Here is a 114,787-nt window from a genome sequence, read left to right as displayed (position 1 = left end):
TCGGCACCCAATAAGTCGTACGACCCTGTCGAGGTCGAGGCGTTGAAACCGGAACAGATCGAGCGCATGCGGGACGAGGCGCTCGCCGCCTTCGCCGCCGCGGACTCCCTCGACGCGCTCCACGAGGCCAAGGTCGCCCACACCGGCCCCGCCTCCCCGCTGGCCCTCGCCAACCGCGAGATCGGCGCCCTGCCCCCGCACGCCAAGGCGGACGCCGGCAAGCGCGTCGGCATGGCCCGCGGCGCGGTGAACAAGGCCCTGGCCGGCCGGCAGACCGAACTGGAGGCCGAGCGGGACGCCCGCGTGCTGGTCGAGGAGGCCGTCGACGTCACGCTGCCGTACGACCGCGTCCCGGCCGGTGCCCGGCATCCGCTGACCACGATGATGGAGCGCGTCGCCGACGTCTTCGTCTCCATGGGCTACGAGATCGCCGAGGGCCCCGAGGCCGAGGCCGAGTGGTTCAACTTCGACGCCCTCAACATCGCGCCGAACCACCCCGCCCGCACCATGCAGGACACCTTCTTCGTCGAGGGCGGCAAGGGCGAGGACAGCGGCGTCGTCCTGCGCACCCACACCTCGCCGGTGCAGGCCCGCAGCATGCTCGACCGCGAGCCCCCGGTCTACGTCGTCTGCCCCGGCCGCGTCTACCGCACCGACGAGCTGGACGCCACGCACACCCCGGTCTTCCACCAGATCGAGCTGCTCGCCATCGACGAGGGCCTCACCATGGCCGACCTCAAGGGCACCCTCGACCACATGGTCCAGTCGCTGTTCGGCCCGGAGATGAAGACCCGGCTGCGTCCGAACTACTTCCCCTTCACCGAGCCGAGCGCCGAGATGGACATGCTCTGCTACGTGTGCAAGGGCGCCTCCGTCGGCAACCCCGACCGGCCCTGCCGCACCTGCTCCTCCGAGGGCTGGATCGAACTCGGCGGCTGCGGCATGGTCAACCCCCGGGTGCTCACCGCCTGCGGCGTCGACCCGGAAAAGTACAGCGGCTTCGCCTTCGGGTTCGGCATCGAGCGGATGCTGATGTTCCGCCACAACGTCGAAGACATGCGAGACATGGTCGAGGGTGACGTCCGGTTCACCCGGCCGTTCGGGATGGAGATCTGATGCGGGTCCCGCTTTCCTGGCTGCGGGAGTACGTCGACCTGCCGGCCACCGAGACCGGCCGCGACGTGCAGGCCAGGCTCATTTCGGCCGGCCTCGAGGTCGAGACCGTCGAACAGCTCGGCGACGGCCTCAAAGGCCCCCTCGTCGTCGGACAGGTGCTGACCATCGAGGAGCTGGAGGGCTTCAAGAAGCCGATCCGCTTCTGCACGGTCGACGTCGGGCAGGCCAACGGCACCGGCGAGCCGCAGGAGATCGTCTGCGGTGCCCGCAACTTCGCCGTCGGCGACAAGGTCGTCGTGGTGCTGCCCGGCGCCGAGCTGCCCGGCGGCTTCGCGATCTCCGCGCGCAAGACCTACGGCAAGACCTCCCACGGCATGATCTGCTCCTCCGACGAGCTGGGCATGGGCGACGACGGCACGCACGGCATCATCGTGCTGCCGCCCGAGTACGAGGTCGGCACCGACGCCATCGAGCTGCTCCAGCTCGTCGACGAGGTCCTCGACATCGCCGTCACCCCCGACCGCGGCTACTGCCTGTCGATGCGCGGCGTCGCCCGCGAGACCGCCATCGCCTACGGCCTCCCGCTGCTCGACCCGGCGCTGCTCGACGTGCCCGCGCCGAACGCCTTCGGCCACCCGGTCAAGGTCGCCGACCCGTTCGGCTGCGACCGCTTCACCGCCCGCACGGTGACCGGACTCGACCCCGAGGCGCGCTCCCCGATCTGGCTCACCCGGCGGCTGCAGAAGGCGGGCATGCGCCCGATCTCCCTCGCCGTCGACATCACCAACTACGTGATGCTGGAGCTCGGCCAGCCGCTGCACGCCTACGACCGCTCCCGCGTCCAGGGCACCATCGGCGTGCGCCGGGCCGAGCAGGGCGAGCGGCTCACCACCCTCGACGGCGTCACCCGGAAGCTGTCCACCGACGACCTGGTCATCACCGACGACCGCGGTCCGATCGGCCTGGCCGGTGTCATGGGCGGCGCCAACAGCGAGATCGACGACACCGAGGGCACCACCACCGAGGTCGTCGTGGAGGCCGCGCACTTCGACGCCGTCTCCGTCGCGCGCACCGCGCGCCGGCACAAGCTGTCCTCCGAGGCCTCCCGCCGCTTCGAGCGCGGCGTCGACCCGGAGGCGGCCTCCGCCGCCGCCCAGCGCACCGTCGACCTGCTGGTGCTGCTCGCCGGCGGCACCGCCGAGGCCGGCGTCACCGAGATCATCGCGCCCTCCGCGCCGCACACGATCACCATCCCGGCCGACCACCCGGACAAGGTGGCGGGCGTGACGTACGGCCGCGAGACCGTCGTCCGCAGGCTGCAGCAGATCGGGTGTGACGTGTACGGGCAGGACGAACTGCTCGTCACCGTGCCGTCCTGGCGGCCCGACCTCACCGACCCCAACGATCTGGCGGAGGAGGTCATCCGCCTGGAGGGCTACGAGAACCTGCCCTCCACGCTGCCCCGGCCGCTGCCCGGCCACGGGCTGACCGAGCGGCAGCGGCTGCACCGACGGGTCGGCCGCGCGCTCGCCGGGGCCGGCTACGTCGAGGCGCTGAACTACCCGTTCCTCGGCCAGGCCGCCCTCGACCAGCTCGGCCTGGACGCCGACGACCCGCGCCGGACGCTGGTCACGCTGGTCAACCCGCTCTCCGACGAGGAGCCCGCGCTCCGTACGACGCTGCTGCCGGGCCTGCTCGGCGCGCTGCGCCGCAACGACGGGCGCGGCAGCCACGACCTCGCGCTGTTCGAGACCGGCCTGGTCTTCCGGCCCACCGGCGAGGAGCGGATCCCGGCCCGGCTGCCCGTCGACCGCCGGCCCTCCGAGGCCGACCTGGCCGCGCTCGACGCGGCACTGCCGCGCCAGCCGCGCCGGGCCGCGGTCGTCCTGGCGGGCGCCCGCGAGCAGGCCGGCTGGTGGGGCAAGGGACGCCCGTCCGACTGGGCCGACGCGCTCCAGGCGGCGCGGGTCGTGGCCGGGGAGTACGGCGTGGAGCTGACGGTCCGTGCCGAGCAGCACGCGCCCTGGCACCCCGGGCGGTGCGCGGGGCTCTACGCGGTGGTCGACGGCGCGGAGACGCTCGTCGGGCACGCCGGTGAGCTGCACCCGCGGGTCGTCAAGGCGATGCACCTGCCGGAGCGGACGTGCGCGGCGGAGGTCGAGCTCGACGTGCTGGAGCGGGCGGGGGAGGGCGTCCTCGGGGCGCCCCGCATCTCGACGTTCCCCGTCGCGACACAGGATGTCGCCCTCGTCGTCGACAAGGCGGTCCCCGCGGCCGACGTCGAGGCCGCGCTGCGCGAGGGTGCCGGTGAACTCCTCGAGTCCGTCCGGCTGTTCGACGTCTACGAGAACGCGGAGCAGCTGGGGGAGGGGCGCAAGTCGCTGGCGTACGCGTTGCGCTTCCGCGCGGGGGACCGGACGCTCACGGTCGACGAGGCGTCGGCGGCGCGCGACGCGGCGGTCGCCCTCGCGGGCGAGCGGACGGGCGCGGCACTGCGGGGCTGACGCCTCGCCCCCCTGAGGGGCGCGCAGGCCCCCGGCGTATCGGTGCGAACCGGTACGCCGGGGGCGGGCCGCCGTCTGGTGCGAGGGGGAGCCGGCGGCCCGGCCGCCTCTTGCGAGGCACCCCAGTCAACCGGCCCCCCACCCCCCGCGGCAGCGAACGCACGCCCCGGATGCGCGCACTCCGTTCACACCCCGTGTGAACCGGTCCGCACTACCCTGTGCGCACCGAGGGACCGGGGGCACCCATGCAGCCCAACACTCTGCTCGACGCGATCCTCGACGAGGCGGGCGTCTCGCACGCCGGCCTCGCCGCCCACGTCAACCAGGCCGGCCGCGCCCGCGGCCTGGCCCTGCGGTACGAACACACCGCCGTCGCCCGGTGGTTGAAGGGGCAGCGCCCGCGCGGCCAGGTCCCCGACCTGATCTGCGAGGTGCTCGCCGCCCGGCTGCACCGCCCGGTGACGCTGGACGACATCGGGCTCGGCCTCCCCGGCGGACCCGGCGACCAGGCCGCCCCGCACCCGGCCGGTCACTCCACCCTCTCCGGCTTCGTCGAGCGGGCCACCGCCCTGTGGCGCTCCGACGAGCAGCAGCGCCCGCACGTCCTGGGCGCCCCCGCCGTCACCGGCACGCCCGCCGTGATGCCGGTGTGGGAGTGGGAGAACCCGCCCGAGGACACCGACGTCTCGCGCGGCGGCCGGCACCACGTCAGCCTCGCCGACATCGAACTGCTGCGCACCGCCCGGGGCCACTACGAGCAGATGTACCGCAAGGCCGGCGGTGTCGCGACCCGCGCCCGCATCGTCGGCTTCCTCAACGCGGAGGCGGCCCCGTTGCTGCGCGGCGGCTACACCGACGCCACCGGGCGCCAACTGCACCGCGCCACCGGCGGGCTGGTGGCGATCGCCGGGATCTGCGCGTACGACTCCGACGCCCACGGGCTGGCCCAGCGCTACTTCCACCAGGCGCTGCGGCTGGCGAAGGCGAGCGGGGACCGGGGGCTGGGCGCGTACGTGATCGCGCTGCTCGTCAACCAGTCGCTGTTCCTGCGGGAGTACCGGCAGGCCGTCGCCTTCGCCGAGGCCGCGCTGCGCGCCGCGGGGAAGACGATCACCCCCGCGCTCGCCTCCGACCTGTACGCGATGCAGGCCAAGGCGTACGCGCACCTCGGCGACGGCAGCGGCGCGCTGTCCTGCATCCGGCGGGCCGAGGCGGCCGCCGAGCACATCCGGCGCGGCCGGGAACCGGACGAGACCGGGTACGTCCAGCCCGGTCTGGTCAACGTCCAGGTGGCGGAGGCGCTGCTGAGCCTCGGCGACCTCACGGCGGCCGGGCGGCACGCGGCCGCGGCGGTCGGCACCCCGGCGCACGACCGCGGCCGGGTGCACCGGCTGGCCATGCTGAGCCATATCGAGCTGCGCCGCGGCAACGCCGACAAGGCGGCCGCGACGGCCGTGGAGATGACGGAGGCCGCGCGCGGCATGGAGTCCCAGCGGCTGCGCGACCGGCTCCGCGCGGTCCGTGAGCATCTGGTCCGCAGCGGCTGCGCGGGCACGGCCGAGGCCGCCGCCCTCATCGACGGCGCCCTGCGCGTACCGCTGTAGTTCCACTGCGGCTGCGATATTGCCACCTACTCGAACGAAAGGTGGCAGAACCGTGCAGTGGACGAAAGAGAACGAACAAACTGTGTATGAAAACCGCTGGTTCCGCGTCAACCTGGCGGACGTCGTCCTCCCGGACGGCCGGCACCTGGACCACTTCCTCATCCGGCTGCGGCCCGTCGCCGTGGCCACGGTGGTCAACGAGGCGAACGAGGTGCTGCTGCTGTGGCGGCACCGTTTCATCACCGACAGCTGGGGGTGGGAGCTCGCGGCGGGGGTCGTCGAGGACGGCGAGGACATCGCCGCGGCCGCCGCCCGGGAACTGGAGGAGGAGACCGGCTGGCGGCCGGGACCGCTGCGGCACCTGATGAGCGTCGAGCCGTCCAACGGGCTCACCGACGCCCGCCACCACGTCTACTGGACGGACGAGGGCGCCTACACGGGCCATCCCGTGGACGACTTCGAGTCCGACCGCAGGGAGTGGGTGCCCCTCAAGCTCGTCCCCGACCTGGTCGCCCGCGGCGAGGTCCCGGCCGCCAACATGGCGGCCGCGTTACTGCTCCTGCATCACCTCCGGCTCGGTCAGGACACGCGGCCCTGAGGACATCGCCACCGGTCAGTGGCCCAGCGCCTGCCAGACCGCGACGACGAGCGCGCCCAGGGCGGTCAGGACGGCGAGCGAGGGCAGTGGCCAGCGCGCGTGTTCCAGCGCGGCGAGCCGCGTGCTCAGCTCGTCGACGTCCTTGGCGGTCTGCTCGGTCCGGTGCGTGAGCAGGGCCAGTCCGCCCTCGACGCGGGCGTGCGCCACGTCCAGCCGGCGGCGCAGCTCCGCCACGTCGGGATGGATGACCGGATGATCTGGGTCGGCGGTCACGGGTCCGCTCCTTTCCTGGTCGACCCGTTCGTTGCATGTGCATGAGGAGTGAACTCCTCCGTCCGACCGCTGAGGAGAGTGTGCGACTGGCATATGCGAACCCGCCCCGCACACACCGTGTGAACGCCACGGACCCGGCACTCTCCGGGGAGGAAGTGCCGGGTCCGTGGGAAGGGAGGTCAGGCGTACGTGTAGAACCCCGAGCCGGTCTTGCGGCCCAGGCGGCCCGCGTCGACCATGCGCTGGAGCAGCGGGGGAGCGGCGTACAGGGGCTCCTTGTACTCCTGGTACATGCTGTCGGCCACCGAGGCGACCGTGTCCAGGCCGATCAGGTCGGACAGTTTCAGCGGGCCCATCGGGTGGGCGCAGCCCATCTCCATGCCGTTGTCGATGTCCTCACGGCTGGCGATGCCCGACTCGAACATCCGGATCGCGGAGAGCAGATACGGGATCAGCAGCGCGTTCACCACGAAGCCGGAGCGGTCCTGGGCCCGGATCGCGTGCTTGCCGAGGACCTTCTCGGCGAAGAGCTGGGCGCGGCCGAGCGTGCCCTCGGAGGTGGTGAGCGCGGGGATCAGCTCGACGAGCTTCTGCACCGGGGCCGGGTTGAAGAAGTGGATGCCGATCACATGGTCGGGGCGCGAGGTGGCGACCGCCAGCTTCACCAGCGGGATCGAGGAGGTGTTGGAGGCGAGGATCGCGTCGGGGCGGGTCACCACCTGGTCGAGCACCTGGAAGATCTCCGTCTTCACCTGCTCGTTCTCGACGACCGCCTCGATCACCAGGTCGCGGTCGGCGAACTCGCCCAGATCGGTGGTGAAGCTCAGCCGCGCCTGCGTCGACTCCAGCTCCTCCGCACTGATCTTGCCGCGCTCGGCCGCCTTGGTCAGCGAGTTGTACAGCCGGGTTCGGCCGATCTCCAGGGCCTCGCCGGTGGTCTCGGCGACCCGCACCTCCAGGCCTGCCCGGGCGCACACCTCCGCGATACCGGCACCCATCTGGCCGCAGCCCACCACTCCGACGCGTTCGATGTCGGTCACATCGTCCCCTTTGTTCCTCTTCGTTGCGCTGCGGCCCGCGAGCCCCCGGTGCGGCGTCCGTGGTCCGTCGCCTGCTCCGATCGTGCACGTTACCCCGAAGTACTGATGATCGATCGCCCGGGTCGGGCATGCTGGTGCGCCGGGCGACCCGCGACCGGGCGGGTCCGCGGAGTGTGGAGTGTGCGATGGGACGGTTGTCACGGCGGGCGTTCGCCATGGCCGCGCTGACGTCACTGGTGGTCGCGGGCGACGCGGCGGCCATCGACCGGGCCGGCGACGGCCGGGGCAGGCGCGGCGGGACCAATCGGATGCGCGGCATGTGGCTCGCGACCGTTTCCAACCGCGACTACCCCACCCGGCCCGGACTGACCGCGGCCCAGCAGCGGGCCGAACTCCTGACGCACCTGGACATCGCCGCCGAGCGGAAACTGAACGCCGTCTTCTTCCAGATCCGCCCCACCGCCGACGCGCTGTGGCCCTCGCCGTACGAACCCTGGTCGGAGTATCTGACCGGCACGCAGGGCCAGGACCCCGGCTGGGACCCGCTGGGCACGGCCGTGCAGGAGGCCCACGCCCGCGGGCTCGAACTGCACGCCTGGTGCAACCCGTACCGCGTCGCCAACCACACCGACCCGAGCCGGCTGGTGGCGAGCCACCCCGCCCGCCGCCACCCCGACTGGGTCGTGCCCTACGGCGGCAAGCTCTACTACAACCCCGGGCTGCCCGAGGTCCGGGCCTTCGTCCAGGACGCCATGCTCGACGCGGTGCGCCGCTACCGGGTCGACGGCGTCCACTTCGACGACTACTTCTACCCGTACCCGGTGGCCGGCCAGACCTTCGACGACGACACGGCGTACGCGGCGCACGGCGACGGCTTCCCCGACCGGGCCGCCTGGCGCCGCGACAACATCGACAAGCTGATCCTCGAGACCGCCGCCCGCATCCGCAAGGTGCGGCCCGCCGCGCGCTTCGGCATCAGCCCCTTCGGCGTCTGGCGCAACGACGCCACGGATCCGCGCGGCTCGGCCACGCGGGCGGGTGTGCAGACGTACGACGACCTGTACGCGGACACGCGGAAATGGGTGCGCGAGGGGTGGATCGACTACCTCTGCCCGCAGGTCTACTGGAACATCGGCTTCCCGGCGGCCGACTACGCGGAACTGGTGCCGTGGTGGTCGGCGGTGGCCAAGGGCACGGGCGTGGAGCTGTACATCGGCGAGGCCCTGTACAAGGCGGGCGACCCCGCCCAGCCGGAGGCCTGGCAGGACCCGGCCGAACTCTCCCGCCACCTCACGTTCGCGGCGGAGTACCCCCAGGTGACGGGCCACGTGTTCTTCTCCGCCAAGGAGGTCGGCGCGGACCCGATCGGCGCGATGACGGAAGTGGTCGAGGACCACTACGACCGGGTGGCGCGCCCGGGGCGGCGCCCGGTGCACTGAGGGGGACCGGGCGCCGCCCCGGTGGCCCCCCTCGGTGCCCCGGGCTCAGGCGCCGGCGGGCACCTTGTCGAGGAAGCCGCGGACGTCGCGGATGCGGCCCCCGCCATCCAGGACCAGGACGTCGAAGCCGATCACCACCGGCTCGGCGCCCTCGGGCCCCAGCCCCCAGCGGAACCGCAGCTGGCCGTGGTGGGCGTCGGGCTCGCCGACGGACGTGAACACGAAGCCGGGGAACTGTCCGTGCACCCCGTCGATCAGGGCGGCGAGCCCGGCATGGCCGGTCACCTCGGCCAGCGGGTCGGTGTACGTCACGTCGGGTGCCCAGTGCCCGGCGAGGAGTTTCGCCCGCTGCTCGCCCTCGGCGTTCCAGGTGGCCAGGTACGCCTCGACGACGCTCTTGGTGTCCATGGTCAATCCTCCGGATCGGTCGGTGCGTTGACGTGACCAAGAGTGGAGGCGCGGCGTGCGTCCGACCATGACCTGTGAGGTCATGGCGGACACGCCCGGCCGCTCTAGGCTGCCGGTATGACCACGGCCACGGACACCCGCGAGGTCGGCCCGCTGCTGCGCAGTTGGCGGGAACGCCGCCGCTTCAGCCAGCAGGAGCTGTCGAACCGCTCCTCGGTCTCCACCCGGCACCTCAGCCGTGTGGAGACCGGTCGCGCGCATCCGACACCGGAGATGATCCTTCACCTCGCGGACCACCTCGACGTCCCGCTGCGCGAGCGGAACCGGCTCCTGCTGGCGGGCGGGTACGCGCCCCAGTACCGGGACCGCGGCCTGGACGACGCCTCGCTCGCCCCGGTCATGGAGGGGCTGCGGGGGCTGCTCGACGCGCATCTGCCCTACCCGGCGCTGCTGCTGGACGACTACTGGGACGTCGTCGACTCCAACGCCGGCGTCGACACGCTCCTCGCGGGCTGCGCACCGGAGCTGCTCGAACCCCCGGTCAACGTGGTCCGGCTGTGTCTGCACCCCGGCGGTCTGGCGCCGCGGATCGGCAACTTCGCCGAGTGGGCCTCGCACCTGTACCACCAGCTCGCCCACCGCGCCGAACGCACCCACGACCCGCGTCACCTCGCCCTCGCCGACGAGGCCGGGCACCACCTCGCCGGTACCCGCCGGACCGCTCCGCCCGGCAGCCCCGTCCTCACCCTGGAACTCACCACGGACGAGGGCGCACCCTCGCGTTTCTTCAGCACCTCGGCCCGGCTCACCACTCCCACCGACGCCGCCCTGGAGGGCCTGCACATGGAGACCTTCCTGCCGGCCGACGCGGCCACCCGACGGCGGTTCGGCTGACCGCCCCGCTCGCCGAGAGGGCGGGGACAGCGGCGCCGGGCGTACACCGGCGCGGCGGGGCAACCGAGGTCAGGCCCGTGCCCGTTGCGTGACCGCGATGCAGACCAGCACCGCCACCGCCGTCACCGGCGCGGCCCACGTCAGCCGCTCACCCAGCAGCACCGACCACACCAGCGTCAGCAACGGCTGCGCCAGCTGCAACTGACTCGCCCGGGGGATGCCGACCGCCGCCATCCCCCGGTACCAGACCACCAGCCCCAGGAACTGCGACCCCACCGCGACCCACAGCACCCCCGCCACCCCGTGCCGGTCCCACACCACCGGTTCGTACGCCAGCGCCACCCAGGCCCCCGGCAGGGACACCGGCAGACAGAGCACCAGCGCCCACCCGATCACCTGCCACCCCGGCATCTCCCGGGCCAGCCGGCCGCCCTCGGTGTACCCGGCCGCACACACCACCAGCGCCCCGAACAGATACGCGTCCGCCCCCGTCAGCGCGCCCCCGCTCTGCCCCACCGTGAACGCGATCACCGCAGCCGCCCCCGCGCACGCGGCGACCCAGAAGGACCGTGACGGCCGGGACCCCACCCGCAGCGCCGAGAACAGCGCGGTGGTCAGCGGCAGCAGCCCGACCACCACGGCCGCGTGCGCGGTCGTCGAGGTCCGCAGCGCCAACGTGGTGAGCAGCGGGAACCCGACGACGACCCCGCAGGCCACCACCGCGATCCCGCTCCAGTGCCGGCGCGGCGGCACCGGTACCCGCAGTGCCAGCAGGCATCCGCCCGCGAGCACCGCCGCCAGCACGCTGCGCACGGCCACGAGCGACCAGGGGCCGAACGACTCCAGCCCCCAGGCCGTGGCGGGAAACGTGAGGGAGAAGGCGACGACGCCGAGCCCGGCCTGGACGGCGCCCGTCCGGGAACCCCGGGGGCCCCGGGGACCGCTCCCGGAATTCGTCCCGGACCCGGCACCGGAACGCGGCCCCGCCCCAGCACCCGGCACCACCCCGGGACCCGGCCCCGCCTCATCAACCGCTATCGCACGACCTTGAATAGCGCTACTCTCGGCTCTCATGCACGAGCGTAACAGCGTCGCCAACCTGGCCGGAACCCTCCGCGCGGAGGTGAAGCGCTACTCCACAGGAGAGAAGCTGCCGTCCAGCAGGGCCCTCGTCGAGCGGTTCCGGGTCAGCCCGGTGACCGTCTCCCGCGCGCTGGCGCAGCTCGCCGCCGAGGGCCTGGTCGTCACCCGCCCCGGCTCCGGCGCGTTCCGCGCGGACCCCCGCACGGCGCCCGCCCCGTCCGGCGACACCGCCTGGCAGGAGGTCGCGCTCAGCGCCGATCCGGCCACCGAGCACGTGCCCCGCGGCGTCGACGCCTCCGGCGTGCTCGTCTCGCTCGCCGCCCCGCCCGCCGGGGTGATCGAGTTCAACGGCGGCTATCTGCACCCCTCGCTCCAGCCGGAGCGGGCGATGGGAGCCGCGCTCGCCCGGGCCGGCCGCCGCCCGGGCGCCTGGGGCCGGCCGCCCATGGAGGGGCTGCCGGAGCTGCGTGAATGGTTCGCGCGCGGCATCGGCGGCCCGGTCACCGCCGCCGACGTGCTGGTCACCGCCGGCGGCCAGTCCGCGCTCACCACCGCGCTGCGCGCGCTCGCCCCGCCCGGCGCCCCGGTCCTGGTGGAGTCGCCCACCTACCCAGGCATGCTGGCGATCGCCCGCGCCGCCGGGCTGCGCCCGGTCCCCGTGCCGGTCGACGCCGACGGCGTCAAGCCCGCCCTGCTCGCCGACGCCTTCCGGGCGAGCGGCGCCCGGGTCCTCGTCTGCCAGCCGCTGTTCCAGAACCCGACCGGCGCGGTACTGGCGCCGGAGCGCCGGGCCGAGGTGTTGCGGCTCGCGCGCGCCGCCGGGGCGTTCGTCGTCGAGGACGACTTCGTACGGCGGCTGGTGCACGAGGACGCGGGGCCGCTGCCGCCGCCGCTCGCCGCCGAGGACCCGGACGGCGTGGTGGTGCACGTCGGCTCGCTGACCAAGGTGACCTCGCCCAGCTTCCGGGTGAGCGCGCTGGCCGCCCGGGGTCCCGTCCTGGAGCGGCTGCGGGCCATCCACGTCGTCGAGACGTTCTTCGTGCCACGCCCGCTGCAGGAGGCCGCCCTCGAACTGGTCGGGGCGCCCGCCTGGCCGCGCCATCTGCGGGCGGTCTCCGCCGAGTTGCGCATCCGCCGGGAGGCGATGACCGCCGCGCTCCGCCGTGACCTGCCCGCACTCGCCCTGCCCCATGTGCCGTCCGGCGGCTACCACCTCTGGCTGCGGCTGCCCGACGGCGCCGACGAGTCCGCGCTGGTCGCCGCCGCCCTGCGCACCGGCGTCGCGCTCACCCCCGGCCGCCCCTACTTCAGCGCGGAACCCCCCGCCGCCCATCTGCGGCTCAGCTTCGCGGCGGTCGCGGGCACCGCCGAGATCACCGAGGGCGTACGGCGGCTGCGGGCGGCCTGTGCCGACGTCTTCACCGCCTCCCTTTTCGGGTGAGGAGGCGCATACCCTCGGTAACTGGCGCGTAACGGCCCTTGACCTGCGTACTTGCGCGGCCCACCATCACGGCATGCACGTTCGGGTCACGTTCGTCGCCGCCGCACGCAACGCCTCGCTGCTCGCCGAACGTTTCGAGGACGACCGACCGCTCGACCAGGCGGCCTGGGACCAAGTGCTGCACGTGGCCGGGCAGTTGCTCCCGCTCGCCGCCGCCGAACTGCGCTACTGCTCGCCGACCCCGCGCAGCCGTGCCACCGGCGACGCCCTGGGCTACGCCCCTCTGGTGCAACTCGCCCTGCGCGACTGCGACATGGGCCGCTGGCGCGGACTCACCCTCGGCGAGGCCATGGCCCGCGAGCCGCAGTCGGTGGACGCCTGGCTCGCCGACCCGCGCGCCGCCCCGCACGGCGGCGAGTCCCTGCTGTCGTTCATCTCCCGGGTCGGCGGCTGGCTGGACACCCGGCCCGCCGAGGAGGGCTGCCGCATCGTCGCCGTCGCCGAGCCCTCGGTCGTCCGCGCGGCCCTGGTCTACGCGCTGAAGGCGCCCCCGGCCACGTACTGGAACCTCGACGTCCATCCGCTGTCGACGACCACCCTGACCGGCCGCGCCGGCTACTGGAACCTCCGCTTCGACGGCGTCGCGACCCAGCCGCTCCGGGCCTGACCCCGGCCCGCCTCCGTCCTCGGCCCGCCCGCGCGTAGTCCCGGCCCGCCCGCGTGGGGGCCCGGCCGTCCGCCCTCAGCCCACCCGGGCGTAGTCGGTCGTCAGCACCAGGTCCTTCGCCGGGCCGCCCACCCGCCACACCGTCCGCCAGTGGTCCCGGTCCCGCACGGTGAACTCGCCCCGGTAGAAGTCGGCCGCGCAGGGGTGGTCGGCGACGTACCGCCCGGTGCTCAGGTCCAGGTCGTGAAAGGGGCGCCCGTCCGCGAACCGCACGTCCGCCGTGCCCGCCCCGCCGCTGCCCGGCAGGAACCGCAGCGTCCGCGTCGCCGGCCGGGCCACGCCCTGCCAGACGAACGTCCCGGCCTCCTCGTGCAGCAGCCCGCCGCCGTCGAGCGGCCCGAACCCCGTCGTCCCGGTGAACCGGCCCTCCTCGCCGCCGGACAGGTCCCGCGCCGACCGCTCGACCCGCCACTCCCCGGCCAGATACGCCAGTACGTCCGGCACCGGCCAGAACTCGCCCCTCACGTCACGCCCTCCGTCGCACCCCGGTCCGCCGCACGCCCCGTCGGCGTGCCCGCCCCCCATCCTGCCGCCCGCGGGACGGGACCGTGAATTAACCCCCGCTTCGCATACGCGTCGGCTTTTGTTTCCCCCTCGGCAAGAATTCCGTTGAAAAGAACTCCCCCGTACTTCTCCGCATTCCGAATCCCCGCGAATCCGTCGCGGAAATTCCACTGCCGAGTACAACCATGCGGAAAGTCTGCCCGTCTTAACGGGCGAATCAACAATGGGGAGTCTGTCGAGAATGAACGGGTCGATCCGGCCGAGTACCACGGCGGCGTGGGCGCGCGTCCCGCGCGACGGGCGGGCCGCCGCGCTGCTCGCCGCGGTGCTCACCACCACCGCGCTCTGCGGCGGCGACGTCCTGGCCCGCAGCTTCCCCTTCGGTTCCCGTACCCGTGACGTCAACGACCTGGGCAACCAGTACGTGCCCTTCCACGCGCACCTGTGGGACCTGCTGCACGGCCGTGCCGACGGCGGACTGCTCGTCAACTGGCAGTCCGGATACGGGTCCAGCTTCCTGCCCGACCTCGGCACCTACCTCAGCAGCCCGTTCGCCCCGCTGGTGGCGCTCTTCCCGCGCGACGAGATCGACCTCGCGGTGTACGTCCTCACCCTCCTGAAGGCCGCGTGCGCCGGCGCCGCCATGGCCTGGCTGCTGCCGCGCCTGCGCCCCGGCCCCTGGTGGGCCGCCGGGCTGCTCGGCGCCTCGTACGCCCTGTGCGGCTGGACCCTGTCCTACGCCTCGTACAACCCGATGTGGCTCGACGGCCTCCTCGCCCTGCCGCTGCTGTGCCTGGTGGGGGAGTGGGCGCGGGAGGGGCGGCACCGGGTGGCGGGCGTGCTGATCGTGGCGCTCGCCTGGACCGCCAACTTCTACACCGCCTACATGGCCACCCTCGGCGCCGGCCTCGTCCTCCTGCTGCGGCTCTGGCTCAGCGGACCGCCGCGCCGGCGCGCGTTCGCGGCGGCGGGCCGGGCCGCGCTCACCACCGCACTCGGGGCGGGCCTGGCCGCACCGCTGGTCGTGGTCGTCTACGCCGGCACGCGCCACGCCTACCCGGGCCGCGCCGGCACCTTCCACCCGGTGGACGGCACGGACCTGCTCGCCCGCCTGCTGCCGACCACGTACTCCTACTCCAGCCCGGGCGTCTACGTGGGCATCACGGCCCTCGTACTCGCCCTCGCCCTGCCCTTCCACCGGGCGGTACCGGTGCGCGAGCGCGCCGGATGGACGGTGCTGGTCGTCGCCGTCGCGCTGTCGATGCAGTGGACGCCGACGCATCTGGCCTGGCACGCCTTCACCACGCCCAACGGCAGTCCGTACCGGCAGGCGTTCGTGCTCTGCGCGCTGCTGGTGTGCGCCGCCTGGCACGCGCTCGCCTACGGGCCGCCCGGATGGCGCGCCCTGGGTGCGGGGAGCCTGCTGTTCGCCGTGCTCGCCGCCCTGGCGAGCCGCAGCGGCCTGGAGGACACCTCGTACGGCCCGCCGGTGCTGCTCCTCGCCGCTGCGGGCACCCTGGGCGGCCTCGCCCTGCTCACTTGGCACGCCGCCGGGGAGCGGGGCGCCGGAGCAACGCCCGGTACGGGCCGCCGCCGTACCGTCCTCGCCGGTCTCGCCGTGGTGCTGCTCACCGCCACACAGCTCGGCGAGGCCGGGGCGACCGACGCCGTGGCCACCCGGCTGCGCCTCAACCACATGGACGACTACGCGCCCTGGGGCACCCGCCAGGAAGAGCAGGCCCAGGCGGTCGACGGAGCCGACGGCTGGCCCCGCTACCGCACCGACCCCGGCCGGGAGCAGACCGTGGCCAACGACCCGCTGATGGTCGGCGGCCAGGGCGCGCAGTACTACAGCAGCCTCACCGCCGACGTGCTCAGCCGGACGCTCACCGCGCTCGGCGGCGGCTCCACCTCGCTCGGCCGCAGCCTGCAGAGCCTGGACAACCCGGTCACCGACGCCGTGTTCTCCGTCGGCGCCCGCGTGCACTCCCCGCCGGACCAGCACCAGCGCTGGAACCCGCGGGACGACAGCCCGGTGACCGTCTCCCGCAGCCAGGTGCCGCCCCTGGTCACCGTGCGGCCGGACAAGGGCTCCGCCGCCGGGTTCGGCACCTCGCCCTACCGCAACCAGGAACTGCTGCTCGGCAGCCGCGTCTACACCGTGCCCCGCGCCACCGTCCGCACCGACGCGGGCGGCCCGGCCGCCGTCACCGCGCGGTGCCGGGCGGGCGACGAGGCGTTCCTGTGGGCCCCGCGCTTCTCGGGCACCGCACGGCTCACGGGCACCCCTGCCGCCGCCGCCCGGTTCCGCTCCAACGCCGCCGGCAGCCGGCTCGCGGCCATGCAACCCCTCGGCACCGTCCCCGACTCCGGCCGGCTGCGCATCGCGCTGACCCCGAACCGGGCTGGCACCACCGTCCCTTCCGGCGCCGTCGGCTGCCTCGACACCGCCCGGCTGCGCGCCGCCGTCGACCGGCTCACGGAGACCGGCGCCACCGAGGTCAGCGTCTCCGGCGCCACCGTCCACGCCCGGCTCCCGGCCGGCAGCACGGGCACCGCCGTCCTCGCCGCACCCCGTATCGCCGGCTGGCGCTGCGCCGCCGGGGACGGCGCGGAACGGCCCGCCGCCACCTACCACGGGCTGATCGCCGTCCCCCTCGACGGCTCCGCCACCACGTTCACCTGCACCTTCCACCCGCCCGGCCTGCGGCTGGGCTCCGCGATCGGAGGTGTCGCGCTGCTCGTCACGGCGGCGCTCGCCGTCCTCGCCGCCGTCCGCCGCCGCCGGACCCCGGGGCCCTGGGCCCCGCCGACGGCCGCACCACCGCGCGAGCGCGTGACCCACGCTCGCTGACCGCGCCACGGGAGAACCCCACCATGCTCATCTCGATCGTCGCCCCCTGCCACAACGAGGAAGACGTCATCGAACGCTTCCACGAGGAAGTCGGCAAGGTCGTCGACGACCTGCTGCCGCTCGGCCACGACACCGAGTTCGTGTACGTCGACGACGGCAGCCGCGACCGCACCCTGACCTTGCTGCGCTCCCTCGCCGACCGCGATCCGCGGGTACGGTACGTCTCGTTGAGCCGTAACTTCGGCAAGGAGGCCGCCCTGCTCGCCGGACTGCGTCACGCCTCGGGGGACTGCGTCGTCGTCATGGACTCCGATCTGCAGCACCCGCCGCGGCTGATCCCCCGCCTGGTCGAACTGCACGCACAGGGCTACGACCAGGTGATGGCCCGCCGCGACCGCGGCGGCGACCGGTTCACCCGGACCCTCACCGCCCGCCTGTACTACCGGATCGTCAACCGGCTCGTCGACGTCGAACTCGTCGACGGCGTCGGCGACTTCCGGCTGCTGTCGAGGCGCGTGGTGGACGCCGTGCTGTCCATGAGCGAGTACAACCGCTTCTCCAAGGGCCTGTTCGCCTGGGTCGGCTTCCCCGGCACCACGCTCGCCTACGAGAACGAGGTGCGCACCCACGGCCGCAGCTCCTGGACGCTGAAGTCCCTGCTCAACTACGGCCTCGACGGGCTGCTGTCGTTCAACAACCGGCCCCTGCGCACCGCCCTCCACCTCGGCATGGGGCTGCTGCTGTGCGCCGCGCTCTACACCGCGTGGATCGTCGGCGCGGCACTCGTCAACGGGGTGCGCACCCCCGGCTACGTCACGACGATCACCGTGGTCACGGCGCTGGCCGGGGTACAGATGGTGATGCTGGGCGTGGTGGGGGAGTACACCGGCCGGATCTACTACGAGGTCAAGGGCCGCCCGCACTTCCTGGTGAAGGCGAGCAATGTGCGAGGTGCGGAGACCGGGCCGGGCACGGAGGCCGGGCAGCGCGCGGAGGGCGTGGCGCACCCGGGGAGCGAGACGGGGAGCGGCACGGAGACGGGTGCGAAGACCGAGGCGGGGACCGGCGCGAAGACCGAGGCGAGGACCGGTGCGGGAACCACACGGAAGCACCTCGTCCGCTGATGTCCACGACCGGCACGACCGAGACCGCCGCCGCGCCACCCGTCCGTCCGATGGCGCGGCAGATCCTCGTCTTCTCCCTCGTCGGCGTCGTGAACACCGGCACGTATTACGGTTCCTATCTGCTGCTGCTGCCCCGGCTTCCCTATCTCGCCGCCCATGTGCTGGGATCCCTGATCAGCATGACCGGTTCCTTTTTCCTCAATGCGTGGTTCACCTATCGGATCAAGCCGACCTGGCGCAAATTCCTGCTTTTCCCGCTGACCAACGCCACGAATTTCACCGTCACCACCGTGGGTCTCTACGTGATCGTCGACGTCCTGCATTCCGGCAGCCGCTTCGCCCCGCTCCTCGCCTCCGCCGCGGCGATTCCGGTCACCTTCGTGGTCTCCCGCATGATCATGCAGCCGAAGGGGGAGGGTCTGCCCGCACAGCGAGGGGCCTGAGCCCGTGATTGCATAACTCTGCATCGCTACGTATAGTCATGCCATCACGGATGGAGGGTTCATGGCTGTACGTGCGGCAGTGGCCGGAGCGAGTGGATACGCGGGCGGGGAAGTCCTGCGCCTGCTCCTCGCGCACCCCGAGGTCGAGATCGGCGCACTCACCGGGAACTCCAACGCGGGGACGCGCCTGGGCGCGCTCCAGCCCCACCTGCTCCCGCTCACCGACCGCGTGCTGGAGGAGACCACCCCCGAGGTCCTCGCCGGACACGACGTGGTCTTCCTCGCGCTGCCCCACGGGCAGTCCGCCGCCGTCGCCGAGCGGCTCGGCCCGGACGTCCTCGTCGTCGACATGGGCGCCGACTTCCGGCTGAAGGACCCGGCCGACTGGGAGCGCTTCTACGGCTCCCCGCATGCCGGCACCTGGCCCTACGGCCTCCCCGAACTGCCGGGCGGCCGCGCTGCGCTGGAGGGGTCCAAGCGCATCGCGGTGCCCGGTTGCTACCCCACGGCCGTCTCGCTCGCGCTCTTCCCGGCCTACGCCGCCGGGCTCGCCGAGCCCGAGGCCGTGGTCGTCGCCGCCTCCGGCAGCTCCGGCGCGGGCAAGGCGCCCAAGCCGCATCTGCTCGGCTCCGAGGTCATGGGCTCCATGTCCCCCTACGGCGTCGGCGGCGGCCACCGGCACACCCCCGAGATGATCCAGAACCTCGGCGCGGTGGCCGGCGAGCCCGTCACGGTCTCCTTCACGCCCACCCTCGCCCCGATGCCCCGCGGCATCCTCGCCACGTGCAGCGCGAAGGCCCGCGACGGCGTCACCGCCGAGTCCGTGCGCGCCGCGTACGAGAAGGCCTACGCCGACGAACCCTTCGTCCACCTGCTCCCCGAGGGACAGTGGCCCGCCACCGCCTCCGTGTACGGCTCCAACGCCGTCCAGGTGCAGGTCGCGTACGACCCCGCCGCGCACCGGGTCCTCGCGATCAGCGCCCTCGACAACCTGACCAAGGGCACCGCGGGCGGTGCCGTGCAGAGCATGAACATCGCCCTCGGGCTCGACGAGACGACAGGTCTCTCCACGATCGGAGTCGCACCGTGAGTGTCACTGCCGCGAAAGGTTTCACCGCCTCCGGCATCGCAGCGGGCATCAAGGAGAACGGCAACCCCGACCTGGCCCTCGTGGTCAACACCGGGCCCCGCCTCGCCGCCGCGGGCGTCTTCACCTCCAACCGGGTCAAGGCCGCGCCGGTGCTCTGGTCCGAGCAGGTCCTCAAGGGCGGTCAGGTCTCCGCCGTGGTCCTCAACTCCGGCGGCGCCAACGCCTGTACGGGCCCGAAGGGCTTCCAGGACACGCACGCCACCGCCGAGAAGGTGGCCGGCACCCTGGACCTGAACGCCGCCGAGGTCGCCGTCTGCTCCACCGGACTCATCGGCGTCCTGCTCCCCATGGACAAGCTGCTGCCGGGCGTCGAGAAGGCCGCCGCACAGCTGTCGGCGCACGGCGGCGAGAAGGCCGCCCTCGCCATCAAGACCACCGACACCGTCCACAAGACCTCCGTCGTCACCAGGGACGGCTGGAGCGTCGGCGGCATGGCCAAGGGCGCCGGCATGCTCGCCCCCGGCCTCGCCACCATGCTCGTCGTCCTCACCACCGACGCCGACCTCGACAGCGCCACCCTGGACCGCGCCCTGCGCGCGGCCACGAAGGTGACCTTCGACCGCGTCGACTCCGACGGCTGCATGTCCACCAACGACACGGTGCTGCTCCTCGCCTCCGGCGCCTCCGGCGTCGCCCCGGAGTACGCCGAGTTCGCCCAGGCGGTCCGTACCGTCTGCGACGACCTCGGACAGCAGCTCATCCGGGACGCCGAGGGCGCCAGCAAGGACATCAAGGTCGAGGTCGTCAACGCGGCCTCGGAGGACGACGCCGTCGAGGTCGGCCGCTCCATCGCCCGCAACAATCTCCTCAAGTGCGCGATCCACGGCGAGGACCCCAACTGGGGCCGCGTCCTCTCCGCCATCGGCACCACGAAGGCCGCCTTCGAGCCGGACGCGCTCAACGTCGCCATCAACGGCGTCTGGGTCTGCAAGAACGGCGGCGTCGGCGAGGACCGCGACAAGGTCGACATGCGCTACCGCGAGGTCCACATCGTGGCCGACCTCGCGGCCGGCGACGAGACCGCGACCATCTGGACCAACGACCTCACCGCCGACTACGTCCACGAGAACAGCGCGTACAGCTCATGAGCAACCAGACGCGGAAGCACACCGCGCTCCCCAAGGCCCGGATCCTCATCGAGGCGCTGCCCTGGCTCACCCGCCACCACGGCAAGACGGTCGTCATCAAGTTCGGCGGCAACGCCATGGTGGACGAGGACCTGAAGGCGGCCTTCGCCCAGGACGTCGTCTTCCTGCGGCACGCCGGGCTCAAGCCGGTCGTCGTGCACGGCGGCGGCCCGCAGATCAGCGCCGCCCTCGACCGGCACGGCATCGTCAGCGAGTTCAAGGCCGGGCTGCGCGTCACCACCGAGGACGCCATGGACGTCGTACGGATGGTGCTCGCCGGGCAGGTGCAGCGCGAACTGGTCGGGCTGCTCAACCGGCACGGCCCGCTCGCCGTCGGCCTCACCGGCGAGGACGCGCACACCCTCACCGCCACCAAGCACACCCCCGAGATCGACGGCGAGCCGGTCGACATCGGACGGGTCGGCGAGATCACCGAGATCGACACCGGCGCCATCGAGGCACTGCTCGCCGACGGCCGCATCCCGGTCGTCTCCTCGATCGCGCGCAGTCAGGACGACCACCATGTCTACAACGTCAATGCTGATACGGCGGCTGCGGCACTCGCTGCGGCGCTGGGCGCCGAGACCCTGATGGTCCTCACCGACGTCGAGGGCCTCTACGAGGACTGGCCGAACAGCGACGAGGTGATCAGCCGGCTCACCGCGAGCCAGCTGGAGAAACTGCTGCCGGAGCTCTCCTCGGGCATGGTGCCCAAGATGGAGGGCTGTCTGCACGCCGTACGGGGCGGCGTCACCACCGCCCGCGTCATCGACGGCCGGGTCCCGCACTCGATCCTGCTGGAGATCTTCACCGACGAGGGCATCGGCACGATGGTCGTGCCGGACGGACAGGGGGAGTCGTGAGCAACCGGGACACGGACAAGCAGGACACGGGCAACCAGCAGCTGACCGCCCGCTGGCAGGGCGCCCTGATGAACAACTACGGCACCCCCCGGCTGCCCCTGGTGCGCGGCGCGGGCGCCAGGCTGTGGGACGCCGACGGCACGGAGTACCTCGACTTCGTCGGCGGCATCGCGGTCAACGCCCTCGGCCACGCCCACCCGGCGATCGTCGAGGCCGTCAGCCGGCAGATCGCCTCCCTCGGCCACGTCTCCAACCTGTTCGTCGCCGAACCGCCGGTCGCGCTCGCCGAACGGCTGCTCCAGCGCTTCGGCCGGGACGGCAAGGTCTACTTCTGCAACTCCGGCGCCGAGGCCAACGAGGGCGCCTTCAAGATCGGCCGGCTGACCGGGCGGCCGCACATGGTCGCCACCGACGGCGGCTTCCACGGCCGCACCATGGGCGCCCTCGCGCTGACCGGCCAGCCCGGCAAGCGCGACCCGTTCCTGCCGCTGCCCGGCGAGGTCACCCACGTCCCCTACGGCGACGCGCAGGCACTGGCCGCCGCGGTGACCGAGGAGACCGCCCTCGTCGTCATCGAACCCATCCAGGGCGAGAACGGCGTCGTCGTCCCGCCCCCCGGCTATCTCAAGGCGGCCCGGGCGATCACCGCCGCCACCGGCTCGCTGCTGGTCCTGGACGAGGTGCAGACCGGCGTCGGCCGCACGGGCCACTGGTTCGAGTACCAGGCCCACGAGGGCGTCCTGCCCGACGTCGTCACCCTCGCCAAGGGGCTCGGCGGCGGACTGCCGCTCGGCGCCACCGTCGCCTTCGGCCGGGCCGCCGAACTGCTCCGGCCGGGCCACCACGGCTCCACCTTCGGCGGCAACCCGGTCGCCTGCGCCGCGGGGCTCGCCGTCCTCGACACGATCGCCGACGAGGGGCTGCTCGACAACGTCAAGCGGCAGAGCGAGAAGCTGCGCCAGGGCATCGAGGGGCTCGGCCACCCGTTGATCGACCATGTCCGGGGCGCCGGACTGCTGCTGGGTATCGTGCTCACCGAGCCGCTCGCCCAGAAGGCGCAGCAGGCGGCTCAGGACGCCGGCCTCCTGGTGAACGCGCCCGCCCCCGATGTCGTACGGCTGATGCCGCCGCTGAACCTCGGCGACGACGAGGTGGAGGCGTTCCTCCGGGCGCTCCCCGGCGTCCTGGCGCAGGCCCACGGGGACGGAGATCCGGAGTGAGACGACGATGAGTCAGCCGCAGCACCAGGACCGGGACCACGAGACGGACCAGGACCAGGCGGGCGGGCCCGCGGTGCCGCAGACGCGCACCGCGCGCCACCGCCGGATCGTGGACATCCTCAACCGGCAGCCGGTGCGGTCGCAGAGCCAGCTCGCCAAGCTGCTGGCCGACGACGGGCTGAGCGTCACCCAGGCGACGCTCTCCCGGGACCTCGACGAGCTCAACGCGGTGAAGATCCGCAACAACGACGGCGACCTCATCTACGCGGTGCCGAGCGAGGGCGGCTTCCGCACGCCGCGCGCTCCGCTGGGCGAGTCGGCGAAGGAGGAGCGGATGCGGCGGCTCTCCGCGGAGCTGCTGATCTCCGCGGAGGCGTCCGCGAACCTGGTGGTCCTGCGCACCCCGCCGGGCGCGGCCCAGTTCCTGGCCTCGGCGATCGACCAGGCGGAACTGCACGACATCCTGGGCACGATCGCGGGCGACGACACGCTGCTGCTCATCAGCAGGGATCCCTCCGGGGGCCAGAACCTGGCGGACCACTTGCTGCGATTGGCCCAGAACGGCCACTGAGCTTTCAAGGGGCGCGGGGAACTGCGCAATCTTTCAGGGGGGTCCGGGGGCGCAGCCCCCGGGGGACGGGATTGGGAAGGGGCGGCGGGGGCGAGAAAAGCCCGCGCGAACCCCCACCCGCCCCGTCCGGGAAGTCACCCCAGCCGAGAAGCCAACCCGCTCGTCGCCCGCACCTCGTTCCCCGCCGTGATCAGCAGCGCCTCCGCGTCCGGGAGGGACTCCAACCACACCAACGCCTCCCGCGACCCCATCGCGAACGCCGCCGTCGCCCACGCGTCCACCCACGTGAGCGCCGGCCCCACCACGGTGACCGCCACAAGGTCGGTCACCGCGGAACGCTTCGTCCGCGGATCCACGATGTGTGCCCCCCGCTCCGCCGTCCCCGACGTGGCGACCGCCAACCGCTCCACCCCCGCCGCCGACACCACCGCCGCGAGCCCACCCGGCCGCAACGGATCGGAGATCCCGACCCGCCAGGGCCGCTGCGGCCCGGGCACGCCGTACAACTGCACGTCGCCACCGCCGTTGACGCTGACCCCCGTCGCCCCGGCCGCCGCCAGCGCACGGGCGGCCCGCTCACAGGCCCAGCCCTTGACGATCCCGGTCGGGTCGAGCCGGCCCTCGTAGCGCACGCTGAACCAGCCCTCGCTGCGGCGCTCGGCCTCGGCACCCAGCGCCAGCACCTCGGCGACCTCCGGATCGCACTCCTCCACGGCCAGCTCCCCCCGGGCGAGCCGGGAGATCTGGCTGTGCTCGCGGTAGGTGCTGAAGACCTCGTCCACCCGGTGGAGTCCGGCGACCGCCTCGGTCAGCGCCCGCCGCACGGCGTCCGGATCACCACCGCGCACGTCGAAGGAGAAGACGGTCCCCATCACCTCCTCGGCGTGACGCACCACGGACGGCGCGTCCGCGGGCTCGCCCACCCGGTCGTCACTCACCCCGTCCTCGCCCACTCGTTCCTCGCCTACTCGTTCCTCGCCCACCCGGTCAGCCACCGGCCTTGTCGATCGCGGACTGGAGGGACTTCAGATAGCCGCCACTGGTGTACGTCGCCCCCGACACCGCGTCGATGTCGGCGCTCTGTGCGCTGACGGCCTCCTGGTTGAGCTTGGGCACCGCGTCGTTGGTGACCTCCGTGCTGTGGCCGCCGCTCGGCGCCCGCACCGCCTCCGCCTTGGTGATTTTCCCGTCGGCGAGGGTGAGACGCACCTGGACCGTGCCGTACTGGGTCTGGGCGGCGTCGCCCATGACCGTCGTCGCGCCCGCCTGCTTCCCGGTGCCGCCCTGCGGCGACTCCTGGGCCGCCGCCGTCCGCTGCGGCGCCGGGCCGTCGGCGACCGCGCCGGCCGGGCCGGACGACGGCTTCAGCGACAGCAGCAGCACGATCCCGGACACCGTGGCGGCCGAGGCCAGCACGATCCGGCGTATGGGGTGGCTCTTCTTCATCGCTACCGAACTCCCGTGCGTCCCGTCGCTACATCTCGAACGACTCGTGATGGATGCGGCGGGCGGGGACGCCTGCGCCGCGCAGTGCTTCGTAGACCTGCTGTGCGAAGCCGGGCGGCCCGCACATGAAGACGTCGTGCCGGTCGATGTCCGGCAGTTTGCGGCGCAGGGTGTCGGCGGAGATGTCCGGCCGCTCCCCCTCGGGGCTGTTGACCGCGTACATCAGCCGCGCCCCGCGCTCCCGGGCGATCTGCGCCAGCTCGTCCCACAGCGCCAGGTCCTGCGTGGTGTTGGCCCGGTACAGCAGCGTCAGATCACCGGCGGCGCCGGGCAGCGTCTCGAACAGCGCCCGCATCGGCGTGATGCCGACCCCGCCCGCCACCAGGAGCACCTTGCCCCGGCTGCGCCGCTGCGCGGTCATCGCCCCGTACGGGCCCTCGGCCCACACCCGGGTGCCGGGGCGCAGCCCGCGCAGCGCGGAGCTGTGGTCGCCGATGGCCTTGACGGTGATGCGCAGCATGTTCGGGCGGGGCGCCGCCGAGAGCGAGTACGGGTGCGAGCTGAACCGCATCCCCGGCGCCAGGAACCGCCAGCGGAAGAACTGCCCCGGCTCGGCGCCGATCCGGTGCAGCCGGCGCCCGGTGATCAGCACCGACACCACCCCGGGCGTCTCCTCGATCACCGCCTCGACCCGCATCCGGTGCCGCAGGTTCAGCCGCAGCGGGGTGAGGATGCGGTACCACACCACCAGCGCGGTCACCGAGCCGTACAGCGCGTACCAGAACGTCTTGGCGGTGGGCTGCACGACGAAGTCGTTGCCGGTGGAGAGCTGGTGCCAGAAGGTCAGGAACACCACCGCGTAGGTGAGCAGATGGACGTGGTACCAGAAGTCGTACGGGATGCGGCGGCGCACCGGTCCCATGGACAGCAGCGCGATCAGCACCAGCAGCCCGGTGCCGATCACCGCCTTGCCCAGGTCGGGCAGCTGTCCGACGGAGTCGACCGTCTGCTGGACGATGTCGCCGAACCCCTTCCCGGCCTGCAAGGCATACCCGTACATCGTCAGGACGACGTGGGCGACGACGAGGCTGATGGTGTAGCGGCCGCTCATCGCGTGCCAGCGGGCCACCCGGTCCGAGCCCACCCGGCGTTCCAGCGCGGGCACCCGGGCCATCTGGAGCACCACCAGGGCCATGAGGTAGCCGGCGAGCAGTCCGGTGATCCGGCCCGCGTTGAGGATCTTGGCGTTGGTGTCGGCCAGGGACGGCGTGTTCGTCCACCACAGCCACAGCACCGCGGCCGCGCCCGCCCAGACGGCGAGCAGCAGCGGGACGGCGGGGGAGCGGCGTGGGCGGATGCGGCGCATCGTCTGGCGCCGCGCGGCGCGGCCACCGGCGATCGTGGACACGGTCTCCTCCGTGGTCCTGCGTGGTCGGGCCCGGGGCCCGCTTGGCCTGGAGTACGGGCGGCACGTGCCGGGTGTTCAACGGTCGCGGGGGTTCACAGCCGGGCTTCCGCGCGGCGCGCCTCCGCGGTTCACAGCCCGGCGGCGTCCAGCGCGGATTGGAGGGACTGCTTGTAGCCCTCGCTGGTGTAGGTGGCGCCGGAGACCGTGTCGATGTCCGCGCTCTGCGCGGCCAGCGCCTCGGTGCGCAGTTGGGGCAGGGCGTAGGAGTTGATCTGCTGGTCGCGCGGGTTCTCGGTCGGGTACTCGACGGCGGCCACGTCGGTGACCCTGCCGCCGGAGACCGTGACCTTCACCTGGACGGGGCCCCAGCGCGTCTGCACCTCGCTGCCCGTGACGGCCCGGCGGCCGCTGCCGTTGCCGCTCGCCGAGGAGGCCGACGGGGCCGGCCGGGCCGATGAGGCCGATGAGGCCGACGGGGCGGGCGCGGTCGCGTCGGCCCCGCTCTGCGCCCCCTGCGGCTTCAGCGCGAGCAGCAGCACCATGCCGGAAACGGTGGCGGCGCTCGCCAGTACGATCCGGCGCAGCGGCCGGTCCTTCCTCAACGCGTGCACGTCGGCGTCCTCACAGTTCGAACGATTCGTGGTGGATACGGCGGTCCGGGACCCCGGCCGCCCGCAGTGACAGGTACAGGTCCTCGGCGAAACTCCGGGGGCCGCACAGGTACACGTCCCGCTCGGCCAGATCGGGCACCGCCCGGCGCAGCGACTCGGCGCCCAGGTCCGGCCGCTCGCCGCGCGGGCCGTTGAGCGCGTACAGCACCCGCGCCCCCGGCCCGCGCCATCGCGCGACGGTCTCCAGCTCGCCGCCGAGCGCCAGGTCCTCGGCGGTACGGGCCCGGTAGAGGAGGGTGACGTCGCCGGGCAGCGTCTCGAACAGCGCCCGCAGCGGGGTGATCCCGACGCCGCCCGCGAGCAGCAGCGTCCCGCGGCCCCCGCCGCGGTCGGCGGTCAGCGAGCCGTACGGGCCCTCGGCCCACACCCGGGTGCCGGGCCGCAGCAGCGCCACGGCCGCGCTGTGGCCGCCGAGCGCCTTGACCGTGACGCGCATCCGGTCCGGGCGCGGCGGCGCGGACAGGGAGTACGGCGAGGAGGTCCAGCGCAGCCCCGGGGCCAGGAACCGCCACCGGAAGAACTGCCCCGGGCGCGCCCCCAGCCGCTCCAGCCGCCGGCCCCGTACGACGACGGAGTACACGTCCGGCGCCTCCCGGTGCACGGACTCCACCCGCAGCCGGTGCCGCAGATTGAGCCGGACCGGCACCAGGACCCGGAACCACAGCACCAGCGCCGCCACGCCCAGATAGAGCGCGTACCAGGCGGTGCGCGCGGCGGCGTTCCCGACGAAGTCGGCGCCCAGGGCGAGCTGGTGCCAGAAGGTGAGGAAGACCGCCGCGTACGTCCCCAGGTGGACGTAGTACCAGAACTCGTGCGAGACCCTGCGGCGCACCGCACGCGCCGAGACGATCCCGACCGCGAGCAGGACGGCCGTGCCCAGGCTCGCCTTGATCATCTCCGGGTAGTCGAGGACGACCGAGAGTGCCTCGTCGACGAGTGAGGCGTGGAACTGCGCGGCGTACCCGGCGACGATCAGCACGAGGTGCGCGAGCAGCAGGCAGACCGTGTACCGGCCGGCCCGGGCGTGCCAGCGCGCCACCCGGTCCGAGCCGACGCGCTCCTCCAGGAGCGGGACGCGGGCCATCAGCCCGACCAGCACCGCGCAGGCGTACCCGCACAGCAGCCCGGCGATCCGCCCCGCCCCGGTCAGCCACCCGGCGGTGCCCGCCACCGCGCCGGTGCCGTACCACCACAGGGCGAGCACCGCGGCGGCCCCGGCCCACAGCAGGGCCAGGACGGCACCGGCGGGGGAGCGCCGGGGAGCGGCGGGCGGCCGGGCGGTGGCCGCCGGGGGCCCGTAGACCGTCGTCATGTGCGTGTCCTCTCCGTCGTCGGCCGGCGCCCAGCGTCACCCGGCAACCTCTGAGCGGGCTCTGAGCCGGGGCCCCGACGACGGCGGCCGAACCCCCGTCCTGCCTCGTGGGCGAGGGAGAACTCCGGCAGGCCGGGCGGGACGGAGTCGGCGCGTACTCAGAGGAAACTCAGAGGCCGCTCACGGGCGGCCCGCCCCGCGCAGGCCGCATCCTGGAGGGGAGATGAACACGCCCCGCTCCCGCGGCACCGGCCGCCCCGCGCTCGCCCGGCCCGACGGCACCCCGCTGAGGGTGCTCGTCGTCGACGACGACCCCGACCTCGCCGAGGTGCTCTCCGGCGCCCTGCGCTACGAGGGCTGGCAGGTGCGCTCCGCGGGCGACGGCGCCGGGGCGCTCGCCGCCGCCCGCGGGCTGCTGCCGGACGCCGTCGTCCTGGACGTGATGCTCCCCGACACCGACGGCTTCGCCGTGCTGCGTGCGCTGCGCACCGTGCGGCCGGACGTGTGCGTGCTCTTCCTGACCGCCCGGGACGCCGTCGAGGACCGCATCGCGGGGATCACGGCGGGCGGCGACGACTACGTGACGAAACCGTTCAGCCTGGAGGAGGTCGTCGCCCGGCTGCGCGGACTGCTGCGCCGCGCGGGCATGGCCCGCCAGGTCGCGGACGGCCCCCGGCTCACCGTCGGCGACCTGGTGATGGACGAGGAGGCCCGCGAGGTCACCCGGGCCGGGACGCTCGTCGAACTGTCGCCGACCGAGTTCGAACTGCTCCGCTTCCTGATGCGCAACCCGCGCCGGGTGCTCAGCAAGGCGCAGATCCTGGACCGCGTGTGGTCCTACGACTTCGGCGGCCAGGCGCACGTCGTCGAGCTGTACATCTCCTATCTGCGCAAGAAGGTCGACGCGGGCCGCGCCCCGATGATCCACACGGTGCGGGGCTCCGGCTACGTCCTCAAGCCGGCGACGGCGGGCCCCTGATGACGGGGTTCGGGCGGGTGCTGCCCCGGTTCCGCACCCTGCGGGCGCGACTGACCGCCGGCCTCGTCGTGCTGCTCGCCGTGAGCTGCGCGGCGGTCGGCGTGGCCGCGGTCGTCGAGCTGGACGGGTTCCTCACCGGGCGGCTGGACGAGCAGCTCCAGGAGGCGGGCGTACGGTTCCCGGCCAGCCTGGAGCACGGCGGGCCGTCGGTCGCGGACGACCACGACGGGGACGAGCACGGCGACACCCGCCGCCAGCCCGCCGGGACCTTCGGCGCCCGGCTGGTCGGCGCGGACGTCACCCAGGCCGCCGTCGTCCGCTCCGGCAGCGACCCCGGCGCCCGGTCCGTCGCGCTCACCGCCCATGACGAGCGCGCCCTGGCCACCGTGCCGGTCGACGGCCGGGGCCACACCGTCGAGCTGTCGGCGCTGGACGACTACCGGGTGACGGCGGCCGCGGGCAAGGACGGTGACGTGCTGGTCACCGGGCTGCCACTGGAGCCCGTCGAGGCCACCGTGCACCGGCTCGAACTGGTCGCCGGGCTCGTCTTCGGTGCCGCCCTCGCGCTGACCGGCGTGGCGGGCGCGCTGTGGGTGCGCTGGTCGCTGCGGCCGCTCGACCGGGTCGCCGCCACCGCCACCCGGGTCAGCGAACTCCCGCTGGCCGGCGGCGAGGTCGCGCTGCCGCCGCGCGTCCGCGGAACGGACACGCACAGCGAGGTGGGCCGGGTCGCCACCGCCTTCGACCGGATGCTGGGCCATGTCGAGGACGCGCTGACCAAGCGGCACGCGAGCGAGGAGCGGCTGCGCCGGTTCGCCGCCGACGCCAGCCACGAGCTGCGCACCCCGGTCGCCTCGGTGCGCGGCCACGCCGAGCTGGCGCTGCTGCACCCGGACCCGGTGCCGGAGAAGGTGACCCGGGCCCTGGAGCGGATCGCCGCCGAGTCGGCGCGGATGGGCGAGATGGTCGACGAGATGCTGCTGCTGGCCCGGCTGGACGCGGGCCGGGGCCTGGAGCGGACGGCGGTCGACCTGACCCGGCTCGTCCTGGACTCGGTCACCGACGCGCGGGCCGCGGGGCCCGGCCACCGCTGGACGATGGAACTGCCCGAGGAACCGGTGACGGTGACGGGCGACGGCCACCGGCTCCACCAGGTGCTGGCCAACCTGCTGGCCAACGCGCGGGTGCACACGCCGGCGGGCACGGAGGTCACGGTGTCGCTGGAGTCCGACGGGGCGACGGCCGTCCTCGCGGTCCACGACGACGGCCCGGGTGTGCCCGAGGACGTGGCGCCGGGCGTCTTCGAACGCTTCACCCGCGCGGAGCGCCGCCGTACGGACGCCGCGGGCGGCGGCGCGGGGCTGGGCCTCGCCATCGTGGCGGCGGTGGTGGAGGCGCACGGCGGTGGGGTGACGCTGGCGAGCCGCCCGGGGGCGACGACGTTCACGGTCCGGCTGCCGGTGTCCTGACGAAGGGGGTCAGTACCGGGTCACGGCCGTGCCCCCACCTGTCGTGCCGAGGGCGATGTGCGGTTCCCGCGCCGGGTCCGCCCACGCCAGCAGCCGCCGCATCGCCCCCTCGGGCACGGACACGCACCCGGCCGTCGCCCCGCGCCCGTTGACGTGCAGGAAGATCCCGGCCCCGCGCCCCCGCACCGGACGGTGGTAGTTGAAGCCCACGACCAGCGCGTACCGGTACTGCGGGTCGTACGCGGCCAGATGCTCGGCCGCACCGGCCCGGCAGTCGGCGGGGCGGGGCTCGGTCCACCGGTTGTAGGCCGCAGAGGCGGTGTCCTCGCACCACCAGGAGTCCCGGTGCACCCTGCGGTACGGCAGCGCGGTGGCGCGCGGCGCGGCCCGGATCCCGAAGGCGTACGGCAGGTCGTACAGCCCGGTCGGCGTGGTGCTCGTGCCCTGCCGGCGCGCGGTGCCCTCGACGAGGCCGCGCGCGCCGAAGCGGGCGGGGGCGGAGCCCGTCCGCGTCCAGCGGCCGTCGCGCCGGTCCCACCAGGTGAGCGTGCCGGTGGTGGCGCCGGCGGCCGGGGCCACCGCGGTGATCAGCTGGGTGCCGCCGCCGGTGTCCGCCATCCGGTCGGGCAGCGGCGCCCGCCGCGCCCCGGCGCCGGGCGCGGCACCGACAAGCAGCAGACAGGCGGAGACGGACAAGGCGGCGACGACACCGAGGCGCATGCCTTCAGACGCTACGGGGCGGCAGCGGCAACGGCAGCCCGGGTAGTCCGTCCAGGCTCGTCGCGATGTGCTCCTTCTTGGTGAAGTACGCGCTCAGCGAGGCGTCGTCCTCCCGGGCGAACCGCTTGCCGTGCAGCTCGCGGTCCTCCTCGTACGCCATGAACGGCACCGCGTAGCCGCAGGTGTCCCGGATCAGCTCGGCCGTCACCACGACGATCGCGCGCAGTCCGTGCGTGGCGGCGTCGATGTCCGGGAAGTGCGCGAGGAGTTCCTCGAAGCGCGGGTCGTCGCGGAAGACGGGCTCGCCGCGCCCGTGCACCCGCACGATGTTCGGCGGGCCGTCGAACGCGCACCACATCAGCGTGATGCGGCCGTTCTCCCGCAGATGGGCGATGGTCTCGGCGTTGCTGCCGGCGAAGTCGAGGTAGGCGACGGTGAGTTCGTCCAGCACGGCGAAGGAGCCCTTGAGGCCCTTGGGGGAGACGTTGACCGTGCCGTCGGCGGAAAGGGGAGCGGTCCCGGTGAAGAAGAGCGGCTGCGCCTCGATGAACGTGCGCAGCCTGCCGTCTATACGCGCGTGAGTCTTTCCCATGCGCTCGAGTATCGAGCGGCGGACCACCGTTGACCGGGGGATTTCGCCCCCTGAGACGCCCGGCGGACCCGGGCGCCCGACGCCGAGCCGTGGCCGCCCCGGCCGGCGCACGGGGCGGCCACGGTGCCTGCTCACTCGTCGAGCGCGCAGGCGGCCAGGGCGTCGAGTCCCTGGGGTTTGTCGGCGGTGCGGCCGATGGAGGTGGCGATGCGGTCGATGGTGGATTTCCGTTTGTCGGCGAGGGGTCCGAGGATGGCGTTCTGGACGAAGTCGGGTCCGCCCTGTCCGACGGTGTCGACGAGGCGTTTGTCGGCCTCTTGGAGTTGGGTGTCCAGGAGGGCGAGGTTGCGGTCGACCTCGTTCCGCGCGGAGGCGGGAACCGCGGGGAGCTGCGAGGCCACGTCCGGGCAGCTGATCGTGCCGACGGCGCCCGTGCCGTCGCCGGCTCCACCGCCGCCTGTCTCCCCGGACGCCGGGGCGCTCGCCGTCGCCGTGTCGCCCGGGGTCGCGGTCCCGTCGTCCGTGCCTCCGCCGCCCGCGTTCAGCGCGCAGGCGGCGAGCGCGTCGAGTCCCTGGGGTTTGTCGGCGGTGCGGCCGATGGAGGTGGCGATGCGGTCGATGGTGGATTTCCGTTTGTCGGCGAGGGGTCCGAGGATGGCGTTCTGGACGAAGTCGGGTCCGCCCTGTCCGACGGTGTCGACGAGGCGTTTGTCGGCCTCTTGGAGTTGGGTGTCCAGGAGGGCGAGGTTGCGGTCGACCTCGTTCCGCGCGGAGGCGGGAACCGCGGGGAGCTGCGAGGCCACGTCCGGGCAGCTGATCGTGCCCGGGGCCGCGAGCGTCCGGGCGTCCGTGCCGCTGCCGTGGGAGGTCTCCCCGGCAAGCGCGGAACCGGCGATCACCGCGCCCGACAGGACCACGGCGGCGGCGCCACCGATCAGTGCCACACGACGCCTGTTGTACTTCGGAAGTGCCCTGGACATGGGAGTGCCTCACTCGGGTCGGGGGTGCTTCGACTGTGCCGAACGCGGCGCCTGCGCTCGCGGAGAAGTACGGGAAAGCGGTTGCGGGCGTTCAAGGGTGGCTCGACGAAGACCGACACCCCCGGAGGGAGCGGGCAGATTGACTATTCATGCAAGGCGCTGCATACTCATGCACACGAATTGCGGCCCCGCCGCGGCAGGCGGCGTCCCGTCGACACCCCGAGGAGCACGCAAGTGAGCAGCAACAGCGGTGACGTCCGGCTCTGGGGCGGTCGTTTCGCCGACGGACCCGCCGAGGCCCTGGCCAGGCTGTCCGCGTCCGTCCACTTCGACTGGCGGCTCGCCCCTTACGACATCGCCGGCTCCCGCGCCCACGCACGCGTGCTGCACAAGGCGGGGCTGCTCACCGAGGACGAGCTGACCCGCATGATCGCCGGGCTCGACCGGCTGGAGGCGGACGTCGCCGACGGCTCCTTCACCGGCACGATCGCCGACGAGGACGTCCACACCGCACTGGAACGCGGCCTGCTGGAACGGCTCGGCCCCGACCTCGGCGGCAAGCTCCGCGCCGGCCGCTCCCGCAACGACCAGGTCGCCACCCTCTTCCGGATGTATCTGCGCGACCACGCCCGCACCGTCGGCGGACTCATCGCCGACCTCCAGGACGCGCTGGTCGGCCTCGCCGAGGCCCACCCGGGCGTGGCCATGCCCGGCCGCACCCATCTCCAGCACGCCCAGCCCGTGCTCTTCGCCCACCACGTCCTCGCCCACGTCCAGGCCCTCTCCCGGGACGCCGAACGGCTGCGCCAGTGGGACACGCGTACGGCGGTCTCGCCGTACGGCTCCGGCGCGCTCGCCGGTTCCTCCCTCGGCCTCGACCCCGAGGCGGTCGCCGCCGACCTCGGCTTCGAGCACGGCAGCGCCGCCAACTCCATCGACGGCACCGCCTCCCGGGACTTCGTCGCCGAGTTCGCGTTCATCACCGCGATGATCGGCGTCAACATCTCCCGGATCGCCGAGGAGATCATCCTCTGGAACACGAAGGAGTTCTCCTTCGTGACCCTCCACGACGCCTTCTCCACCGGCTCGTCGATCATGCCGCAGAAGAAGAACCCCGACATCGCCGAGCTGGCCCGCGGCAAGTCCGGCCGGCTCATCGGCAACCTCACCGGCCTGATGGCCACGCTCAAGGCCCTCCCGCTCGCGTACAACCGCGACCTCCAGGAGGACAAGGAGCCGGTCTTCGACTCCATCGACCAGCTGGAGATCCTGCTCCCCGCCTTCACCGGCATGATGGCCACGCTCACCGTGCACCGCGAGCGGCTGGAGGAGCTGGCCCCGGCCGGGTTCTCCCTCGCCACCGACATCGCCGAGTGGCTGGTCAGGCAGGGCGTGCCGTTCCGTGTCGCGCACGAGGTGGCCGGCGAGTGCGTGAAGGCCGCCGAGGCCGACGGCAAGGAGCTGGACGAGCTGACCGACGAGCAGTTCGCCAAGATCTCCGCCCACCTCACCCCCGAGGTCCGCTCGGTGCTCAACGTCCCCGGCGCCCTCGCCTCACGCAACGGACGCGGCGGCACCGCACCGGAGGCGGTCGCCGTCCAGCTCGCCGAGGTCAAGGAGAACCTGGCCGCGCAGCACGCCTGGGCGAACGCGGCGGGCCCGAAGAAGTAGCAGGTCGGCGAGGGAGGCCAGGGCCTCGCGGGTTACGTTGGTCGGCGACCGGACGGAGCCGACGAAACGGAACCCGCGATGCCCTTCTCCCGGCTGGCCGCAGCCACCACCCCCACCTGCCACCTGGGATTCGGCCTCGCCGCCGTCGGCCGCCCCGGCTACATCACCCTCGGCCGCGACCGCGACCTCCCGGCCGACCGCACCGTCGACGCCCTGCGCGCCCGCACCCACGAACTCCTCGACGCCGCCTACGCGCAGGGCGTGCGCTACCTCGACGCCGCCCGCTCCTACGGCCGCTCCGAGGAGTTCCTCGCCGACTGGCTGCGGGCCCGCCCGAACGTCACCGACGTCGTCATCGGCAGCAAGTGGGGCTACACCTACACCGCCGACTGGACCACCGACGCGGAGCGGCACGAGGTCAAGGACCACGGCACGGCCACCTACGAGCGACAGCGCGCCGAGACCGACGCCCTGCTCGGCGACCGGCTCGACCTCTACCAGATCCACTCCGTGACGCCGGACAGCCCCGCCCTCACCGACCGGGAACTGCACACCCGGCTCGCCGAGGCCGCCGCGCGCGGCGTCACGATCGGCTTCTCCACCAGCGGCCCCGCCCAGGCCGACGCGATCCGTGCCGCGCTCGCCGTGACGGTCGACGGGGCCCCGCTCTTCCGTACCGTCCAGTCGACGTACAACATCCTGGAGACCTCGGCCGGCCCGGCCCTCGCCGAGGCCCACGACGCCGGGCTGACGGTGATCGTCAAGGAGGGCATGGCCAACGGCCGCCTCGCGGACCCGAACGCCCCCGCCGCACTCCGGGCCGTCGCCGAGGAGACGGGCGCGGGCTGCGACGCCGTGGCCCTGGCGTACGCCCTGCGCCGCCCCTGGGCCGGCGTCGTCCTCTCCGGCGCCGCGACGGCCGACCAGCTCGCCTCCAACCTGCACGCGGCGGCCGTCGACCTCGACGACGACCAGCAGGCCCGCCTGGAAGCGCTGGCCGAGCCCGCGCGGACGTACTGGGCCCACCGAAGCCAGCTGCCCTGGCACTGAGCGCCCGGCATCGCGTGACCACCGCAAGAGGTGAGTCACACATGCCCTGCATGAGACAAAGGTGTCTCACCTGGGTTAGCGTTGTCTCATGGCTGTCGACCGTGATCAGGTCCTGCGCAGTGCCGCGGCCCTGCTGACCCGCAAATCCACCGCGACCATGGACGAGGTGGCGAAGGCGGCCGGGCTGAGCCGGGCCACGCTGCACCGGCACTTCGCCGGACGCGACGCCCTCGTCCGCGCCCTGGAATCCCTCGGCATCGCCGAGTGCGAGGCCGCCCTGGACGCCGCCCGTCCGGACGAGGGCCCGGCGGCCGACGCGGTGCGCCGGCTCGTCCGCGAGCTCCAGCCCTCCGCCGCGCTGCTCGCCTTCCTCTACACCGAGAACCAGCTGTTCGAGGGCGAGCGGCAGAACGAGGGCTGGGAACGGCTGGACGCCCGGCTCACCGCCCTGTTCCGCCGGGGGCAGGAACGCGGCGAGTTCCGTATCGACCTCACCCCGGCCTGGCTCACCGAAGCCCTCTACGGCCTGCTCGCCTCCGGCGCCTGGTCCGTGTCCGAGGGCCGCGTGGCCCGCAACGACTTCACCCACATGATCGCCGAGCTGCTGCTCGGCGGCGCGCTCCGGAAAGAGTGACCCATGACCCGCACCCTGCGGCCGACGCGCACGACCGAGGCGGTGAGCCGCCCCGGCCGCTGGCCCGCGCTGGCCGTCCTCGTGCTCGCCGTGCTGCTGGTGGCCATCGACGCGACCGTCCTCGGCCTCGCGACCCCCTACATCAGTGAGGACCTCGCCCCCTCCGGCACCCAGTTGCTCTGGATCGGCGACGTCTACTCCTTCGTCATCGCCGGACTGCTCGTCTCCATGGGCAGCCTCGGCGACCGCATCGGCCGCAAGCGGCTGCTGCTCGCGGGCGCCACGGCGTTCGGCGCGCTCTCGGTCCTGAACGCCTACGCGTTCACGCCCGAGCTGATGATCACCGCCCGGGCCCTGCTCGGCGCCGCCGGCGCCACCCTGATGCCCGCCACCCTCGCCCTGATCCGCAACCTCTTCCACGACCCGCGCGAACGCAGCCTCGCCGTCGGCATCTGGGGTGCCGCGGCCTCGGCCGGCGCGGCGATCGGCCCGGTCGTCGGCGGCCTGCTGCTGGAGCACTTCTGGTGGGGCTCGGTCTTCCTGATCAACCTCCCCGTGATGACCGTCCTGGTCCTCGTCGGCGCCAGGCTGCTGCCCGAGTCCCGCAACCCCGACCCCGGCCCCTGGGACCTCCGCAGCGTCGTCCTCTCCCTGGCCGGCATGGTCGGCGTCGTCTACGCCGTCAAGGAGGCCGCCGCGCACGGGTTCGCGTGGGCCACGCTCGCCGTGGGGCTGCTGGGCGCCGCCGCGCTGTACGGCTTCGTCCGCAGGCAGTTGACCCTGCCGGTCCCGCTGCTCGACATGCGGCTGTTCCGGAGCCGAGGGTTCAGCGGCGCGGTCCTGGCCGACCTGCTGACCGTCCTCGGCCTGTCCGGACTGGTGTTCTTCCTCTCCCAGTACCTGCAACTCGTCCAGGGCAGGCGGCCGTTCGAGGCGGGGCTGGCCGAACTGCCCGCGGCCGTCGGCGCGGTGGCGGCCGGTCTGGTCGCGGGTCACGCCGCCCGGCGCTTCTCGGTGCGTGCCGTCGTCTCCGGCGGACTCGCCGCCGTCGGTCTCGCGCTCGCCGCGCTGACCGTCCTCGACCGGGGCACCGGCTATCCGCTGCTCGGCACCGCCCTGCTGGTCGTCGGCGTCGGCGCCGGGCTCTCGTTCACCGTCACCGCCGACGTGATCCTCTCCAGCGTGCCCAAGGACCAGGCGGGCGCCGCCTCCGCCGTCTCCGAGACGGCGTACGAACTCGGCGCCGCCCTCGGCATCGCACTGCTCGGCACCGTCGTGACCGGCGTCTACCGCGGCTTCACCGGCCCGGCCGGCACCCCGGAGGCGGCCCACGAGTCCCTGGGCGGCGCGGTCGAGACCGCCGCCGGCCTCCCCGGCCCCTCGGCCGAGGCACTGCTCACCGCCGCCCGCGACGCCTTCGTCGACGGCCTGGCCCTGGCGTCGGGCGCCGGCGCGGCCGTCCTCCTGGCGACAGCCGCGGCCGCCTGGTTCCTGCTGCGCGACCAGCGACTGCCGGACGGGCCGGACCACTCGTAGCCGTACGGCGGCGGTCCCGGCCTTCCCGCACCCGGACGGCGGGCCGCTCGTCGAGCGGCCCGCCGTCCGGGACCGTGAGAACCGTGAGGCCCGAAGGCGTTACGCCGCCTTCGCCTTCGTCGCGTAGATGTCCACGTACTCCTGGCCGGACAGTTCCATCACCTCGGCCATCACGGAGTCGGTCACGGCGCGCAGCACATAGCGGTCGCGGTCCATGCCCTCGTAGCGGGAGAACTCCATCGGCTCGCCGAAGCGGACCGTGACCTTGCCCGGCTTGGGCAGGCCCGAGCCGCCCGGCTGGAGCTTGTCCGTGCCGATCATCGCGAACGGCACGACCGGCGCCCCGGTCATCAGGGTGAGCCGGGCGATGCCCGTACGCCCCCGGTACAGCCGCCCGTCGGGCGAGCGCGTGCCCTCCGGGTAGATGCCGAAGACGCGGCCCTCCTCCAGCACCCGGCGGCCGGTCATCAGCGCGGCCACGCCACCCCGGCCGCCGTCGCGGTCGACCGGGATCATGCCGACGCCGGTGAAGAACCAGGCCATCAGACGGCCCTTGAGGCTCTTGCCGGTGACGTACTCGTCCTTGCCGATGAAGAACACCTGCCGGTCGCAGACCAGCGGAAGGATCATCGAGTCGATGAAGGTGAGGTGGTTGCCGGCCAGGATGACCGGGCCGTCGGCCGGAATGCGCTCCGCGCCCTCCACCCGTAGGCGGAACATCAGACGCATGATCGGCCCGAGTACTGCCTTGATGAGCGCGAAGCGGGACAACGGGCCCTCCGGTGTCGGGGAAACGGCATGGGATCCAGTATGAAGTCTGTGCAGGTGAGGACGATACTCGCGAGTCACCGCCGCGCGCATCCCGGGTTCTCACCACGGATACACCCTATTGACGCACGTTCACCTGCGACAGCGCGTGATCGCGGCCCCGCGCCCCCGCCGTGCCGATGTGAGGTACGCCGCTCGACATGCGGCCCCACCCGCGTGTTCGGCTGTACGTCTCCCCACCGTCACCCGCCGCCACCTACGATCGTCCCGCTTTGGCAGGTGCAGGCCATCACAGCCAGAAGGAGTGCGCATGGAGTCTCGACAGGCGGGCCGGCCGGCGGATCCCCGGGAGCCGGGCGAGCGCGGCGGGCCGGACGGGCGGCAGCGGGAGACCGGGCGCCGGGCGCTCCTCGGCGCCGCGGTGCTCGGCGCGGGCGGCGCGGTCCTCGGACTCTCCGGCACGGCGCGCGCGGCGGAGGCCGAGCGGGCCACCGGGGGCAAGGGGTCCGCGCACGGCGGCGGCCTGAAGGGCCTGCCCGTGCCGACGATCATCGGGCACCGCGGGGCCAGCGGCTACCGGCCGGAGCACACCTTCGGCTCCTACGAACTGGCGCTCGACCTCGGCGCCGACATCGTCGAGGCCGGCGACCTCGTCCCCACCAAGGACGGCCACCTCGTCTGCCGGCACGAACCGGAGATCGGCGGCACCACCGATGTCGCCGACCACCCCGAGTTCGCCGGCCGCCGCACCACCAAGGTGCTGGACGGCGTCTCCACCACCGGCTGGTTCACCGAGGACTTCACCCTCGCCGAGCTGAAGACCCTGCGCGCGAGTGAGCGGATCCCCGCCAACCGCCCGCACAACACTCTCTACAACGGGCGCTTCGAGATCCCCACCTTCGAAGAGGTCCTGAAGTGGCAGGACGAGCAGACCCGCAAGCGCGGCAAGCAGGTCTGGATCTACCCCGAGATCAAGCACCCCACCTACTTCCGCAAGCTGGGCCTCGGCACCGAGGAGCGGCTCGCCCGGCTGCTGCGCCGGCACGGCAAGCACCGGCGGAACTCGCCCGTGCTCATCCAGTCCTTCGAGCCCACCAGCATCCAGCGGATGAACAAGCTCGTCGGCAACCCGCTCGCCGTACTGCTCTCCGGCGCCGGCTCCCGCCCCTGGGACTTCGTCGAGACCGGCGACCCGCGCACGACGGACGACCTCATCACCCCCAAGGGCCTCAAGGAGATCGCCGGCTACGCCCAGGGCATCGGCCCCACCCTCGACCTGATCATCCCCAAGGACTCCGCCGGCCGGCTCACCACCCCGACCACCCTCGTCGCCGACGCCCACCGGGCGGGTCTCGTCCTGCACCCGTACACCATGCGCAACGAGAATCCCTTCCTCCCCGCCGAGTTCCGCAAGGGCACCGACGCCGACGGCTACGGCGACGCCTTCGGCGCGTTCAAGGCGTACTTCGCCACCGGCATCGACGGCGTCTTCACCGACAACGCGGACACCGGCGTCCTGGCCCGCGAGGACTTCTGGAACGACTAGCAGCCGCAAGGGGAGGGGGAGCCTGACGGACTGTCACTCCCCGACCCCTCGATCGGGTGACGTACGGCCGCCCCGGCAACCGGCGCCGGGGCGGCCGCGTCACGCCGCACATGACCCACGACTTGCTGACCACCCTGCGCCCGCTGCTGGCCGCGGAGGCCTCGGCGGAGGGCCACGCCTCCGGCGCCGAACCGGGCGACCTGGAGCAGGCCGTCTGGCTGCGCCTCCTGGAACGGCTGGACGCGGACGCCCCGCCCGCCGACCCGCCCGACTGGCTGCGCCGGGCCGTCCGCTCCGAGGCCCGCCGCAGCCGCCGTACCGCCCGGCACGAGACGCCCTACGCATCCCACGGCGGCGACCCCGCCGACGACCGCCGGCCCGGCCCCGAGCAGCAGGCGCTCACCGCCGCCCGCCACCGCGCGCTCCATGCCGCCGTGCGCCGGCTGCCCGGCCGCTGCCCCGGACTGATGGCCGCGCTGCTGTCCCCGAGAGATCTGACCTACCGGGAGATCGCGGGGGAGTTGGGTATCTCACAGGGCAGCCTCGGACCGGAACGTTCCAGATGTCTGGCTTGTCTGCGTCGATTGCTGGCGGCGGAGGTTGCGGGCCGCGAACGGCGGGGATAGGAGTGGGGGACGACCGGTGATCAGGTGAGCGGGAGGCGTGCGCACATGGGCATGAGCGTGACCATCTCGGTGGCGACCGAGCAGGATGTCGAGCAGATCTTCAGACTGCAGTACCTCTGCTTCCAGAGCGAAGCCGCGCTGTACGGGAACTACCGCATCGACCCGCTGGTCCAGCCGCTGGACTCGGTGCGCGCGGAGGTCGCCGCCGACTGCGTCTTCGTGGCGCGCCTCGGCGACGAGGTCGTGGGCTCGGTGCACGGCACGGTGACCGAGGACGGCGCCGCCGCCATCGGCAAGCTGTGCGTCCACCCCCGCTTGCAGGGCCACGGCATCGGCGCCCGGCTGCTGCGCGCGGCCGAGGCCGCGCTGGTCGAGGAGCGCGGCGCCAAGCGGTTCCGGCTCAGCACGGGCCACCGCAGCGAGAACAACCTGCGGCTGTACCGCAAGGTGGGCTACGAGACGGTCGGCACCGCCGAGGGCCCCGACGGCGTCCGCATGATCGTCCTGGAGAAGCCGGCCCCGGAGACGTCGTACGCGGCGACGGCCTAGAGGAGCGGCAGCGCGGCCGGCGGTTACGCGGAAACGGGGCCGGCCGCGCTCCCCTTGCGCAGCCAGCGGATGGCGGACAGCGGGAGCAGCACCGGAATGAAGAGGTAGCCCATCCCGAAGTCCGACCACACCGTCGCGTCCGGGAACGCGGACGGCTCGACGAGCGTCCAGGTGCCCACCGTCAGCACGCCCACCAGCTCCGCCACGCAGCACGCCAGCGCGGCGCGGCGGGCGCCCTCCCCGCCGCGGACCAGCGAGTACGTGATGAAGCCGTACACCACGCCCGCGACCGCGGACAGCGAGTAGGCGAGCGGCGCGCGGTCGAAATCGGTGGAGATCTGCACCACCGAGCGCGACACCGCGCCGACGACCATCACGCCGTACAGCCACACCAGCAGCATGCCGGGCCCACTGATGAGCCGGCCACGCGCGGTGTCCTGCTCCTCCGTCGCCGCCATCTCAGCCTCCCCAGATGTCATAGAGCCGCACTTCGAGGACGGCGAGGACCACACCGCCGGCCGCGACGGTCACCGAACCCCAGCGGGTGCGTTCCGCCAGCGACATGAAGCCTGCCACGGGAACGCACGCGAGCGCGCCCAGCAGATAGGCGACGAAGATCGTGGTTCCCTGCTCGGGCTTCTCCCCCCGGGAGAGCTGCACGACCCCGACGACAAGCTGCACGAGCGCGAGCACGGAGACGACGGCCATGCCGATGAAGTGCCAGTCCTTCGTCGGCTGATCCCGCGAGGCGGACCACCCGCACCACCCACCGAGCAACAGCGCGGCAACCCCGGTCACCAACGTCAGGACATCAAGCATGCGGCGACTTTATTACGCCCCTGACGACCCCCCGTGCGCCGGGTTCGCCTGTCCTGCCCGCAGGGGCGCGGGGCTGTGTCTTCTGCGCGGCTCCGCCGCGGTGGGCGCGAGCAGCCGCGCCCCGAAAAAGACCCACCCCCACCGTGGCGTTGGCCACAGCAAACCCCCACCACCCCCCACCGTCCCTCACCCCCCCCACCACCCCCGTCCACGATCCGGACACCCGCGCCCACCCACACCCATACGTCTGCTTTACTTGCCCCATGAGCACCACGAGCGACCGCACCCCTGCGACCGAGGCGACGACCACGCCCGGTGCTCGTTGTATGTGCTGTTCCGGCCGCGCAGACCGAATGCGCGCCTTCTAGAGGGCCCCCGCACCACCCCCCCCGCTCGCGCCCCGAAGCGAGCCCGCCGGCACCCCCGGCAGCCCCCGTACGCCGTGCCCGGCGCCCCCGCACCCACGCGTGCACCACGCGCCGCACACGTGTGCACCCGCACACAAGCGTCACTCACCGCGTGCCCGGGCACACCCACGCCCCCGACAGCGACGGAAACCCACGTGATCACCACATCGGGCCTCACGAAGATCTACCACCCACACGGAACCCGGGTCGGCGGCCGAGCCGGCACCCAAGCCGCCCCCCACGGCATCGTCGCCCTCGACCACGTGGACCTCCACGTCCGCGAGGGCGAGGTCTACGGCGTCATCGGTCAGTCCGGCGCCGGCAAGTCCTCCCTCATCCGCTGCGTCAACCTGCTGGAGCGCCCCACCGCCGGCACGGTCACCGTCGACGGCAAGGACCTCACCGCACTCGCCGGCCGCGGCGCCCGCGCCGGCCGCGAACTGCGCCGCGCCCGCAGCCGCATCGGCATGGTCTTCCAGCACTTCAACCTGCTGTCCTCGCGCACCGTCCAGGCCAACGTCGAACTGCCCCTGGAGATCCTCGGCGTCTCGGGGAAGGAACGTTCCCGCAGGGCCCTGGAGCTGCTCGACCTCGTCGGCCTGACCGACAAGGCGAAGGCGTACCCCGCCCAGCTCTCCGGCGGCCAGAAGCAACGCGTCGGCATCGCCCGCGCCCTGGCCGGCGACCCCAAGGTGCTGCTCTCCGACGAGGCGACCAGCGCCCTGGACCCGGAGACCACCCGCTCCATCCTCCAGCTGCTGCGCGACCTCAACCAGCAGCTCGGCCTCACCGTCCTGCTCATCACGCACGAGATGGACGTCGTGAAGTCGATCTGCGACTCCGCCGCCCTCATGGAGAAGGGCCGGATCGTCGAGTCCGGCACGGTGAGCGAGCTGCTCGCCACCCCCGGCTCCCGGCTGGCCGAGGCGCTGTTCCCGGTCGGCGGCCGGGCCACCGGCGCGGACCGGACCGTCGTCGACGTCACCTTCCACGGCGACGCCGCCACCCAGCCCGTCATCTCGCAGCTCGCGCGCACCTACAACATCGACATATCGATCCTGGGCGCCGCGATGGACACCGTCGCCGGCCGCCAGGTCGGCCGGATGCGCATCGAACTGCCCGGCCGCTACGAGGACAACGTCGTCCCGGTCGGCTTCCTGCGCGAACAGGGCCTCGGCGTCGACGTCGTCGGCGTCACCGACCCCGCCCCCACGGCCGGCCGGACCACCCCGCTGGTGAAGGAAGGTGCCAAGTGACCTGGTCGGAGATGCGGCCGCTGCTGTCCCAGGCCTGTTGGGACACGCTCTACATGGTCGGCTGGTCCACGGTGATCGCGGTCGTCGTCGGACTGCCGCTCGGCGTGCTGCTGGTCCTCACCGACCGCGGCGGACTGCTGCGCAACGTCGTCGCCAACAAGGTCATCGGCCAGGTCGTGAACGTCGCCCGCTCGATGCCGTTCATCATCCTCATGGTCGCGCTGATGACCTTCACCCGCTGGGTCACCGGCACCACCATCGGCCGCGAGGCCGCGATCGTGCCGCTCGCCATCGGCGCCATCCCGTTCTACGCGCGCCTGGTGGAGATGTCGGTCCGCGAGGTGGACGGCGGACTCGTCGAGGCCGTGCAGTCGATGGGCGGCAGCACCTGGAAGACCGTCCGCAGCGTCCTCGTGCCCGAGGCGCTCCCGTCGCTCATCTCCGGCGCCACCACCACGATCATCGCCCTCATCGGCTACTCGGCGATGGCGGGCACGGTCGGCGCCGGCGGCCTCGGCGACATCGCCATCCGCTACGGCTACCAGCGCTTCGAGACCGGCATCATGTGGATCACCGTCGCCATCCTGGCCGTCGTGATCTCCGTGCTGCAGTTCGCCGGCGACTTCGCCGCGCGCTCACTGCACCGCCGGGGCGCCAGATCCGGACGGCTGCTCCTGTTCCGGCCGCTGGGCGGCCCCCGCCCGGTCCCGGCCACCGCGGACGCGGTCGACAAGGGCTGACACCGGCCCACCCACCCCACAGAACTCCCCGTCCACCCGACACGGGGACGCTTCACCATTGCCGCAAGGAAAGGCACTTTTCGTGCGTAACACCGCAAAGATCACCACCGCCGCGCTGGCCGTCACCGCCCTCACCCTCGGGCTCGGCGCCTGCGGCTCGGACTCCGACGACTCCGGCAAGGCCGACGCCGACGCCACCCTCACCGTCGCCGCGACCCCCACCCCGCAGGGCGAGATCCTCACCTACGTCAAGGACCACCTGGCGAAGAAGGCCGGCCTCAAGCTGGAGGTGAAGGAGTTCACCGACTACGTCACCCCGAACACGGCCGTCCAGCAGGGCGAGGTCGACGCCAACTACTTCCAGCACAAGCCGTACCTGGACGACTTCAACAAGAAGAACGGCACCGACATCGTCCCGGTCCCCGGCGGCACCGTGCACCTGGAGCCGCTCGGCGTCTACTCCAAGAGCCTCAAGAAGCTCGACGACCTGACGAAGGGCGCCACCGTCGCCCTGCCCAACGACACCACGAACGAGGCCCGCGCGCTCAAGCTGCTCGAGGCCAACGGCGTGCTGAAGCTGAAGTCGGGCGCGGGCTACGACGCCACCCCCAAGGACGTCACGTCCAACCCCAAGGGACTGAAGTTCAAGGAGCTGGAGGCCGCGCAGCTGCCGCGCTCCCTCGGTGACGTCGACGCCGCGGTGATCAACGGCAATTACGCCCTGGAGGCCGACCTCAGCCCGGCCGAGGACGCCCTCGCCGCCGAGTCCGCGAAGGGCAACCCGTACGCCAACTTCCTCGCCGTGAAGAAGGGCGACGAGGACGACCCGCGGGTGAAGAAGCTCGCCACGCTGCTCACCTCGCCCGAGGTGAAGAAGTACATCGAGGACAAGTACGACGGCGCCGTCGTCCCCGCCTTCTGATCCCCGCCGCCCGTTTCGCCGGCCGCCGCCACGCACGGGGTCCGCTCCCTCACCGCCCGGAGCGGACCCCGTGGTGCGGTGCGGTGGGTTCATGCTGCATGCTGGGCAGTTCAGCAGGTCGGATGACGGCTGATCAGGTTTGACGGTCCACAGGTTACGGAGTGGCGCATGACGAGCACCTTCCCCAACATCTCCATCAGCACGGAGCGGTTGGTCCTGCGGGCCCTCGACGAGGACGACGTCACCGCCCTGTCCGAGATGATGAACGACGAGCAGATCGCCGCCTGGACCGATGTGCCCCAGCCCTTCACCGAGGCGGGCGCCCGGACCTGGATCGACGAGTACGCGCCCGCCGAACGCGCCGCGGGCCGCGGCCTCGACCTGGCGGTCACCGAGTTCCTCACCCAGCGCCTGGTCGGCATCATCCAGCTCACCCGCACCAACTGGCATGTGCGGTCCACGGAGCTGTCGTACATCGTCGCCCCCTGGGCGCGCGGCGAGGGCTACGCCTCCGAGGCCGCGCTCGCCACCGCCCGCTGGCTCTTCCGCGAGCAGAAGTTCGAACGCATCGAACTGCGCACCGCCGCCGACAACACCGCCTCGCAGCAGGTCGCGCAGAAGATCGGCTGCATCAGCGAGGGCGTGCTGCGCAACGCCTGCATAGCCCACGCGCGTACGGAGGACGGCACCTGGACCGACGTGCGCACCGACTTCATCGTGTGGAGCCTGCTGCCGGAGGACCTGGAGGGCGGCGCCGGCCAACTCGCCGACAGCACCGGGTTCACCTCGTTCTCCGACTGGAACTGAGTCCCGCGGCGGCGGTGACACCCCCCGCCACGCCGGGCGAACGCCTCGCGCGCACACGGTAGTCTCACATGGTCCCGCGCGGCCCCGACGGCGTCCCGCCCGTGGGTCCGCCCCCCACCTGCGTAAACACCCTGGAGAATCACGACGATGGCCGACCGGGTCACGGTGATCGGCTGGGACGGCTCGCCGCTGACCGACGCGGCGCGCTCCGCCCTCGGCGCCGCCACGCTCGTCGCCGGTGCCGCCCACCACCTCGCGCTCCCCGAAGTGCCCGCCGCGGCCGAACGGATCCGCCTCGGCAGCATCGCGCTCGCCGCCCGGCGCATCGCGGGACACCGCGGTACCGCCGTCGTCCTCGCCGACGGCGACCCCGGCTTCTTCGGCGTCGTACGCACCCTGCGCGCCCCCGAGTTCGGCCTCGAGGTCGAGGTCGTCCCCGCCGTCTCCGCTGTGGCCGCCGCCTTCGCCCGCGCCGGGATGCCCTGGGACGACGCCCAGGTGGTCGTCGCCCACCGGCGCACCCTGCGCCGCGCGGTCAACGTGTGCCGCGCCCACACCAAGGTGGCGGTCCTCACCTCGCCCGGCGCCGGACCCGCCGAACTCGGCCTGCTCCTGGAGGGCGTGCACCGCACCTTCGTCATCTGCGAGGAACTGGGCACCACCCGCGAACAGGTCACCGTCGTCACCTCCGACAAGGCCGCCGACCACACCTGGCGCGACCCCAACGTCGTCATCGTCATCGGCGGGCCCGTCGCCGCCGCCGAGGACGGCGGCTGGCTGGCCGGCCGCGCCCCGGCCGCCGGACCGCGCGGCTGGACCCTGCCCGCGGAGGCCTACGAGGGCACCCTCGGCGAGGGCGAGACCGAACCGCTGCGCGCCGCCCAACTAGCCCGGCTCGGCCCCCGCGTGGGCGACCTCGTCTGGGACATCGGCTGCGGCAGCGGCGCCTTCGCCGTCGAGGCCGCCCGCTCCGGCGCCGCCGTCCTCGCCGTCGACGAGGACCCCGGCGCCTGCGCCCGCACCGAGGCCGCCGCCCGCCGCCTCGGCGTCCAGCCGCAGATCGTGCTCGGCACCGCCCCGCACGTCCTGGAGAACCTGCCCGAACCCGACGTCGTCCGGGTCGGCGGCGGAGGAGCGGCGGTCGTCTCGGCCGTCGCCGACCGCCGTCCGCAGCGCATCGTCACCCACGCCGCCACCCGGGACGCCGCCGAACTCATCGGCCGCGATCTCACCGAACACGGGTACGACGTGGAGTGCGCGCTGCTGCAGTCCGTCGAACTCGACACCCGGGCCTGGACGGAGAAGGAACGGAGCGTCGCCTTCCTCCTTTCCGGAGAGCTCGTCCGGCGCGAAAACACCCGCTGAGCGGCCACGGGAGCGCACGCGGAGGGTGCGACCGGTCGAACGCGCCCCGTGATCCGGTTGTCGTACCGGCGCGGTAGGCTGGCCGACCGTTGTACCGCATCCGGGTGATCAGGCCCTTCATCAGCCAATGTCCGGAAAGCACACCTCTTTTGAGGAGTGTGTGGTACGGCAGGACCGGAGGACGCGCAACGTGGCGCAGTCCACAGCGGACCCGCGCGGATCACGCTGTCGCAACGGCAGGACGACCGAGACAATGCCAGTGCATGGCTTTGTCGACTTGATGGCGAGTCGTTCGTGCCGCTGGGCGCGCACGCTCGTTCTTCACACGGGGCGGTCGGTGCGCCGTTCCGGGCCAGTGGGTTGAGGAGCACGAACCGATGGGCGAGGGGTACGCATGACCGACACCGGCCAGGTCCCGGGCGAGGGACTGCCGGAGAACGCAGGCATGGTGCAGCAGCCGGGCGTCACCGCGCCGGCCGCGTACACCTACCTCGAACCCTCCGACACCGCCGTTGAGGACGAGGACCAGCTGCTGATGCCCGGCCAGCAGGGCGCGTGGGGCAACGAGATGGCCCCGCCCGCCCCGGCCCCGGCCTACCACGAGCCGGGGGCGCACGAGGCGGGCGGCCGGGACAGCGGCGCCGTCGACCTGAGCGCCGTGCGTACGCCGTCGGCGCCCGCCGCGCACCCCGCGCCGGCCCGCCGCCCGCTGCACCTCGGCCCGCCGACCCCCGTCCCCTCCGCGAGCCCGGTCCGCTCGCTCGCCGACCGCGGCCCCGCCGACGCGCCCATGCGGCCCACGGGCCCGGCCACGATCGGCCCCGAGTACCTCGACACCACCCCGCAGCAGGAGGCCGCCCCGCAGGGCGCGGCCCCGTGGGGCGCCGCCCCACAGGCCGGCCCGGGCGCGGTGCCCGCGGAAGCGGCCGCGCCGCAGGACGCGGCGACCGGCCTCGGCACCGCGGTGGCGGAGCCGGAAGCGGCCGGGTACGCGGCCGTCCCGGAGAACCCGGAGGCGGAGGCCGGGTACGCGGTGAACGGCCAGTTCCCGCAGCCGGGCGTCGACGACGGCCTGCCGCAGGCGGCGGAGGCGGTGGCCGGGCAGCCCGTCGGTCAGCCGAGCGGAGAGCCGATCGGGCAGCCCGTCGGTCAGCCGGTCGGTCAGCCGGTCGGGGAGCCCGTCGGAGAGGCGCCCGAGGTTCCGGTCGGGGCGCCCGAGGGTGCGGCGGCCGTGCCGGGTGGTCCGGCCGAGGAGCCGCAGGGCCCTGTTGCCGTTCCCGCCCCCGAGACGCCGGAGCCCTCGGTTCCGGCCGCCGAGGTTCCGCTCGCCGAGGTTCCGGTCCAGGAGACCCCGGCGGTCCCGCAGGTCCCCCAGGTTCCCGACGCCGCCCCGCCGGTTCCCGGCGTTCCGACGGCGCAGGGGACGACGCCTCCGGACGGCACCGCGCTCCCGGTGGCCGACGGCGCCGTCCCGCCGCAGGGCGCGGACCCCGTCGTACCGGCCGAGCAGTACGAGGAGGCCGTCGCGGCGCCGGGTGCGCCCGAGGCCGCGCAGCCGGTGCCGGGTGCCGAGGCCGCCGAGCCGCCGGTCGCCGTCGCGTCCGTCGTACCGGACGGACACGGGGCCGACGCCGCTCCGGTGGCCCCGGAGCCGGTCTCGGACGTCGCCGGCCGGCCGCACGAGACGCAGCCGGGCATGCCCGCCGTCGCCGCGCCCGAGGTACCGCAGACCACCCTCGCTGTCCCCGCGCCGGTGGACCCGGCCGCGCGGTTCGCCGGGCCCGGCGACGTGGCCGGCACCCCCGAGGGCGCCGAAGCCGTGGACGAGCAGTCGGCCGAGGCGGTCGTGGAGGACGTGAGCCCGGCCGTCCCGGAGGCCGCCCCCTCCGAGGCCACGACGGCCGACGCCCCGCGGCCCGAGGCGGTGGACCCGGCCCCGGCGGCCGAGCCCGCCCCCGCCGGCGGCACGCCGGGCGCCGCCCCGGCGGAGCCGGCCGACGCCATGGGCGCGCCCGACCCGGCCGCGCAGGCCACCCCGCTCGCCGCCGTCGACCGGTCGGCGCCCGTCGCCCCCGTGGAGCCGCCCGCCGAGGCGGCCGTCCCGGACCCGGCGGCCCCCGTCGGCGTCCCCGGTGACGACCGGCCGCTCGCCCCGCACACCGACGAGGCGGCCGAGCCGCCGGCCCCGGCGGTCGGCCACGTCGGCGGTCAGCCGCTCGGCCAGTTCGTCCCGGCGGACGACCCCGCACCCGTCAGCCCGCACCTCGACCCGGTCCCCGCGCAGGAGTCCGCGGCTCCGGTCGCGGACACCACGCCCGAACCCCCGGCCACCGGCGCCGTACCCGTACCGCCCGGACCGGACGTCCCGCAGGCACCCGGCCCGGAAGCTCCGCGGGACCCCCAGGCGGCCGGCGCCCCGGCGGCGCCCGTCACCGTCCCGGCACCCCGCGAGGGCGACGCGGCCGACGCCCAGCAGCCCCCCGCGCACCCGGACGCCGTCGCCGCCCCGCACCCGCAGGACCCGCACGCCGCCCCCGCCGCGCAGGAGCAGCCCGTGTCGGAGCCGCCGCAGCCCGTCGGCCCCGCCGCCCCCGGCTACGACGAGGCCGAGCGCGAGGCCGTGCTGCGCGTGATGCGCGAGCGCCGCGACATCCGCAACGGCTTCCGCTCCGACCCCATCCCGCACGAGGTGCTGCTCCGCGTCCTGGAGGCGGCCCACACCGCCCCTTCCGTGGGCCACTCCCAGCCGTGGGACTTCGTCGTCATCCGCTCCGCCGACACCCGGCGCGCGATGCACGAACTGGCCGAGCGCCAGCGCGACGCCTACGCCAAGTCGCTGCCCAAGGGCCGGGCCAAGCAGTTCAAGGAACTGAAGATCGAGGCCATCCTCGACACCCCGGTCAACATCGTCGTCACCGCCGACCCCACGCGCGGCGGCCGGCACACCCTGGGCCGGCACACCCAGCCGCAGATGGCCCCGTACTCCTCCGCGCTCGCCGTCGAGAACCTCTGGCTCGCCGCCCGCGCCGAGGGGCTCGGCGTCGGCTGGGTCAGCTTCTTCGACGAGCGCGAGATGGTCCGCGCCCTCGGCCTGCCCGAGCATCTGGAGGTCGTGGCGTACCTGTGCGTCGGCTACGTCGACGAGTTCCCGCCCGAGCCCGAGCTGCTCCAGGCCGGCTGGTCCAAGCGCCGCCCGCTCTCCTGGGTGGTGCACGAGGAGACGTACGGCCGCCGCGCCCTGCCCGGCGAGGAGCCGCACGACCTGCTCGCCGAGACGATGGCCGGGATCCGCCCGCTGGACGCCAAGGCGCTCGGCGAGGCCTGGGAGCGGCAGAAGCGGATGACGAAGCCGTCGGGCGCGCTCGGCATGCTGGAGATCATCTCCGCGCAGCTCTCCGGGCTGTCCCGCAAGTGCCCGCCGCCGATCCCGGAGCCCGCCGCGGTGGCGATCTTCGCGGGCGACCACGGCGTGCACGCCCAGGGCGTCACCCACTGGCCGCAGGAGGTCACCGGCCAGATGGTGGCCAACTTCCTCGGCGGGGGAGCGGTCTGCAACGCCTTCGCCACGCAGGTCGGCGCCGAGGTCTGCGTGATCGACGTGGGCGTCGCCTCCGACCTCCCGGCCACCCCGGGGCTGCTGCCGCGCAAGGTGCGCCCCGGCACCGCCGACATGACGGCCGGTCCCGCGCTCACCCGCGAGGAGGTCAAGCAGGCCATCGAGATCGGCATCGAGACCGCCCGCGACCTGGTGGCGGCCGGCAACAAGGCGCTGCTCACCGGCGAGATGGGCATCGCCAACACCACGGCGTCGGCGGCCCTGATCTCCGTCTTCACCGGCGCGGACCCGGCCGAGGTCACCGGCCGGGGCACGGGCATCAACGACGAGATGCTGGCCCGCAAGACCGAGGTCGTACGGCGGGCCATCGAGCTGCACCAGCCGGACCCGGCCGACCCGATCGGCGTCCTCGCCGCGTTCGGCGGCCTGGAGCACGCGGCCATGGTCGGTCTGCTGCTCGGCGGCGCCTCGCTGCGGACGCCGGTGATCCTGGACGGCGTCAGCGCCGGTGCCGCCGCCCTGGTGGCCCGCGCGATCGCCCCCGAGGTCCTCGCCGCGTGCATCGCGGGCCACCGCAGCGCCGAGCCGGGCCACGTCGCCGCCCTCAACAAGCTGGGCCTGCGCCCGCTGGTCGACCTCGACCTCCGCCTCGGCGAAGGCACCGGCGCCCTCCTGGCCCTGCCGTTGGTCCAGAGCGCGGCCCGGGCGATGCACGAGGTCGCGACGTTCGACTCCGCGGGCGTGACGGAGAAGTAGCCACCGCAGCGCTCCCCGGACCGCCGCGGGAGACCCGGCCCGGTCCGGCCCGTGGGGCCCGGCCGGGTCGGCCCGGTCGGGCGGCTGAGGCGGGTCGGCCGGGGCGGCGAGACGTACCGCACTCCGACCCGGTCCACCCGCCCCGCCGCTCGCCGCATAAAATCGCACGTCAGCCCGCTTCGACGTCGCAGCGTGCGCCCGGCGCCCGTATGCGTGCGCCCGGCATTCCCCTCCCCGCCGTACGAGGAGCCGCACCGCCATGGCCGAACACCCCGCCTACCCCGTGGGCCTGCGTCTCGCCGGCCGCCGTGTCGTCGTCCTCGGCGGTGGCCAGGTCGCCCAGCGCCGCCTGCCCGCGCTGATCGCGGCCGGCGCCGACATTCACCTGATCTCGCCCTCCGCCACCCCCTCCGTCGAGGCGATGGCCGACACCGGCGAGATCACCTGGACCCGCCGCCCCTACGAGGACGGCGACCTCGCCGACGCCTGGTACGCGCTGATCGCCACCGGCGACCACGCGGCCAACACCGCCGCCTCCGCCGAGGCCGAACGCCACCGCGTGTGGTGCGTGCGCGCGGACGACGCCGACGCCGCCACCGCCTGGACCCCGGCCACCGGACACAGCGAGGGCGTCACCGTCGCCGTGCTCACCACCAGCGCCCGCGGCCGCGACCCCCGGCACACCGCCGCCGTCCGCGACGCGGTCGTCGAGGGGCTGCGCGACGGCACCCTCGTCGCCCCGCACCACCGCACCCGCACCCCCGGCGTCGCCCTGGTCGGCGGCGGGCCCGGCGACCCCGACCTGATCACCGTGCGCGGCCGCCGCCTGCTCGCCGAGGCCGACGTCGTCATCGCCGACCGCCTCGGCCCCCGCGACCTGCTCGCCGAACTCCCGCCGCACGTCGAGGTGATCGACGCGGCGAAGATCCCCTACGGCCGTTACATGGCCCAGGAGGCCATCAACAACGCGCTGATCGAGCACGCGAAGCAGGGCAAGTCGGTCGTCCGGCTCAAGGGCGGCGACCCCTACGTCTTCGGCCGGGGCATGGAGGAGGTGCGGGCGCTCGCCGAGGCGGGCATCGCCTGCACCGTCGTCCCCGGCATCTCCAGCTCCATCTCGGTGCCGGGCGCGGCCGGAGTCCCCGTCACCCACCGAGGCGTCGCCCACGAGTTCACCGTCGTCAGCGGCCATGTCGCCCCCGACGACGGCCGCTCCCTGGTCGACTGGCCGGCCCTCGCCCGGCTCACCGGCACGCTCGTCATTCTCATGGGCGTCGACAAGATCGGCCGCATCGCCGAGACCCTCGTCGCCCACGGCAAGGCCCCCGACACCCCGGTGGCCCTGATCCAGGAGGGCACGACGACCGCCCAGCGCCGGGTCGACGCCACGCTGGCCACCGTCGCCGAGACGGTACGGACCGAGGACGTCAAGCCGCCCGCGGTCATCGTGATCGGCCCCGTCGTGCACGTGGGCCCGGAGAGGGGCGAGTAGACCCGTGGCAGAGATCCTGAACGTCGAGGACCCCGACGACCCGCGCCTGCACGACTACACGGACCTGACCGACGTGGAACTGCGCCGCCGGCGCGAACCCGCCGAGGGCCTGTTCATCGCCGAGGGCGAGAAGGTCATCAGACGGGCCGGCGAGGCCGGTTACGCGATGCGGTCGATGCTGCTGTCCGCCAAGTGGGTCGAGCCGATGCGCGACGTCCTCGACACGCTCACCGTCCCGGTCTACGTGGTGAGCCCCGAGCTCGCCGAACGCGTCACCGGCTACCACGTGCACCGCGGCGCGCTCGCCTCCATGCGGCGCAAGCCCCTGCCCACCGCGGGCGAACTCCTGGGCACCGCACGCCGGGTCGCGGTGATGGAGGCGGTCAACGACCACACCAACATCGGCGCCATCTTCCGCTCGGCCGCCGCCCTCGGCATGGACGCCGTCCTGCTCTCCCCGGACTGCGCCGACCCGCTCTACCGCCGCAGCGTCAAGGTCTCCATGGGCGCCGTCTTCTCGGTGCCCTACGCCCGCCTCGACCAGTGGCCGGGCAGCCTGGCGGCGGTGCGCGAGGCCGGGTTCGACCTGCTCGCCCTCACCCCCGACGCCGCGGCCACGAGCCTCGACGAAGCCGCCCCGCACCGGCGGGAGCGGGTCGCACTGATGCTCGGCGCGGAGGGCGACGGACTGTCCCGGCGGGCACTGGCCGCCGCGGACGAACGGGTCCGCATCCCCATGTCCCACGGCGTCGACTCGCTCAACGTGGGCGCCGCCGCCGCGGTCGCCTTCTACGCGGTGACGGCGGGCCGCCCGCGGGACTGAGCCCGGCCGTCCACCGCACTCAGGCGGCCCGGCCCCCGGCCCCGTCGCCCTGCCCGGTCCCGGTGTCGTCCGACCGTTCGTACGAAGGGTGGTCCGACTGCTGGTGAGGTTGCGTCTGCCGTACGTCCGTCCGCCCCCGGTCGTCGTCGCGCAGACCGTTGGCCGGGCCCTGGCAGCCCTGCGCCGCGGCGATGCCGAGCGCGACGAGCAGCGTCACCACGACGAACACGAAGATCCGCTGACGCAGCAACCGGGGATTGGCGGGCCGCCGCCCGGTGCCGTTCGTACGCGGCGCGGGCCGACCGCCCTTGCGGGACGCGGGACGGCGGCCCGCGCCGGAACCGGAACCCGAACGGGTGCTGCCCCGCTGCGCGGGCGGCTGCTGCCGCGGACCGGAGCGGGAACCGCCGTTCGCCCGGGAACCACCGTTCGGCCGCGCGCCCCCGGCGGGCCGGGCGCCACCGCCCGGCCGTACGTCGCCGCCCGGCCGAGAACCGCCGGTGGGCCGCGGGTCACCGGCGGCCCGCGAGCCGCCGGACCGGGGCGGGGGAGTGGCGGGCGAGTCGTCCTGCGGGCGCCGCTGGGTGCGCTGCTCCGCGTACAGCTCCGCGAGCCGCCCCGAGGGACGGTCCGGCAGATCGGGGGAGCCGCGCTGGGCCGGCGGCCGGGCGTCCGTCAGACCCTGCGCCTCCCGGGCGGCGATCTCCTTCAGCCGCAGCGACAGTTGCAGCGTGCTCGGCCGCTCCTCCGGGTCCTTGGCGAGACAGGCCCGCACCAGCGGGGCCAGTGCGTCCGGCACCCCGCGCAAGTGCGCCTCCTCGTGCACCACGCGGTACAGCATCACCTCGGAACTGCCGTGCCCGAAGGGCGAGTCGCCGGTCGCCGCGTAGGCGAGCGTGGCACCGAGCGAGAACACGTCCGTGGCCGGCGTGACCGCGGCGCCGCGCACCTGCTCGGGCGCGAGGAAGCCGGGCGAGCCGACCGCCGTGCCGACGTGCGTGAGCGTCGAGGCACCCGTGGCCCACGCGATGCCGAAGTCGATGATCCGGGGGCCCTTGGGGGACAGCAGGATGTTCGAGGGCTTCAGATCGCGGTGGACGACCCCGGCCTCGTGCACCGCCACCAGCCCCTCGGACAGCGCGGCACCCACGGCGGCCACGTCGGCGGCCGGCAGCGCGCCCTCGTCGGCCACCTTGTCGTGCAGCGAGGGACCCGGCACGTACTGCGTGGCGAACCACGGCCGGTCCGCCTCCAGGTCCGCCGCCACCAGTCGTGCCGTACAGCCGCCCCGGATCCGCCGCGCCGCCGAGACCTCGCGCGCGAAGCGCGACCGGAACTCCTGGTCCTCCGCGAGGTCGGGCCGGATCACCTTCAGCGCGACCCGCTGGCCGCGCCGGTCGGAACCCAGGTAGACCACACCCATGCCGCCCGCGCCGAGCCGCCGGTGCAGCCTGAACGAGCCGACGACACGCGGGTCCTCACGCCTCAGGCGCATCATCGCCATGTCCATCCCCGCTGCCCGCTCCGTTTGACGAGCACAGCTTACGTATCGGGGGCCGGGTGCGCGCAGAGGCCGCGCCCTCTCGTTCCTGTCGATTGTCAGTACCGGGTACGACACTTGAAGGACGGTCAGCACGGACACGGACGGCGGGCCCGCGCACCGTTCATGATCCCAACGCCCGGCACGGAGCGGTCCCTTGAGCACGCGACGGACCCTCGCGCGAGCGGCCCGGACGGGGCCGTGGGGCACGGCCCGGACCGCGCGGAACGGCCTGCCGGGACACCACCGGAAGCGACCGCGGACGGACGGCGAGCCCCCACGCACCGCCCCGAAGTGAGGGATGTCACCCGTCGGCACCCCGGCGTCCCCCTCACGACGGACCGGACGACCACGGCACCGCCCCGAGCCGGACATATCGGACACCCCTTCCGGGAACACCCTGAGACCCGTACCCCCGTCTCCACCCAGGGGAGTACACCCCGGGGTGCCGCTCATCCTCCGGGAGGCCCGGCAATCGGTACGAGGGCATGACGTCCAGGACGCGCCGCCCGCCTAGATTTGTCGTCAAGCGGCGGGTGCAGCACTCGTCCCCCGAGGTCAGACACCCGCCGCTGCCAAACCCATTCGGTCAGGAGAGGGACCATGGCCCACACGGCACCGCGGACAGTGGTCCGCACGCGAGGACGCAAGGTGTACGGCACCACGTTCCGCACCGGCCGTACGGGCCGCCGCCACCCGCTGGTGGCGACGGCGATGGCCCTTCCCCTGGCGGTCCTGCTCCTGCTCGTCTTCGACGGCTGGGAGACAGTGGCCACACAAGCGTCGTCCGTGGGCGTGATGCTGGGGCGCTGAGCGGCGCCCCAGGCCCGGAAGAGCGGTCCGGGCGGGGACATCCGGCCAGAGAAACCCCGTGGGGACGGGGGTGCGGCGGACGGCAAAAAACGCCCGCGCAGCTGGGGAGCTGCGCGGGCGTTGTCTTTTCCCCCTGGCTGCGGGCAACCTCGCCGCCTTGACTGCGGGCAATCGTGCCGCACCTAGCTGCGGGCAATCGTGCCGCTAAGGGCGGCACGGGTGGGCGCAGCGGCACCCAAGGCTTCCGGGCGCCGCAGAAACCCCCGGCCCGGACAAATCCCGTACGCTCACCCCGCACCCGCACCCGCACCCGCCCCGCACCCCCGAGGCCCACATGACCGTCCTCCCCGCCCTCCTCACCGCCGCCCGCGCGGCAGCGCACCCGCGGCCGCGCGAGCCCGACGCCCCCTGCACCTGCACCCCCCACCCCCTCACCGACCGCCCCGACGCCACCGTCGTCCGCCACGCCGGCACCGTCGCCAAGGCCCACGCCCCCGGCACCGACCCCACCGCCCTCACCCTCCGCCTCGCCACCGCCACCGCCCTCCCCCGCGTCCTCCTCGCCCCCCTCCGCCCCGACCCCGTCACGCTCCACGACCGCCTCGTCACCTTCTGGCCCTACGGCACCCCCGTGGACCCCGAAACCCCCGACGACGCCCCCTGGGAAGCCGCCGCCACCCTCCTCGCCCACCTGCACAACAGCCCCGCCCCCACCTCGACCCCGCTGCCCCCCATGCGCGGCCCCGCCAAGGCCGCCCACGCCATGACCCGCCTGCGCGCCGCCGCCCCCCACCCGGCCCGCACCCCCGTGGAACGCGCCTGGTCCACCCTCCCGCCCTGGGCCCGCGCCGAGGCCCCCATGCCCCCGTCCACCACCGTCTGCCACGGCGACCTCCACCTCGGCCAACTCGTCCGCCACCCCGCGGAGACCGGAACCGGCGCCTGGCGTCTGATAGACGTCGACGACCTCGGCACCGGCGTCCCCGCCTGGGACCTCGCCCGCCCCGCCGCCTGGTACGCCTGCGGCCTGCTGCCCCCCGACGAGTGGACCCGGTTCCTCACCGCCTACCGACGGGCCGGCGGCCCCGCCGTTCCCGCCGAGGGCGACCCCTGGCCCGCCCTGGAGGTCGCCGCCCGCGCCCTGACCGTGCAGACCGCCGCGCTCACCGTCGTCAAGGCGCTCGCCGCGGACCGCCCCCTGGACGAGGTCGAACAGGCGGTCGTGGACGCCTGCGCCCGCATGGAACCGCAGGACGCGGCCGGATCCGTCCGATAGGGCCGGTACCGGCCGGTCCCCTCCCGGATCAAGGCACGTAGGCTGCAACCGTCGTCCGCCGGGCAGTGTCTCTACCTGGCGAAGCACCACCGACCGGCGAGGAGTTGAGCCGACCATGCAGTGTCCGAAGTGCCATGCGCCGATGCACACGTACAACCGCAACGGCATCCAGATCGAGCAGTGCAGCGGCTGCCGGGGGATCTTCCTGGACTATGGCGAGCTGGAGTCGCTGACGCGTCTGGAGTCCCAGTGGGCGCAGCCCGCCCCGCCGCCCCCGGCCGCGCCGCAGGCCTACCCCGCCGCCCCCGCCTGGGGCGCGCCGCACGGCGGCGGTCACTACGGCGGCCACCACCACCGTCACAAGAGCTTCGGCCACATGCTGTTCTCCAGCTGAGCGGGCACGACGAAGCCCCCGGTCGGGGACCGGGGGCTTCGGGCTGTGTGGACGATACTGGGATTGAACCAGTGACCTCTTCCGTGTCAGGGAAGCGCTCTCCCGCTGAGCTAATCGTCCTCGGGACCGTGACCGTACGGACTCCGCGAGCCGTGATCACAGATACTGCGTGCGCGATACTGGGATTGAACCAGTGACCTCTTCCGTGTCAGGGAAGCGCTCTCCCGCTGAGCTAATCGCGCGGGTACGGATCCGGCCGAAGGTGCCGGTGGATCCAGTGGACGATACTGGGATTGAACCAGTGACCTCTTCCGTGTCAGGGAAGCGCTCTCCCGCTGAGCTAATCGTCCTTGGAGGTGGAGACGGGATTTGAACCCGTGTAGACGGCTTTGCAGGCCGTTGCCTCGCCTCTCGGCCACTCCACCAGGAGCGGGCGACCCCGAAGGGCTACCCGCTTCCTTCGAGCGGACGACGAGGCTCGAACTCGCGACCTCAACCTTGGCAAGGTTGCGCTCTACCAACTGAGCTACGTCCGCCTGTCCTTCCGGCCCGCTCGCGCGGCCCGGCGACGTGTTGAACTCTAGCGGATTCCGGGGCCAGCACAAAAACGCGTTTGCGCAGCGTGCTGCCCCGCACCTGCTCAGGGGCACGGCGGGAGCACGCGCGGCGCGCCCGCCTAGACTCGCCACCGTGCTGGACCTGCCCCCTCTCGCCCGCTTCGGCGGCCTCCTCGCCACCGGGCTCCTCGACGTCACCGCCGATCCGGCCGCCCTCGACTCCGCCGGTTTCTGGGCCGTGTGCGCCGATTTCGAGGGCCGTACGGTCTGCGCCCGCTTCCGTGATGTACGGCCCGCTCCGGTGCCCGCCCCCGTGCCGGGCGCCTGGCGCGGCCCGGCCCCCGGTGCCTGGACGTCCTCCCTCGACCGTGCCGCGTACACCGCGGGCGTACGGCGGATCCGCGACCACATCGCGGCCGGCGAGGTCTACCAGGCCAACCTCTGCCGTGTGCTGTCCGCCCCGCTGGCGCCCGACGCCGACGTCGACGCGCTGACCGCCCTGCTGGCCGCCGGCAACCCCGCGCCGTACGCGGGAACGATGCGTCTGCCCGGGCACGGCGTGGAGATCGCCACCGCCTCACCCGAACTCTTCCTGCGCCGCACCGGGAACGTCGTCGAGTCCGGCCCCATCAAGGGCACCGGGCGCACCGAGGCCGACCTCCTCGACAAGGACCACGCCGAGAACGTGATGATCGTGGACCTCGTCCGCAACGATCTCGGACGCGTGTGTGTCCCCGGCAGTGTGACCGTCCCCGACCTGTGCGCCGTCGAGAAGCATCCGGGCCTGGTGCACCTGGTCTCCACGGTCCGCGGCGAACTGCGCGCGGGAACCGGCTGGCCCGGGCTGCTCGCCGCCGCGTTCCCGCCCGGCTCCGTCACCGGCGCCCCCAAGCCCAGCGCCCTGCGGATCATCGACGCGCTGGAGACCGCGCCCCGCGGCCCCTACTGCGGCGGCATCGGCTGGGTCGACGCCGACCGGGGGACCGGCGAACTGGCGGTCGGGATCCGCACCTTCTGGGCCGACCGCGCGGCCGGGGTCCTGCGCTTCGGCACCGGCGCCGGCATCACCTGGGGCTCGGACCCGGAGCGGGAGTGGCGCGAGACCGAACTCAAGGCGTCCCGGCTGCTGGCGATAGCGTCGGGCACGCACGACTACGACGGGTCGGGTACGGACGACGCGTCGCGCACGTACGACGACGAGCGTGGAGGAACCGCGTGAAGATCTGGCTGGACGGCGGGCTGCAGGACATCGACTCCGCCCGCGTCTCCGTCCTCGACCACGGACTGACCGTCGGCGACGGCATCTTCGAGACGGTGAAGGCGGAAGACGGCCGGCCGTTCGCCCTGACCCGGCACCTGGACCGGCTGACCCGCTCGGCCCGCGGGCTCGGCCTGCCGGACCCCGACCACGACGAGATCCGCCGTGCCTGCGCCGCCGTCCTGGAGGCCAACCCCATGCCGCTCGGCCGGCTGCGGCTCACCTACACCGGCGGCCACGGCCCGCTCGGTTCGGACCGCGGGAACCAGGGCACCACCCTGGTCGTCGCCCTGGGCGAGACCACCCGGCGGCCCGACTCCACCGCCGTGATCACCGTTCCCTGGACCCGCAACGAACGCGGCGCCCTGACCGGCCTGAAGACCACGTCGTACGCCGAGAACGTCGTCGCCCTGGCCCGCGCCCGCGAACACGGCGCCTCCGAGGCGCTGTTCGCCAACACGGTCGGACAGCTGTGCGAGGGCACCGGCTCCAACGTCTTCGTCGTCCTGGACGGCGAGATCCACACCCCGCCCGTCGCCTCCGGCTGCCTCGCGGGCATCACGCGCGCGCTGACCGTCGAGTGGACGGGCGCCAAGGAGACGGAGCTGCCGCTGGACGTGCTGGACCGGGCGGAGGAGGTCTTCCTCACCTCGACCCTGCGCGACGTCCAGGCCGTGCACCGGATCGACGACCGGGAACTGCCCGGCGCCCCGGGGCCGGTGACCACCAAGGCCATGCGCGTCTTCGCGGAGCGGGCGGCGGACGACCTCGATCCGTGAGCACCCGGCGGGATCGCCAAGCCCGGTAAACCGTGCTGACCCGGGGCCGGTGACCAGGTAGAAAAGGACCGATGACCACCACCCTGCGGCCGACCGAGCCGCTCCAGCAGTCCGCGGACGGCACCCGGCGGCGCCACTACCAGGTGTGCGTCAACAGCCGTCCGGCCGGCGAGATAACCCTGTCGACCGACCCGGTCTTCGGACCGGCCACCGGCGTCCTGGACGGACTGCGCATCGAGGAACCGGACCGGCGGCGCGGCCGCGCCACGGTGGCCGTGCTGGCCGCGGAGGAGGTCGCCCGCGGCTGGGGCTGCGAGCGGATCGAGGCGGACGTCCCCGGGGGCTCCGACGCCGGCCTGCGGCTGGCCGCCGTGCTCGGATACGTGCCGCGCAGCCGGATCATGGTCAAGCGGCTCGGCGACACCGCGCCCGCGCTGCCCGAGGGCAGCCGGGCCCGGACGATGACCGCCGAGGAGTTCGACGTCTGGCGGGGCCTCGCGGTCCAGCGGTACGTCGAGGCCTGCGCGGCCCGCGGCATGCCCGCGGCGCAGGCCAGGGAGCACGCGGAGCGCGACCAGGCGAAGCGACTGCCCCAGGGGCCCGCCACCCCGGGGGTGTCGCTGGCCGTCCTGGAGCACGAGGGAAGCACGGTCGGCACCCTGTGGCTGAGCCCCCGGGACGGGGCGGCGTACGTGTGGGACGTCGAGGTGGACGCCGCCCACCGGGGCCGGGGCCACGGCCGCTCCCTGATGCTGGCGGCGGAGGCGTACGCCCTCGCCTCCGGCAGCCCCGAGATAGGGCTGAACGTCTTCGCGGGCAACACCCCCGCCGAGCGCCTGTACGAATCGCTCGGCTACACGACGGTGACGCATCGGGTGCGGAAGGATCTGGTGCAGGGCCTGCTGTAGGGGCGACCGGCTTCGGCGGCGGGGCGGGCGGGCCCCCGGCTCCGCTCGGGCTCGGGTTGGGGGTTCGGCTCCGCTCGGGCTCGGGTCGGGGGTTCGGCTCCGCTCGGGCTCGGGTCGGGGGTTCGGCTCCGCTCGGGCTCGGGTCGGGGGTTCGGCTCCGCTCGGGCTCGGGTCGGGGGTTCGGCTCCGCTCGGGCTCGGGATGGGGGTTCGGCTCAAGCTCCGGCTTCGGCGAGCAGCCGGTCCGCGAGCTCCTCGATGCGGGCGAGCAGCCCCTCCTGGCTCTTGCCGCCGTCGAGGAGCTCGCCCCCGATGACGTACGTCGGCGTGCCGGTCACGCCGATCGCCTTGCCCTCTGCCTGGTCGGCGTCGACGATCAGGATGTGCCGGCCGTCGATCAGCGCGGTGTCGAACTCCTCGGCGTCCAGGCCCAGTTCCCGGGCCACCTCGACGAGGAGCGGCTCGCCGGCCCGCTCCAGCTCCGCCACCCGGGCGAGGACGGCCTCCACGTACGGCCAGCCCTTCCCCTGTGCCAGGGCCTCCTCGGCGGCCTGCGCGGCAGCGAAGGCGTGCTTGTGCTTCTCCAGCGGGAAGTGCCGCAGCCGCAGCTCCAGCCGCTCGCCGTAGCGGGCGCGCAGCGTGTGCAGGTCGTCGAGGGACCGACGGCAGTCCGGGCACTGGAGTTCGCACCAGACGTCCAGCACGACGGGCGCGGCCGGGGTGACCGGGGAGGCGGGGGAGGTGTCGCTCATGGTCACAGTCTCCCAGGGCCGGTGAGCCGGTCCAAACCGCTGGGTCTTCCACCGCCGGGTGGAGACCGGGCCGGTCGTGCGGTGCCCAGGGTGGAGAAGGGTGGAGTACCGACCCGGCCCGGGGGAGGAGCCGACCCCGAGACGACCCTGAGGTTGTCCCTGAGGTTCGGGCCTGACCGTGGCACTTCGGACCGGGAACGGTGCAGGATGGAAGGGACGAACCGACCGACTGCCCGCCCTGCCGAGCTCGCCTGGAGGACCGGATGCTTGCCGAGACCGTCTGTTCCGCCGCCTCCGCGGCCGGCCTGGGCATTGCCGCGGTCACCGCCTACCGCAAACGTTTCCTGGCCGCGTTCCGCATCGCCGCCTACTCACTGGTCCCGGTCGGGCTGGTGATGACCGGAGTGGTCGGCTGGCTGGCCGACACGGCCTTCAGTCCGACGGCCTGGGCCGGATTCGGTGTGCTCGGACTGGCCTGGGTGCTGTTCGCGACGACCAGAGCCGTGGAACGCCGCGGCGGCGGCACCCGCAAGGAACGCCGGGCGGCACGGGCCGCCGCGCGACGGGACGCGGTGGCGCCCGCGGCCTCGGAGCCCTCGCTCGGCCGTGGCTCCACCACGCCGGCCACCCGGCCGCAGTCCGCCCCGCCGCGCGCCGGCGGCTCGGGGGACGACTTCAGCGACATCGAGGCGATCCTCAAGAAGCACGGGATATGACCGCCCCCGGGGTGGGGGGCTGCTCCGTGTCGCCCCTTTCCGTGGCGACCTGCTGAAACGACACGGGGGATCATGGGGGATCACCGCTGGGCACCCAAGTGATCACGTTCGCTCCGCCGCGTAAGGATAATGGCGAACTCCCGGTCATTACGGGCGTGTTGATCGCGGAGGGGGGTGGTGCTGCGTCATCATCGCCGCGAGATGCTGGACCCACCCCAGAGCGACCCCGTCACTCCCCCCGAGGAGCGGCGAGGCTGTCTCTTCGCGCTCTCCCAGCCACCGCTGATGATCTTCCTTGCGGTGATCGGCTGTCTGCTGCTCATGGCATCACTGCACGACCTGCTGCTGCTCTGAGCCGTACGCGGAGCCCCAGGCGCCACCCGCCGAGGGCTCCGTCGCCCCAGCCGCCGGAACCGTCCCCCGGCCACCATCTTCCGGACGCCGGTCACCATCTTCCGGAAGCCGGAAGCCGGAAGCCGGAAGCCGGAAGCCGGAAGCCGGAAGCCGGAAGCCGGAAGCCGGAAGCCGGAAGCCGGAAGCCGGAAGCCGGAAGCCGGAAGCCGGCCCGTCCGCCCCGGACGTCAGCCGGCCGCCTCCTTGCGGCGGGCCCGGTAGGCCGCCACATGCAGGCGGTTGCCGCAGGTGCGGCTGTCGCAGTAGCGGCGCGAGCGGTTGCGGGACAGATCGACGAAGGCGCGCCGGCAGTCGGGGGCCTCGCAGCGGCGGAGCCGCTCCTGCTCCCCGGCGACCACGAAGAAGGCCAGCGCCATCCCGCAGTCGGCCGCCAGGTGGTCCGCGACGGACGCGCCGGGCGCGAAGTAGTGCACATGCCAGTCATGACCGTCGTGGTCGGTCAGCCGGGGCGTCGTCCCGGCGGCGGCGACCAGCTCGTTGATCAGCCCGGCGGCGGCGCGGGCGTCGGGCGCGGCGAAGATCTGCGCGAACCTGCCGCGGACCTTGCGCACGGCGGAGAGGTCGAACTCCGAGAGCGACTGGACGTCGCTCATCCGGTGGCGCCGTACGAACGCGTCGAGGGCGGCGAGATCCGCGAGCCCGTCCGCCGTGTCGTCGTCCTCCGGCGCGGTGTTCACCAGTTCCACCGCGGCATCGAGCGACCGCCGGGTGTCGTGGGTGATCAGCACGTCTGGCTCCCTGGCCCTGGGAGACGGGCGGGCGCCCGCCTTGGTGCTGGCCGAGCCTAGCGGCTCGAGACCCGGGCGGAACCGCGCCGTCGCGTCCGACGCCGGGCGCGGCCGGCCGCCGGCGCCCCCGGACGCGCCGGAGTCGTCACGCTCCGTACGCACGTCGGCGCCGCCACCGCCAGATGGACGGTGACGGCGCCGACGGGCCCGGACAGGGCTCGTCGAGGCCCGAGCCGTCTCCCCGAGTGGACGGCTTCGGGCGGATCCGTGGTGCTTCGGTCGTCTAGCTCTCCGCCAGGATGTGCGACAGCTCCTGATCGAGGTCGAAGTGCCGGTGCTCCGTGCCCGGGGGCACGGCGGCGTCCGTCCGCTTCAGGAAGGACTCCAGGGCCCGCGCCGGGGCCTCGAGCAGTGCCTCGCCCTCCGGGGAGCTCAGCGCGATGCAGACGACCCCCTGACCATGGCTGCGGGACGGCCAGACACGGACGTCGCCCGTGCCGGTCGGCCGGTGCAGGCCTTCGGCGAGGAGGTCGCGGGCGAACACCCACTCGACGGTCTCCTCGGCTCCGGTGTGGAAGGTGGCGTGCACGGCATAGGGATCGGCCGTGTCATACCGCAGTCCCGCGGGAACAGGCAGTGAGGACTCGCTCGACACAACGAGGCGCAGGTGCAGCTCGCAGCTGACCGTGGTGTTCATAAGCGCCAGGGCCTTTCGCTCAGTGTGCGCTCGGGGATTCGCACGTCGGCGAAATCGACATGCCACCTACGGTGCCGTTGTAAACCCCTCTGAGTGTTTTGCCTGCCTTTACGTAACTCTTCCGGCGGAGGGTGTCTTGAGGGGGTACGGCCATTCCGGTGACCGGATTCTCTCCGGTAAGGTTTGGCTGTATGAATACGGGGAGTGACGAGCGGGATCAGCCGGGCGGGAGCGTCGCGGCCACGGACGAAACGGACGACGGACGGGGCCTCGGCTCCCGGGCGCCGGAATTCATCAAACGGCGCCGTGTGCTGCACCTGAGCTGGCAGGTGGGCGTCTTCGTGGTGGGGCTGGCCGTCGTCGGCGCCGGCGTGGTGATGCTGCCGCTGCCCGGCCCCGGCTGGCTGGTGATCTTCGCGGGCATGGCGATCTGGGCGACCGAGTTCGTCTGGGCCCAGCTGGTGCTGCGCTGGACCAAGCGCAAGGTGACCGAGGCGACGCAGCGCGCCCTCGACCCGAGGGTACGCCGCCGCAACATCATCCTGACCTCGGTCGGCCTGGTGCTGATCGCGGCGTTCGTGGGCGTGTATGTGTGGAAGTTCGGCCTCGAGATGCCCTGGAACATCGACCAGTAGGGCCGCGGCCCGCGGGAGCCGGCGACGGGTCGGGGGCACCCCCTGACATGGGGTAATGTTCTCCGTGCGCCCGGGCGATTAGCTCAGCGGGAGAGCGCTTCGTTCACACCGAAGAGGTCACTGGTTCGAACCCAGTATCGCCCACCACACCGGCGGCCCCGGCACGGAAACCGTGCGGGGCCGCTTTCGTATGTCCTCGGCGGTCGGACTGCCTCTCCGTGCGGCTCCGCCTGGCGCGGGGCCCCGCGTCCGGGCCCGTCGCCACCCCGCTCTCACCAATTTCTGCGCGAGTCATTGACGCGCTCACGGCCCCTCCGTACCTTGTGCCAGCAAGCGCTTACTTGAAACGATTCATGCCATGCAGGAACGTCGCGGGAGGCCTCGGCATGCACGAAATCGGCAGGGTGGAACGGCGTACGGTGCTGAAGGCCGCCGGGGCCTCGGCCGCCGCGCTGGGCCTGGGCGCACTGGCCGGCTGTGGCGGCAACAGCGGTTCCGGGGACGGGACCGTGACGATCCGTTACTCGTGGTGGGGTGCCGAGGAGCGCGCCAAGAAGATCAACCGGACCGTCGCGCTCTTCGAGAAGAAGTATCCGAAGATCAAGGTCAAGACGGACTTCCAGGACTATGAGGCATTCTGGGAGAAGTTCCAGACACAGGCGTCCGGCGGAAATCCGCCGGACGTTTTCCAAAACGCCGTCACATTTCTTCGGAAGTACGACAAGCGGAGCGTTCTGCTCGACCTCAAGTCCCAGGTGGACGCGGGCAATCTGAGCCTGGACAACTTCCGTGAGGGCGTCGTCCAGGTCGGCCAGGTGGACGGAAAGCAACTGGCCGTTCCCGTCGGCTCCAACACCATGGCGCTGGTCGTCGACAAGAAACTGTTCCGGAAGGCGGGCGTCGAACCGGAGACCGGCTGGACCTGGGACGCGTACTTCAAGGCGTTGAAGACGGTGCACGACAGGACGGGCGTCGCCGGGGACACCGGCTACTTCACCGTCATGTACCTCTACGACCTCTGTCTCCGGCAGAACGGCAGGGCGTTCTTCACCAAGGACGGACTCGGCTTCGACAAGGCCGACCTGACGGAGTGGTGGCAGGACGGCTACAGCCGGGTCAAGGCCGGCATCGTCACCGACCCGAAGGTCGTCGCCCAGGACAAGCCCCAGTCCTCCCTGTCCGCAGGCCACGCGGCCTCCGAGTTCACCTGGGACAACTTCACCGTCCGCTACACCGCCGAGGGCGACAGCGAGTACGGACTGGCACCGCTGCCCACCACCGACGGCAAGCACACCGGCCAGTACCTGGCCTCCCTGATGCTGAGCGCCTCCGCGCGCACCCAGCACCCCAAGGAGGTCGCCCAATTCATCGACTTCATGGTCCACGACCCTGAGGTCGGCAAGATCATGGGCTACGACCGGGGCATCCTCGCCGGCACCGAGCAGTACGGGGCGTACAAGCCGGCGGACGCGATCAACAAGGAGATCGCGCAGTACGAGGAGGACACGGCCAAGGCCGGCGTCCTCGGCACGATCACCCCGCACCCCTCGGGCGCGGACACCGTCGAGGCCGCGTTCCTGCGCATCGGCTACGACGTGGGCCTGGGCAAGGCCAAGGTCTCCGACGCGGTCAAGCAGCTCTTCGACGAGGCGACCGCCGCGTTCCAGGCCTGAGGGCGACCGGCGCCCCGCGCCCCCTCCGGCGGGGCGCCCGCCCCCGGCCCACCGCACCGTACCCGCACGGAACCGATGGGAACACCGTGACGCTCCTCAAGGACTCACCGCTCGACACCCGGGAGGCGCGCCCCGCGGCCCCCGCCGCCCGCAGGCGGCGAGGACGGCGCGAGAACCTCGCCGGGTACCTCTTCATGTCCCCGTGGATCGCCGGCTTTCTGCTGCTGACCGCGGGGCCCATGGCCGCCTCGCTCTACTTCGCTTTCACCGACTACAACCTCTTCAACAGCCCGCGGTGGATCGGGTTCGACAACTTCACCCGCATGTTCGACGACCCCCGCTGGCAGAAGTCGGTCGAGGTGACGGCGAAGTACGTGGTCATCGGCACCCCGCTCAAACTGCTGCTCGCCCTCGGTGTCGCCCTGCTGCTCGCGCAGAGCCGGCGCGGCCAGGCCTTCTACCGGGCCGCCTTCTACGCCCCCTCGCTCATCGGCGCCAGCGTCTCCGTCGCCTTCGTCTGGCGCTCGCTCTTCTCCGACGACTCCGTCGTGGACCGCGGCATGGCCGCCCTGTTCGGCGTGCACGCGGGCGGCTGGGTCGGCAACCCCGACTGGATCCTGTACTGCCTGGTCGCCCTGACGGTCTGGCAGTTCGGCGCCCCCATGGTGATCTTCCTGGCGGGCCTCAAACAGGTGCCGCAGTCGCTCTACGAGGCGGCCGCGCTGGACGGCGCCGGACCCTTCCGGCGCTTCTGGAACATCACCCTGCCGATGATCTCCCCGGTGCTGTTCTTCAACGTGCTGCTGGAGACCATCCACTCCTTCCAGATCTTCGGCTCCGCCTACGTCGTCTCCAACACGCAGTGCGGACCGGCCGACGCCACGCTCGTCTACACCTGCTACCTGTACCAGCAGGGCTTCAAGAACGCCCAGATGGGCTTCGCCTCCGCGATGGCCTGGATGCTGCTGCTCGCGGTGGCGCTGGTCACCGCCGTCCTCTTCTGGTCGCAGAAGAAGTGGGTGCACTACCCGGAAGAGGAGGACGCCCGATGAGTGCCACCGCCACCGACCCCGTACGCACCACGCGCCCCCGGCCCGCCCGTCGCGGCCGCACCGGCTCCCTCGTCTGGCACGTCGGCGCGCTGCTCGTCCTCGCCGTCGTCCTCTACCCCGTCGTCTGGCTCCTCGGGGCCTCGTTCAAGCCGGGCAAGGACATCCTCAACGGCCTCGGCCTCTTCCCGGCCCACCCCGTCCTCGCGAACTTCACCGGCCTGGCCGACGGCATCGCCGACATCCCCATCCGGACCTTCTTCCAGAACTCCCTCCTCTACGCGGGCGGTGCCGTCGTCGGCATCCTGGTCTCCTGCTCGCTCACCGCCTACGCCTTCGCCAGGATCCGCTTCGCCGGCCGCAACGTCCTCTTCACGCTGATGATCGGCACCCTCCTGCTGCCGTATCACGTACTGCTCATCCCGCAGTACGTGATGTTCCAGAAGACGCAGCTCATCAACACCTATGTGCCGCTGCTGCTCGGCAAGTACCTGGCCACGGAGGCGTTCTTCGTCTTCCTCATGGTCCAGTTCATGCGCAACCTGCCGCGCGAGCTGGACGAGGCCGCCCGCATCGACGGCTGCGGGCATCTGCGCATCTACTGGTCGATCGTGCTGCCGCTGTGCCGGCCCGCGCTCATCACCAGCGCGATCTTCACCTTCATCAACGCCTGGAACGACTTCATGGGCCCGCTGATCTATCTCAACGAGCCCGGCAAGTACACCGTCTCCCTCGGGATGATGATGTTCCGCGACTCCGACGGCATCGCCTCCAACTACGGCGGACTGATCGCCATGTCGCTGGTCGCGCTGCTGCCGGTGCTGCTGTTCTTCCTCGCCTTCCAGCGGTACCTCATCGACGGCATGGCGACCTCCGGACTGAAGGGCTGAGGCGGCACCCATGGAACGGACGCGCACCCCGGCCCGTACGGGCCACGACACCGCCGTACGGCGGCCGGCCCGCCGGGAGTCCCTGCTCGGCGAGCGGTTCGCCGTCTTCGCCGAGTGCCTGCTCACCGGCGTCTGGATCGCGGTGGCCGCGCTGCCGCTGGTCACCTACCCCGCCGCCTTCGCCGCCGGCGCCCGGCACCTGCGCCGCCGCACCGCCCACGAGGCGGGCGGCCTGCGGGAGTTCGCCGCCGACGTCCGCACCGCGGCCCGGCACGGCTGGGCCGTCGGACTGGCCGGCTGGGCCGCGCTCGCCGTCGTGTGGGTGGACGTGCGGGCCGTGCGGGCCGGACTGCCCGGCGGGCCGCTCGTCGGCGCGCCGGGCCTGTGCGCGCTGATCGGCGCCGCCGTCGCCGGGCTGCGCGCGGCGGCGGTGTGGGAGCCGGGCGCCTCGTGGCGCGTCCTGTTCGCCGCTGCCGGCCGCCGCACGGTCCGGGACCCGGCCGGGTCCTTCCTGATCGTCGGGGGAGTGGTCCTCGTCGCCTGCTCCGCCTGGACCGTCCCCCCACTGGCGGTCCCGGTCCTCGGCGCGGTCACCGCGTCGGCCGTCGCCGTCGAACGCCGGCACCGCGCGCACTGACCCGGGGCGCCCACCAGGGCGGGCGCCGCCGGGCGCCGCGCCCCTGTCTGTCATGCCCATGGCTATCCCTCGCTGCGCACGCACGCACCCACCCTCCCGTCCGGAAAGGACAGACCGCGCATGGCCCCCATCCCCCGCAGGACCCTCCTCAAGGCCGCCGCCGTCGCCGGTGCCGCCACCCAGTTCGGCTGGGCGCTCGGTCCGGGAGCCGACGCCGCCCCCGCCGACACCTCCGCGCCCGGCCCCGTCACCCTCGACTGGCTAGAGGACGGCGGCCTCGGTGCCGCCCCCGGCTCCACCGTCGGCGTGCCCTGGCCGAAGGGCGCGTACCAGGAGGACCAGACCTTCGCCCTCACCGACGCCGGCGGCACGCCCGTCCCCGTCCAGACCTGGCCGCTCGCCCAGTGGCCGGACGGCTCCCTGAAGTGGACGGCACACGCCGTCTCCTCCGGCACCGGCAAGCTCACCCTCACCGCCGGCAAGCCCGCCGCACCCGAGAAGAAGGTGACCGTCGATGCCAAGGGCGGCACCATCGACGTCTCCACCGGCGTCCTCACCGCGAGCATCGGAAAGTCAGGTTCCACCCTGGTCACGTCCGTCAGACGCGGCTCCACCAAGATCGCGCGGAACGGCCGCCTCGTCCTGCTCCGCCAGCCCGAGATCGAGGACGACGACCAGGGCACGGTGCGGTGCGAGCGCTTCGAGAGCGACCTCACCGACGCCACCGTCGAACAGGACGGCCCCGTCCGCGCCGTCGTCCGCCTCGACGGCAAGCACCGCAGGGGCCACCGCGCCTGGCTGCCGTTCTCGGTCCGCCTCTACTTCTACGCGGGCGCCGCCTCCTTCCGCATGGTGCACACGATCACCTACGACGGAACACAGGAACCGGGCCGGGCGAGCGGCGACTTCGTCCGCGGCCTCGGCGTCCGCTTCACCGTCCCGATGCGCGACGAGGCGTACGACCGGCACATCCGACTCGGCGGCGAGGGCACCGGACTGCTCCGCGAGGCCGTCAAGGGCATCACCGGACTGCGCCGCGACCCCGGCGCCGCCGTCCAGGCCGCCCAGTACGCGGGGGAGAGGCTGCCCGACCCGGCCACCTGGGACCAGCGGGTCACCACCCGGCTCCAGTACATCCCCGAGTGGGGCGACTACACCCTCTCCCAGCTCTCCGCCGACGGCTTCCAGGTCCGCAAGCGCACCGGGAAGGGCCACGGCTGGATCACCGCGGGCGGCGGCCGGCGCGCCTCCGGCTTCGGCTATGTCGGCGGTGTGAGCGGCGGCCTCTCCTTCGGGCTGCGCGACTTCTGGGAGAAGTTCCCCGCCCAGCTCGACATCCGCAGCGCCCGGACCGACGAGGCCGAGGTCACCCTCTGGCTCTGGTCGCCCGAGGCCCAGCCCATGGACCTGCGCTTCTACCACGACGGCATGGGCCAGGACACCTACGCCGAACAGCTCGAGGGCCTCAACATCACCTACGAGGACTACGAGCCCGGGTTCGGCACCCCCTACGGGATCGCCCGTACCTCCGAACTGATGTTCTGGGCCAACGCCTCCACCCCCGCCGCCGACGAACTCGCCGCACAGATCGAGGCAGTCCGCGTGCTGCCCCAGCTCGCCGCCCCGCCCCGGCAGCTCATCGGCGCGGGCGTCTTCGGCAAGGGCCTGTTCGCCGAACCCGACCGCTCCACCCCCGCCAAGGCGAAGATCGAGGACCACCTCGACTTCCTCTTCACCTACTACAAGGACCAGGTCGAGATGCGCCGCTGGTACGGCTACTGGGACTACGGCGACTTCATGCACACCTACGACACCGTGCGCCACCAGTGGCGATACGACGTCGGCGGCTACGCCTGGGACAACTCCGAACTCTCGCCCGACCTGTGGCTGTGGTTCGCCTACCTGCGCTCCGGCCGCGCCGACGTCTTCCGCTTCGCGGAGGCACTCACCCGGCACACCGGCGAGGTCGACGTCTACCACCTCGGCAAGTGGGCCGGCCTCGGCACCCGGCACGGCGTCCAGCACTACGCCGACAGCGCCAAGCAGCAGCGCATCGCCAACACCACCTACCGCCGTTACTACTACTTCCTCACCGCCGACGAACGCGTCGGCGACCTCATGCGCGCCAACGTCGACTCCGACGAGACGTTCCTCGTCCTCGACCCCAACCGCAAGGTGCGCACCGACCCCTACACCCCCGACCGGCACGCCCTGTCCATCGGCTTCGGCACCGACTGGAGCGGACTGGTCTCCGCCTGGCTCACCGAGTGGGAGCGCAAGGGCCCGCAGTGGGAGAAGGCCAAGGCGCGCGTGCTGTCCACGATGAAGGGCATCGCCGCCCAGCCCAACGGCTTCGTCCAGGGCAGCGGCCTGTACGACCTGGACACCGGGGAGTTCGCCGTCGCCCCCGAACCCGTCGTCGCCGTCTCGCACCTCTCCGCGGTGTTCGGCCTGGGCGAACTCTGCGCCGAACTCATCGACCTGGTCGACATGCCGGAATTCGAGGAGGCCTACTACGACTACTGCCGCTACTTCAACGCGAGCAAGACCGAACAGGCGGCACGGTACGGATCGAACTTCGGCAGCCTGATCCTCTTCCAGGGCCACTCCCGGCTCGACGCGTACGCCGCCGTCCGGACCGGCGACGCATCACTCGCCACGCGCGCGTGGCGCAAGTTCTACGACTCCGACGGCTACACCGAGTCCTCCCCCTGGAAGACGGACAAGCTCAGCGGCCCGCTCACCCTGGTCGCCGGCAGCGAGGCCGCCTGGGTCAGCTCCAACGACACCGCCCTGTACGGCCTCGCCGCCATCGAGAACCTGGCCCTGCTGGGCGATCGCATGCCGTCGTAGACCACCCCGGTGCGGGCAGACTGCCCCCATGGACTGGACCCGGTACCGCTTCCGCAGTCTGTGGCCCCTGCCCGTACCGCCGGGCACCGCGTACGAGGTCCTCGAACGGGTCGAGGACTACCCCCGCTGGTGGCCCCAGGTCCGCGAGGTCACCCGTCGCGACGACACGAGCGGAGTCCTGCGCATCCGCTCCGTCCTGCCCTACGACCTCACGTTCACCGCCCACGCCGTACGGCGCGACCGTGCGGCAGGCGTCCTGCAGACGGCCATGACCGGCGACATCGACGGCTGGGCCCGCTGGACGGTGACCGCCGAGGGCGCCGGCACCCTGGCCCGTTACGACCAGGTGGTCGAGGTGCACAAGGCCCTGCTCAGGCGGTTCGCCGTGCCCGGACGCCCGGTGTTCCTCGCCAACCACCGGCTGATGATGCGGGCCGGACGACGCGGCCTCCTCGCGTACCTCGACGGCGGCCGCCAAGCGGTTTGAACGAAACGCACGGGGACCTGTATTGTTCACTGCGTTCCCGGGCGATTAGCTCAGCGGGAGAGCGCTTCGTTCACACCGAAGAGGTCACTGGTTCGAACCCAGTATCGCCCACCGGCAAAGGGCCGGGCCGCCGTCGCGGCCCGGCCCTTACCGTCTTCTTCCGGCCGGGTTACCCTCATGATCTTGGCGGGGGCAGGGGAGGCCCCCGCGATCGCAGGGGGGTTTCTCATGAGCACTGTGCACGGCACCAGGACGACGGGACGGATGCGGACGCCGGCCCGCAGACGCAGGCGCTTCACCTGGGTCAAGACCTTCTTCCTCGTCCTGCTGCTCGCCGGCGTCGTCGCGCTGTTCCGCGCGACCGGGAACGCGGAGCGCGTCACCACCCTGTGGGTCGGCGCCGAGGTCCGCACCGACGGCAGCATGCGCGTCACCGAGGTGATCGACTACGACTTCGGCTCGCCCGACACCACCCGGCACGGCATCTACCGCGACATACCCGACCTCTCCGAGGACACGGCCAAGGTCGCCGTCACCATGGACGGCCACCGGGTCCCGTGGGAGTTCGACGTGGGCGACTACTACCAGAAGCCCGACGGCCAACGGGAGCTCGCCGAGCGGATCAAGGTGGGCGACCCGGACGGCTCCGTGACCGGCCTGCACCGCTACCGCGTCCAGTACACGCTCACGGACGTCGTGAAGCGGGGCAAGATCGCCTGGGACGCCGTCGGCACCGGATGGCAGGTCGACCGCGCCAACGTCGACATCCACGTCGTGGCGCCGTACCGGCTCACCCCCACACGCTGTGTGCACGGCTCCAACGGCTCCGAGGACCCCTGCACCGCCCGCGCCACCGGACCGGGCGGAATCGACATCGCCCTCGACCGGCTCACGGGGCATGAGGGCGTCACCCTCTACGCCACGAACGGAGCGGAACTGACCGGGGGCGGCCCCGCCCTGCCCGCGGCACCCTCCGGGGCGGCCGTCGGCACCTCCGCGCACGGCTCCTTCTGGCTGGCCTCGCTGGCGTTCGTCCTCACCCTGGGCCTCGCAATCGGCACCGTCCTCGCGCTGAAGTTCCTCGGCCGCGACCGCATCGTCCGCGAGTCGCCCGACGGCACGCCCGGCCGGGTGCGGCGGGTCTCCCTGGAACGGCTCGCCGCCCGGCTCACCCCGTCCTCCGTGCCCCCGGAGGGCATCACCCCGGCCCAGGGCGGCATCCTGCTCGCCGAACGCGTCGAGAAACACCACCAGGTGGCCTGGCTGTTCGGTCTCGCGGCCGACGGACACCTCACCATCACGGGCGACCCGCAGCGACCCTGGCTGATCCGCCGGGAACGGACCGCCCCCGCGGACGACCCGCTCGTCGACAGCCTCCTCGACGGCATTTTCGGCGGACGCACCGCGTTCATGCTGGGCACCCGGGACCAGGTCTTCACATCGGGCTGGCAGCGACTCTCCCGTGAGTTGTTCGACTGGCAGCGCACCAGCGACCTCTGGGACGGGAGAACCACCCGCCTCGCCGAGGTCGCACGCACCGCCGGTATCGTCGCCACTCCGCTCGGCTTCGTCCTGGCGGCCGTCGGGGCCTATCTGCTCGGCGGCCGGCACTCCTCCGGCTGGTACGTCCTCCTGCCGGGCCTGCTCGCCGTCGGCGCCGGCTTCGCGCTGTGGCTGCGGTCCTGGGAACTGCGCAGCCGCAGCCCGCGCGGCTCCGAACTCTGGCTCCGCGTCGAGGCGTTCCGGCGCCACCTCGCGGACCCCTCCGCCCGCCGGGAACCGGCGGACCCGGACGACGGACACCTCGCGGTGCACACCGCCTGGGCGGTGGCCCTGGGCATGGCGGACGAGTGGCAGCACATCGCCGAGCCGCAGGCCGCCACCGCGGGCGGCTCCTCCCGCACCTCGAACTTCCTGCCCGGCTACGCCCTGGGCCTGATCACCGCCTCCTCGCTGTCCAGCGCCCCGCCGCCGTCGTCCTCGTCCAGCAGCGGTGGCGGAGGCGGCGGGGGCGGCTTCGGCGGCGGGTCGGACGTGGGCGGCGGGGACGGGGGCGGAGGCGGCGGCTCCTGGTGACCCGCCTGCGGCGGCGTGGTGTCCTACGCCGCCGCAGGCAGGTCCCGCCGCAACGGCCACGCCGGATCCGCCCACTCCTCGGACCCCGTCCGGGCGAACCACGCCTGCAGCCCCCGCGCCTGCGCCGCGTGCCAGCCGCCCTGCAAGGTGTGCAGCTCCGCGGGACTGAGCCGCTCCAGCCGCGTGGCGAAACGGCGCCCCAGCGCCCGTACCACCTCCAGCGCGGCGAGGGCGTCGGCCGCCGCGTCGTGCGCCCCCTCCACCGTCACCTCGTAGTGCGCGCACAGATCCGCCAGCGTGCGGTGGCCCTTGCGGTAGCGGTCCAGCTGCTTGTCCAGCACCCGCGGATCAAGGACCCGCAACGGCGCCGACGCGGCGAACCACCGGTCCAGCGACGAGGCCCGGTGCCGGCGCAGCTCCCGGTCGAGCAGCGTCAGGCCGAACGGCGCGTTCAGCACCACCAGCGGTCGCCCGGCCGCGGCCAGGAACTGCAGCTCGTCGGCCATCTCCCGCATCACCGGCGCGGGCCACCGCCCGTTGCGCCGCAGCTGCTCCTCGCCCAGCCCGTGCACGGCCGTGGCCGCCGCGGGCACCGGCACCCCCGGATTCACCAGCCACCGCCGCAGTCGCGGCCGGGCACCCGACGCCTCCTGCACCACCACCGCGGCCGACACGATCCGGTCACTCTCGACGTCCACACCCGTCGTCTCGGTGTCGAAGGCCGCCAACGGCCCCTCGTACCAGCCCGCCACCCGCACCAACTCCTCGCCCACCCGCGGCAACTGATGTCCGGTTCGGTGATACCCGGGCCGTTTGCCCCGTACGCCGGAAGAGACCAACACGGGCAGGAGCCTTTGCAGTTCAACGACCCGGAACAGGAAATCACCCACCCCGGACGCCCCTTGCGCCTCGCCCGCGCACACGCCACCCTCCCGGCCCCGCCGGCCCCCTCCCTCCGGCACCGCACCCACCGCGCCCCGCCCGCCGCCCGGCGCGGCCCCCGCCGTAACCGTTTCGCGGTGGACCCCCGGGGCTCGGTAGGATCGCACCGGAGGAGCATGGCAACGCGATGCTCCTCCGCATCAGCGCGAGAAGCCCTTCAGTCAGGAGAGACCGGTGTCAGACGTCCGTGTGATCATCCAACGCGATTCCGAGCGGGAAGAGCGGACGGTCACGACGGGCACGACGGCCGCCGACCTCTTCCCCGGCGAGCGCTCGGTGATCGCCGCCCGCGTGGGCGGCCGGCTCAGGGACCTCGCGTACGAGGTGCGCGACGGCGAGGAGATCGAGCCCGTCGAGCTCACCTCCGAGGACGGCCTGAACATCCTGCGCCACTCCACCGCGCACGTCATGGCCCAGGCCGTGCAGGAGCTGTTCCCCGAGGCCAAGCTGGGCATCGGCCCGCCGGTCAAGGACGGCTTCTACTACGACTTCGACGTCGAGAAGCCGTTCACGCCCGAGGACCTCAAGGCCGTCGAGAAGAAGATGCAGGAGATCCAGAAGCGGGGCCAGAGGTTCTCCCGCCGCGTGGTCAGCGACGAGGAGGCCCGCGCCGAGCTCGCCTCGGAGCCGTACAAGCTGGAACTGATCGGCCTCAAGGGCTCCGCATCCTCCGAGGACGGCGCGGACGTCGAGGTCGGCGCCGGCGAGCTGACGATCTACGACAACCTGGACGCCAAGACCGGCGAACTGTGCTGGAAGGACCTCTGCCGAGGCCCCCACCTGCCCACCACCCGCCTCATCCCGGCATTCAAACTGATGCGCAACGCGGCCGCCTACTGGCGCGGCAGCGAGAAGAACCCGATGCTCCAGCGCATCTACGGCACCGCCTGGCCGTCCAAGGACGAACTCAAGGCGCACCTGGAGTTCCTCGCCGAGGCCGAGAAGCGCGACCACCGCAAGCTGGGCAACGAGCTCGACCTCTTCTCCATCCCCGAGCAGATCGGCTCCGGCCTCGCCGTCTTCCACCCCAAGGGCGGCATCGTCCGCCGCGTGATGGAGGACTACTCGCGCCGCCGCCACGAGGAGGAGGGCTACGAGTTCGTCTACACGCCGCACGCGACGAAGGGGAAGCTCTTCGAGACCTCGGGCCACCTGGACTGGTACGCCGACGGCATGTACCCGCCCATGCAGCTCGACGAGGGCGTGGACTACTACCTCAAGCCCATGAACTGCCCGATGCACAACCTGATCTTCGACGCGCGCGGCCGCTCCTACCGCGAACTGCCCCTGCGGCTGTTCGAGTTCGGCACGGTCTACCGCTACGAGAAGTCGGGCGTCGTGCACGGCCTGACCCGGGCCCGCGGCTTCACGCAGGACGACGCGCACATCTACTGCACCCGCGAGCAGATGGCCGAGGAGCTCGACAAGACGCTCACCTTCGTCCTGAACCTGCTGCGCGACTACGGCCTGACCGACTTCTACCTGGAGCTGTCCACCAAGGACCCGGAGAAGTTCGTCGGCTCCGACGAGGCGTGGGAAGAGGCCACCGAGACGCTGCGCCAGGTCGCCGAGAAGCAGGGCCTCCCGCTGGTCCCGGACCCGGGCGGCGCCGCCTTCTACGGCCCCAAGATCTCCGTCCAGGCCAAGGACGCGATCGGCCGCACCTGGCAGATGTCGACGGTCCAGCTCGACTTCAATCTGCCCGAGCGGTTCGACCTGGAGTACACGTCCGCCGACGGCACCAAGCAGCGCCCGGTCATGATCCACCGCGCGCTCTTCGGCTCCATCGAACGCTTCTTCGCCGTCCTCCTGGAGCACTACGCGGGCGCGTTCCCGGCGTGGCTGGCGCCGGTGCAGGCGATCGGCATCCCGATCGGCGACGGACACGTGGACTACCTGCACAGGTTCGCCGCGGCCGCGAAGAAGAAGGGCCTGCGCGTCGAGGTCGACTCCTCCTCGGACCGCATGCAGAAGAAGATCCGCAACGCCCAGAAGCAGAAGGTGCCGTTCATGGTGATCGTCGGCGACGACGACATGAATGCCGGCACGGTCTCCTTCCGCTACCGCGACGGGTCGCAGGAGAACGGCATCCCGTTCGACGAGGCGATCGCCAAGATCGCCAAGACGGTCGAGGACCGCGTACAGGTCTGACGCGAAGAGCCCCCGGAGAGCTCAGCTCTCCGGCGGCTCCCCCCGGGCGAACGTCTGCACGAGCCACGAGGAGAAGGAACCGGTCACCGCGCCCAGCAGCGCGAGCCCGCATCCCATCAGCCCCACGGCGATCAGCCGCCCCACCACCGTCACCGGCGCCACATCGCCGTACCCCACCGTGGCCAGCGTCGAACAGGCCCACCACACCGAGTCCCCGAACGTCCGGATCGTGGCGTGCGGAGCCGTCCGCTCGTGGTGGTAGACGGCCAGCGACGCCGCGAACCCCAGCAGCCCCGCCGACAGCCCGGCGTACAGCATCACCCGCGCGTGCAACGAGAGCCGCGGCCGCCCGTGCCGCCGCTGCACGGCCTCGTAGAACCGCACCACCCGCAAGGGCCGCAGCAGGGGCAGCACCACGACCACCGTGTCCACCCAGCGCCGCCGCACGAACCGCGCACCCCAGCCGCCCAGCCCCCAGCGCACCAGATAGTCGACGACGAACAGGGCCCACGTCGCACAGGTGACCGTCAGACACACCACATGCACGACCACCGGCAGCCCCGGCCCGAGCACATGCACGGCATACGCCCCGAGGTACAACAGCGACGCGACACCGAGCGGCACCTCGCTGCGCCGCTCCCACCTGTCCGTACGACTGTCATCCCGCACATGCCCAGCTTCGCCCGGGACCGCCTTCCCGGCGCCCCGGCGACACGCCCCCGACGGGCGACGCCATATGCTGCACAGTATGACGAGTGAGCCGGAGCAGCAGATCGGAGTGGGCACCCAGGACGCCTTCCAGCGACTGTGGACACCCCACCGGATGGCCTACATCCAGGGCGAGAACAAGCCGACCGGTCCCGGATCGGGCGACGGCTGTCCCTTCTGCTCGATCCCGGCCAAGTCCGACGAGGACGGGCTCGTCATCAGGCGCGGCGAGCAGGTCTACGCGGTGCTGAACCTGTACCCGTACAACGGCGGCCATCTGATGACGGTCCCGTACCGCCACGTGGCCGACTACACCGACCTCACTCCCGCCGAGACCGCCGAACTGGGCGAGCTGACCAAGCAGGCCATGACGGCCCTGCGCACGGCCTCCGGGGCCCAGGGCTTCAACATCGGCATGAACCAGGGCGCCGTCGCCGGCGCGGGCATCGCCGCCCACCTGCACCAGCACATCGTCCCCCGCTGGGGCGGCGACACGAACTTCATGCCGGTGGTCGGCCACACCCGGGTACTGCCGCAGCTCCTGGCGGACACCCGCAAGATGCTGGCGGACGCCTGGCCGACGGCGTAGGAACGCGGCCGCGACGCACGCGCGGCCGCACACGCACGGAAGGGGCCGGGGCGGGGGTGTCCGCCCGCAGCGGATGGCGCGTCCCCACCGGCTCCCTCCCCGCCAACCGATTCCGCGCCAGACCGAGGACGGACACCTCCGACGCGGCGCCGCGTGAAAGCGCACCGCAGGCGCGAACGCACCCGCACCCGGCGACGCACCGCGACCCGGCACCGGCAGCACCCCCGCACCCGGCGACGCACCGCGACCCGGCACCGGCAGCACCCCCGCACCCGGCGACGCACCGCGACCCGGCACCGGCAGCACCCCCGCACCCGGCGACGCACCGCGACCCGGCACCGGCAGCACCCCCGCACCCGCCGACGCACCGCGACCACGCACCGGCAGCCGCCGCAGGCACCCTGCGCCCCCGGCCCGCAGTAGCCGCGCCAACCGCCGGAGGCACTACGCGTCGTAGACGTCCGCCTTCTTGGGCGTCACATCCTGCACCTGTCCACTCAACGCGGACGACCGCGCCCCGAACCGCTCCGTATCCACCCCGTTCTCCGCCAGCACCTTCAGCGCCGCCGCATGCACCACCCGCAGCACCGGCGTAGCCGCCCGCAACGCGTCGTCGGCCATGAACCGGTGCCGCCACGGCTGGTCCGCCCACGAGTGCCGCAGCCCGAACGGCTCGGGCAGCGTCAGCGTGCCGCCGAGCCAGTTCAGCAGCGGCGGGTACCACGTCAGCGGTGCCCGCGCCGCCAGCCGCACCACCTCGTCCGTGTCGACCAGCGGCAGTTTCACCGACCGCGTCTCCCAGAACCGTACGGACTTCTGCACGGTCTTCGTCTTGGCCGCCGGCTTGCTGGTGAACAGCGAGTGCACCGGCCCCAGCGCATGGCCGGTCACCTCGATCCGCAGCGTCTCGTGCAGCACGGTCACCGTGATCATCATGGTGAGCACCAGCTGTCCGTCCCACAGCGTCCACTGCACCCCGAGGTAGTGCCGGTCACCCGCCCCGAACTGCTGCTTGTTGCAGATCTCCTGTATCGCGTGCGACTTGACCTGGTACGCGTCCACGTCCGTACCGCTGGGCCGGGACACCGCCCCCGCGTTCTCCCCGACCGGCGTGACGATCCAGTGTTTCACCGAGGGCGCCGGGAACCCGCCCGTGTTCAGCGGCCCCCGCTCCAGCAGCTTGAGCTGGTCGTGGATCGCGCGCACGACGTCCCAGCTGCGGAACGGGTTGATCTCCTTGCCCGCCTCGCGCGGCACGAGGTCCTCCGCGAGCTGCCAGCTGCCCCACCGCGTCCCCATGCCGAGGATGCCCTTGGGCCCGGCGTAGAAGACGGAGTTGGACCGCTGCTCGGCGCTGAGCCGGACCAGTTCCTTGCGCAGCTGCTCCGCCGCGGACTCCCCGGGGCTGCCGGGAACCGCCTCGGGGATCTTCGCCCCGAGGCCGCCACCGGCCAGCAGGCTGTCCCACCGCTCCCGCAGATCCCGCGCCGTCCGCTCGCAGATGCGCTTGGCCCACACCCAGCCGACGACCGGCATGACGACCGACGCACGCGCGTACCAGCCCCAGAAGCCGGCGAGCGGCATCTTGATCAGCAGCAGCACGGCGAGCGCGCCGAAGGCGATCAGCACGCCCGTGCCGAGCGCGGAGGCCCGCTTGTCCGTGGTCTTGGCGACGTTGGTCCGCAGGATGAAGATGAGCAGCCAGACGAGGAACCCGGGCAGGAAGAGCAGCCCGCACAGCACCGTCACGGCGGTGAGCCAGTTGTCGCGCTCACGGCGTATCCGGTGGGCGGCCAGACAGTGCTCGACGACGACCTGGGGCTCGGTGCCGAAGGACTGGATGAGCGGGGCGCGGCCGGCGCCGAGCATGCGGTCGATCACGGCCCGGGAGTACGCCTCGCCGAGCCTGGGCCGCAGCATCTTGATGCGCGGGTCCGAGACCTTGGACTTGTGCCACTCGTTGTCGGCTTCGAGGATCTTGGTGACCTCGTCGTCGCGGTACGCCGCGGACGCCAGCGCGTACGTCGCCGCCGTCTGGCCCGCGGCACCCGCGAGCGGCACCTGCGCCCCCGGGCTGAAATCGAATCCGTCGTCCGCCACTGCCGCCCCCACTCGCCGCCGTACCCCGCTGCTTGCGGCTTTTCCCGACTTCCTTGCTCCGCACACCTGTTGAACGGGCCGTGCGTCCCGATCACGCCATCAAGCGATCACGTGATCAGCGTAACGGCCCGTACCGACATCGTGCGGGGAAAAGTCCGACCGTGACCCTCCTCAGGAGGCCTCCCTCTCCTCCGCCCGCAACCGCTCCGCCACCTGCGCCGGCATCGGCTCGTGCCGCGCGTACACCCGGTCGAAGCGGGCGGTGCCGTGCGACAGGGACCGCAGATCGACGGCGTACCGCCCGATCTCGATCTCCGGCACCTCCGCCCGCACCACCGTGCGCCCGCCCCCGCGCCCCCCGCCCGCCATCTGCTCGGTGCCCAGCACCCGCCCCCGCCGCCCGGACAGATCGCTCATCACCGCGCCCACGAAGTCGTCGCCGACGAGCACCGACACCTCCGCCACCGGCTCGAGCAGATGGATCCGCGCCCCGGCCGCCGCCTCGCGCAGCGCCAGCGCACCCGCGGTCTGGAACGCGGCGTCGGAGGAGTCCACCGAGTGGGCCTTGCCGTCGAGCAGGGTCACCCGCACGTCGACCAGCGGATACCCCGCGACGACACCCCGGGCGGCCTGCGCGCGCACCCCTTTCTCGACCGACGGGATGAACTGCCGGGGCACCGCGCCGCCGACGACCTTGTCGACGAACTCGATGCCGGAGCCGCCGGGCAGCGGCTCGACCTCGATCTCGCAGATCGCGAACTGGCCGTGCCCGCCGGACTGCTTGACGTGCCGGCCGCGTCCGGCCGACCGCTCCGCGAACGTCTCCCGCAGGGAGACCCGGTGCGGCACGGTGTCGACCTGCACGCCGTACCGGCTGCGCAGCCGCTCCAGGGCCACGTCCGCGTGCGCCTCGCCGAGGCACCAGAGCACGACCTGATGGGTGTGCTGGTTCTGTTCGAGCCGCATCGTGGGGTCCTCGGCGACCAGCCGGGCCAGCCCTTGGGAGAGCTTGTCCTCGTCGGCCTTGCTGTGCGCCTGGATGGCCACCGGCAGCAGCGGGTCCGGCATCCGCCAGGCCTCCATGAGCAGCGGGTCGTCCTTGGCGGACAGGGTGTCGCCGGTCTCCGCCCGATTCAGCTTCGCCACGCACGCGAGGTCCCCGGCGACGCAGTGGGTGACCGGGCGCTGCTGCTTGCCGAACGGCGTGGACAGCGCGCCGATCCGCTCGTCGACGTCGTGATCCTCGTGCCCTCGGTCGGTCAGCCCGTGCCCGGACACGTGGACGGTCTCGTCGGGTCGTAGCGTCCCGGAGAACACCCGTACGAGCGAGACGCGCCCCACATACGGATCGGAGGCGGTCTTGACGACCTCCGCGACCAGCGGCCCGTCCGGATCGCAGGTCTTCAGCGCCCGCTCCCGCCCCTCCGGGGTGGTGACCGTGGGCGCCACGCGCTCGGGCGGGGTCGGGAAACCGCCGGTGATCAGTTCGAGCAGTTCCACGGTGCCGAGCCCCTGCCGCGCCCCGTCGGCGGCGGGCGCGGCGGCCAGCACGGGGAAGAAGGAGCCCCGGGCCACGGCCCGTTCCAGGTCCCCGATCAGCGTCTTGACGTCGATCCGCTCACCGCCGAGATAGCGGTCCATGAGCGTCTCGTCCTCGCTCTCGGCGATGATCCCCTCGATCAGCCGGTTGCGGGCCTCCTCGATCAGCGGCAGCTGCTCGGGGCCCGGCTCGGACTCCGTGCGCTCCCCGGAGGCGTAGTCGAACAGGCGCTGGGTGAGGAGCCCGATCAGTCCGGTGACGGGCGCGTGCCCGTCGGGCCCCTGCGCGCCGTGCAGCGGCAGGTACAGGGGGAGTACGGCGTCGGGGTCGTCGGCGCCGAAGGCCTCGGCGCAGACCCGGGTCGTCTCCTCGAAGTCGGCGCGCGCCGCCTCCAGGTGCGTGATGACGAGCGCGCGCGGCATGCCGACCGCCGCGCACTCCTCCCACACCATCCGGGTCGAGCCGTCCACGCCGTCGGCGGCGGAGACGACGAAGAGGGCCGCATCCGCGGCGCGCAGACCGGCCCTGAGCTCCCCGACGAAGTCGGCGTATCCGGGGGTGTCCAGCAGGTTGACCTTGATGCCGTCCCATTCGACGGGGACGAGGGAGAGCTGTACGGAGCGCTGCTGGCGGTGCTCGATGTCGTCGTAGTCGGAGACGGTGCCGCCGTCCTCCACGCGGCCCGCCCGGTTCACCGCCCCCGCCGTCAGCGCGAGCGCCTCCACCAGCGTCGTCTTGCCCGATCCGCTGTGGCCGACCAGCACCACATTCCGCACGGACGTGGGGTGGTCGGCCGCCGGCGCCCTGCCGGCGGCCCCGGGGTGGGTGTGCGTCTTGTCGCCCATGGTCCTGCCTCCCGTACACGGTGAGGTCACTGTGGGCGCGGACACGCGGTACCGCGTGCACTGGCGGCTCCGGCGACGCCCGCGGTCCTTCGAGCTTGGCACTGGTGTCACTGTGCGTCCATACGAGGGACACCGTCGGCCCCCGCGACGCCGCCCCGAAGGCGGCTCCCCCCGCCCGCGACCCCGCCGTGACCGGGGCGCCGCCAGGCCGTGACCCCGGGCTGCGGGTGCCCGGCCGTCAGCCACGCGCGCGCGTGGCTACGATGGGCCAGCCGGCGGCCAGCAGGGGCCGCGGCCACACCGACCGTCGGGAAGGCCATGCTGAACAAGTACGCGCGTGCATTCTTCACGCGTGTTCTCACACCGTTCGCCTCGTTCCTCATCCGCCGCGGGGTCAGTCCCGACACGGTCACGCTCCTGGGCACCGCCGGTGTGGTCGCGGGAGCGCTGGTCTTCTACCCCTGGGGCGAGTTCTTCTGGGGCACGGTCGTCATCACCCTGTTCGTCTTCTCGGACCTCGTCGACGGCAACATGGCCCGCCAGCTCGGCCGCTCCAGCCGCTGGGGCGCCTTCCTGGACTCCACCCTCGACCGGGTGGCCGACGGCGCGATCTTCGGCGGGTTCGCCCTGTGGTACGCGGGCCGCGGCGACGACAACCTGCTGTGCGCGGTGGCGATCTTCTGTCTGGCCAGCGGCCAGGTGGTGTCGTACACCAAGGCGCGCGGCGAGTCGATCGGACTGCCGGTGGCCGTCAACGGCCTGGTGGAGCGCGCCGAGCGACTGGTGATCTCGCTGGTCGCCGCCGGCTTCGCGGGCCTGCACAAGTTCGGGGTCCCGGGCATCCAGTACCTGCTGCCCGTCGCCCTGTGGATCGTCGCCGTGGGCAGCCTCGTCACGCTGATCCAGCGCGTCGTCACGGTCCGCCGCGAGTCCGCCGAGGCCGAGGCCGCGGCGGCCGCCGGGGCCGGGGAGAGCGCCGCCGGACACGGCAGCGGGGCCCGGCAGTGAGCGGTGCCCGTGAGCGGCTGACGGACGCGCTCTACGGGCTCGGCTGGAGCACGGTCAAGAAGCTCCCCGAGCCGGTCGCCGTCCGCCTCGGCCGGACCGTCGCCGACCTCGCCTGGAAGCGGCGCGGCAAGGGCGTGCTCCGCCTGGAGGCCAACTACGCGCGCGTGGTGCCCGACGCGGGCCCCGAGCGGCTCGCCGCGCTCTCCCGCGCCGGGATGCGCTCCTACCTGCGCTACTGGATGGAGTCCTTCCGGCTGCCCGCCTGGAGCGCCGAGCGGGTGCGCGGCGGATTCGCCCCCAAGGACGTGCACCACCTCACCGACGGGCTCGCCGCGGGCAACGGCGTCATCCTCGCCCTGCCGCACCTGGCCAACTGGGACCTCGCCGGCGCCTGGGTCACCACCGAACTGCAGACGCCCTTCACCACCGTCGCCGAACGCCTCAAGCCCGAGACGCTCTACGACCGCTTCGTCGCCTACCGCGAGGGCCTGGGCATGGAGGTGCTCCCGCACAGCGGCGGCTCCGCCTTCGGCGCCCTGGCCCGGCGGCTGCGGGCGGGCGGCCTGGTCTGCCTGGTCGCCGACCGCGATCTGTCGGCCTCCGGCGTGGCCGTGGACTTCTTCGGCGAGACCGCCCGCATGCCGGCCGGCCCCGCCCTGCTCGCCCAGCAGACCGGCGCCCTGCTGCTCCCGGTCACCCTCTGGTACGACGACTCACCCGTCATGCAGGGCAGGGTGCATCCCCCGATCGAGGTACCCGCGTCAGGTACGCGCGCCGAGAAGACGTCTGTCATGACACAGGCGCTGGCCGATGCCTTCGCCTCGGGGATCGCCGACCATCCGGAGGACTGGCACATGCTGCAGCGACTGTGGCTCGCCGACCTGGAACCGCGCCGCGCACAGGACCAGCAGGGACAGCGGGAGCAGCCGGACGAGGGCGGCACCGCCCTGCCCGGCCAGGACCGCACCGCCCCGGCCGGCGGGGAGCCGTCGTGAGGATCGGCATCGTCTGCCCGTACTCCTGGGACGTGCCGGGCGGCGTCCAGTTCCACATCCGCGACCTGGCCGACTACTTCCTCCGCCAGGGCCACGAGGTCTCCGTCCTCGCCCCCGCGGACGACGACACCCCGCTGCCGCCGTACGTCGTCTCGGCCGGCCGCGCGGTCCCGGTGCCGTACAACGGCTCGGTGGCCCGCCTCAACTTCGGCTTCCTGTCCGCGGCCCGGGTCCGGCGCTGGCTGCACGACGGCGCGTTCGACGTCATCCACATCCACGAGCCGACCTCGCCCTCGCTCGGGCTGCTGGCCTGCTGGGCGGCGCAGGGTCCCATCGTCGCCACCTTCCACACCTCCAACCCGCGCTCCCGGGCGATGATCGCCGCGTACGCCATCCTCCAGGCGGCGCTGGAGAAGATAAGCGCGCGGATCGCGGTGAGCGAGTACGCCCGCCGCACCCTCGTCGAACACCTGGGCGGGGACGCGGTGGTCATCCCCAACGGCGTCGACGTCGACTTCTTCGCCCGGGCCGAGCCGAAGCCCGAGTGGCAGGGCGGCACGCTCGGCTTCATGGGCCGCATCGACGAGCCCCGCAAGGGCCTGCCCGTCCTCATGAAGGCGCTGCCGAAGATCCTCGCCGCCCACCCGGAGGCCCGGCTCCTGGTCGCCGGGCGCGGCGACGAGAAGGAGGCCGTCGCGGGCCTGCCGAAGGAGCTGCGCGACCGCGTCGAGTTCCTCGGCATGATCAGCGACGAGGACAAGGCACGCTTCCTGCGCAGCGTCGACGTGTACGTGGCGCCCAACACCGGCGGCGAGAGCTTCGGCATCATCCTGGTCGAGGCCATGTCGGCGGGCGCCCCGGTGCTCGCCTCCGACCTCGACGCCTTCGCCCAGGTGCTCGACCACGGCTCGGCGGGCGAACTCTTCGCCAACGAGGACGCCGACGCCCTCGCCGACTCCGCGACACGGCTGCTCGGCGACGCCGCGCGCCGGGCCGAACTGCGGGAGCGGGGGAGCGCCCACGTGCGGCGCTTCGACTGGTCCACGGTGGGCGCGGACATCCTCTCGGTCTACGAGACGGTGACGGCCGGCGCGGCGGCGGTGGCCGCGGCCGACGACGACCGCTCCCCGGGCCTGCGGGCCCGCCTGGGGCTGGCCCGGGACTGACCGCCGCCCGGGCCATGCCCGCAGAGCGTGCCGGTAGCCTTGCCGCCCGTGACCGCAACGCTGATCTGGATCCTCGTCGCCCTCGTCGCGATCGGCCTGTACCTGAGCTGGACCGCCGGGCGCCTTGACCGGCTGCACGCCCGGATCGACGCGGCCCGCGCCGCCCTGGACGCGACCCTGCTGCGCCGCGCCTCGGTCGCCCAGGAACTGGCCACTTCGGGCGTATTGGACCCGGCCGCCTCCATCGTCCTGTACGAGGCGGCCCACGCCGCCCGGCAGGCCGAGGAGGAGCAGCGCGAGGTCGCCGAGAGCGAGCTGAGCCAGGCGCTGCGGGCCGTCTTCGCCGAGGCCCAGCAGGTCGAGGAGGTCCGCCGGGCCCCGGGCGGCCAGGACGCCGCCCGGGAGCTCACGGAGGCGGTCCGCAGGGTGCCGATGGCCCGCCGCTTCCACAACGACGCCGTACGCGCGGCCCGCGCCCTCCGCCTCCACCGCAAGGTCCGCTGGTTCCACCTGGCCGGCCACGCCCCGTTCCCGATGGCCTTCGAAATGGACGACGAGGCCCCGTCGGCCCTGACGGACAGGTAGAGAAGCGCCCCGTAAGGGGCGCGGGGAACTGCGCATCTTTCGGGGGTCCGGGGGCTTGCCCCCGGGGACGGGAAGGGCAGGGGCGGCGGGGGCGAAAAAAATCCACCGCCCACCCATTGGCCCTTGCCGCACCCCTCCCCCCTGCCGTTACCTCGAACCGGCAGAAAGCCGAACGAACGCCCCTTCCCCCGAGCGAGGTCACCCCATGTCCGTCACGCCCCCCACCCCCACCCCCGAAACCGGCACCGCCCGCGTCAAGCGCGGCATGGCCGAACAGCTCAAGGGCGGCGTGATCATGGACGTCGTCACCCCCGAGCAGGCGAAGATCGCCGAGGACGCCGGCGCCGTCGCCGTCATGGCCCTCGAACGCGTCCCCGCCGACATCCGCAAGGACGGCGGCGTCGCCCGCATGTCCGACCCGGACATGATCGAGGGCATCATCGGCGCCGTCTCCATCCCCGTGATGGCCAAGTCCCGCATCGGCCACTTCGTCGAGGCCCAGGTCCTGCAGTCCCTCGGCGTCGACTACATCGACGAGTCCGAGGTCCTCACCCCCGCCGACGAGGTCAACCACTCCGACAAGTGGGCCTTCACCACCCCCTTCGTGTGCGGCGCCACCAACCTCGGCGAGGCCCTGCGCCGCATCGCCGAGGGCGCGGCCATGATCCGCTCCAAGGGCGAGGCCGGCACCGGCAACGTCGTCGAGGCGGTCCGCCACCTGCGCCGGATCAAGGGCGAGATCGCCAAGCTCCGCGGCTGCGACAACAACGAGCTGTACGCCGCCGCCAAGGAGCTGCGCGCCCCCTACGAGCTGGTCAAGGAGGTCGCCGAGCTGGGCAAGCTCCCGGTGGTGCTGTTCTCCGCCGGCGGCGTGGCCACCCCCGCCGACGCCGCCCTGATGCGCCAGCTCGGCGCCGAGGGCGTCTTCGTCGGCTCCGGCATCTTCAAGTCCGGCGACCCGGCCAAGCGCGCCGCCGCCATCGTCAAGGCGACCACCTTCTACGACGACCCGAAGATCATCGCGGACGCGTCCCGCGACCTCGGCGAGGCCATGGTCGGCATCAACTGCGACACCCTCCCCGAGACCGAGCGCTACGCCAACCGCGGCTGGTAAGGCACCGGAGCACATGAACGACACCCCCGTCATCGGCGTCCTGGCCCTCCAGGGCGACGTACGGGAGCACCTCACCGCCCTGGCCGTGGCCGACGCCGTGGCCAGGCCGGTGCGGCGCCCCGACGAACTCGCCGAGGTGGACGGCCTCGTCCTCCCCGGCGGCGAGTCCACCACCATCTCCAAACTCGCCGTCCTCTTCGGGCTGATGGACCCCCTCCGCGCGCGCGTGCGCGACGGCATGCCCGTCTACGGCACCTGCGCCGGAATGATCATGCTGGCCGACAAGATCCTCGACCCCCGTTCCGGGCAGGAGACGATCGGCGGCATCGACATGATCGTGCGCCGCAACGCCTTCGGCAGGCAGAACGAGTCCTTCGAGGCGGCCGTCGACGTCAAGGGCGTGGCCGGCGCCCCCGTGGAGGGCGTCTTCATCCGCGCCCCCTGGGTGGAGTCCGTCGGCGCCGGCACCGAGGTGCTCGCCGAACACGGCGGTCACATCGTCGCCGTACGCCAGGGCAACGCGCTGGCGACCTCGTTCCACCCGGAGCTGACCGGCGACCACCGCATGCACGCGCTCTTCGTCGACATGGTGCGGGCCGAGCGGGCGGCCGAGTCCTTGTAGGATTTCCGCGTTCGTTGCAGGGATGGGTTACGCGAAGGAGACAGGCAGATGTCCGGCCACTCTAAATGGGCTACGACGAAGCACAAGAAGGCCGTGATCGACGCCAAGCGCGGCAAACTCTTCGCGAAGCTGATCAAGAACATCGAGGTCGCGGCGCGCATGGGCGGCGTCGACCTCGAGGGCAATCCGACGCTCTACGACGCCGTCCAGAAGGCCAAGAAGCAGTCGGTGCCGAACAAGAACATCGACTCCGCCATCAAGCGCGGTGGCGGTCTCGAGGCCGGCGGTGCCGACTACGAGACGATCATGTACGAGGGCTACGGCCCGAACGGCGTCGCGGTGCTCATCGAGTGCCTCACCGACAACCGCAACCGTGCCGCCTCCGACGTGCGGGTCGCCATGACCCGCAACGGCGGCTCCATGGCCGACCCGGGCTCGGTGTCGTACCTGTTCAACCGCAAGGGCGTCGTCATCGTCCCCAAGGGCGAGCTCGGTGAGGACGACGTCCTGACCGCCGTCCTGGACGCGGGCGCGGAGGAGGTCAACGACCTCGGCGAGAACTTCGAGGTGCTCAGCGAGGCCACCGACCTGGTCGCGGTCCGCACCGCCCTCCAGGAGGCGGGCATCGACTACGACTCCGCCGAGGCCAACTTCGTCCCGACCATGCAGGTCGAGCTGGACGAGGAGGGCGCCAAGAAGATCTTCAAGCTGATCGACGCGCTGGAGGACAGCGACGACGTGCAGAACGTCTTCGCCAACTTCGACGTCAGCGACGAGGTCATGGAGAAGGTCGACGCGTAACGCGGCCACATCCAGCGGATCGACGGGCCGGCGGGGACACAACCCCGTCGGCCCCTCTCGTTGTCAGTGGCACCCGATAGCCTGGCGCATATCGATGATCACCATCCCGCGGACCGCGACCATCAATTGAGCAACCCCGATGGTGGCCGGCCAGGTCCGCGAGAGCGGCGGCGGTTCAGCCGCAAAAAGAGGAAGGGGCGGCAGTGCGTGTACTGGGGGTGGACCCGGGGCTGACCCGCTGCGGCGTCGGCGTCGTCGAGGGCGTTCCGGGGCGGCCGCTCACCATGCTCGGCGTGGGCGTCGTCCGCACCCCCGCCGACGCCGAACTGGGCCACCGCCTCGTCGCCGTCGAACAGGGAATCGAGCAGTGGCTCGACGAGCACCGGCCCGAGTACGTGGCGGTGGAGCGCGTCTTCAGCCAGCACAACGTCCGCACGGTCATGGGCACCGCCCAGGCCAGCGCCGTCGCCATGCTGTGCGCCGCCCGCCGGGGCATCCCGGTCGCGCTGCACACCCCCAGCGAGGTCAAGGCCGCCGTCACCGGCTCGGGCCGCGCCGACAAGGCGCAGGTCGGCGCCATGGTCACCCGGCTGCTCCGGCTCGACGCCCCGCCCAAGCCCGCCGACGCGGCCGACGCGCTCGCCCTCGCCATCTGCCACATCTGGCGCGCCCCCGCCCAGAACCGGCTCCAGCTCGCCGCCGCCCGGCACACCTCCCGGACGACGCGTGCACCGCACCCCGCATCGAAAGGCCGTACGGCATGATCGCCTTCGTCAGCGGCACGGTCGCCGCCCTCGCCCCGGACACCGCGGTGGTCGAGGTGGGCGGCGTCGGCATGGCCGTCCAGTGCACCCCGAACACGCTGTCGACGCTCCGGCTCGGCCGCCCGGCCAAGCTCGCCACCTCCCTCGTCGTCCGCGAGGACTCACTGACCCTGTACGGCTTCGCCGACGACGACGAGCGCCAGGTGTTCGAGCTGCTCCAGACCGCCAGCGGCGTCGGCCCGCGGCTCGCCCAGGCGATGCTCGCCGTGCACTCCCCGGACGCCCTGCGCCGGGCCGTCTCCACCGGCGACGAGAAGGCGCTGACCGCCGTCCCCGGCATCGGCAAGAAGGGCGCGCAGAAGCTCCTCCTGGAGCTCAAGGACCGCCTCGGCGAGCCCCTCGGCGCCCCCGTGGTCGGCGCCCCCGCCGGCCAGGGCTGGCGCGACCAGCTGCACGCCGCTCTCATCGGCCTCGGCTACGCCACCCGGGAGGCCGACGAGGCGGTCGCCGCCGTCACCCCCCAGGCCGAGGCCGCCGAAGGCGCCCCCCAGGTGGGCCAGTTGCTCAAGGCCGCCCTGCAGACCCTCAACAGAGCCCGCTGACCCGCCGCCCGCCGCATTGGACCGGTCAGGACCGGACAAGCCCCGCCGCAGCCCCGACGAGACCCCGAGGCACACTCCATGAACTGGGACGACACCACCGACGCCGCCTCCCCCGAGGAACGGCTGGTGGACTCCGTCGCCGACCGCGAGGACCAGGCCGTCGAGGCCGCCCTGCGCCCCAAGGACCTGGGCGAGTTCATCGGCCAGGAGAAGGTCCGCGAACAGCTCGACCTCGTGCTGCGCGCCGCCCGCGCCCGTGGCGCCACCGCCGACCACGTGCTGCTGTCCGGCGCCCCAGGCCTCGGCAAGACCACCCTCTCCATGATCATCGCCGCCGAGATGGGCGCCCCGATCCGCATCACCTCCGGGCCCGCCATCCAGCACGCGGGCGACCTCGCCGCGATCCTCTCCTCCCTCCAGGAGGGCGAGGTCCTCTTCCTCGACGAGATCCACCGCATGTCCCGGCCCGCCGAGGAGATGCTCTACATGGCGATGGAGGACTTCCGGGTCGACGTCGTCGTCGGCAAGGGCCCCGGCGCCACCGCCATCCCGCTCGAACTGCCCCCGTTCACCCTGGTGGGCGCAACGACCCGGGCCGGACTGCTGCCGCCCCCGCTGCGCGACCGGTTCGGCTTCACCGCCCACATGGAGTTCTACGAACCCACCGAACTGGAGCGGGTCGTGCACCGCTCGGCCACCCTCCTCGACGTCGAGATCGACACGGACGGCGCCGCCGAGATCGCCGGCCGCTCCCGCGGCACCCCCCGCATCGCCAACCGTCTGCTGCGCCGCGTACGGGACTACGCCCAGGTCAAGGCCGACGGCCGGATCACCCAGGACATCGCGGCCGCCGCCCTGAAGGTCTACGAGGTGGACGCGCGCGGCCTGGACCGGCTGGACCGCGCGGTGCTCCAGGCGCTGCTCAAGCTGTTCGGCGGCGGCCCGGTCGGCCTTTCCACGCTGGCCGTCGCGGTGGGGGAGGAGCGCGAGACCGTCGAGGAGGTCGCCGAACCGTTCCTGGTCAGGGAGGGTCTGCTGGCCCGCACCCCGCGCGGCCGCGTCGCCACCCCCGCCGCCTGGGCCCACCTGGGCCTCACCCCGCCCCGGTCCACCGCCGCGGGCGGCGGCCAGCAGGACCTGTTCGGCCCCTGAACCCCGGCCGGACCCCCTCCGGACGGGACCCGGCGGCGGAGTGTGACGAACCGGTACTCGCCCCCACAGGAACCCCGGTGCCATGCTGGGCGTTGTTCCTGGCGTGCGGACTCCCTTAGACTCCGCCGATGCCGCCCTTGTGGGCGGCGCCGACCACCCCCATCCGACAGGCCGCCCACCCGAGCGGTCGTGCGAAGGAAACTCCGTCCCGTGAATATCGTGACCCTCCTCCCGTTCATCGTGCTCATCGGGGCCATGCTCCTGATGACCCGCTCGGCCAAGCGCAAGCAGCAGCAGGCCGCGCAGATGCGGAACGACATGCAGCCCGGCTCCGGCGTCCGCACGATCGGGGGCATCTACGCGACGGTCAAGGAGGTCAACGACGAGACGGTCCTCCTGGACGCGGGCCCGGGCGTGGAGCTCGTCTTCGCGAAGAACGCGATCGGCGCCGTCCTCAGCGACGACGAGTACAACCGCATCGTGCACGGCATCGAGCACGACCTGAAGGCCGACGGCAGCATCGTGCCGGACGACGCCTCCTCCCTCACCGAGACCGACGAGCCCGCCGCCGACGCCGTGACCGACGCCTCCGACGACCAGCCCGTGGACCTCGGCAAGAAGGACGCCGAGCCCGTCGCGGACGCCGAGGACGCCCCGGCCGCGGCCGGCGCCACCAAGGCCGAGGACGCGGAGCCGAAGAAGACCGACGGCGAGGCCGACGCGAAGTAGCCGCCCCGGGGCCGCGGCGCGACCGGCTCCGGCCGCGCGGCGACCGGGGTGTGCGGCGACGCACGGAATCCCGACACCATGGCACGGCCGTCCTGCGCCGACCCCGCGCGCGGACGGCCCGAGAGGGAGTAACAGAAGGTGGCAGCACCGAAAAAGGGCCGGAGCGCGAGTGCCCAGAGCAAGCCGTGGCGCGCCCTGGCCCTGATCCTGATCGCCATCGTGGCGCTCACCGGGGGAATGTTCGCCTCGGGACACACCACCCCGCGTCTCGGCATCGACCTCGCCGGCGGCACCAGCATCACGCTGAAGGCGAAGGCCGACCAAGGGTCCGCGATCAACAAGGCCAACATGGACACCGCGGTCGAGATCATGAACCGCCGTGTCAACGGTCTCGGCGTCTCCGAGGCGGAGGTGCAGACCCAGGGGAACGACAACATCATCGTCAACATCCCCAAGGGCACCAACTCCAAGGAGGCCCGCGAGCAGGTCGGCACCACCGCGAAGCTGTACTTCCGCCCGGTCCTCGCCACCGAGGCGAGCGGCGCCGCCGCCAATGCCTCGCCGAGCACCTCGGCGAGCAAGTCCGCCGACGCCTCGCCGAGCAGCTCCTCCTCGGCCAAGGCGGACTCCTCGAAGTCGGACGACTCCAGCGAGAAGGCCACGTCGTCGACCCCGTCGTCCTCCGCCACCTCGCAGGGCCGCGCGGTCACCGGCGCGCTCAAGGAGGACGCCACCCCGTCCTCGTCCGCGAGCCCCAAGGCGTCCTCCAGCACCGGCTCCTCCGACGACACCAGCAAGCTGCAGGCGCAGTACGCGGCGCTCGACTGCTCCAAGGCGTCCGACCGCGCCTCCGCCGGTGACAAGGCCAAGCCCGGCGACTCCACCGTCGGCTGCGGCCAGAACCAGGGCGCCTGGTTCAAGTACCTGCTCGGCCCGGCGGCCGTCGACGGCACCGAGGTCAAGAAGGCCCAGGCCGTCTACGACACCCAGGGCGCGTCCGGCTGGCAGGTCCAGATGACCTTCACCGGCAGCGGCTCCAAGAAGTTCGCCGACATCACCGGTGAGCTCGCGCAGAAGCAGTCGCCGCAGAACGAGTTCGGCATCGTGCTCGACGGCGAGGTCGTCTCCAGCCCGTACGTGCAGCAGTCCATCACCGGCGGCAACGCCGAGATCTCCGGCAGCTTCACGCAGGAGGAGGCCCAGAGCCTCGCCAACATGCTGTCCTACGGCGCCCTGCCGCTCTCCTTCGAGGAGCAGAGCGTCACCACCGTCACCGCCGCGCTCGGCGGCGAGCAGCTGCACGCCGGCCTCATCGCCGGTGCCATCGGCCTGGCGCTCGTCATCATCTACCTGGTGGCGTACTACCGGGGCCTGTCGCTCATCGCCATCGCCTCGCTGCTGGTCTCCGCGACCCTCACCTACGTGATCATGTCGCTGCTCGGCCCGACCATCGGCTTCGCGCTCAACCTCCCGGCGGTCTGCGGCGCCATCGTCGCCATCGGCATCACTGCGGACTCGTTCATCGTGTTCTTCGAACGCATCCGGGACGAGATCCGCGAGGGCCGCACGCTGCGCCCCGCCGTCGAGCGGGCCTGGCCGCGCGCCCGGCGCACCATCCTGGTCTCCGACTTCGTGTCGTTCCTCGCCGCCGCGGTGCTGTTCGTCGTCACCGTCGGCAAGGTCCAGGGCTTCGCCTTCACCCTCGGCCTGACCACCCTGCTCGACGTGGTCGTCGTCTTCCTCTTCACCAAGCCGCTGATGACGATCCTCGCCCGCCGCCGGTTCTTCCACGACGGCCACAGCTGGTCCGGCCTCGACCCCAAGCGCCTCGGCGCCAAGCCGCCCCTGCGGCGCTCCCGTCGTCCCTCCGGTCCTGCCGCGGGCCCCGTCGACCCGAAGGAGGCGTGAGACATGTCGAAGCTCGGCAACCTCGGCGCCCGGCTCCACCGTGGCGAGGTCGGTTACGACTTCATCGGCCACCGCAAGATCTGGTACGGCATCTCGATCCTGATCACGATCACCGCGATCGTCGGTCTCGCCGTCCGCGGCCTCAACATGGGCATCGACTTCCAGGGCGGCGCGGTCTTCACCACCCCGAAGACCAGCGTCTCGGTCGCCCAGGCCGAGACGTACGCGGAGAACGCGGCGGGCCACGACGCGGTCGTGCAGAAGCTCGGCACGGGCGGTCTGCGCATCCAGGTCGCCGGCCTGGACACGTCGAAGTCCGACGAGATCAAGGCCGCCCTGTCCAAGGACATGAAGATCGACGCGGAGAAGATCAACGCCGATCTCGTCGGTCCCAGCTGGGGCGAGCAGATCGCCAACAAGGCCTGGGAGGGCCTGGCGATCTTCATGGTGCTGGTCGTGATCTATCTCGCGATCGCCTTCGAGTGGCGCATGGCCGTGGCCGCCCTCGTCGCCCTGATCCACGACATCACCATCACCACCGGCATCTACGCCCTCGTCGGCTTCGAGGTCACGCCCGGTACGGTCATCGGTCTGCTGACGATCCTCGGTTACTCGCTCTACGACACGGTCGTCGTCTTCGACAGCCTCAAGGAGCAGACGAAGGACCTCACCAAGCAGACCCGCTGGACCTACAGCGAGATCGCCAACCGTTCGATCAACGGCACCCTGGTGCGCTCCATCAACACCACGGTGGTCGCGCTGCTCCCGGTGGCGGGCCTGCTCTTCATCGGCGGCGGCTTCCTCGGCGCGGGCACGCTCAACGACATCTCGCTGTCGCTGTTCGTGGGCCTCGCGGCCGGCGCGTACTCCTCGATCTTCATCGCCACCCCGCTCGTCGCCGACCTCAAGGAGCGCGAGCCGGCGATGAAGGCGCTCACCAAGCGGGTCCGCGCCAAGCGGGCGCAGGCTGCGGAGGACGCCGAACACGCGGGCACCCGCGTCGGCGGCTACGAGGGGAGCGGCGACGACGAGGACGCCGCCCCGGCCGTCGTCGGCCAGCGGCCGCGCTCCGGCACCGGCGCCCCGTCCGGCACGCGCAGCCAGCCCTCCTCGCGCAACCGCGGCCGCGGCCGTCCCTCCGGGAAGCGCCGATGACCGACATCCGAGAGCTGCTGCTGAGCCGCATCCGGGACGTCGCCGACTACCCGGAGCCCGGCGTGATGTTCAAGGACATCACCCCGCTGCTCGCCGACCCGGCCGCGTTCACCGCGCTCACCGACGCCCTCGCGGAGCTGACCGTGCGGCACGGCGCCACGAAGATCGTCGGCCTGGAGGCCCGCGGCTTCATCCTGGGCGCCCCCGTCGCGGTCCGCGCCGGCGTCGGCTTCATCCCGGTGCGCAAGGCGGGCAAGCTCCCCGGCGCGACCCTGCGCCAGGCCTACGAGCTGGAGTACGGCTCCGCCGAGATCGAGGTGCACGCCGAGGACCTGAGCGCCGGCGACCGCGTCATGGTCATCGACGACGTGCTCGCCACCGGCGGCACCGCCGAGGCCTCGCTGGCCCTGATCCGGCGCGCGGGCGCCGAGGTCGCCGGGGTGTCCGTGCTGATGGAGCTCGGATTCCTCAGTGGCCGTGCCCGCCTGGAGCCGGCCCTGGACGGTGCCCCGCTGGAGGCGCTGCTCCAGGTCTGAACCGGCAGGACGCAGTCTGTGACGATACGGGGCGGGCCCGGAGGAATCCGGCGCCCGCCCCGGGCGTTTCGCTGGTAGCGTCCCGTCTCCGCCGCCCGACCGGGAGCCCACGGCCCGGGATCGCTACCATGGGGCTTCCGGAACCTGACCGGGGGACCCGGATCGCGCACGAGGAGTCCTCTTGCCAGACGAGGCCCAGCACCTGACCGCCGCCAAGCCCGGGGAGACCCCCAAGCCCGCGGCCACTCCCGCGTCGGACACGAAGAACGACACCCGCGGGCCGGTCGAGGGCGCCCCGTCGCCGGTCGACAAGCCCGCGTCGCAGACGCGTCCCAAGCCGGCCCCGCCCGAGCGCCCCACCGCTCCCGCGGCCCGTGCCAACACCGGCCAGACCTCGCGCTCCGGCTCCTCCAACCGCGTCCGCGCCCGCCTCGCCCGCCTCGGCGTCCAGCGCGCCAACCCGTACAACCCGGTCCTGGAGCCGCTGCTGCGGATAGTGCGCGGCAACGACCCCAAGATCGAGACGTCGACGCTGCGCCAGATCGAACGCGCCTACCAGGTCGCCGAGCGCTGGCACCGCGGCCAGAAGCGCAAGAGCGGCGACCCGTACATCACGCACCCGCTCGCGGTCACCACCATCCTCGCCGAGCTCGGCATGGACCCGGCCACACTCATGGCGGGCCTGCTGCACGACACCGTCGAGGACACCGAGTACGGCCTGGAGGACCTGCGCCGCGACTTCGGCGACGTCGTCACCCTCCTCGTCGACGGCGTCACCAAGCTGGACCGCGTCAAGTTCGGCGAGGCCGCCCAGGCCGAGACCGTGCGCAAGATGGTCGTCGCCATGGCCAAGGACCCCCGCGTCCTGGTCATCAAGCTCGCCGACCGCCTGCACAACATGCGCACCATGCGCTACCTCAAGCGCGAGAAGCAGGAGAAGAAGGCGCGCGAGACCCTCGAGATCTACGCGCCGCTCGCCCACCGGCTGGGCATGAACACCATCAAGTGGGAACTGGAGGACCTCGCCTTCGCGATCCTCTACCCCAAGATGTACGACGAGATCGTGCGCCTGGTCGCCGAACGCGCCCCCAAGCGGGACGAGTACCTCGCGATAGTGACCGACGAGGTCCAGCAGGACCTGCGCGCCGCCCGCATCAAGGCGACCGTCACCGGCCGCCCCAAGCACTACTACAGCGTCTACCAGAAGATGATCGTCCGCGGCCGGGACTTCGCGGAGATCTACGACCTGGTGGGCATCCGCGTCCTGGTGGACACCGTCCGCGACTGCTACGCGGCGCTGGGCACCGTCCACGCCCGCTGGAACCCGGTTCCGGGGCGGTTCAAGGACTACATCGCGATGCCCAAGTTCAACATGTACCAGTCGCTGCACACGACGGTCATCGGACCCAACGGCAAGCCGGTCGAGCTCCAGATCCGCACGTTCGACATGCACCGCCGCGCCGAGTACGGCATCGCCGCGCACTGGAAGTACAAGCAGGAGGCCGTCGCCGGCGCCTCCAAGGTCCGCACCGACGCCCCCAAGGCGTCCGGCAAGGCCGGCAAGGACTCGGCCGCCATCAACGACATGGCGTGGCTGCGGCAGCTCCTGGACTGGCAGAAGGAGACCGAGGACCCCAGCGAGTTCCTGGAGTCGCTGCGCTTCGACCTCTCCCGCAACGAGGTCTTCGTCTTCACCCCCAAGGGCGACGTCATCGCGCTGCCGGCCGGCGCCACCCCGGTCGACTTCTCCTACGCCGTCCACACCGAGGTCGGCCACCGCACCATAGGGGCACGCGTCAACGGCCGCCTGGTGCCGCTGGAGTCCACCCTGGACAACGGCGACCTGGTGGAGGTCTTCACCTCCAAGGCGCCCGGCGCCGGCCCCTCACGCGACTGGCTCGGCTTCGTCAAGTCGCCGCGCGCCCGCAACAAGATCCGTGCCTGGTTCTCCAAGGAGCGCCGCGACGAGGCGATCGAGCAGGGCAAGGACGCGATCGTGCGCGCGATGCGCAAGCAGAACCTGCCGATCCAGCGCATCCTCACCGGCGACTCCCTGGTCACCCTGGCGCACGAGATGCGCTACTCGGACATCTCCGCGCTGTACGCGGCGATCGGCGAGGGCCATGTCTCGGCGCAGAACATCGTGCAGAAGCTCGTCCAGGCGCTCGGCGGCGAGGAGGCCGCGACCGAGGAGATCGACGAGAGCGTCCCGCCCTCGCGCGGCCGGGGCCGCAAGCGGCGCTCCAGCGCCGACCCGGGCGTCGTCGTCAAGGGCGTCGAAGACGTGTGGGTCAAGCTGGCCCGCTGCTGTACGCCGGTGCCGGGCGATCCGATCATCGGCTTCGTCACCCGCGGCAGCGGCGTCTCGGTCCACCGCAGCGACTGCGTCAACGTCGACTCGCTCTCCCGCGAGCCCGAGCGGATCCTGGAGGTCGAGTGGGCCCCGACCCAGTCCTCGGTCTTCCTGGTCGCCATCCAGGTCGAGGCCCTGGACCGCTCCCGCCTCCTGTCCGACGTGACCCGCGTCCTCTCGGACCAGCACGTCAACATCCTCTCCGCCGCCGTCCAGACCTCCCGCGACCGAGTGGCCACCTCCCGCTTCACCTTCGAAATGGGCGACCCCAAACACCTGGGCCACGTCCTGAAGGCGGTACGGGGCGTGGAGGGCGTCTACGACGTCTACCGGGTGACGTCGGCCAGGCGCCCCTGAAAGGGGCGCGGGGCTGTGTCCTTTGCGCGGCTCCGCCGCGGGGAGCGCGACAAGCCCCCACCCACCCGCACTCCCCACTCGACCCCACCCACCCGAGCTCCCCGGGGTCCAAGGGGCGGAGCCCCTTGGAGGGACGGGAAGGGTAGGGGCGGCGGGGGCGAACCAAACACAGAACCGCCCCCGGCGCACCAGGCACCGGGGGCGGCACAGTCACCGCGACGCGCTCAGCCGCCGAACTCCTGCAACCCCTTCAGCGCCTGGTCGAGCAGCGCCTGCCGCCCCTCGAGCTCCCGCTCGAGCTTGTCGGCCTTGGCCGCATTCCCCTGCGCCCGAGCCTGCTCGATCTGCCCCCGCAGCTTGTCGACGGCGGCCTGAAGCTGCCCGGTCAGTCCCTCCGCGCGCGCCCGCGCCTCAGGGTTCGTCCGCCGCCACTCCGCCTCCTCGGCCTCCTGCAGCGCCCGGTCGACCGTGTGCATCCGCCCCTCGACCCGCGGCCGGGCGTCCCTCGGCACATGGCCGATGGCCTCCCACCGCTCGTTGATGGACCGGAACGCCGCCCGCGCCGCCTTGAGGTCACCGATCGGCAGCAGCCGCTCCGCCTCCTCGGCCAGCTCCTCCTTGAGCTTGAGGTTCTCGGCCTGTTCCGCGTCCCGTTCGGCGAAGACCGAGCCACGGGCGGCGAAGAAGACGTCCTGCGCCCCGCGGAACCGGTTCCACAGGTCGTCCTCGTGCTCGCGCTGCGCGCGGCCCGCCGCCTTCCACTCCGTCATCAGCTCGCGGTAGCGCGCGGCCGTCGCACCCCAGTCCGTCGACCCCGACAGCGCCTCGGCCTCGGCGACCAGCCGCTCCTTGGCCTTGCGGGCCTCCTCGCGCTGCGCGTCCAGGTGCGCGAAGTGCGCCTTGCGACGCTTGGAGAACGCCGAACGGGCGTGCGAGAAGCGGTGCCACAGCTCGTCGTCCGACTTGCGATCCAGACGCGGCAGCCCCTTCCAGGTGTCCACCAGCGCCCGCAGCCGCTCACCGGCCGCCCGCCACTGGTCGGACCCGGCCAGCTCCTCGGCCTCGACGACCAGCGCCTCCTTGGCGTGCCGCGCCTCGTCGGACTGCTTCGCCCGCTGCGCCTTGCGCTCCTCGCGGCGCGACTCGACGGTCGCGACGAGCTTGTTCAGGCGCTCCCGGAGCGCCTGGAGGTCGCCGACCGCGTGATGCGCGTCCACCTGCTCGCGCAGATGATCGATGGCCGCCTGCGCGTCCTTCGCGGACAGGTCGGTCGTCCGCACCCGCCGTTCGAGGAGGCCGATCTCGACAACCAGGCCCTCGTACTTGCGCTCGAAATAGGCCAGCGCCTCCTCGGGGGAGCCGGCCTGCCAGGAACCGACGACCTGCTCGCCGTCGGCCGTACGCACGTACACGGTCCCCGTCTCGTCGACGCGGCCCCACGGGTCGCTGCTCACAGCGCCTCCTCCACATGATGCGCGCGGGGGAGCGGTACACCCCCGGGCATCGTCCACAGTTTCGTCACGGCCAATCTAGGCGACCGGCGGGGCGGCTGTCCGCATCCCGCACGACCGAAATTTCGCAGTTGACGGTCAGGATTTCGTCACGGTGGCCTTGTTGATCACCACGGTCGCGTTGGGGGCGCCGTCACCCGCTCCGGTGTTCTCACCCGCATCGGCGATCTTCTTCAGGACCTTCATGCCGGCGTCGGAAACCGTTCCGAACGGGGTGTAGCTGGCCGGCAGCGGACTGTCCTTGTAGACGAGGAAGAACTGGCTGCCGCCGGTGTGCTTCTGGCCGGTGTTCGCCATCGCGACCGTACCCGCCGGGTAGGTGTCCTTCTTGAGGCTCTTGTCCTTCAGGTTCTCGTCCGGAATCGTGTACCCGGGACCGCCGCTGCCGCTGCCCGTGGGGTCGCCGCACTGCAGCACGTAGATGCTGTTGGTGGTGAGCCGGTGGCACTTGGTGTGGTCGAAGAACCCCTTGCCGGCGAGGAAGTCGAACGAGTTGACGGTGTGCGGGGCGGCCGCCGTCTTCAGGGCGATGTCTATGTCACCGCACGTCGTCGCGAGCTTCATGGTGTAGTCCGCCGACTTGTCGATGGTCATCGCCGGCTCCTTCTTCCAGCTCAGCGACTTCACCTTGCCCTTGGCCGCCTTGTCGCACGGATCCGGCGCCTTGGTGGTCGGGGAGGCGCTCGGCGTCACCTCCGCGCCCGCGTTCTCCTTCTTGTCGTCGTCCTTCATCACTCCGGTCGTGTACAGCGCCACACTGCCCACCACGACGACGCCGAGCACCGAGGCGATCACGGAGTTGCGCACCTTCGCGCGTCGGCGCGCGTCGGTGCGCCGCTGCTGCTGCCGCAAGAACTTCTCCCGGGCGAGCTGACGCCGCCGCTGTTCCTGGCTGACCACGGTGTTGTCTCCTCAAGCGTCTGGTGTCAAGCGTCTCGTGCGCCGACCGGTTCGCGTGCGTGGGCCGGCCGTCCGCGTGTAGCCCCGTACCGTATATGGGTTCGCTGAGGAAACGGCAGCGCCGGTAGGCTCTGACCGGTGCCCGCCCGTCTCCGTACCCGGCCCAGGTCCGGCCGTACGGCGACGAACGGTGACAGAAGACGACAAGAAGGACGAACGTGCTCATTGCCGGATTTCCCGCCGGTGCCTGGGGGACGAACTGCTACCTCGTCGCCCCCGCCGCCGGTGAGGAGTGCGTGATCATCGACCCGGGCCACGAGGCCGCCCAGGGAGTCGAGGACGCGCTGCGCAAGCATCGGCTCAAGCCCGTCGCCGTCGTCCTCACCCACGGCCACCTCGACCACGTCGCCTCGGTCGTGCCCGTCTGCGGCGCCCACGACGTACCGGCGTGGATCCACCCCGACGACCGCTACATGATGAGCGACCCGGAGAAGGCCCTCGGCCGCTCGGTCGGCGCCCAGCTCCTGGGCGAACTCACCGTGGGAGAGCCCGACGACGTGAAGGAACTGGCCGACGGCGCCGTGCTGCCCCTGGCCGGCCTGGAGTTCTCCGTCGCCCACGCGCCCGGCCATACCAAGGGGTCGGTGACCTTCGGGCTGCCCGAGGCGGCGGACATCCCGCCGATCCTCTTCTCGGGCGACCTGCTGTTCGCCGGCTCCGTCGGACGCACCGACCTGCCCGGCGGTGACACGGAAGAACTGCTCGCGTCGCTGGCCCGCGTGTGCCTGCCGCTCGAGGACTCGACCGTGGTGCTGTCCGGGCACGGTCCCCAGACGACCATCGGCCAGGAGCGCGCCACCAACCCGTATCTGCGGCAGGTGGCCGCGGGCAGCCGCGACAGCGGCACGCCCGGCGCTCCCCGACGAGGAATGTGACGAGAAACCCTCCGTGAGCACTTTCAAGGCCCCCAAGGGCACGTACGACCTGCTGCCGCCCGACTCCGCCACCTTCCTGGCGGTGCGCGAGGCGATCGCCCGGCCGCTGCGCAACTCCGGCTACGGCTACATCGAGACGCCCGGCTTCGAGAGCGTCGAACTCTTCGCGCGCGGCGTCGGCGAGTCCACCGACATCGTGACCAAGGAGATGTACGCCTTCGAGACCAAGGGCGGCTCCCGGCTCGCCCTGCGCCCCGAGGGCACCGCCTCCGTGCTGCGCGCCGCCCTGGAGGCCAACCTCCACAAGGCGGGCAACCTCCCGGTCAAGCTCTGGTACTCGGGCTCCTACTACCGCTACGAGCGCCCCCAGAAGGGCCGCTACCGCCACTTCTCCCAGGTCGGCGCCGAGGCCATCGGCGCGGAGGACCCGGCGCTCGACGCCGAGCTGATCATCCTCGCCGACCAGGCGTACCGCTCGCTGGGCCTGCGGAACTTCCGCATCCTGCTCAACAGCCTCGGCGACAAGGAGTGCCGCCCGGTCTACCGCGCCGCCCTCCAGGACTTCCTGCGCGGCCTCGACCTCGACGAGGAGACACTGCGCCGCGCCGAGATCAACCCGCTGCGCGTCCTCGACGACAAGCGGCCCGACGTCCAGAAGCAGCTCACCGACGCCCCGATCCTGCGGGACTACCTCTGCGACGCGTGCAAGGCGTACCACGAGGAGGTCCGCGAGCTGATCACCGCGGCGGGCGTCTCCTTCGAGGACGACGCGCGGCTCGTGCGCGGCCTGGACTACTACACCCGGACGACCTTCGAGTTCGTCCACGACGGGCTGGGCGCCCAGTCCGCGGTGGGCGGCGGCGGCCGCTACGACGGCCTCTCCGAGATGATCGGCGGCCCCGCCCTGCCGTCGGTCGGCTGGGCGCTGGGCGTGGACCGTACGGTGCTGGCGCTGGAGGCGGAGGGCGTCGAGCTGCCGCTGCCCTCCGTGACGAGCGTGTACGCGGTGCCGCTCGGCGAGGAGGCACGGCGGGTCCTGTTCGCCAAGGTGACGGAGCTGCGCAAGCTCGGGATCTCGACGGACTTCGCGTACGGCGGGAAGGGGCTCAAGGGGGCGATGAAGAACGCGAACCGGAGCGGGGCGCGGTTCGCGATCGTCGCCGGCGAGCGGGACCTCGCGGAGGGCGTGGTCCAGCTCAAGGACATGGAGTCCGGCGACCAGGCACCGGTCGGCCTCAACGAAATCGTCGCCGAACTGGAAACCCGCCTGGGCTGAGGGTGCAGAGGGTTCCCCGCGCCCCTGAGAGGGGCGCGGGGAACTGCGCGAAAACGGGGCGAAGCCCCGTGCCGGGGTCCAAGGGGCGGAGCCCCTTGAAGGGACGGGACGGGTAGGGGCGGCGGGGGCGAGAAAAACGAACGCGCACCCCCACCCTCGCTCACCCGTACCCCCACGCCGTCCATCGATGGCGTGAACCCGGCGCCCCCCACCCCCCAACCACCCCTTCTTATCCGCAGCGAACGGTGAACAACCCTCCCCGTACGGCACAATGACCCTGCCCACCCACTCCACCTCAAGCGACGGAATCGGCGTGATGAGCAAGACGACAGTCAGGGACGCGTCCACAGAAGCCACCGACCCGGAGCCGGAGCACACCCCCGCGCCCCGCACGGTCGGCGCCGGCCGCGCCTTCTCCGTGATGCTGGTGATCACCGGCGCCCTCGGCCTGCTCGCCTCCTGGGTCATCACCCTGGACAAGATCAAGATCGCCGAGGCCAAGGCCGAGGGCAGGACGTTCACACCGAACTGCAGCATCAACCCGATCGTCTCCTGCGGCAGCGTCATGGAGAGCAAGCAGGCCGCGGTCTTCGGGTTCCCCAACCCGTTCCTCGGCCTGGTCTGCTACGGCATCGTCATCTGCGTCGGCATGAGCCTGCTCACCCGCGCCCGCTTCCCCCGCTGGTACTGGCTCACCTTCAACTTCGGCACGCTCTTCGGCGTGGGCTTCTGCACCTGGCTGCAGTTCCAGACGCTGTACGAGATCAACGCCCTGTGCCTGTGGTGCTCCCTGGCCTGGGTGATCACGATCACCATGTTCTGGTACGTGACCTCGCACAACGTGCGCAACGACTTCCTGCCCGCCCCCCGCCCGGTGAAGAACTTCCTCAAGGAGTTCACCTGGGTCCTGCCGGTCACCCACGTCGGCATCATCGCGATGCTGGTCCTCACCCGCTGGGGTAGCCAGCTCTGGGCCTCCTGAGTCCTCGAAGGCTCCACCAGCCCTCCTGGGAGCCTCCCGGGGCCCCGAGCCGTCGGCTCCGCGGGCTCCGCCCCGGCGGCCGGCCGCGCATTGTCAGTGGCGTGACTTAGGGTTTTCTCCGTGGAACCCGACCTGTTCACCGCCGCCGCCGAGGAACGCCAGGAGAAGGACCCGGCCGCCAGCCCCCTGGCCGTCCGGATGCGCCCCCGCAGCCTCGACGAGGTGGTGGGCCAGCAGCACCTGCTCAAACCCGGCTCCCCGCTGCGCAGACTGGTCGGCGAGGGCACCTCCGCGGGCAGCCCGGCCGGCCCCTCCTCGGTCATCCTCTGGGGCCCGCCCGGCACCGGGAAGACGACCCTGGCGTACGTCGTCTCCAAGGCGACGAACAAGCGCTTCGTGGAGCTGTCCGCGATCACCGCCGGCGTCAAGGAGGTGCGCGCGGTCATCGACGGCGCCCGCCGCGCCACCGGCGGCTACGGCACGGAGACGGTCCTCTTCCTCGACGAGATCCACCGCTTCAGCAAGGCACAGCAGGACTCCCTGCTCCCCGCCGTGGAGAACCGCTGGGTCACGCTGATCGCCGCGACGACCGAGAACCCGTACTTCTCGGTCATCTCCCCGCTGCTCTCCCGCTCGCTCCTGCTCACCCTCGAACCCCTCACCGACGACGACCTGCGCGGGCTGCTCCGCCGCGCGCTGGCCGACGAGCGCGGGCTCAAGGGCGCCGTCGCACTCCCGGAGGAGACCGAGGCGCATCTGCTGCGGATCGCCGGCGGAGACGCCCGGCGCGCGCTGACCGCCCTGGAGGCGGCCGCCGGCGCCGCGCTGGACAAGGGCGAGTCGGAGATCGGCCTGACCACCCTGGAGGAGACGGTCGACCGGGCCGCCGTGAAGTACGACCGCTCCGGCGACCAGCACTACGACGTGGCCAGCGCCCTCATCAAGTCCATCCGCGGCTCCGACGTGGACGCGGCGCTGCACTACCTGGCCCGCATGATCGAGGCCGGCGAGGACCCCCGGTTCATCGCCCGCCGGCTGATGATCTCCGCCAGCGAGGACATCGGCCTCGCCGACCCGAACGCACTGCCCACGGCCGTCGCCGCCGCCCAGGCCGTCGCCCTGATCGGCTTCCCGGAGGCCGCGCTCACCCTCAGCCACGCCACGATCGCCCTCGCCCTCGCCCCCAAGTCCAACTCCGCGACGACGGCGATAGGCGCCGCCCTGGAGGACGTGCGCAAGGGCCTCGCGGGCCCGGTCCCGGCACATCTGCGCGACGGGCACTACAAGGGCGCCGCCAAGCTCGGCCACGCCCAGGGGTACGTCTACCCGCACGACCTGCCCGAGGGCATCGCCGCCCAGCAGTACGCCCCGGACGCCCTCAAGGACCGCTCCTACTACCGGCCCACCCGGCACGGCGGCGAGGCACGGTACGCGGACGCCGTGGAGTGGACCCGCAGACACCTCGGCCGCGAGCAGCCGTAGGCAACCCCTGCCCGGAGTCCCGGTCGAGAGCAGCCCCGGCCGCCCTGTAGACTCGCCCGGAGTGCTGCGTCCCGTGTCGGCCCCGGCCGACGCCACCAGAGCGGGACACCCAGCCGGAACCTCCACGCCGCACGGCGCGGGAGGATCCAGGAGCGTCGCGCACCGTCGAAGGTGTCGCGGGCAGCCCACCACCAGCCCCGGGGGTCCGTACGGACCCCCGGGGCCCCGGTCGGTGGGCCACTCGCGTGCTGCACGTATGTGCCCAGATCAGGGGAGCGGCTGCCCGGCAGGCCCGGTTCACCGGGCCCGGCGGGTTTCCCCGGCTGCGGATGCGACCTCCCGTAACCCTGGTGAAGCCGTAAGCGAAGAGAAGAGAAGAAGAAGTGGCGAACCAGTCCCGCCCCAAGGTCAAGAAGTCGCGTGCCCTCGGCATCGCGCTGACCCCGAAGGCCGTCAAGTACTTCGAGGCCCGCCCCTACCCGCCGGGCGAGCACGGCCGCGGCCGCAAGCAGAACTCGGACTACAAGGTCCGGCTGCTCGAGAAGCAGCGTCTGCGCGCGCAGTACGACGTGTCCGAGCGCCAGCTCGTCCGCGCCTACGAGCGTGCCGCCAAGACGCAGGGCAAGACCGGTGAGGCCCTGGTCATCGAGCTCGAGCGCCGTCTCGACGCCCTGGTCCTGCGCTCGGGCATCGCCCGCACGATCTACCAGGCCCGCCAGATGGTCGTCCACGGCCACATCGAGGTCAACGGCCAGAAGGTCGACAAGCCGTCCTTCCGCGTCAAGCCGGACGACGTCGTCATGGTCCGTGAGCGCAGCCGTGAGAAGACCCTCTTCTCCATCGCCCGTGAGGGCGGCTTCGCCCCCGAGGGCGAGACCCCGCGCTACCTCCAGGTGAACCTCAAGGCCCTGGCGTTCCGCCTGGACCGCGAGCCGAACCGCAAGGAGATCCCGGTGATCTGCGACGAGCAGCTCGTCGTCGAGTACTACGCCCGCTGATCACCCTCAGCGGACGCGGCACACACCGCGTGCCCGGGCCCGTCGCCCCGCCCTCGTGGCCGGAGCGGCGGGCCCCGGCCGTTCCCGGCGCCGGCCGCCGCCGGACCCTCGCGTTTCCGGCGGCCGGCGCCGGTAATGCGGTACGGAACGGCATGCCGGGCGCGATAGGCTCGGGGACACTGCTTTTTTGATTTTCCCGATGGCTTCGATGTCGTCGGTCATGTTGATGTGCAGGCACGTTTTCAGGGAGCGGGTGCGCGCAGGTGTCCGGTGGAGAGGTGGCCGGGATCCTGGTGGCCGTGTTCTGGGCGATCCTGGTGTCCTTCCTCGCCGTGGCACTGGCGAGGCTGGCCCAGACGCTCCGGGCGACCACCAAGCTCGTCGCGGACGTGACCGAACAGGCCGTCCCGCTGCTGAACGACGCCTCCGCCGCCGTGCGCTCGGCGCAGACCCAGATCGACCGCGTCGACGCCATCGCCACCGACGTCCAGGAAGTCACGTCGAACGCCTCGGCGCTCTCCACGACCGTCGCCTCCACCTTCGGCGGCCCCCTGGTCAAGGTCGCCGCGTTCGGCTACGGCGTACGCCGCGCCCTCACCGGCCGCCGGGACGCACAGCCGTCCGCCGAGCCCCGGAGCGAAGTGATCGTCGGCCGTACCGTCCCGGCCGCCCGCCGGGCCAGGCGCGCACAGCGGGCAGCCGACCGCGCCCACCGCGAAAAGGGGAACTGACCCAGCCATGTTCCGCCGTACGTTCTGGTTCGGCACCGGCGTCGCCGCAGGCGTCTGGGCCACCACCAAGGTCAACCGCAAGCTGAGGCGGCTCACCCCCGAGAGCCTCGCCGCCACCGCGGCCAACAAGGCGCTGGAGACCGGCCACCGGATCAAGCACCGGGCGGTCGGCTTCGCGCTCGACGTCCGCGACAACATGGCCCGCCGGGAGGCGGAACTGGGTGACGCGCTGGGCATCAACGCCCCCGCCCCCGACCGCGAACTCCCCGCACCCCGGCGGTACGCCGCCATCGAGAACCACGACACACCGCGGTACGTCGAGAGGCCGACGTACCACTCGTACAACCGGAATGAGGACCACTGATGGAGTCGGCCGAGATCCGCCGCCGCTGGCTGAGCTTCTTCGAGGAGCGCGGGCACACCGTCGTCCCTTCGGCGTCGCTCATCGCGGACGACCCGACTCTGCTCCTCGTCCCCGCCGGCATGGTGCCCTTCAAGCCCTACTTCCTGGGCGAGGTCAAGCCGCCCTTCGACCGCGCCACCAGCGTCCAGAAGTGCGTGCGCACGCCGGACATCGAAGAGGTCGGCAAGACCACCCGGCACGGCACGTTCTTCCAGATGTGCGGCAACTTCTCCTTCGGCGACTACTTCAAGGAGGGCGCCGCCAAGCTCGCCTGGGAGCTGCTCACCACCCCCCAGGACAAGGGCGGCTACGGCCTGGAGCCCGAGAAGCTCTGGATCACCGTCTACGAGGAGGACGACGAGGCCGAGCGCATCTGGCGCGACATCGTCGGCGTCCCCGCCGAGCGAATCCAGCGCCTGGGCAAGAAGGACAACTTCTGGTCCATGGGCGTCCCCGGCCCCTGCGGCCCCTGCTCCGAGATCAACTACGACCGCGGCCCCGAGTTCGGCGTCGAGGGCGGCCCCGCCGTCAACGACGAGCGGTACGTCGAGATCTGGAACCTGGTCTTCATGCAGTACGAGCGGGGCCAGGGCATCGGCAAGGAGGACTTCGAGATCCTCGGCGACCTGCCGAGCAAGAACATCGACACCGGCCTCGGTCTCGAACGCCTCGCCATGATCCTCCAGGGCGTGCAGAACCTGTACGAGATCGACACCTCCATGGCCGTCATCAGCAAGGCCACCGAGCTGACCGGTGTCGCCTACGGCGACGCCCACGACTCGGACGTCTCACTGCGCGTGGTCACCGACCACATGCGCACCTCCGTGATGCTCATCGGCGACGGCGTCACCCCGGGCAACGAGGGCCGCGGCTACGTGCTGCGCCGCATCATGCGCCGCGCCATCCGCAACATGCGCCTCCTGGGCGCCACCGGCCCGGTCGTCAAGGACCTCATCGACACCGTGATCGAGATGATGGGGCAGCAGTACCCGGAGCTGATCACCGACCGCGAGCGCATCGAGAAGGTCGCCCTCGCCGAGGAGGCCCGCTTCCTCAAGACCCTCAACGCCGGCACCAACGTGCTGGACAGCGCCGTCACCGAGACCAAGGCCGCCGGCTCCACGGTCCTCGCCGGCGACAAGGCGTTCCTGCTCCACGACACCTGGGGCTTCCCCATCGACCTCACCCTGGAGATGGCCGCCGAGCAGGGGCTGTCCGTGGACGAGGACGGCTTCCGCCGTCTGATGAAGGAGCAGCGGGAGCGCGCCAAGGCCGACGCCCTGGCCAAGAAGACCGGCCACGCCGACCTGGGCGCCTACCGCGAGATCGCCGACGCCGCCGGTGCCACCGACTTCATCGGTTACACCGACACCGAGGGCGAGTCCACCGTCGTCGGCATCCTCGTCGACGGCGTCTCCTCGCCGGCCGCCACCGAGGGCGACGAGGTCGAGATCGTCCTCGACCGCACCCCGTTCTACGCCGAGGGCGGCGGCCAGATCGGCGACACCGGCCGGATCCGGGCCGACTCCGGCGCCGTCATCGAGATCCGCGACTGCCAGAAGCCGGTCCCGGGCGTCTACGTCCACAAGGGCGTCGTCCAGGTCGGCGAGGTGACCGTCGGCGCCAAGGCCCAGGCCTCGATCGACGACCGCCGCCGCAAGGCCATCGCCCGCGCCCACTCGGCCACCCACCTCACCCACCAGGCCCTGCGCGACGCCCTCGGCCCGACGGCCGCCCAGGCCGGTTCCGAGAACCAGCCCGGCCGCTTCCGCTTCGACTTCGGCTCCCCGTCCGCCGTCCCGACGGCCGTGATGACCGACGTCGAGCAGAAGATCAACGAGGTGCTCGCCCGCGACCTGGACGTCCGCGCCGACGTCATGGGCATCGACGAGGCCAAGAAGCAGGGCGCCATCGCCGAGTTCGGCGAGAAGTACGGCGAGCGCGTCCGCGTGGTGACCATCGGCGACTTCTCCAAGGAGCTGTGCGGCGGCACGCACGTCCACAACACCGCCCAGCTCGGCCTGGTCAAGCTGCTCGGCGAGTCGTCCATCGGCTCCGGTGTGCGCCGGATCGAGGCCCTGGTCGGCGTCGACGCGTACAACTTCCTGGCCCGCGAGCACACGGTCGTCAACCAGCTGACCGAGCTGGTCAAGGGCCGCTCCGAGGAGCTGCCCGAGAAGATCGCCGGGATGCTCGCGCGGCTCAAGGACGCCGAGAAGGAGATCGAGAAGTTCCGCGCCGAGAAGGTGCTCCAGGCCGCCGCCGGCCTCGTCGAGTCCGCCAAGGACGTGCGCGGGATCGCCGTGGTCACCGGACAGGTCCCGGACGGCACCTCCGCCGACGACCTGCGCAAGCTGGTCCTCGACGTGCGCGGCCGCATCCAGGGCGGCCGGGCCGCCGTGGTCGCCCTGTTCGCCGTGAACAACGGCAGGCCGCTCACGGTCATCGCCACCAACGAGGCCGCCCGCGAGCGCGGTCTGAAGGCCGGTGACCTGGTGCGCACCGCCGCCAAGACCCTCGGCGGCGGCGGTGGCGGCAAGCCGGACGTCGCCCAGGGCGGCGGCCAGAACCCGGCCGCCGTCGGCGAGGCCGTGGCCGCCGTCGAACGCCTCGTCACCGAGACGGCCCAGTAGTGCGCCGGGGACGCCGCCTCGCGATCGACGTCGGGGACGCCCGGATCGGGGTCGCCTCCTGCGACCCCGACGGGATCCTCGCCACCCCGGTGGAGACGGTCCCGGGGCGCGACGTCCCCGCCGCGCACCGCAGGCTGAAGCAGCTCACCGAGGAGTACGAGCCCATCGAGGTCGTCGTCGGGCTGCCGCGCTCCCTCAAGGGGGGCGAGGGTCCGGCGGCGGCCAAGGTGCGCGGTTTCGCCCAGGAACTGGCACGGCTGATCGCGCCCGTGCCGGTACGCCTGGTGGACGAGCGGATGACGACCGTCACGGCGAGCCAGGGGCTGCGCGCCTCCGGCGTGAAGTCCAAGAAGGGCCGCTCCGTGATCGACCAGGCAGCCGCTGTGATCATCCTCCAGCAGGCACTGGAATCCGAACGGGTGTCAGGTACGTCTCCCGGCGAGGGCGTCGAAGTGGTCATCTGATCGCGATACGGTAACGTTCCGCGCGATGCGGATGGGGTTCGAACAGCCACCGCACAGCAAGAGGCGGAACCAAGGCCGGGCCAGGGGGCACGGCGCTACGGAGGCCTCGCGGCTCTAGGGGATCGATGACTGAGTATGGCCGGAGCCCGGGCTCCGAACCGTGGCATCCCGAGGACCCGTTGTACGGGGACGGCGGATGGGGAGGACAGCAGGCCCCGGTCGGCCAGTCCCCCTACGGCGGCCATCAGCAGCCGCAGCAGCAGGGCTACGGCGACTGGAGCCGGGCGCAGCAGCAGCCCGGCTACGACCAGGGACAGCAGCCCTACCCGCAGTACCCGGAGCAGCACGGCCAGCCGTACCAGGGTCACGACCAGTACGGGCACGTGTACCAGGACGTGCAGGGCGGCGGCTACCCCCAGCAGGGCGGTCAGCAGTACGCCGGTCACGTCCAGCAGCAGTACGGGCAGGGCCAGGGCGACGGCGGCTGGGATGGCACCGCGCAGCAGCCGCACCTGCCCGGCGCGCCCCAGCAGCCGCAGGTGCCGGCCGGGGCCCAGCCGCACACGCCGTACGCCAGCGGCCAGAGCGACCCCTACGCCGCGCAGCCCGCGGCAGATCCCGGAACGCACCAGAACTGGGATCCGGGCCCGCCCGAGGAGGAGGAACACCCCTTCTTCGCGGGTGACCCGAGCGGTCCGCAGGACGACGACCCCGTCGGCGACTCCGACGACCCGGAGGACCGGGACGCCCCCGACGGCCGCCGCGGCGGCAAGGGGCGCACCGCCGAGAGAGGCGGCAAGGGCGGCAAGGACAAGGGCAGGAAGCGCCGCAACGGATTCGCCTGCCTGATGGTCGTCCTGGTCTTCGGCGGCGGCCTCGGCGGCGTCGTCTACGTCGGTTACCAGTTCTATCAGAACCGTTACGGCACGGCCCCGGACTACGCGGGCAACGGCACCGACGAGAACGTGACGGTCACCGTCGACAAGGGCACCAACGGCGCCGCCATCGGGCAGCTCCTGAAGAAGGCCGGCGTCGTCAAGAGCGTGGACGCCTTCGTCGCCGCCCAGGCCAACAACCCCAACGGCAACACCATCCAGGCGGGCGCCTACACGCTGCACAAGAAGATGTCCGCGGCCAGCGCCGTCGCCCTGATGCTCGACCCGAAGAGCCGCAACAACCTGGTCGTCTTCGAGGGCGAGCGCAACACCGCGGTCTACGCCGACCTCGACAAGAAGCTCGGCCTGGACAAGGGCACCACCAAGGGCGTCGCCGAAAAGAAGTGGTCGAAGCTCGGCCTGCCCAGCTGGGCCAACACCGACGACGACATCAAGGACCCGCTGGAAGGGTTCCTCTACCCCTCCAGCTACGCCGTCTCCAAGGGCATGAAGCCCGAGGACGTGCTCGCCGACATGGTCAACCAGGCCAAGAAGAAGTACGCCGAGTTCGGCCTGGACGCGAAGGCCAAGAGCCTGGGCCTGGACAGTCCGCTGCAGGTCCTCACCGTGGCGAGCCTCGTGCAGGCGGAGGGCAAGAACAAGGACGACTTCGAGAAGGTCGCCCGGGTCGTCTACAACCGGCTCAAGAAGGACAACACCGAGACCTACGGACTCCTCGACTTCGACTCCACGGTCAACTACCTGCGCGGCGAGTCCAAGCTGGCCACCGGCTCCGTCAACCAGCTGCGCCAGCTGGACGACCCGTACAACACGTACAAGATCAAGGGCCTGCCGCCCGGGCCGATCGACAACCCCGGCGAGGTCGCGATCAAGGCCGCCCTCGACCCGGCCGAGGGCGACTGGTACTACTTCGTCTCGGTCAGCGAGGACAAGACGCTCTTCGCGGAGACCAACGAGGAGCAGAACCGGAACCGCGAGAAGTACCTCGAAGGCCAGCAGAACGGACAATGACCGCCCCATGACCGGCACCGACAGCAACCGCCGGGCCGCCGTGCTCGGCTCCCCGATCGCCCACTCCCTCTCCCCGGTGCTGCACCGCGCCGCCTACGCGGAACTGGGGCTCACCGGCTGGTCGTACGACCGGTTCGACGTGGACGAGGCGGGGCTGCCGGGGTTCTTCGAGGAGCTCGGCGCCGAGTGGGCGGGTCTCTCGCTCACCATGCCGCTCAAGCGGGCCGTCATCCCGCTGGTCGACGAGATCAGCGAGACGGCGGCCTCCGTCGAGGCCGTCAACACCGTGGTCTTCACCGCGGACGGCCGCCGGCGCGGCGACAACACCGACATCCCCGGCATGGTCGCCGCGCTGCGCGAACGCGGCATCGCAACTGTGGACTCCGCCGCGATCCTCGGTGCGGGTGCCACCGCCTCCTCCGCGCTCGCCGCCCTCGCCCGCGTCTGCACCGGCGAGGTCGTCGCCTATGTGCGCAGCGAGGCCCGCGCCGCCGAGATGCGGCAGTGGGGCGAACGCCTCGACGTGCCGGTCCGCACCCGGGACTGGGCGCACGCCGAGGAGGCGCTCGGCGCACCCCTGGTGATCGCCACCACCCCGGCCGGCGCCACCGATGCGCTGGCCGGCGCCGTGCCCGAGCGGCCCGCCACCCTCTTCGACGTCCTCTACGACCCCTGGCCCACCGCGCTGGCGGCGCGCTGGTCGGCGTACGGCGGTGCCGTCGTCGGCGGGCTGGATCTGCTCGTGCACCAGGCCGTCCTCCAGGTCGAACAGATGACCGGCGTGCCGTCCGCGCCGCTGGAGGCCATGCGGAAGGCGGGGGAGCACGCC

Annotated in this window: 102 protein-coding genes, 7 tRNA genes and 1 pseudogene (2 of these 110 cut by a window edge); 79 read left to right on the top strand and 31 right to left on the bottom strand. The window is 72.6% G+C overall.

The genetic code is table 11. The features are described from left to right. The 4 genes from pheS to OIE12_RS06285 form a co-directional block, all read left to right on the top strand. A protein-coding gene (gene pheS / locus OIE12_RS06300; RefSeq protein ID WP_329132585.1) for a phenylalanine--tRNA ligase subunit alpha crosses the window boundary here: on the top strand, positions 1-1,116 show its 3' portion. 3 nt of this gene lie to the left of the window's left edge; 1,116 of the gene's 1,119 nt are visible here — the last part of the coding sequence; the start codon falls outside the window, past its left edge; its stop codon occupies positions 1,114-1,116. Continuing rightward, a complete protein-coding gene (pheT, locus tag OIE12_RS06295) occupies positions 1,116-3,620 on the top strand; it encodes a phenylalanine--tRNA ligase subunit beta (RefSeq protein WP_329132584.1) in 2,505 nt (834 codons plus the stop codon). Before pheS ends, pheT begins: the two co-directional genes overlap by 1 nt. A gap of 245 nt (positions 3,621-3,865) precedes the next feature. Then, complete coding sequence (locus OIE12_RS06290) at positions 3,866-5,224, top strand: transcriptional regulator (RefSeq protein WP_329132582.1); 1,359 nt, start codon at positions 3,866-3,868, stop codon at positions 5,222-5,224. 52 nt (positions 5,225-5,276) lie between these two features. Next, positions 5,277-5,822, top strand: coding sequence for an NUDIX domain-containing protein (locus OIE12_RS06285; RefSeq protein ID WP_030381838.1), 546 nt, complete (start codon positions 5,277-5,279; stop codon positions 5,820-5,822). Between the two features lie 15 nt (positions 5,823-5,837). On the opposite strand, the gene OIE12_RS06280 is transcribed toward OIE12_RS06285, so the two are convergent. Then, entirely contained in the window at positions 5,838-6,095 is a 258-nt protein-coding gene (locus OIE12_RS06280; protein ID WP_307171938.1) for a hypothetical protein, read from the bottom strand. A gap of 179 nt (positions 6,096-6,274) precedes the next feature. Continuing rightward, the gene (locus OIE12_RS06275; protein ID WP_329132577.1) at positions 6,275-7,135 is read right to left on the bottom strand and encodes a 3-hydroxybutyryl-CoA dehydrogenase; all 861 of its coding nucleotides are present in this window, start codon (positions 7,133-7,135) and stop codon (positions 6,275-6,277) included. 185 nt (positions 7,136-7,320) lie between these two features. Between OIE12_RS06275 and OIE12_RS06270 the strand changes: the two genes are divergently transcribed. Continuing rightward, complete coding sequence (locus tag OIE12_RS06270; protein ID WP_329132575.1) at positions 7,321-8,574, top strand: glycoside hydrolase family 10 protein; 1,254 nt, start codon at positions 7,321-7,323, stop codon at positions 8,572-8,574. 45 nt (positions 8,575-8,619) lie between these two features. Here the strand turns inward: OIE12_RS06270 and OIE12_RS06265 are convergent, their stop codons facing one another. Continuing rightward, on the bottom strand, positions 8,620-8,982 hold the full coding sequence (locus OIE12_RS06265; protein WP_329132573.1) for a nuclear transport factor 2 family protein: 363 nt from the start codon (positions 8,980-8,982) through the stop codon (positions 8,620-8,622). Positions 8,983-9,099: 117 nt separating this feature from the next. Here OIE12_RS06265 and OIE12_RS06260 point away from each other — a divergent pair, with 117 nt between their 5' ends. Next, positions 9,100-9,876 carry a helix-turn-helix domain-containing protein gene (locus OIE12_RS06260; RefSeq protein WP_329132571.1) on the top strand — a complete coding sequence of 259 codons (777 nt, stop codon included), beginning with the start codon at positions 9,100-9,102 and terminating at the stop codon, positions 9,874-9,876. A gap of 69 nt (positions 9,877-9,945) precedes the next feature. On the opposite strand, the gene OIE12_RS06255 is transcribed toward OIE12_RS06260, so the two are convergent. After that, positions 9,946-10,950: a DMT family transporter gene (locus tag OIE12_RS06255; protein ID WP_329132569.1), complete on the bottom strand. Its 1,005-nt coding sequence runs from the start codon at positions 10,948-10,950 to the stop codon at positions 9,946-9,948. Between OIE12_RS06255 and OIE12_RS06250 the strand changes: the two genes are divergently transcribed. Together OIE12_RS06250 and OIE12_RS06245 are read left to right on the top strand one after the other, a co-directional pair. Beyond that, positions 10,949-12,400 carry an aminotransferase-like domain-containing protein gene (locus OIE12_RS06250; RefSeq protein WP_329132568.1) on the top strand — a complete coding sequence of 484 codons (1,452 nt, stop codon included), beginning with the start codon at positions 10,949-10,951 and terminating at the stop codon, positions 12,398-12,400. The two genes, OIE12_RS06255 and OIE12_RS06250, sit on opposite strands and share 2 nt — an antisense overlap. A gap of 73 nt (positions 12,401-12,473) precedes the next feature. Further along, a complete protein-coding gene (locus tag OIE12_RS06245) occupies positions 12,474-13,067 on the top strand; it encodes a histidine phosphatase family protein (RefSeq protein ID WP_329132566.1) in 594 nt (197 codons plus the stop codon). 75 nt (positions 13,068-13,142) lie between these two features. On the opposite strand, the gene OIE12_RS06240 is transcribed toward OIE12_RS06245, so the two are convergent. Then, on the bottom strand, positions 13,143-13,592 hold the full coding sequence (locus OIE12_RS06240; RefSeq protein WP_329132564.1) for a DUF6314 family protein: 450 nt from the start codon (positions 13,590-13,592) through the stop codon (positions 13,143-13,145). A gap of 280 nt (positions 13,593-13,872) precedes the next feature. On the opposite strand from OIE12_RS06240, the gene OIE12_RS06235 reads away from it, so the two are divergent. The 8 genes from OIE12_RS06235 (at position 13,873) to OIE12_RS06200 (ending at position 22,983) form a co-directional block, all read left to right on the top strand. Continuing rightward, the gene (locus OIE12_RS06235) at positions 13,873-16,485 is read left to right on the top strand and encodes a YfhO family protein (RefSeq protein ID WP_329132562.1); all 2,613 of its coding nucleotides are present in this window, start codon (positions 13,873-13,875) and stop codon (positions 16,483-16,485) included. Between the two features lie 23 nt (positions 16,486-16,508). After that, positions 16,509-17,609 carry a glycosyltransferase family 2 protein gene (locus tag OIE12_RS06230; protein ID WP_329132560.1) on the top strand — a complete coding sequence of 367 codons (1,101 nt, stop codon included), beginning with the start codon at positions 16,509-16,511 and terminating at the stop codon, positions 17,607-17,609. Continuing rightward, positions 17,609-18,052 carry a GtrA family protein gene (locus tag OIE12_RS06225; protein ID WP_329132558.1) on the top strand — a complete coding sequence of 148 codons (444 nt, stop codon included), beginning with the start codon at positions 17,609-17,611 and terminating at the stop codon, positions 18,050-18,052. Before OIE12_RS06230 ends, OIE12_RS06225 begins: the two co-directional genes overlap by 1 nt. Before the next feature lie 61 nt (positions 18,053-18,113). Continuing rightward, entirely contained in the window at positions 18,114-19,142 is a 1,029-nt protein-coding gene (gene argC, locus OIE12_RS06220) for an N-acetyl-gamma-glutamyl-phosphate reductase (RefSeq protein WP_329132556.1), read from the top strand. Continuing rightward, on the top strand, positions 19,139-20,290 hold the full coding sequence (gene argJ, locus OIE12_RS06215; RefSeq protein ID WP_329132555.1) for a bifunctional glutamate N-acetyltransferase/amino-acid acetyltransferase ArgJ: 1,152 nt from the start codon (positions 19,139-19,141) through the stop codon (positions 20,288-20,290). The genes argC and argJ overlap by 4 nt, the downstream gene beginning before the upstream one ends. Then, positions 20,287-21,192: an acetylglutamate kinase gene (gene argB, locus OIE12_RS06210; RefSeq protein WP_329132553.1), complete on the top strand. Its 906-nt coding sequence runs from the start codon at positions 20,287-20,289 to the stop codon at positions 21,190-21,192. The genes argJ and argB overlap by 4 nt, the downstream gene beginning before the upstream one ends. Continuing rightward, complete coding sequence (locus OIE12_RS06205; RefSeq protein ID WP_329132551.1) at positions 21,189-22,412, top strand: acetylornithine transaminase; 1,224 nt, start codon at positions 21,189-21,191, stop codon at positions 22,410-22,412. The genes argB and OIE12_RS06205 overlap by 4 nt, the downstream gene beginning before the upstream one ends. A 7-nt stretch (positions 22,413-22,419) precedes the next feature. Next, entirely contained in the window at positions 22,420-22,983 is a 564-nt protein-coding gene (locus OIE12_RS06200; RefSeq protein ID WP_329132549.1) for an arginine repressor, read from the top strand. Positions 22,984-23,117: 134 nt separating this feature from the next. Here the strand turns inward: OIE12_RS06200 and OIE12_RS06195 are convergent, their stop codons facing one another. The 5 genes and pseudogenes from OIE12_RS06195 to OIE12_RS06175 all read right to left on the bottom strand — a co-directional run bounded on the left by OIE12_RS06195 (position 23,118) and on the right by OIE12_RS06175 (position 27,820). Further along, a complete protein-coding gene (locus tag OIE12_RS06195; RefSeq protein WP_443054025.1) occupies positions 23,118-23,855 on the bottom strand; it encodes an FAD:protein FMN transferase in 738 nt (245 codons plus the stop codon). Positions 23,856-23,979: 124 nt separating this feature from the next. Then, positions 23,980-24,429: pseudogene (locus OIE12_RS06190) on the bottom strand (FMN-binding protein); the annotation flags it as partial. Positions 24,430-24,457: 28 nt separating this feature from the next. Beyond that, entirely contained in the window at positions 24,458-25,795 is a 1,338-nt protein-coding gene (locus OIE12_RS06185) for a ferredoxin reductase family protein (protein ID WP_329141743.1), read from the bottom strand. A gap of 170 nt (positions 25,796-25,965) precedes the next feature. Next, positions 25,966-26,448, bottom strand: coding sequence for an FMN-binding protein (locus OIE12_RS06180; protein ID WP_329132547.1), 483 nt, complete (start codon positions 26,446-26,448; stop codon positions 25,966-25,968). A 10-nt stretch (positions 26,449-26,458) separates the two neighbouring features. Beyond that, the gene (locus OIE12_RS06175) at positions 26,459-27,820 is read right to left on the bottom strand and encodes a ferredoxin reductase family protein (protein ID WP_329132545.1); all 1,362 of its coding nucleotides are present in this window, start codon (positions 27,818-27,820) and stop codon (positions 26,459-26,461) included. Between the two features lie 223 nt (positions 27,821-28,043). Between OIE12_RS06175 and OIE12_RS06170 the strand changes: the two genes are divergently transcribed. Both OIE12_RS06170 and OIE12_RS06165 read left to right on the top strand, forming a co-directional pair. Next, on the top strand, positions 28,044-28,799 hold the full coding sequence (locus tag OIE12_RS06170; protein WP_329132543.1) for a response regulator transcription factor: 756 nt from the start codon (positions 28,044-28,046) through the stop codon (positions 28,797-28,799). Next, entirely contained in the window at positions 28,799-30,268 is a 1,470-nt protein-coding gene (locus tag OIE12_RS06165) for a sensor histidine kinase (protein WP_329132541.1), read from the top strand. The genes OIE12_RS06170 and OIE12_RS06165 overlap by 1 nt, the downstream gene beginning before the upstream one ends. A 9-nt stretch (positions 30,269-30,277) precedes the next feature. Here OIE12_RS06165 and OIE12_RS06160 read toward each other — a convergent pair whose 3' ends face one another. From OIE12_RS06160 to OIE12_RS06150, 3 genes are all read right to left on the bottom strand, one after another. Next, positions 30,278-30,988, bottom strand: coding sequence for a L,D-transpeptidase family protein (locus OIE12_RS06160; RefSeq protein ID WP_329132539.1), 711 nt, complete (start codon positions 30,986-30,988; stop codon positions 30,278-30,280). Positions 30,989-30,992: 4 nt separating this feature from the next. Then, positions 30,993-31,580, bottom strand: a complete 588-nt coding sequence (locus OIE12_RS06155) for a pyridoxamine 5'-phosphate oxidase family protein (RefSeq protein ID WP_329132537.1) — start codon at positions 31,578-31,580, stop codon at positions 30,993-30,995. Positions 31,581-31,711: 131 nt separating this feature from the next. Further along, on the bottom strand, positions 31,712-32,560 hold the full coding sequence (locus OIE12_RS06150; RefSeq protein WP_329132535.1) for a hypothetical protein: 849 nt from the start codon (positions 32,558-32,560) through the stop codon (positions 31,712-31,714). Between the two features lie 234 nt (positions 32,561-32,794). Between OIE12_RS06150 and argH the strand changes: the two genes are divergently transcribed. The 4 genes from argH to OIE12_RS06130 all read left to right on the top strand — a co-directional run bounded on the left by argH (position 32,795) and on the right by OIE12_RS06130 (position 37,451). Further along, the gene (gene argH / locus OIE12_RS06145) at positions 32,795-34,231 is read left to right on the top strand and encodes an argininosuccinate lyase (RefSeq protein ID WP_329132533.1); all 1,437 of its coding nucleotides are present in this window, start codon (positions 32,795-32,797) and stop codon (positions 34,229-34,231) included. 78 nt (positions 34,232-34,309) lie between these two features. Continuing rightward, complete coding sequence (locus tag OIE12_RS06140; RefSeq protein ID WP_329132532.1) at positions 34,310-35,281, top strand: aldo/keto reductase; 972 nt, start codon at positions 34,310-34,312, stop codon at positions 35,279-35,281. Between the two features lie 88 nt (positions 35,282-35,369). Beyond that, on the top strand, positions 35,370-35,915 hold the full coding sequence (locus OIE12_RS06135) for a TetR/AcrR family transcriptional regulator (protein WP_329132530.1): 546 nt from the start codon (positions 35,370-35,372) through the stop codon (positions 35,913-35,915). A 3-nt stretch (positions 35,916-35,918) separates the two neighbouring features. Next, a complete protein-coding gene (locus OIE12_RS06130) occupies positions 35,919-37,451 on the top strand; it encodes an MFS transporter (RefSeq protein WP_329132528.1) in 1,533 nt (510 codons plus the stop codon). A gap of 99 nt (positions 37,452-37,550) precedes the next feature. Here OIE12_RS06130 and OIE12_RS06125 read toward each other — a convergent pair whose 3' ends face one another. Beyond that, positions 37,551-38,171, bottom strand: coding sequence for a lysophospholipid acyltransferase family protein (locus OIE12_RS06125; RefSeq protein ID WP_329132526.1), 621 nt, complete (start codon positions 38,169-38,171; stop codon positions 37,551-37,553). Between the two features lie 358 nt (positions 38,172-38,529). Between OIE12_RS06125 and OIE12_RS06120 the strand changes: the two genes are divergently transcribed. From OIE12_RS06120 to OIE12_RS06110, 3 genes are all read left to right on the top strand, one after another. Then, the gene (locus OIE12_RS06120) at positions 38,530-39,765 is read left to right on the top strand and encodes a glycerophosphodiester phosphodiesterase (RefSeq protein ID WP_329132524.1); all 1,236 of its coding nucleotides are present in this window, start codon (positions 38,530-38,532) and stop codon (positions 39,763-39,765) included. A 110-nt stretch (positions 39,766-39,875) separates the two neighbouring features. After that, entirely contained in the window at positions 39,876-40,391 is a 516-nt protein-coding gene (locus tag OIE12_RS06115) for an RNA polymerase sigma factor (RefSeq protein ID WP_329132522.1), read from the top strand. A 45-nt stretch (positions 40,392-40,436) separates the two neighbouring features. Beyond that, on the top strand, positions 40,437-40,940 hold the full coding sequence (locus tag OIE12_RS06110; protein WP_030381870.1) for a GNAT family N-acetyltransferase: 504 nt from the start codon (positions 40,437-40,439) through the stop codon (positions 40,938-40,940). A 23-nt stretch (positions 40,941-40,963) separates the two neighbouring features. Here OIE12_RS06110 and OIE12_RS06105 read toward each other — a convergent pair whose 3' ends face one another. Next, a complete protein-coding gene (locus tag OIE12_RS06105) occupies positions 40,964-41,419 on the bottom strand; it encodes a hypothetical protein (protein ID WP_329132519.1) in 456 nt (151 codons plus the stop codon). Next, on the bottom strand, positions 41,400-41,759 hold the full coding sequence (locus OIE12_RS06100) for a hypothetical protein (protein ID WP_329132517.1): 360 nt from the start codon (positions 41,757-41,759) through the stop codon (positions 41,400-41,402). The genes OIE12_RS06105 and OIE12_RS06100 overlap by 20 nt, the downstream gene beginning before the upstream one ends. Positions 41,760-42,321: 562 nt before the next feature. Between OIE12_RS06100 and OIE12_RS06095 the strand changes: the two genes are divergently transcribed. The 8 genes from OIE12_RS06095 (at position 42,322) to OIE12_RS06060 (ending at position 53,883) form a co-directional block, all read left to right on the top strand. Beyond that, positions 42,322-43,422, top strand: a complete 1,101-nt coding sequence (locus OIE12_RS06095; protein WP_443053767.1) for a methionine ABC transporter ATP-binding protein — start codon at positions 42,322-42,324, stop codon at positions 43,420-43,422. Further along, the gene (locus OIE12_RS06090) at positions 43,419-44,162 is read left to right on the top strand and encodes a methionine ABC transporter permease (RefSeq protein WP_329132516.1); all 744 of its coding nucleotides are present in this window, start codon (positions 43,419-43,421) and stop codon (positions 44,160-44,162) included. The genes OIE12_RS06095 and OIE12_RS06090 overlap by 4 nt, the downstream gene beginning before the upstream one ends. Positions 44,163-44,244: 82 nt before the next feature. Beyond that, the gene (locus tag OIE12_RS06085; protein WP_329132515.1) at positions 44,245-45,084 is read left to right on the top strand and encodes a MetQ/NlpA family ABC transporter substrate-binding protein; all 840 of its coding nucleotides are present in this window, start codon (positions 44,245-44,247) and stop codon (positions 45,082-45,084) included. A 168-nt stretch (positions 45,085-45,252) separates the two neighbouring features. Then, positions 45,253-45,891, top strand: a complete 639-nt coding sequence (locus OIE12_RS06080; RefSeq protein WP_329132513.1) for a GNAT family N-acetyltransferase — start codon at positions 45,253-45,255, stop codon at positions 45,889-45,891. 147 nt (positions 45,892-46,038) lie between these two features. Beyond that, positions 46,039-47,256 (top strand): precorrin-6y C5,15-methyltransferase (decarboxylating) subunit CbiE, encoded by a 1,218-nt coding sequence (gene cbiE / locus OIE12_RS06075; protein ID WP_329132511.1) that lies wholly within the window; start codon positions 46,039-46,041, stop codon positions 47,254-47,256. A 394-nt stretch (positions 47,257-47,650) separates the two neighbouring features. Continuing rightward, the gene (gene cobT, locus OIE12_RS06070) at positions 47,651-51,568 is read left to right on the top strand and encodes a nicotinate-nucleotide--dimethylbenzimidazole phosphoribosyltransferase (RefSeq protein WP_329132509.1); all 3,918 of its coding nucleotides are present in this window, start codon (positions 47,651-47,653) and stop codon (positions 51,566-51,568) included. Between the two features lie 259 nt (positions 51,569-51,827). Further along, positions 51,828-53,060: a uroporphyrinogen-III C-methyltransferase gene (cobA, locus tag OIE12_RS06065; protein WP_329132507.1), complete on the top strand. Its 1,233-nt coding sequence runs from the start codon at positions 51,828-51,830 to the stop codon at positions 53,058-53,060. A gap of 4 nt (positions 53,061-53,064) precedes the next feature. Then, positions 53,065-53,883: a TrmH family RNA methyltransferase gene (locus tag OIE12_RS06060; RefSeq protein WP_329132504.1), complete on the top strand. Its 819-nt coding sequence runs from the start codon at positions 53,065-53,067 to the stop codon at positions 53,881-53,883. Positions 53,884-53,902: 19 nt separating this feature from the next. Here the strand turns inward: OIE12_RS06060 and OIE12_RS06055 are convergent, their stop codons facing one another. Then, the gene (locus OIE12_RS06055) at positions 53,903-55,393 is read right to left on the bottom strand and encodes a serine/threonine protein kinase (RefSeq protein WP_329132501.1); all 1,491 of its coding nucleotides are present in this window, start codon (positions 55,391-55,393) and stop codon (positions 53,903-53,905) included. Between the two features lie 633 nt (positions 55,394-56,026). On the opposite strand from OIE12_RS06055, the gene OIE12_RS06050 reads away from it, so the two are divergent. The 3 genes from OIE12_RS06050 to OIE12_RS06040 all read left to right on the top strand — a co-directional run bounded on the left by OIE12_RS06050 (position 56,027) and on the right by OIE12_RS06040 (position 57,906). Next, entirely contained in the window at positions 56,027-56,236 is a 210-nt protein-coding gene (locus OIE12_RS06050; RefSeq protein WP_329132499.1) for a hypothetical protein, read from the top strand. A gap of 334 nt (positions 56,237-56,570) precedes the next feature. Next, positions 56,571-57,512 (top strand): aminoglycoside phosphotransferase family protein, encoded by a 942-nt coding sequence (locus OIE12_RS06045; RefSeq protein WP_329132497.1) that lies wholly within the window; start codon positions 56,571-56,573, stop codon positions 57,510-57,512. Between the two features lie 115 nt (positions 57,513-57,627). Next, positions 57,628-57,906 carry a TFIIB-type zinc ribbon-containing protein gene (locus OIE12_RS06040; protein ID WP_329132495.1) on the top strand — a complete coding sequence of 93 codons (279 nt, stop codon included), beginning with the start codon at positions 57,628-57,630 and terminating at the stop codon, positions 57,904-57,906. 48 nt (positions 57,907-57,954) lie between these two features. Here the strand turns inward: OIE12_RS06040 and OIE12_RS06035 are convergent. The 5 genes from OIE12_RS06035 to OIE12_RS06015 all read right to left on the bottom strand — a co-directional run bounded on the left by OIE12_RS06035 (position 57,955) and on the right by OIE12_RS06015 (position 58,442). Further along, positions 57,955-58,026 (bottom strand) — tRNA-Val (locus tag OIE12_RS06035). 50 nt (positions 58,027-58,076) lie between these two features. Further along, positions 58,077-58,148 (bottom strand) — tRNA-Val (locus tag OIE12_RS06030). A gap of 36 nt (positions 58,149-58,184) precedes the next feature. After that, positions 58,185-58,256 (bottom strand) — tRNA-Val (locus tag OIE12_RS06025). Between the two features lies 1 nt (position 58,257). Continuing rightward, positions 58,258-58,331, bottom strand: a tRNA-Cys gene (locus OIE12_RS06020). A gap of 38 nt (positions 58,332-58,369) precedes the next feature. Continuing rightward, positions 58,370-58,442 (bottom strand) — tRNA-Gly (locus OIE12_RS06015). Between the two features lie 154 nt (positions 58,443-58,596). Here OIE12_RS06015 and OIE12_RS06010 point away from each other — a divergent pair. From OIE12_RS06010 to OIE12_RS06000, 3 genes are all read left to right on the top strand, one after another. Further along, on the top strand, positions 58,597-59,682 hold the full coding sequence (locus tag OIE12_RS06010) for a chorismate-binding protein (RefSeq protein ID WP_329132493.1): 1,086 nt from the start codon (positions 58,597-58,599) through the stop codon (positions 59,680-59,682). Continuing rightward, a complete protein-coding gene (locus OIE12_RS06005) occupies positions 59,679-60,500 on the top strand; it encodes an aminotransferase class IV (RefSeq protein ID WP_329132491.1) in 822 nt (273 codons plus the stop codon). Before OIE12_RS06010 ends, OIE12_RS06005 begins: the two co-directional genes overlap by 4 nt. Before the next feature lie 71 nt (positions 60,501-60,571). Continuing rightward, positions 60,572-61,408 (top strand): GNAT family N-acetyltransferase, encoded by an 837-nt coding sequence (locus OIE12_RS06000; protein ID WP_329132489.1) that lies wholly within the window; start codon positions 60,572-60,574, stop codon positions 61,406-61,408. 214 nt (positions 61,409-61,622) lie between these two features. Here OIE12_RS06000 and OIE12_RS05995 read toward each other — a convergent pair whose 3' ends face one another. Next, positions 61,623-62,159 carry a DsbA family protein gene (locus OIE12_RS05995; RefSeq protein WP_329132487.1) on the bottom strand — a complete coding sequence of 179 codons (537 nt, stop codon included), beginning with the start codon at positions 62,157-62,159 and terminating at the stop codon, positions 61,623-61,625. Between the two features lie 263 nt (positions 62,160-62,422). On the opposite strand from OIE12_RS05995, the gene OIE12_RS05990 reads away from it, so the two are divergent. After that, positions 62,423-62,875 (top strand): hypothetical protein, encoded by a 453-nt coding sequence (locus OIE12_RS05990; RefSeq protein ID WP_329132485.1) that lies wholly within the window; start codon positions 62,423-62,425, stop codon positions 62,873-62,875. A gap of 177 nt (positions 62,876-63,052) precedes the next feature. Beyond that, a complete protein-coding gene (locus OIE12_RS05985) occupies positions 63,053-63,229 on the top strand; it encodes a hypothetical protein (protein ID WP_158709376.1) in 177 nt (58 codons plus the stop codon). 227 nt (positions 63,230-63,456) lie between these two features. Here OIE12_RS05985 and OIE12_RS05980 read toward each other — a convergent pair whose 3' ends face one another. Both OIE12_RS05980 and OIE12_RS05975 read right to left on the bottom strand, forming a co-directional pair. Then, the gene (locus tag OIE12_RS05980; protein ID WP_329132483.1) at positions 63,457-64,017 is read right to left on the bottom strand and encodes a CGNR zinc finger domain-containing protein; all 561 of its coding nucleotides are present in this window, start codon (positions 64,015-64,017) and stop codon (positions 63,457-63,459) included. A gap of 283 nt (positions 64,018-64,300) precedes the next feature. Continuing rightward, complete coding sequence (locus tag OIE12_RS05975) at positions 64,301-64,714, bottom strand: SsgA family sporulation/cell division regulator (RefSeq protein WP_004002642.1); 414 nt, start codon at positions 64,712-64,714, stop codon at positions 64,301-64,303. A gap of 191 nt (positions 64,715-64,905) precedes the next feature. Between OIE12_RS05975 and OIE12_RS05970 the strand changes: the two genes are divergently transcribed. From OIE12_RS05970 to OIE12_RS05925, 10 genes are all read left to right on the top strand, one after another. Continuing rightward, entirely contained in the window at positions 64,906-65,349 is a 444-nt protein-coding gene (locus OIE12_RS05970) for a TIGR02611 family protein (protein WP_329132481.1), read from the top strand. A 72-nt stretch (positions 65,350-65,421) separates the two neighbouring features. Beyond that, positions 65,422-65,496 (top strand) — tRNA-Val (locus OIE12_RS05965). Between the two features lie 239 nt (positions 65,497-65,735). Further along, a complete protein-coding gene (locus tag OIE12_RS05960; RefSeq protein ID WP_329132479.1) occupies positions 65,736-67,022 on the top strand; it encodes an ABC transporter substrate-binding protein in 1,287 nt (428 codons plus the stop codon). 86 nt (positions 67,023-67,108) lie between these two features. Continuing rightward, the gene (locus OIE12_RS05955; protein ID WP_329132477.1) at positions 67,109-68,074 is read left to right on the top strand and encodes a carbohydrate ABC transporter permease; all 966 of its coding nucleotides are present in this window, start codon (positions 67,109-67,111) and stop codon (positions 68,072-68,074) included. Then, positions 68,071-68,961 carry a carbohydrate ABC transporter permease gene (locus OIE12_RS05950; protein WP_329132475.1) on the top strand — a complete coding sequence of 297 codons (891 nt, stop codon included), beginning with the start codon at positions 68,071-68,073 and terminating at the stop codon, positions 68,959-68,961. Before OIE12_RS05955 ends, OIE12_RS05950 begins: the two co-directional genes overlap by 4 nt. A gap of 10 nt (positions 68,962-68,971) precedes the next feature. Further along, positions 68,972-69,598, top strand: a complete 627-nt coding sequence (locus OIE12_RS05945) for a hypothetical protein (RefSeq protein ID WP_329132473.1) — start codon at positions 68,972-68,974, stop codon at positions 69,596-69,598. 120 nt (positions 69,599-69,718) lie between these two features. Beyond that, positions 69,719-72,451, top strand: a complete 2,733-nt coding sequence (locus OIE12_RS05940) for an exo-rhamnogalacturonan lyase family protein (RefSeq protein WP_329132471.1) — start codon at positions 69,719-69,721, stop codon at positions 72,449-72,451. Between the two features lie 28 nt (positions 72,452-72,479). Then, positions 72,480-72,938 (top strand): SRPBCC family protein, encoded by a 459-nt coding sequence (locus OIE12_RS05935; protein ID WP_329132469.1) that lies wholly within the window; start codon positions 72,480-72,482, stop codon positions 72,936-72,938. Positions 72,939-72,977: 39 nt separating this feature from the next. After that, a tRNA-Val gene (locus OIE12_RS05930) sits at positions 72,978-73,049 on the top strand. 117 nt (positions 73,050-73,166) lie between these two features. Further along, the gene (locus OIE12_RS05925; protein ID WP_329132467.1) at positions 73,167-75,014 is read left to right on the top strand and encodes a DUF2207 domain-containing protein; all 1,848 of its coding nucleotides are present in this window, start codon (positions 73,167-73,169) and stop codon (positions 75,012-75,014) included. Positions 75,015-75,037: 23 nt separating this feature from the next. Here the strand turns inward: OIE12_RS05925 and OIE12_RS05920 are convergent, their stop codons facing one another. Further along, positions 75,038-75,766 (bottom strand): exonuclease domain-containing protein, encoded by a 729-nt coding sequence (locus OIE12_RS05920; protein WP_329141741.1) that lies wholly within the window; start codon positions 75,764-75,766, stop codon positions 75,038-75,040. Positions 75,767-76,130: 364 nt separating this feature from the next. Here OIE12_RS05920 and thrS point away from each other — a divergent pair, with 364 nt between their 5' ends. Then, the gene (gene thrS / locus OIE12_RS05915; RefSeq protein ID WP_329132465.1) at positions 76,131-78,107 is read left to right on the top strand and encodes a threonine--tRNA ligase; all 1,977 of its coding nucleotides are present in this window, start codon (positions 76,131-76,133) and stop codon (positions 78,105-78,107) included. Between the two features lie 21 nt (positions 78,108-78,128). On the opposite strand, the gene OIE12_RS05910 is transcribed toward thrS, so the two are convergent. Beyond that, entirely contained in the window at positions 78,129-78,776 is a 648-nt protein-coding gene (locus OIE12_RS05910) for a potassium channel family protein (protein WP_329132462.1), read from the bottom strand. Positions 78,777-78,843: 67 nt separating this feature from the next. Between OIE12_RS05910 and OIE12_RS05905 the strand changes: the two genes are divergently transcribed. After that, positions 78,844-79,404 (top strand): HIT family protein, encoded by a 561-nt coding sequence (locus OIE12_RS05905; RefSeq protein ID WP_329132459.1) that lies wholly within the window; start codon positions 78,844-78,846, stop codon positions 79,402-79,404. Positions 79,405-79,848: 444 nt separating this feature from the next. On the opposite strand, the gene OIE12_RS05900 is transcribed toward OIE12_RS05905, so the two are convergent. Together OIE12_RS05900 and OIE12_RS05895 are read right to left on the bottom strand one after the other, a co-directional pair. Next, on the bottom strand, positions 79,849-81,504 hold the full coding sequence (locus tag OIE12_RS05900; protein WP_329132457.1) for a hypothetical protein: 1,656 nt from the start codon (positions 81,502-81,504) through the stop codon (positions 79,849-79,851). A gap of 171 nt (positions 81,505-81,675) precedes the next feature. After that, positions 81,676-83,889, bottom strand: a complete 2,214-nt coding sequence (locus tag OIE12_RS05895) for an elongation factor G-like protein EF-G2 (protein ID WP_329132455.1) — start codon at positions 83,887-83,889, stop codon at positions 81,676-81,678. 318 nt (positions 83,890-84,207) lie between these two features. Between OIE12_RS05895 and pgsA the strand changes: the two genes are divergently transcribed. From pgsA to relA, 15 genes are all read left to right on the top strand, one after another. Then, complete coding sequence (gene pgsA, locus OIE12_RS05890; protein ID WP_443053766.1) at positions 84,208-84,897, top strand: phosphatidylinositol phosphate synthase; 690 nt, start codon at positions 84,208-84,210, stop codon at positions 84,895-84,897. Then, a complete protein-coding gene (locus OIE12_RS05885) occupies positions 84,894-85,892 on the top strand; it encodes a phosphatidylinositol mannoside acyltransferase (RefSeq protein WP_329132453.1) in 999 nt (332 codons plus the stop codon). The genes pgsA and OIE12_RS05885 overlap by 4 nt, the downstream gene beginning before the upstream one ends. After that, positions 85,889-87,058 carry a glycosyltransferase family 4 protein gene (locus OIE12_RS05880; protein WP_329132451.1) on the top strand — a complete coding sequence of 390 codons (1,170 nt, stop codon included), beginning with the start codon at positions 85,889-85,891 and terminating at the stop codon, positions 87,056-87,058. The genes OIE12_RS05885 and OIE12_RS05880 overlap by 4 nt, the downstream gene beginning before the upstream one ends. Before the next feature lie 48 nt (positions 87,059-87,106). After that, a complete protein-coding gene (locus OIE12_RS05875; RefSeq protein WP_329132449.1) occupies positions 87,107-87,643 on the top strand; it encodes a hypothetical protein in 537 nt (178 codons plus the stop codon). Positions 87,644-87,848: 205 nt separating this feature from the next. Further along, positions 87,849-88,757, top strand: a complete 909-nt coding sequence (gene pdxS, locus OIE12_RS05870) for a pyridoxal 5'-phosphate synthase lyase subunit PdxS (protein ID WP_329132447.1) — start codon at positions 87,849-87,851, stop codon at positions 88,755-88,757. 13 nt (positions 88,758-88,770) lie between these two features. Next, positions 88,771-89,379, top strand: coding sequence for a pyridoxal 5'-phosphate synthase glutaminase subunit PdxT (gene pdxT / locus OIE12_RS05865; protein WP_329132445.1), 609 nt, complete (start codon positions 88,771-88,773; stop codon positions 89,377-89,379). Positions 89,380-89,427: 48 nt separating this feature from the next. Further along, the gene (locus OIE12_RS05860; RefSeq protein WP_030381766.1) at positions 89,428-90,180 is read left to right on the top strand and encodes a YebC/PmpR family DNA-binding transcriptional regulator; all 753 of its coding nucleotides are present in this window, start codon (positions 89,428-89,430) and stop codon (positions 90,178-90,180) included. A 203-nt stretch (positions 90,181-90,383) separates the two neighbouring features. After that, a complete protein-coding gene (ruvC, locus tag OIE12_RS05855; RefSeq protein WP_329132442.1) occupies positions 90,384-90,944 on the top strand; it encodes a crossover junction endodeoxyribonuclease RuvC in 561 nt (186 codons plus the stop codon). Further along, positions 90,941-91,546: a Holliday junction branch migration protein RuvA gene (ruvA, locus tag OIE12_RS05850; RefSeq protein ID WP_329132439.1), complete on the top strand. Its 606-nt coding sequence runs from the start codon at positions 90,941-90,943 to the stop codon at positions 91,544-91,546. Before ruvC ends, ruvA begins: the two co-directional genes overlap by 4 nt. 78 nt (positions 91,547-91,624) lie before the next feature. Next, positions 91,625-92,698, top strand: a complete 1,074-nt coding sequence (ruvB, locus tag OIE12_RS05845) for a Holliday junction branch migration DNA helicase RuvB (RefSeq protein ID WP_329132437.1) — start codon at positions 91,625-91,627, stop codon at positions 92,696-92,698. Positions 92,699-92,908: 210 nt separating this feature from the next. Further along, the gene (gene yajC, locus OIE12_RS05840) at positions 92,909-93,427 is read left to right on the top strand and encodes a preprotein translocase subunit YajC (protein WP_329132435.1); all 519 of its coding nucleotides are present in this window, start codon (positions 92,909-92,911) and stop codon (positions 93,425-93,427) included. 138 nt (positions 93,428-93,565) lie between these two features. Continuing rightward, positions 93,566-95,335 (top strand): protein translocase subunit SecD, encoded by a 1,770-nt coding sequence (gene secD / locus OIE12_RS05835; RefSeq protein WP_329132433.1) that lies wholly within the window; start codon positions 93,566-93,568, stop codon positions 95,333-95,335. A gap of 3 nt (positions 95,336-95,338) precedes the next feature. Further along, positions 95,339-96,490, top strand: coding sequence for a protein translocase subunit SecF (gene secF / locus OIE12_RS05830; protein WP_329132431.1), 1,152 nt, complete (start codon positions 95,339-95,341; stop codon positions 96,488-96,490). Beyond that, positions 96,487-97,026: an adenine phosphoribosyltransferase gene (locus OIE12_RS05825; protein WP_329132429.1), complete on the top strand. Its 540-nt coding sequence runs from the start codon at positions 96,487-96,489 to the stop codon at positions 97,024-97,026. Before secF ends, OIE12_RS05825 begins: the two co-directional genes overlap by 4 nt. Positions 97,027-97,207: 181 nt before the next feature. Next, positions 97,208-99,736 (top strand): GTP pyrophosphokinase, encoded by a 2,529-nt coding sequence (relA, locus tag OIE12_RS05820; protein WP_329132427.1) that lies wholly within the window; start codon positions 97,208-97,210, stop codon positions 99,734-99,736. 224 nt (positions 99,737-99,960) lie between these two features. On the opposite strand, the gene OIE12_RS05815 is transcribed toward relA, so the two are convergent. Both OIE12_RS05815 and OIE12_RS05810 read right to left on the bottom strand, forming a co-directional pair. After that, on the bottom strand, positions 99,961-101,190 hold the full coding sequence (locus tag OIE12_RS05815) for a DUF349 domain-containing protein (protein WP_329132425.1): 1,230 nt from the start codon (positions 101,188-101,190) through the stop codon (positions 99,961-99,963). A 135-nt stretch (positions 101,191-101,325) separates the two neighbouring features. Further along, the gene (locus OIE12_RS05810) at positions 101,326-102,147 is read right to left on the bottom strand and encodes a peptidylprolyl isomerase (RefSeq protein ID WP_329132423.1); all 822 of its coding nucleotides are present in this window, start codon (positions 102,145-102,147) and stop codon (positions 101,326-101,328) included. A 218-nt stretch (positions 102,148-102,365) separates the two neighbouring features. Here OIE12_RS05810 and OIE12_RS05805 point away from each other — a divergent pair, with 218 nt between their 5' ends. From OIE12_RS05805 to OIE12_RS05755, 11 genes are all read left to right on the top strand, one after another. Then, the gene (locus OIE12_RS05805) at positions 102,366-103,082 is read left to right on the top strand and encodes an MBL fold metallo-hydrolase (protein ID WP_030381755.1); all 717 of its coding nucleotides are present in this window, start codon (positions 102,366-102,368) and stop codon (positions 103,080-103,082) included. Positions 103,083-103,095: 13 nt separating this feature from the next. Further along, complete coding sequence (gene hisS, locus OIE12_RS05800; RefSeq protein ID WP_329132420.1) at positions 103,096-104,358, top strand: histidine--tRNA ligase; 1,263 nt, start codon at positions 103,096-103,098, stop codon at positions 104,356-104,358. Positions 104,359-104,674: 316 nt separating this feature from the next. Continuing rightward, positions 104,675-105,340: a vitamin K epoxide reductase family protein gene (locus tag OIE12_RS05795; RefSeq protein WP_329132418.1), complete on the top strand. Its 666-nt coding sequence runs from the start codon at positions 104,675-104,677 to the stop codon at positions 105,338-105,340. A gap of 120 nt (positions 105,341-105,460) precedes the next feature. Then, the gene (locus tag OIE12_RS05790; RefSeq protein ID WP_329132417.1) at positions 105,461-106,822 is read left to right on the top strand and encodes a replication-associated recombination protein A; all 1,362 of its coding nucleotides are present in this window, start codon (positions 105,461-105,463) and stop codon (positions 106,820-106,822) included. Between the two features lie 383 nt (positions 106,823-107,205). Continuing rightward, the gene (rpsD, locus tag OIE12_RS05785; RefSeq protein ID WP_030381751.1) at positions 107,206-107,820 is read left to right on the top strand and encodes a 30S ribosomal protein S4; all 615 of its coding nucleotides are present in this window, start codon (positions 107,206-107,208) and stop codon (positions 107,818-107,820) included. A 263-nt stretch (positions 107,821-108,083) separates the two neighbouring features. Beyond that, positions 108,084-108,551: a DUF948 domain-containing protein gene (locus OIE12_RS05780; protein WP_329132412.1), complete on the top strand. Its 468-nt coding sequence runs from the start codon at positions 108,084-108,086 to the stop codon at positions 108,549-108,551. Between the two features lie 7 nt (positions 108,552-108,558). After that, positions 108,559-108,915, top strand: a complete 357-nt coding sequence (locus tag OIE12_RS05775) for a hypothetical protein (RefSeq protein WP_329132410.1) — start codon at positions 108,559-108,561, stop codon at positions 108,913-108,915. Next, on the top strand, positions 108,915-111,587 hold the full coding sequence (alaS, locus tag OIE12_RS05770) for an alanine--tRNA ligase (RefSeq protein WP_329132408.1): 2,673 nt from the start codon (positions 108,915-108,917) through the stop codon (positions 111,585-111,587). The genes OIE12_RS05775 and alaS overlap by 1 nt, the downstream gene beginning before the upstream one ends. Beyond that, positions 111,587-112,051 (top strand): Holliday junction resolvase RuvX, encoded by a 465-nt coding sequence (ruvX, locus tag OIE12_RS05765; RefSeq protein ID WP_329132406.1) that lies wholly within the window; start codon positions 111,587-111,589, stop codon positions 112,049-112,051. Before alaS ends, ruvX begins: the two co-directional genes overlap by 1 nt. 125 nt (positions 112,052-112,176) lie before the next feature. Beyond that, positions 112,177-113,958, top strand: a complete 1,782-nt coding sequence (mltG, locus tag OIE12_RS05760; protein WP_329132403.1) for an endolytic transglycosylase MltG — start codon at positions 112,177-112,179, stop codon at positions 113,956-113,958. Between the two features lie 7 nt (positions 113,959-113,965). Then, positions 113,966-114,787: the 5' portion of a shikimate dehydrogenase gene (locus tag OIE12_RS05755; RefSeq protein WP_329132401.1), read on the top strand. The gene runs 15 nt beyond the window's last position; 822 of the gene's 837 nt are visible here — the first part of the coding sequence; it begins with the start codon at positions 113,966-113,968; the stop codon falls past the right edge of the window.

Source organism: Streptomyces sp. NBC_00670, assembly GCF_036226765.1.
Lineage (GTDB): Bacteria > Actinomycetota > Actinomycetes > Streptomycetales > Streptomycetaceae > Streptomyces.
The sequence above is the reverse complement of the archived record's forward strand: the minus strand, read 5'-3'. Positions and strand labels throughout refer to the sequence as shown.

Coding starts and splice junctions, on each gene's coding strand:
- pheT (WP_329132584.1), top strand. CDS start 1,116: ATGCGGGTCCCGCTTTCCTGGCTGCGGGAGTACGTCGACCTGCCGGCC.
- OIE12_RS06290 (WP_329132582.1), top strand. CDS start 3,866: ATGCAGCCCAACACTCTGCTCGACGCGATCCTCGACGAGGCGGGCGTC.
- OIE12_RS06270 (WP_329132575.1), top strand. CDS start 7,321: ATGGGACGGTTGTCACGGCGGGCGTTCGCCATGGCCGCGCTGACGTCA.
- OIE12_RS06265 (WP_329132573.1), bottom strand. CDS start 8,982: ATGGACACCAAGAGCGTCGTCGAGGCGTACCTGGCCACCTGGAACGCC.
- OIE12_RS06260 (WP_329132571.1), top strand. CDS start 9,100: ATGACCACGGCCACGGACACCCGCGAGGTCGGCCCGCTGCTGCGCAGT.
- OIE12_RS06250 (WP_329132568.1), top strand. CDS start 10,949: ATGCACGAGCGTAACAGCGTCGCCAACCTGGCCGGAACCCTCCGCGCG.
- OIE12_RS06255 (WP_329132569.1), bottom strand. CDS start 10,950: ATGAGAGCCGAGAGTAGCGCTATTCAAGGTCGTGCGATAGCGGTTGAT.
- OIE12_RS06245 (WP_329132566.1), top strand. CDS start 12,474: ATGCACGTTCGGGTCACGTTCGTCGCCGCCGCACGCAACGCCTCGCTG.
- OIE12_RS06235 (WP_329132562.1), top strand. CDS start 13,873: ATGAACGGGTCGATCCGGCCGAGTACCACGGCGGCGTGGGCGCGCGTC.
- OIE12_RS06230 (WP_329132560.1), top strand. CDS start 16,509: ATGCTCATCTCGATCGTCGCCCCCTGCCACAACGAGGAAGACGTCATC.
- OIE12_RS06225 (WP_329132558.1), top strand. CDS start 17,609: ATGTCCACGACCGGCACGACCGAGACCGCCGCCGCGCCACCCGTCCGT.
- argC (WP_329132556.1), top strand. CDS start 18,114: ATGGCTGTACGTGCGGCAGTGGCCGGAGCGAGTGGATACGCGGGCGGG.
- argB (WP_329132553.1), top strand. CDS start 20,287: ATGAGCAACCAGACGCGGAAGCACACCGCGCTCCCCAAGGCCCGGATC.
- OIE12_RS06200 (WP_329132549.1), top strand. CDS start 22,420: ATGAGTCAGCCGCAGCACCAGGACCGGGACCACGAGACGGACCAGGAC.
- OIE12_RS06195 (WP_443054025.1), bottom strand. CDS start 23,855: ATGGGGACCGTCTTCTCCTTCGACGTGCGCGGTGGTGATCCGGACGCC.
- OIE12_RS06185 (WP_329141743.1), bottom strand. CDS start 25,795: ATGCGCCGCATCCGCCCACGCCGCTCCCCCGCCGTCCCGCTGCTGCTC.
- OIE12_RS06175 (WP_329132545.1), bottom strand. CDS start 27,820: ATGACGACGGTCTACGGGCCCCCGGCGGCCACCGCCCGGCCGCCCGCC.
- OIE12_RS06170 (WP_329132543.1), top strand. CDS start 28,044: ATGAACACGCCCCGCTCCCGCGGCACCGGCCGCCCCGCGCTCGCCCGG.
- OIE12_RS06165 (WP_329132541.1), top strand. CDS start 28,799: ATGACGGGGTTCGGGCGGGTGCTGCCCCGGTTCCGCACCCTGCGGGCG.
- OIE12_RS06160 (WP_329132539.1), bottom strand. CDS start 30,988: ATGCGCCTCGGTGTCGTCGCCGCCTTGTCCGTCTCCGCCTGTCTGCTG.
- OIE12_RS06155 (WP_329132537.1), bottom strand. CDS start 31,580: ATGGGAAAGACTCACGCGCGTATAGACGGCAGGCTGCGCACGTTCATC.
- OIE12_RS06150 (WP_329132535.1), bottom strand. CDS start 32,560: ATGTCCAGGGCACTTCCGAAGTACAACAGGCGTCGTGTGGCACTGATC.
- OIE12_RS06140 (WP_329132532.1), top strand. CDS start 34,310: ATGCCCTTCTCCCGGCTGGCCGCAGCCACCACCCCCACCTGCCACCTG.
- OIE12_RS06135 (WP_329132530.1), top strand. CDS start 35,370: ATGGCTGTCGACCGTGATCAGGTCCTGCGCAGTGCCGCGGCCCTGCTG.
- OIE12_RS06130 (WP_329132528.1), top strand. CDS start 35,919: ATGACCCGCACCCTGCGGCCGACGCGCACGACCGAGGCGGTGAGCCGC.
- OIE12_RS06125 (WP_329132526.1), bottom strand. CDS start 38,171: ATGTTCCGCCTACGGGTGGAGGGCGCGGAGCGCATTCCGGCCGACGGC.
- OIE12_RS06120 (WP_329132524.1), top strand. CDS start 38,530: ATGGAGTCTCGACAGGCGGGCCGGCCGGCGGATCCCCGGGAGCCGGGC.
- OIE12_RS06115 (WP_329132522.1), top strand. CDS start 39,876: ATGACCCACGACTTGCTGACCACCCTGCGCCCGCTGCTGGCCGCGGAG.
- OIE12_RS06110 (WP_030381870.1), top strand. CDS start 40,437: ATGGGCATGAGCGTGACCATCTCGGTGGCGACCGAGCAGGATGTCGAG.
- OIE12_RS06105 (WP_329132519.1), bottom strand. CDS start 41,419: ATGACATCTGGGGAGGCTGAGATGGCGGCGACGGAGGAGCAGGACACC.
- OIE12_RS06100 (WP_329132517.1), bottom strand. CDS start 41,759: ATGCTTGATGTCCTGACGTTGGTGACCGGGGTTGCCGCGCTGTTGCTC.
- OIE12_RS06080 (WP_329132513.1), top strand. CDS start 45,253: ATGACGAGCACCTTCCCCAACATCTCCATCAGCACGGAGCGGTTGGTC.
- cbiE (WP_329132511.1), top strand. CDS start 46,039: ATGGCCGACCGGGTCACGGTGATCGGCTGGGACGGCTCGCCGCTGACC.
- cobT (WP_329132509.1), top strand. CDS start 47,651: ATGACCGACACCGGCCAGGTCCCGGGCGAGGGACTGCCGGAGAACGCA.
- cobA (WP_329132507.1), top strand. CDS start 51,828: ATGGCCGAACACCCCGCCTACCCCGTGGGCCTGCGTCTCGCCGGCCGC.
- OIE12_RS06055 (WP_329132501.1), bottom strand. CDS start 55,393: ATGGACATGGCGATGATGCGCCTGAGGCGTGAGGACCCGCGTGTCGTC.
- OIE12_RS06050 (WP_329132499.1), top strand. CDS start 56,027: ATGGCCCACACGGCACCGCGGACAGTGGTCCGCACGCGAGGACGCAAG.
- OIE12_RS06045 (WP_329132497.1), top strand. CDS start 56,571: ATGACCGTCCTCCCCGCCCTCCTCACCGCCGCCCGCGCGGCAGCGCAC.
- OIE12_RS06040 (WP_329132495.1), top strand. CDS start 57,628: ATGCAGTGTCCGAAGTGCCATGCGCCGATGCACACGTACAACCGCAAC.
- OIE12_RS06000 (WP_329132489.1), top strand. CDS start 60,572: ATGACCACCACCCTGCGGCCGACCGAGCCGCTCCAGCAGTCCGCGGAC.
- OIE12_RS05995 (WP_329132487.1), bottom strand. CDS start 62,159: ATGAGCGACACCTCCCCCGCCTCCCCGGTCACCCCGGCCGCGCCCGTC.
- OIE12_RS05990 (WP_329132485.1), top strand. CDS start 62,423: ATGCTTGCCGAGACCGTCTGTTCCGCCGCCTCCGCGGCCGGCCTGGGC.
- OIE12_RS05975 (WP_004002642.1), bottom strand. CDS start 64,714: ATGAACACCACGGTCAGCTGCGAGCTGCACCTGCGCCTCGTTGTGTCG.
- OIE12_RS05970 (WP_329132481.1), top strand. CDS start 64,906: ATGAATACGGGGAGTGACGAGCGGGATCAGCCGGGCGGGAGCGTCGCG.
- OIE12_RS05960 (WP_329132479.1), top strand. CDS start 65,736: ATGCACGAAATCGGCAGGGTGGAACGGCGTACGGTGCTGAAGGCCGCC.
- OIE12_RS05950 (WP_329132475.1), top strand. CDS start 68,071: ATGAGTGCCACCGCCACCGACCCCGTACGCACCACGCGCCCCCGGCCC.
- OIE12_RS05945 (WP_329132473.1), top strand. CDS start 68,972: ATGGAACGGACGCGCACCCCGGCCCGTACGGGCCACGACACCGCCGTA.
- OIE12_RS05940 (WP_329132471.1), top strand. CDS start 69,719: ATGGCCCCCATCCCCCGCAGGACCCTCCTCAAGGCCGCCGCCGTCGCC.
- OIE12_RS05935 (WP_329132469.1), top strand. CDS start 72,480: ATGGACTGGACCCGGTACCGCTTCCGCAGTCTGTGGCCCCTGCCCGTA.
- OIE12_RS05925 (WP_329132467.1), top strand. CDS start 73,167: ATGAGCACTGTGCACGGCACCAGGACGACGGGACGGATGCGGACGCCG.
- OIE12_RS05905 (WP_329132459.1), top strand. CDS start 78,844: ATGCTGCACAGTATGACGAGTGAGCCGGAGCAGCAGATCGGAGTGGGC.
- OIE12_RS05895 (WP_329132455.1), bottom strand. CDS start 83,889: ATGGGCGACAAGACGCACACCCACCCCGGGGCCGCCGGCAGGGCGCCG.
- pgsA (WP_443053766.1), top strand. CDS start 84,208: ATGCTGAACAAGTACGCGCGTGCATTCTTCACGCGTGTTCTCACACCG.
- pdxS (WP_329132447.1), top strand. CDS start 87,849: ATGTCCGTCACGCCCCCCACCCCCACCCCCGAAACCGGCACCGCCCGC.
- pdxT (WP_329132445.1), top strand. CDS start 88,771: ATGAACGACACCCCCGTCATCGGCGTCCTGGCCCTCCAGGGCGACGTA.
- OIE12_RS05860 (WP_030381766.1), top strand. CDS start 89,428: ATGTCCGGCCACTCTAAATGGGCTACGACGAAGCACAAGAAGGCCGTG.
- ruvA (WP_329132439.1), top strand. CDS start 90,941: ATGATCGCCTTCGTCAGCGGCACGGTCGCCGCCCTCGCCCCGGACACC.
- ruvB (WP_329132437.1), top strand. CDS start 91,625: ATGAACTGGGACGACACCACCGACGCCGCCTCCCCCGAGGAACGGCTG.
- secF (WP_329132431.1), top strand. CDS start 95,339: ATGTCGAAGCTCGGCAACCTCGGCGCCCGGCTCCACCGTGGCGAGGTC.
- OIE12_RS05825 (WP_329132429.1), top strand. CDS start 96,487: ATGACCGACATCCGAGAGCTGCTGCTGAGCCGCATCCGGGACGTCGCC.
- OIE12_RS05795 (WP_329132418.1), top strand. CDS start 104,675: ATGAGCAAGACGACAGTCAGGGACGCGTCCACAGAAGCCACCGACCCG.
- OIE12_RS05775 (WP_329132410.1), top strand. CDS start 108,559: ATGTTCCGCCGTACGTTCTGGTTCGGCACCGGCGTCGCCGCAGGCGTC.
- alaS (WP_329132408.1), top strand. CDS start 108,915: ATGGAGTCGGCCGAGATCCGCCGCCGCTGGCTGAGCTTCTTCGAGGAG.
- mltG (WP_329132403.1), top strand. CDS start 112,177: ATGACTGAGTATGGCCGGAGCCCGGGCTCCGAACCGTGGCATCCCGAG.